Raw genomic sequence first — 115343 nt, forward strand, 5'->3', positions numbered from 1 at the left:
GGGTCAGCGGTTCTCGGGCAGTCGGAGGAACGGCGCCGCGTCGGGGCGCTTCGCCGCCACATGGTCACCGGAGGACTGGTGCCGCAGACGGCGCAGCACCCACGGGACGAGGTGCTCGCGGGCCCACCCGAGGTCCTCGGCGCGCGCCTCGCGCCAGGTGCGGACCGGCAGGGGTTCCGGCTGCATCGACTCGAGGTCGTTGGGCACGTTGAGGGCGCGCAGCACCATGCGCGCGACCTCGTGGTGGCCGAGGGCGTTGTAGTGCAGACGGTCGTCGTCGAAGAACCGCATGTCCTGCACGACCTTCAGCGCCCACTGATCCGCGACGATGCAGTCGTGGCGATCGGCGATCGCCCGCACGTTCTCGTTGTAGATCGCGACCTTCCCTCGGAAGGGACGGAACACCGGCGTGAAGCCCGTGTCGATGCCGGTGAACAGCAGCACCGCCGCGCCGGTCGACGCGAGGCGGGCGACGGCGTCCTCCAACTGCGCGGCGATCGCGTCGGGATCGGTCCCGGGACGGATCACGTCGTTGCCGCCCGCGCAGATCGAGACGAGGTCGGGGCGCAGCTCGACGGCCGGTTCGATCTGGTCCTCCACGATCTGCGCGATGAGCTTGCCGCGCACGGCGAGGTTCGCATAGGCGAAGTCGTCGACATCCTGCGCCAGCACTTCGGCCACGCGGTCCGCCCAGCCGCGGTGTCCACCGGGTACGGCGGGGTCGGGGTCGCCGATGCCCTCGGTGAACGAGTCGCCCACGGCCACGAAACGGCGCCACGGGTGGGGCGTGTCGTTGGCCACGTACGGGGTCCGAGTCGAATCCTGGTCGGTCATCCAGCTCTCCTTCGCGAACGTGCGCCGCGCATCGATGGCGGCGGCGCAGTGACCGAGCCTACTCCGCCGGTCGGCATCCGCGCCGGTGCGATCCGGTGTCCGCGGCAGCGATTATCGTTGTCTCGATGCTTTCTCCGTCCTTTCCCCAGCGTGCCCCGTGGGGAACCGCCAACAAGCTGCGCGCCTGGCAGCAGGAGGCTCTCGAGCAGTACTTCGAGGCGGATCAGCGCGACTTCCTCGTCGCCGCGACACCCGGGGCAGGCAAGACCACCTTCGCCCTCACCCTCGCCGTCGAGCTCATGCGCAGCGGCGAGGTGAACCGGATCATCGTCGTCGCTCCGACCGAGCATCTGAAGACCCAGTGGGCAGATGCCGCGGCTCGTGTGCACATCCGGCTCGACCCCCAGTTCAAGAACAGTCACTGGGCGCCGGCGCGCCACTATCACGGCGCTGTCGTGACCTACGCACAGGTGGCCGCGAAGTCGTCGGTGCACCGACACCTCACCGAAGACGCGAACACCCTCGTGGTCCTCGACGAGGTGCACCACGGCGGCGACGCGCTGAGCTGGGGCGACGCGATCCGCGACGCCTACGGTCCGGCCAAGAGGCGCCTGCTCCTCTCGGGGACGCCGTTCCGCAGCGACACGGCGCCCATCCCGTTCGTCGAGTACCACCCCGACGAGTCCGGTGCGCGGATCTCGCGGACCGACTACAACTACGGCTACGGCCGAGCCCTCGCCGACGGCGTCGTGCGGCCGGTGCTCTTCCACATGTACGCGGGCAAGATGCGGTGGCGCACGAGCTCGGGCGACGAGCTCGAGACGCACCTCGGGCAGGACAACACGAAGGACGTCACGTCGCAGGCCTGGCGTACCGCTCTCGATCCGGAGGGCGAGTGGATGCCGGCGGTGCTCTCCGCTGCTGACCGTCGCCTCACCGAGATCCGCCACCACATCCCCGACGCCGGCGGACTCGTGCTGGCGACCGACCAGACCGTGGCGCGGGCCTACGCCAAGATCCTCCACAGCATCACGCGCCAGCAGCCGACGATCGTGCTCTCCGACGATGCGACGGCCTCCGAGCGGATCGAGAAGTTCAGCGCGAGCGACGATCGCTGGATGGTCGCGGTGCGCATGGTGTCGGAGGGTGTCGACGTGCCGCGCCTCGCGGTCGGGGTGTACGCGACGTCGTCGTCGACGCCGCTGTTCTTCGCGCAGGCGATCGGACGCTTCGTGCGCGCCCGCCGACGGGGCGAGGCGGCGAGCGTCTTCCTTCCGCAGGTTCCCGTCCTCATGGGGCTGGCGAACGAGATGGACAAGCAGCGCGACCACGCGCTCGACCGACAGTCGAAAGACGACGACGGGCTCGAGGACTCGCTGCTCGACAACGCGAACCGGGAGGACGACGCATCGGACGCGCTGACCCAGGAGTTCAGCTATCAGGCGCTGTCGTCGATCGCGCACTTCGATCGGCTCGTGTTCGAGGGCCAGGAGTTCGGTCAGCTGGCCGAACCGGGCACCCCGGAGGAGGAGGAGTTCATCGGGTTCCCCGGGCTCCTCGAGCCCGAGCACGTGCATGAGCTCCTGATGCAGCGTCAGGCGCGGCAGTCCCGGCTCCGTGAAGCGCGCGAGGCGGCGGCCGGGCCCACCGAGACGACCACGCTGCCCGCACCCCTCCATCGCACGCTCAAGGAGCAGCGGCAGCTGCTGAACAGCCTCGTCGGGCTCTACGCGCGGCAGAAGGGCGAGCCGCACGGAGCAGTGCACGCCGAGCTGCGTCGCATCTGCGGCGGTCCGGCTGTCGCGCAGGCGACGGTCACCCAGCTGCAGGCCCGGATCGACGTGCTGCGCAAGCGCGTCCGCTCCTGACCGACGCCTCGCGCGTCCCTCCTTCGCCGCCCCGAAAAGCTGGCAATCGCGGGTTTTCGGCGTGCACGCGGTGCCCCGCCGATTAGCGTGGAATCGCCCCCGCAGCAGTACCGAGGAGACTTCATGACCGCACCTGCGCCCGCCCCCGCGACCGACGCCGATCGACGTCGGTGGGCCCGCTACCTCGTCGAGGAGCGGGCCGAGGGCCTCGTCTACCAGCGACTCGCTCACCGTCGTTCAGGGGAGGAGCGCGAGATCCTCCTCGGACTCGCCGACGCCGAGCGACGACACGAGCAGCACTGGCTCGATCTGCTCGGCGGCGAGCCGGCACGTCTGCCCAGGGCGGGTGTCCGCTCGCGTCTGCTCGGGCGGATGGCCGGACGTTTCGGCTCGATCTTCGTGCTCGCCCTCGCGCAGAGCGCCGAGGCGCGGTCGCCGTACGACGAGGAGCAGTACGCCACCCCCGCGATGCGGGCCGACGAGAAGGTGCACTACGAGGTCGTCCGCGGACTCGCCGCGCGGGGGAGACGCCGCCTGTCCGGCTCCTTCCGAGCCGCGGTGTTCGGCGCGAACGACGGTCTCGTCAGCAACCTCGCGCTCGTGCTCGGCATCGGGGCGACCGGTGTCAGCTCGGGCTTCGTGCTCTTCAGCGGCATCGCCGGGCTGCTGGCCGGTGCGCTGTCGATGGGCGCGGGGGAGTTCGTCTCGGTGAGGTCGCAGCGCGAGCTGCTCGCGGCGACGGAGGCGAACGAGGACGCAGCGGCCACCGCCGCCGACCTCGACATCGACGAGAACGAGTTGGCTCTCGTCTACCGCGCGCGGGGAGTCGGTCCGGAGGAGGCGCTCGAACGCGCCAGTCGCATCGTCGCCGCGGCCCGCGCAGGCGTCGAGCGCACCGCGACCACCGGTCCGGTGCACGTGCACGGCGGTGACGACCACGACATCGTCGGCAGCGACTGGACTGCCGCCCTCTCGTCGTTCCTGCTGTTCTCCTCCGGCGCCATCATCCCTGTGCTCCCGTGGATCTTCGGACTGCAGGGCACCACGGCCGTCGTCGTGGCCCTCGTGCTGGTGGGCGTCGCGCTCCTGTCGACGGGGGCGATGGTCGGCATCCTGTCCGGCGGTCCGCCGCTGCGCCGCGCGCTGCGTCAGCTGGCGATCGGCTTCGGAGCCGCTGCCGTCACCTACGTGCTCGGACTGGTGTTCGGCGTCGGGGCGGTGTGACGTCGGCGTCCGGTCGGCGCCTCGCGCCGGCCGGACGGCCGGGTACGAAGAAGGCCCCGGATGATCCTGGATCTTCCGGGGCCTGTCTGTGCGCGGAGGGGGACTTGAACCCCCACGCCCTTACGGGCACTACGACCTCAACGTAGCGCGTCTACCATTCCGCCACCCGCGCGGGTGTTGGATGTTCGTTGCCGAACGAAGATTTACATTAGCACGCGGTTCGACGCACTCAGAAACCGAGGCGGTCGCCCGGGCGCGCCTCGCGGCTTCGATAGCCTGGAGCCATGACCGAGCAGTCCCTTCCCGAAGTCGCGCGCGTGGCCCGAGACCTGATCCGCTTCGACACGTCGAACTTCGGCGGAGGAGACGCCAAGGGCGAGCGTGAGGCGGCGGAGTACGTCGGCGCGTACCTCACGGAGCTCGGACTCGAGGTCGAATACTACGAACCGATCCCGCGGCGTACCAACGTGATGGCCAGGGTGCCGGGGCGCGACCGCAGCAAGCCCGCCCTCGTGGTGCACGGCCATCTCGATGTCGTCCCAGCGATGCCGGAGGACTGGACGGTCGACCCCTTCGCGGGTGTCGTCCAGGACGGGATGCTCTGGGGCCGAGGCGCCGTCGACATGAAGAACATGGATGCGATGATCCTCACCGCGGTCGCGGACATCCTGCGCGCCGGCGAGAAGCCCGAGCGTGACCTCGTGCTGGCGTTCTTCGCCGACGAGGAGAACGGCGGCGTGGAGGGCTCCGCGCTCGTCGTGCGCGACCGGCCGGGGTGGTTCGCGGGGGCGACGGAGGCGATCAGCGAGGTCGGCGGGTACTCGATCTCCGTCGACGACCGTCGCGCGTACCTGCTGCAGGTGGGGGAGAAGGCGCTGATCTGGATCCGTCTCGTCGCAAAGGGGCGGGCCGGGCACGGCAGCCGCCTGCACGACGACAACGCGGTCACGAAACTGGCGGAGGCCGTCGCGGCGATCGGCCGCACACGCTGGCCCGTCCGACTCACGCCGACGACCGAGGCGCTGCTGCAGGGACTGAGCGACCTCACCGGGCGTCCGGGCGACGACCCCGACGCGCTGGCCGCTGCAGCGGGTCCCGCCGAGGCATTCCTGCGCTCGACCTTCCGCACGACGACGAACCCGACCGTGCTGAGTGCCGGGTACAAGCACAACGTCATCCCGGAGCGGGCCGAGGCTCTCATCGACGTCCGCGTGATCCCCGGCACCGAAGACGACGTGCTGCGCGAGCTGCAGCAGATCGTGGGAGACGAGATCGAGATCCAGACCGTCGTGCGCGACATCGGCATGGAAACGCCGTTCGAGGGCGACCTGGTCGATGCGATGGTGGCGAGCCTGGGCCGTCATGACCCCGGCGTGCCCGTCATCCCGTATCTCCTCGGGGCGGGGACGGACAACAAGGCGCTCGCGTATCTGGGCATCACCGGGTACGGCTTCGCGCCGCTGCGGCTGCCGGCCGACCTGGACTTCACGGGCATGTTCCACGGAGTCGACGAGCGCGTGCCCGTAGAATCGCTTGTCTTCGGTCAGCAGGTGCTGGCCGATCTGCTGCGCACGTACTGAGCGCTCCCTCCGCGCGACCGCGCCGCTCCCGAACATCCCGAAGGCTCCTCCATGCACCTGCTCGAAGCGCTCATCCTCGGCCTCGTGCAGGGACTCACCGAGTTCCTGCCCATCTCCTCGAGTGCGCACCTGCGCATCCTCGGCACGTTCCTGCCGTCCGGTGAGGACCCGGGCGCCGCGTTCACCGCCATCACGCAGATCGGCACAGAGGCCGCGGTGGTGGTGTTCTTCTGGCGCGACATCGTGCGCATCATCCGCCAGTGGTTCCGATCTCTCATCGGCAAGGCCCCGAAGAGCGACCCCGATGCGCGCATGGGCTGGATGATCATCATCGGCAGCATCCCGATCGTCGTCCTCGGGCTGCTGTTCCAGGATCAGATCGAGACCGTCTTCCGGTCGATGTGGATCGTCGCGGTCATGCTGATCGTGTTCGGCATCCTGCTCGGAGTGGCCGACTACGTCGGCTCGAAGCGTCGCACGCTGAACGACCTGACCTACCCGCACGGCGTCGCGTACGGCGTCGCTCAGGCGCTCGCGCTGATCCCGGGGGTCTCGCGCTCCGGCGGCACGATCACGATGGGGCTGTTCCTCGGGTACGAGCGCGCTGCGGCTGCCCGCTACGCGTTCCTGCTCGCCATCCCGGCGGTCTTCGGAAGCGGCTTCTACCAGGTGTTCAAGAGCTGGGACCAGCCCTCGTTCTTCTCGTTCGGCGACACGCTCGCGGCGACCGGCGTCGCGTTCGTCGTGGCCCTCGCGGTCATCGCGTTCTTCATGAACTACATCTCGAAGCGCAGCTTCCTGCCCTTCGTGATCTACCGCATCCTGCTCGGATCGGTGCTCCTGGTGCTGCTCGGCCTGGGCGTCATCCCGGCCTGAGCGACGGGGCGACTCAGCCCTTGCGGTCAGCCGGCCCGTCGCCCCTGCGCTTGAGATAGCGTTCGAACGCCTGGGCGATCGCGTCGCCCGACGCATCCGGCGAGTCCCATGTGTCTCGTGTGCGCTCGAGCTGCCTGATGTACTCGGTCATGTCCTCGTCGTCGGCCGCGGCGGCGTCGATCGACGCCTCCCATGCGGCGGCCTCGGTGCGCAGGTGGTCCCGGGGGACGTCCACGCCGGTCAGCTCCTCCAGGCGGTCGAGCAGCGCCAGCGTGACCTTCGGCGAGGGGGTCGCCGACGCCACGTAGTGCGGGACGCTCGCCCACAGGCTCGCGGTGGGGATGCCGGACGTCTCGGCGAAGTGCTCGAAGACGCTGAGGATGCCGACAGGCCCCTCGTACAGGGACCGCTCGAGGCCGTGCGCCTCGCGCACCTGCTCGTTCTGGCTGGACGCGAAGATCGAGATCGGGCGGGTATGCGGCACGTCGGAGAGCATCGCCCCGAGGGTGACGAGTCCGGTGATGTCGTCGCGGAGTGCGACGTCCATGAACTCCGAGGCGAACGCCTGCCAGGTGCGGGCGGGCTCGACGCCGGTGAGGATCCACAGCTCGGGGCCGGGACCCCGATCGCGCGGACGCCACAGCCCGGCCTCCGGCCAGGTCAGCTGGCGGCGCCCCTCGGCATCCGTCTTCGTGGCCGGTCGCGTGTACTGGTAGTCGAAGTACAGCTCGGGGTCGATCGAGTGCACGAGGTCGTACTCGTTCTCCGCGCGCAGTGCGGCGATCGCGCCGCTCGCCGCTTCGCCCGCGTCGTTCCAGCCATCGAAGGCGGCGATGATGATGCGAGAACCCAGAACATCCATCGTGATCTCCCCTCGTGGTTCCGGATCGATGTCTACCCAGGCTAGTCCGACCCGGCAGGGCGAGGGCGGCGCCACGGCTAACATGGACCGGTGAGCAGACAGCCCCGCGCGATCCTCTGGGACATGGACGGAACCCTCGTCGACACCGAGCCGTACTGGATGGCGGCGGAGACGGCGCTCGTCGAATCCTTCGGCGGGAGCTGGAGCCACGAGCAGGCTCTGCAGCTCGTCGGCAACGGTCTGGTCGACAGTGCCGTGATCCTGCAGAACGCGGGTGTCGACATGGAGGCCGACGCGATCATCTCCCTCCTCACCGACGGGGTGCAGGAGGCGCTGCGGGTGCAGGGCGTGCCGTTCCGACCGGGTGCCCGCGAGCTGCTCCTCGACCTGAAATCCGCCGGTATCACGACCGGTCTCGTGACGATGTCCCTGCGCCGTATGGCGCTCAGCGTGGTCGACCTCATCGAGTTCGACGCCTTCGACATCGTGGTCGCCGGCGATGACGTCTCGAACCCCAAGCCGCACCCGGAGCCCTACCTGCACGCCGCGTCGCTCCTCGAGGTCGACATCGCCGACACGCTCGTGATCGAGGACTCGCCGACGGGACTCCGCGCGGGCCTCGCCGCGGGCGCCGTGGCTCTGGGCGTGCCGCACATCGTTCCTCTCGACCACGTCGGCGCGCACGAGCTGTGGCCGACGCTGCGGGATCGCACCGCCGCGGATCTCGTCGACCTCTTCGACCGCAAGGCCATGACAGGAGCCATCCGATGAGCCAGCCCCCCGCCCACCGCCCCAGCGGACCGTTCCGCGAGGGCGACCGGGTTCAGCTCACCGGTCCGAAGGGCCGTCTGCACACGGTCACGCTCCGGGAGGACGGCGAGCTGCACACGCACCACGGCGTGCTGCGCCACCGCGACCTCATCGGTCTGCCCGACGGCTCGGTCGTTTCGAACAGCTCCGGTCACGAGTACCTCGCCCTGCGCCCGCTGCTCCGCGACTTCGCGATGTCGATGCCCCGCGGTGCGGCGATCGTGTACCCGAAGGATGCCGCGCAGATCGTCATGCAGGCCGATGTGTTCCCCGGAGCCGTGGTGGTCGAGGCCGGCGTCGGCTCCGGCGCCCTCTCGCTCTCGCTGCTGCGGGCGATCGGTCCGGCGGGCCGCCTCGTGTCGTTCGAACGCCGCCACGACTTCGCCGAGGTCGCGCGGGGCAATGTGGAGACCTTCTTCGGCGAGACCCCGTCGACGTGGAGCGTGGTCGTCGGCGACCTCGCCGAGGCCCTGCCCGCGGAGTTCGAGCCGGGAACCGTCGATCGCGTGGTGCTTGACATGCTCGCGCCGTGGGAGTGCATGGACGTCGTCGCCGACGCCTTGACTCCCGGAGGCGTGGTGCTCTGCTATGTCGCCACGGCCACACAGCTCTCCCGCGTCGCCGAGTACATCCGCGGCACCGGTCTGTTCACCGACCCCGACGCCTCGGAGACGATGGTCCGCGGCTGGCACGTCGAGGGCCTCGCCGTGCGCCCGGACCACCGCATGGTGGCGCACACCGGTTTCCTTCTCACCGCTCGCCGGCTCGCTCCCGGAGCGGTCGCCCCGTCGGTGAAGCGCCGCGCTTCGAAGAGCAGCTACGGCGACGACGACGTCGAGCTCTGGACTCCCGGGGCCGTGGGCGACCGCGAGATCAACGACAAGAATCTGCGCAAGCGCGCGAGGGAGGCGGCCAAGGCCGCGGAGGGCGCGCGTCTCGCCGCTGCATCGCGCGAATCGGAGCCCCCGACGGAATAGACTGGAGCGCGTGCGTAAAACGTCCGCCGTTCTGGCCACCCTCAGCCTCGCCGCCCTCGCTCTGACCGGGTGCGCGTCCGCCCCGTCGTTCGCGGGGGAGACCTGCGATCGTGCAGCGGACTCCAGTGCGATCCTCGACTCCGTCACCGTCGACGGTGAGCTCGGCGCGAAGCCCGACGTCGAGGTGTTCGGTCCGGTGAAGGCCTCCACGACGTCCTACGCCGATGCCGTCGTGGGAGACGGACGCACACTGACGTCGACGTCGCAGCCGTTCGTGCTCGACCTGACGTTCTTCGCCGGGAACAGCGGCAAGCCTCTCTACGAGACCGAGTACAACGACGACCTGAGCCGCGTGCACAGCATCGCGTACTGGTCGCAGAAGTCCGCCGGTCTCGAGAAGGCGCTCGAGTGCGCCACCGGCGGAAGCCGGGTCGTGGCCGTCCTGACGCCCGATGACTTCGGCGAGGCGAACGTCGAGGCCTTCGGGCTCGACGACGACGAGAACGTGGTCGCCGTGATCGACGTGCTCGACGTGTCGCTCGCACGCGCCGAGGGCGCTCCCCAGTTCAACGACGCGCAGGGCATGCCCACCGTCGTCCGGGCACCGGACGGCACGCCCGGCGTGATCGTGCCCGACAGCCCGGCCCCGAAGAAGTCGGTCACGCAGACCCTCATCAAGGGTGACGGCGCGGTCGTGGAGAAGGGGCAGACGATCATCACGAACCTCACCGCGGTCGGCTGGGACGACAAGAAGGTCGCGACCAGCACGTGGGGTTCCGAGCCGAACATCGGCCCGGCGGCCAACGAGCTCGTCGGGGCCACGGTCGGCTCCCAGCTGCTGGTCGTCGTTCCGGAGGCCGACGGCAACAAGGCGACGGCGATCGTCGTCGACATCCTGGGGATCGTCCCGACCCCGGAGCAGTGATGGCGGCCCGTATTCCCGCGGAGGAGCGCCTGACGAACCTCGTCGTGGCGCTCATGGCCACGGAGATCGGGCTCACCAAGCAGCAGATCCTCGACAACGTGTCCGGATACCGCCAGCGTGCGGATGCCGGTGCGCGTTCGGACGCTCTCGAGAAGATGTTCGAGCGCGATAAGGACGAGCTCCGCACTCTCGGCGTGCCCGTCGAGACGCTGGGAGACCAGTCCGACCCGAACGACCTCCGCGAGGCCCGCTACCGGATCCCGCAGGCCGAGTACGACCTGCCGGGCGACATCGAGTTCACCCCGGCCGAGCTGGCCGTGCTGCGACTGGCGGGCAGCGTCTGGAGCGCGGAATCGGCATCCGGCGACGCGCAGGCCGGTGTGCGCAAGATCCGCGCACTGGGGATCGACGGCGACGAGCCGATCATCGGCTTCGCACCGCGCATCACCGCCCGCGACGAGGCGTTCCCCGTGCTCCAGGAGGCGATCGAGAAGAGCCGGGTCGTCCTGTTCGAGTATCTGAAGCCGGGAGAGGACGCACCCCGGCGACGCAGCATCCGTCCGCTCGCTCTGGTCGACTACGAGGCGCGCTGGCACGTCTTCGGGATCGACGTCGCGATCGAGGAGGATCGGATGTTCCTGCTCAGTCGGATCGTCGGCAACGTGAAGATGACGGCGACGTCGTTCGACCCGTCGCTCCGTGACGGCGCGGGGGAGCGGGCCCTCAGCGGTCTCGAGGCCGTCGCCGCCCAGAACTCCGCGCTGCTCGAGGTGACGCCGGGGACGGAGGCGTCCCTGCGGCTCGGACGCCGGGCCACACCGGCCACCCAGGGGATCCGGGTGCCGTTCGTCGACGTGCACATCCTCGCCGATGAGCTCGCCTCGTACGGACCCGAGGTCCGCGTGGTCGAACCGGCACCCCTGCGCGACGCCGTGATCTCGCGGCTGTCCGCAGTGGTCGAGGCCAACGCCGATGCGGAGGGGGGCCGATGAGCGCGCAGGCGAAGCCGCTGCTCGCCGCCGACCGCGTGCGGGTGTATCTGACCCTCGTCCCGTATCTGCTCGAGCACGGTCAGGTCTCGCTGCGGGAGGCGGCGGCGGAGTTCGGCGTCACTCCGAACGAGATGCGCCAGATGGTCGAGAAGCTCACGGTCATCGGCCTTCCGGGCGACTCGGGCTACTGGCAGCAGCCGCAGGAGATGTTCGACATCAACTGGGACCTCCTCGACGAGGAGGACGTCATCGAGATCACGAACGACGTCGCGCTGCGCCGCGTGCCCCGGTTCACGGCGCGCGAGGCCGCGGCCCTGCTCGCCGGTCTGCAGATGGTCGCCGCCGTTCCGGCCGTGTCGGACTCCGGTCTCGTGAGCGGCCTGATCTCGAAGCTCTCGCGCGGTGCCGCGGATGCCCCCGCAGAGGTCGTCGTCGCCCCCAGCGCCGTCGACGAGGTCCGCCGCGTCGTCTCCCAGGGCGTCCGCGACGGCGTCGCCGTCTCGTTCACCTATCAGGCGCCCGATGCCGCCCCGACGACGCGCACCGTGGATCCCGTGCAGGTGCTGATCACCAACGCCCAGTGGTACCTGCAGGGCTGGTGCCACATGCGCAAGGCGATGCGGACGTTCCACCTCGACCGCGTCAGTGACGCACGCCTCACCGACATCCCGATCACACATGCCGGCGATCACGTCCCCGAGGCGTTCGCAGCAGCCGAGGACGAGGGCGAGGTGCGGGTGCGCGTTCCCGAGAGGATCGCCCCGCTGCTGCGCGGGTTCCTCACCGGAGACGAGGTCGAAGCGAAGGACGGCGTGGTCACGGCCCGGCTGCATCTCGCCGACCCACGCGGTGTCAAACGCCTCGCCGCCCGATTCGGCGGGGTGATGGAGGTCATGGAACCCGGCATCGCCCGCGCTGCCGCCCGGGAATGGGCTGCGGCCGGACTCGCGCTGTATGGCCACCCGGATCGCCCTGACGCCGGTTAGACTGGTCGGGATCCCCGATGTGAGGAGTATCCCATGGCTGGATTGACCGGCTGGCACCTGCTGGCCCTCGTGGTCATCGTTCTGCTGCTGTTCGGTGCAGCGAAGCTTCCCGCTCTCGCGAAGAGCATGGGCCAGTCAGCCCGTGTCTTCAAGGGCGAGATGAAGGCGATGCGAGAAGAGGACACCGTCGCCGAGCAGGCTGAGGCTCCCCAGGCGAAGGGCTCCACGGCTCCGGACAACGGCACCGCGACCGGGCCTGAACGCCCTAGCTGATCTCCGTGGCCGCCATCGATTCAGCAGCGATGGCTGCGAGCGATGGACGCCGTGACCGGCGGATGTCTCTGGGAGCCCATCTCGTCGAGCTGCGCAAGCGACTCATCATCGCTGCCATCGCGCTCGTGGTCGGTATGGTCGTCGCGTTCCTGGTGACGGACCCGATCATCCACTTCATCACCGAGCCGATTCGTCATGTCGCCGACGAGCGCGGGGAGAGCATCGTCGCCCTCACCTTCTCGTCGGTCACCGCTCCGTTCGATCTGCGCATGCGGATCGCGTTCTCGATCGGACTCTTCCTGTCCGCGCCGGTATGGCTGTGGCAGATCTGGGCGTTCATCATGCCGGGTCTGACGAGGAAGGAGACGCTCTACACGATCAGTTTCGTCGGCGCAGCGATCCCTCTCTTCTTCGCCGGGTGCTACGTCGGCACTCTCGTGGTTCCGCACGTCATCGAGCTCATGGCGGGATTCACTCCGGAAGGCGGCAACAACCTCTACGAAGCATCCGCTTTCTACGATTTCGTGTTCAAGCTGATGATCGTCGTCGGCGTCTCCTTCGTGCTTCCGGTGTTCCTCGTCGCCCTGAACGTCGCGGGAGTCATGACGGGGCGCGACATCCTGAAAGGCTGGCGGGTCGCAATCCTCATCTCCTGTGTCTTCGGAGCTCTCGCCACCCCGGCTGCCGACCTCGTGAGCATGTTCATGCTCGCCGGCATCCTGGTGCTTCTCTACTTCGCGGCCGCGCTCGTGTCGATGCTCTTCGATCGGCGCAAGCGCAAGCGCGACGAGGCCGCCGGTCTCGGATCCGCGATCGCATGAGCTCGCCTTCCGAGCGCTTCGCCGCCGCGCGCGAGGCTGCCGGCCATCCGCAGACGGCGGCGTTCGCCGCCCGTCAGCGCTTCGATCTCGACCCCTTCCAGATCGAGGGCTGCCATGCGCTGGAGCGCGGCCACAGCGTGCTGGTCGCCGCTCCGACGGGGGCGGGCAAGACGATCGTCGGCGAGTTCGCGATCCACCTGGCCATGCAGACCACGCGCGACAAGGCGTTCTACACGACGCCGATGAAGGCGCTGTCGAACCAGAAGTTCCGGGAGCTCGTCGAGGTCTACGGCCCCGATGAGGTGGGTCTGCTGACGGGCGACACGAACATCAACGGCAATGCCCGGATCGTCGTTATGACGACCGAGGTGCTGCGCAACATGATCTACGCGGATTCCGCGGCTCTGCGCGATCTCCGCTACGTCGTCATGGACGAGGTGCACTATCTTGCCGACCGCTTCCGCGGCGCTGTCTGGGAAGAGGTCATCATCCACCTGCCGTCGCAGGTGCGGCTCGTGTCGCTCAGCGCGACCGTGTCGAACGCAGAGGAGTTCGGCGACTGGCTCGACACCGTACGCGGCGACACCGAGGTGATCGTCTCGGAGATCCGACCCGTCCCGCTCGAGCAGCACGTGCTCGTCCGTGACGACCTGCTCCCGCTCTTCGACGATCGAGCCGGGCTCGCGACAGCGCAGGTGAACCAGGAACTGATGCGCATCCGCTCCTTCACCGGATCGCATTACGAGCAGAATCGCGAAGCGCAGACCTATCGGAGCAACCGACACGCCGGCAGGCAGGCCCAGCGCCCACCGCGCGGCGGGCGGCGTCCGGTGCGCTCGGCGAACGTCCGTCGCATCGAGCGGATGGATCGTCCGGACGTCGTGCGACTGCTCGAACGGTCGAACCTCCTTCCGGCGATCTTCTTCATCTTCAGCCGGGTCGGATGCGACGCGGCCGTCCAGCAGGTGCGCCGGTCAGGACTCCGACTGACCTCCACCGAGGAGCGCGCGGAGATCCGCTCGATCGTCGAGGAGCGCACCCGCACGCTGCAGGAGGAGGACCTCGGCGTCCTCGGGTACTGGGAGTGGCTCGACAACCTGGAGCGGGGAGTGGCAGCCCACCATGCGGGTCTGCTGCCCGCCTTCAAAGAGGTCGTCGAGGAGCTCTTCCAGCGGAAGCTGGTGAAGGCCGTCTTCGCGACCGAGACGCTTGCGCTCGGCATCAACATGCCTGCGCGCACCGTCGTCCTCGAGAAGATGGAGAAGTTCAACGGCGAGGCGCGGGTCGCGATCACGTCGGGGGAGTACACCCAGCTCACGGGCCGGGCGGGTCGTCGCGGCATCGACGTCGAGGGCCATGCGGTGGTCCAGTGGACCGAGGGGATGGACCCGCAGGCGGTCGCGGCGCTCGCGTCTCGACGGACCTACCCGCTGAACTCGAGCTTCCGTCCGACGTACAACATGGCCGTGAACCTGATCGATCTCTTCGGCCGCGACCGTGCGCGCGAGGTCCTCGAGTCCTCGTTCGCCCAGTTCCAGGCGGATCGGGCCGTGGTGGGTCTCGCGCGAAAGGTCCGCGAGGCGGAGGAATCGCTCGAGGGGTACCGCTCGGCGATGGTCTGCGAGCACGGCGACTTCATGGAGTATGCCGCGATGCGCCGGGAGCTGAGCGACCTCGAGAAGAAGAACCGGCAGGACTCCAACTCACCGCGAATAGCACGCGAGAAGCGGATGAAACAGATCCAGTCTCTGCGCACGCGGATGCAACGGCACGGATGCCACCGGTGCCCCGACCGCGAGAAGCACGCGAGGTGGGCCGAGCGCTACTGGAAGCTCAAGCGCGAGACCGACCGCACGCGACGACAGATCGAGAATCGGACGGGCACGGTGGCGCGCGTCTTCGACAGGGTCAGCGAGGTCCTCGAGACGCTCGACTACCTCCGTCGTGAAGACGGAGAGACTCGACTGACGGATGCCGGACGCACCATGCGGCGCATCTACGGAGAGCGCGATCTGCTCATCGCCGAATCCCTCCGCCAGGGCCTGTGGACGGGGCTCGACGCTCCGTCTCTCGCGGCGATGGCCTGCTGTCTCGTGTACGAACCGCGCCGCGATGAGGCGAACTCGGGGGAGCGCGGGCTCCCGCGCGGAGCCTTCCGCTCCGCGTACGACCGCACGACGACGCTGTGGGCCGAGCTGGACGACCTCGAGAAGGACCACCACCTGCCCGGGACCGAGCCGCTCGCCGCGGGTCTCGCCGGCGCCATGCACACCTGGGCGCGCGGAGGCAGCCTCGATCGGGTCCTGATCGACGCCGACATGGCCGCCGGCGACTTCGTCCGCTGGGCGAAGCAGACGATCGATCTGCTCGACCAGCTGTCGATCGTCGCCGAAGACGGGACTCTCGCACGGAACGCGCGAGCCGCGCTCGACGGGGTACGCCGGGGCATCGTGGCGTACTCGTCGATGTGAGAAGGGGATCGATGTCGGACTCCCCGGCGGCACCCGCCGCACCGCGCCCGCTCCTTCCTCTCTGGGCTGCCGTCCTCGGCGCGATCACGGCCGCCATCCTCATGGATCTGTCGTACCCCGAGGCTGCCGTCTGGGTCCTTGCGTTTCCCGCTGTCGCCCTGCTGCTGCTCGCTCTGGTCGGGCGCCGAGTCGGCGGGGCCCTTCTCGTCGGCGCCGTCTACGGGGTGGTCTTCTTCGCACTGCTCGTGTCGTGGACGTCGCGTTATCTCGGACCCGTGCCGTGGGCGGCGCTCAGCGTCGTCGAAGGCGGCCTGACAGCGCTCGCACTTGTCCCGATCGCCCTGGCCTACCGGTGGCTCCCTCGTGCCTTCCCGCGGCCTGCTGCGCGCCTGCTGCTGCTCCCGGCGGTCGTCGCCGCCCTCTGGGTGGGTCGAGAGCTCTTCGTCGGCTCCTGGCCGTATGGAGGGTTCCCGTGGGCGCGCCTGGGGATGACGCAGGCGCAGAGTCCGCTCGCTCCGGTGACGTCGTGGCTCGGGGTGAGCGGTCTGAGCTTCGTCATGGTGTTCCTCGTGGCCGTGCTCATCGAGATGGTCCGGGCTCGCCGTGCGGTGAGCCGCCCGCTGCTGGTCGTGCCGACGGCTCTCGTCGTCGTCCTCGCCTTCACGCCGCTGTTCCCGACGACGGGCACCGGATCGATGCGCATCGCCGCGGTGCAGGGCAACGGCCCGAGCGGCTACTTCGATGAGCGAGAACCGTACTCGCTCGTCGACGCGCAGGCGACGGCGACCGCACCGCTGTTCGGTGAGGACGTCGACCTCCTCGTCTGGCCGGAGGGGTCGCTGGACTACGACCCCTTCCAGACCGATGCCCTCGCCCGGCGGATGAGCTTCGTGAGTTCACGCATCGGGGCACCGCTCCTGGCGAATGCCGCGACAGAGCGCGACGGCCGCTACTACAACACCTCGATGCTGTGGACCGAGGACGGAGCGGCGGAGGAGACGCACGACAAGCGGCATCCGGTGCCCTTCGGCGAGTACGTCCCCGATCGCGCGTTCTTCAACGCCCTCGCGCCCGACCTCATCGGTCTGATCCAGCGGGAGTACACGCCAGGGACGAACAGCTCCGTGATCGACGTCGACGGGGTGCAGGTCGGGCTCGCCATCTGCTTCGACGTCATCTACGACGACGTCGTCGATCAGGGGGTGCGCGACGGCGCAGAGGTTCTCGTCTTCCAGACGAACAACGCCGACTTCCGGGGGACGGACGAGAACCTGCAGCAGCTGGCCTTCGCGCGCATGCGCGCTATCGAGACCGGCCGCAGCGTGGTGAACATCTCCACGGTCGGCACGAGTCAGATCATCCGTGCCGACGGCAGCACCGTCTCGAGTCTGGACGCAGATGAGGCCGGAGCGATGCTCGAGAACGTCGAGCTCCGATCCGGCCTCACGGCGGGTGTCGTCCTGGGCCCGTGGATCCAGCAGCTTCTGCTGTGGGGCGGGCTGGGCGCGCTGATCGTCGGGTGGTGGCGCGCCCGGAGGCGCTAGGCGCCGATCTTCTCGCGGGTGGGGTCTTCGCCGGCTCCACGACGCGCGCGGATGAATGCGAGGCGCTCCTCGAGCAGCTCCTCGAGCTCGGCGCGCGTGCGGCGCTCCATCAGCATGTCCCAGTGGGTGCGGGCGGCCTTCTCGTCGGCCGCGTCCAGCGTGACGGCCTGGCCGTCGACGTTCAGACGTGCCTCGGCGCCGCAGGCACGGCACTCCCAGGTCTGCGGCGCCTCTGCATCGGCCGCGAACATGAGCGTCGTGACATGGCCGCACGTGTCACAGGTGTAGGTGGTCTCTCGGCGCTCCATGAAGACGACACCCTCTTCGCTCTGTAGGCTCTGGGCGCCGAGTCGGATGCCGCGTAGGCTGCGATCTGCCATTGTGTGGTCCTCTCGTCTCTGCCAGGTATAACGTTCCGACCTGTGCGCTTCATCCACGCGAACGCTTTCCCTGAACGATTCACAGCGGAATCCCAGCGCGCTCGAGAGGCGGGGAAAGGGCGCTCAGCGACGCAGCGCAGCCAGGGCGAGATCGGCCCGATCGGAGACCACGCCGTCGACGCCCAGACCGGTGAGCCGGACCATGTCCGCGGGCTCGTTCACGGTCCAGACGTGCACTTCGACTCCGTGCCGATGGGCGGCTGTGAGCACAGCGGGCGTGAGTACCCGGACGGCGCCGTGGTGCTCCGGGATCTGCAGAGCATCGATGTCGCGGAGCACCCGCCCGGTGGGGAGTCGAAGCGCCGAGAGCGCACGGAGTGCGGCGATGGTGCGGCTGCCACCCGAGGTCGCGGGGCGGAGTCCGGCACCTGCCCGGAGCACCGACGCGATGGCAGCTCGACGCCTGCGGTCGTCGAAGCTCGTGACCAGCACGCGGTGCGTGTCCTCGCTGAGGATTCCGCCAAGCGGCCCGACGGCTTCGGCGGTCTTCACGTCGATGTTGAAGCGGGTCGAGGGAAAGGTCGCAAGCGCCTCGGCCACGGTGAGCAGGCCGCCGTGATCGGCGAACATGCTCGCGAGATCCCTCGTGCGCACCTCGCGCACGAGGCGGGTGTCTCCGGTGAGCCGCTTCAGGGACGAGTCGTGGAAGAGCACGACGTCGCCGTCGGCGGTCACCTGGCAGTCTGTCTCGATGTACTCGGCGCCGGCGGCATGAGCGGCGGCGAAGGCGGCAGCCGAGTTCTCCCACACACCCGAGTCCTCGCCCTCCGCGGTGATGAGGCCACGGTGGGCGAGGACTCGCGGGTGTGCGGTCTTCTCGAAGTACGGGTGCGTCACGCGCCGGGCGTGCCGACGGGCGGTTGACCGGGCTTGGGCGTGAACGCGCTGCCGATGCTCTTCAGCGCCTCCGTGAGCTCGCTCGGGATGATCCACAGCTTGCTCGACTCGCTCTCGCTGATCTTCGGCAGCATCTGCAGGTACTGGTAGGCGAGGAGCTTGTCGTCTGGCTGCCCCTGGTGGATCGCGCTGAAGACGTTCTGGATGGCTTCTGCCTCACCCTGTGCACGCAGCACCGCAGCCTGCTTGTCGCCCTCTGCGCGGAGGATCTCCGCCTGTCGACGGCCTTCCGCCTCGAGGATCTGCGACTGCTTGGAACCCTCGGCGGTGAGGATCGCTGCGCGGCGGTCACGCTCGGCGCGCATCTGCTTCTCCATGGAGTCCTGGATGGAGACGGGCGGGTCGATCGCCTTGAGCTCGACGCGTCCGACGCGGATGCCCCACTTGCCGGTCGCCTCGTCGAGCACGACGCGGAGCTGGCCGTTGATGTTGTCGCGGCTGGTCAGTGCCTCTTCGAGGTTGAGACCACCGACGACGTTTCGCAGGGTCGTCGTGGTCAGCTGTTCGACGGCGCCCAGGTAGTTGGCGATCTCGTAGGTCGCGGCACGAGCGTCCGTGACCTGGAAGTAGACCACCGTGTCGATGGAGACGACCAGGTTGTCCTCGGTGATGACCGGCTGCGGCGGGAACGAGACGACCTGCTCCCGCATGTCGATCAGCGGGCGCAGACGGTCGATGAACGGAACCAGGATGTTGAGGCCGGGCGTGAGGGTCTTGTGATACCGCCCGAGTCGTTCGACGACGCCGGCGGTCGCCTGGGGGATGATGCGGATGGATCGGGCCAGCGTGACCACCACGAAGATGATGATCGCGATGACGAGGATCCAGCCGATGGCGGCCGGGATGAACGAGCTGTCGTTCACGGGGTGCTCCTAGTCGTTGACGGGTCGGACGGTCGCGGTGGCGCCGTTGATGGCGGTGACGGCGATCGGCGATCCCTGGGGGATCGGCATCGAGGTCGCCGTGCGTGCGGTCCAGGTGTCGCCGTTGCTGAGCTTGACCTGTCCCGAGATCTGGGTGACGTCCTGCAACGCCGTGCCGCGGAGGTCGACGAGGGCCTCGACGTTGGATTTGGTCGGGTCCTCGCCCCGGTGGAGTCGCCGGATCAACGGTGGGCGCAGGAACAGGATGAAGAGCGCGGCTGCACCTGCGGCCACGAGCACCTGCACCCACACCGGCACGCCGAGGAAGTCGGTCACGAGCCCGATCGCACTGCCGAAGCTCAGCATCAGGAAGGTGAAGTCGAGGGTCAGCATCTCGATCACGAGGAAGAGGGCGATGAGGACCAGCCACCCCACCCATGCCCACTGATCGACGAACTGGACGAATGTTGCGAAGTTGTCCATGAGGCCTCCCTGTTGCGGTCAACCTATCACGCGGGGTGTTCGCCGCAGGGGTGTCGGACGCCTCCTTGCTAGTCTGAGGGGGCCGTGCGATCACGGCGATCCACGCACTTGAGGAGTCACCGTGACCGACGTTCTTCCCGCAGGTTCTCTCGACGGCAAGGTCGCCCTTGTCACCGGTTCTTCGCGAGGCATCGGGGCCGACACGGTGCGGTACCTCGCCGAAGCGGGCGCCGACGTCGTCATCAATTTCCGCAACAAGGCTCCGCGAGCCGAGAAGCTCGCCGCGCAGCTGCGCGAGCTCGGTCGTCGCGTGCTGACCGTAGGGGCCGACCTGACCGACCCCGCCTCGGTCGGGGAGATGTTCGACGCCGTCAAGGCGGAGTTCGGGCGCCTCGACGTACTCGTGCTGAACGCGTCGGGCGGCATGGAGTCGGGCATGGCCGAGGACTACGCGCTCACCCTCAACCGCGACGCGCAGCTCAACGTCCTCGACGCCGCGACGCCGCTGCTCGACGACGGCGCCCGCGTCGTCTTCGTCACGAGCCACCAGGCGCACTTCATCCGGACGACGCCCACGATGCCGGAGTACGAGCCGGTCGCGCTGTCGAAGCGCGCGGGCGAGGATGCTCTGCGCGAGCGCATCCCGGAACTCACCGAGAAGGGCATCGGCTTCACTGTGGTGTCCGGCGACATGATCGAGGGCACCATCACCGCCACGCTCCTGGAGCGCGCGAACCCGGGTGCGATCGCCGAGCGGCGCGAGTCGGCCGGCAAGCTCTACAACGTCTCGGAGTTCGCCGCGGAGGTCGCACGCGCCGCCGTCGACCCGGTGCCCGCCGACAACACCCGTCTGGTGGGCGATGTCAGCGGCTTCACCGCCGAGTGACTCCCTGGACATGAGAGAGGGCCCCGTCCGTTCGGACGGGGCCCTCTCTGCTCGTGCGGATGTCAGTTCACGGTGTCGGCGCGCACAGCATCCGCTGCATCCTTCGCGTCCTTGCCGATCGTGATCGCGCGGACGATCTGCACGATGCCCAGGGCGACGAGCGAGATGCCGAAGACCAGCCAGAGCACGGCAGCGGCGAACAGCGGCGAGAACAGGACGACGATTCCCGCGATGATGCTCAGCAGGGCGTAGAGGAGCGTCCAGACCCTCGAGCCGTCCTGTCCGAGCAGCGACAGCGAGACCACCCCGTCGACGATCCAGCTGATCCCGATGAAGATCACGACGACGAGAGCCAGGGTCGCCGCGGCGGCGCCGAGATTGGCGAAGGCGATGACGCCGGCGGCGATGTAGAGCAGTCCGAGGACGATGTGGCCGACTCGCGCCCACCCGCCCTTGCGGTGCGAGAAGATGCCGAGGCCGATGTAGACGAGCCCGGCGACGATCAGGTACGAGGCGAAGATGCCCGTGACGATCACTGCCGACTTCACCGGCCACACGAGCAGGACGATGCCGGCGATGAGTGCGAGCGCACCCGATACGGCGAGGGTGATGCGGATGGACCTGAACAGTGATTTCGCTTCGTTCGCGAGTGATTCAGACATGGTTGGGGACCCTTTCTGAGAAAACCCTGTGAGGGGTGGTCACAGAATATCGCTGTGGCGCCCGGAATGGGGGAGGAGTGCTCGCGGGCGACGCGGGAGTTCACGCGAGGCCACGAAGCGCCATGGCACTATCGAGTGGTGACTTTCGACGAGGATGCCCGGCTCCGCGAGCTCGTCGTCATGCGCAGGGTTCGCGACCGCATCGACAGGGAGTATGCGAAGCCGCTCGACGTGGAGGCGCTCGCGCGCGGTGTGCACATGTCGGCCGGTCACCTCAGCCGCCGATTCCGTGACGCCTACGGCGAGTCCCCGTACTCGTACCTCATGACGCGGCGCATCGAACGCGCCATGGCGCTCCTGCGGCGCGGCGACCTCACCGTGACCGAGGTGTGCTTCGAGGTCGGATGCTCGTCGCTCGGCACCTTCAGCACCCGCTTCACCGAGCTGGTGGGTGTCTCACCCCGGGTGTACCGTGAACGCGCCGCCAACGTCGACGGCATCCCGACCTTCCAGGTCAAGCAGGTCATCCGACCGATCAGGAATCAAGAAGCACCCCGCACCGACGCGAACCTAACCTGAACCCATGAACATCAGCATCCACTACGCCTTCCTCCCGCACACGGATGCCGAGGCGGCCCTCGGCTTCTACCGCGACGCCCTCGGATTCGAGGTGCGCAACGACGTCGGCTATGACGGGCTCCGCTGGCTCACCGTCGGACCCGAAGGCCAGCCGGGGACGTCGATCGTGCTGCACCCGCCTGCTACGGACCCCGGTCTCACCGACGCCGAGCGACGCACCATCGTGGAGCTGATCGCGAAGGGGAGCTACGGCGCGCTCACGCTCGCGAGCGACGACCTCGACGGTCTGTTCGAGCGACTCGTCGAGAAGGGCGCCGATGTCGTCCAGGAGCCGATGGATCAGCCGTACGGCGTCCGCGACTGCGCCTTCCGCGATCCAGCAGGCAACCTGCTCCGTATCAACCAGGCCGGCTGAGCCCGCCCGACCGTTCGAGGAACCCATGACCCACGCCGCCGACGCCCACGACCTCATCCGCGTGCAGGGCGCACGCGAGAACAACCTGAAGGAGGTCAGCGTCGACATCCCGAAACGACGCCTGACCGTGTTCACCGGCGTCTCCGGTTCGGGGAAGAGCTCGCTGGTCTTCGACACCATCGCCGCCGAGTCGCGGCGCATGATCGATGAGACGTACAGCGCCTTCGTGCAGGGGTTCATGCCCTCCGTGCCCCGGCCCGACGTCGACGTGCTCGAGGGGCTGACCACGGCGATCATCGTCGACCAGGAGCGACTGGGGGCGAATCCGCGCTCCACGGTCGGCACGGTGACGGATGCCAACGCGATGCTGCGCATCCTCTTCAGCAAGCTGGGGCAACCGTACATCGGCGGACCCACCGCCTTCTCGTTCAACATCCCGACGCAGAGGGCGAGCGGGGTGATGACGGGACCGGGCGGTGAGAAGAAGATCGTCAAGGATGCGATCTATCTCGGCGGCATGTGTCCGCGATGCGAGGGCAGGGGAGCGGTCTCCGACCTCGACCTCTCGCAGATCGTGGACGAGTCGAAGTCGCTCGACGAGGGGGCCATCATGGTTCCCGGGTACACCGCCGACGGATGGATGGTGAAGGGGTTCTCCCAGTCGGGTTTCTACCCGGGCGACAAGCCGATCGCGGAGTTCACGGAGAAGCAGCGGCACCTGTTCCTCTACGGAGAGGTGACGAAGGTCAAGATCTCCGGAATCAACATGACCTACGAGGGCCTGATCCCGAAGATCACGAAGTCGATGCTGTCGAAGGATCTCGAGGCTCTGCAGCCGCACGTCCGCGCCTTCGTCGAGCGGGTCGCGACGTTCGCGACCTGCCCGGAGTGCGACGGCACCCGTCTCACCGAGGGAGCCCGGTCGTCGAAGATCGACGGCATCAGCATCGCCGATGCCTGCCGCATGCAGGTGACCGATCTGGCGGAGTGGGTACGGGGGCTCGACCTGCCCGGTGCCGGCCCGCTGCTCGACGCACTGCGCGCGAATCTCGACGCATTCGTCACGCTCGGGCTGGGCTACCTGAGCCTGGAGCGCCCCTCCGGCACCCTCTCGGGCGGAGAGGCGCAGCGCATCAAGATGCTGCGGCATCTCGGCTCATCGCTCACCGACGTCACCTATGTCTTCGACGAGCCGACGATCGGCCTGCACCCGCACGACATCCAGCGGATGAACAGCCTGCTGCTGCGGTTGCGAGACAAGGGCAACACCGTCCTCGTCGTGGAGCACAAGCCCGAGACCATCGCGATCGGCGATCACGTCGTCGACCTCGGACCCGGCGCCGGGAGCGCCGGAGGGGACATCTGCTTCGAGGGCACCGTCGAGGGGCTGAGGTCCAGCGGAACGCGCACCGGATCGCACCTCGACGATCGCGCGCAGGTGAAGGAGACCGTGCGCGAGAGGTCGGGGGTCATCGAGATCCGCGGTGCGAAGGAGAACAACCTGCAGGATGTCGACGTCGACATCCCGACGGGAGTCCTCACCGTCGTCACCGGAGTCGCCGGGTCGGGCAAGAGCTCGCTCATCCACGGCTCGGTGTCGAAGCGCGATGGCGTCGTCTCGATCGACCAGTCGGCGATCAAGGGCTCTCGGCGCAGCAACCCCGCCACCTACACCGGGCTGCTGGAGCCGATCCGCAAGGCCTTCGCCAAGGCGAACGGCGTCAAGCCGGCGCTCTTCAGTGCGAACTCCGAAGGGGCGTGCCCGACCTGCAAGGGGGCAGGCGTGATCATCACCGAGCTCGGGTTCATGGACACCATCGAGACCCCGTGCGAGGACTGCGGCGGCAAGCGCTTCCAGGCCGCTGTGCTGGAGTACAAGCTGGGGGGCAAGGACATCACCGAGGTACTCGACCTCCCGGTGTCCGAGGCCAGGGAGTTCTTCTCCGACGGCGAGGCCAAGCTCCCGGCAGCGGCGGCGATCCTGGGACGCCTGGCAGACGTGGGGCTCGGCTACCTCGCCCTCGGCCAGCCCCTGTCGACCCTGTCGGGTGGCGAGCGTCAGCGCATCAAGCTGGCCATCCAGATGGGGGAGAAGGGCGACGTCTACGTGCTCGACGAGCCGACCACGGGCCTGCACCTCGCAGACGTCCGGAACATCCTCGGACTGCTCGACCGTCTCGTCGAATCGGGCAAGAGCGTCATCGTCATCGAGCATCATCAGGCCGTCATGGCTCACGCGGACTGGATCATCGATATCGGTCCCGGCGCGGGGCACGACGGCGGTCGCGTCGTGTTCGAGGGAACCCCCGCCGAGCTGGTCGCCGCGCGGTCGACCCTCACGGGCGAACACCTGGCCGCCTACGTCGGGGCCTGACACGGACGTCGCGCCCTGAGCCCGAACAAGGAGAAGACATGTCCCTGGTGCGCGTGCACAACTTCACGATCTCGCTCGACGGTTACGGAGCAGGGGAGGGGCAGACACTCGAGGCGCCCTTCGGTCACGCGGGCTCGCGACTGATGCAGTGGGCGTTCGGGACGCGCACGTTCCGCCGTATGGGGCTTCCGGGTGACGGACCGGGATCCGAGGGAGTCGACGACTCGTTCGCGCGGCGATGGAAGGAGGGCATCGGCGCCGAGATCATGGGGCGCAACAAGTTCGGCCCTCAGCGAGGACCCTGGACCGACGAGGAGTGGCGAGGCTGGTGGGGCGAGGAGCCGCCGTTCCACACGCCGGTGGTCGTCCTCACGCGCCACCCGCGGGACCCGATCGTCATGGGAGGCGGCACGACCTTCCACTTTCTGGATGCCGAGCCGGCCGAGGCGCTGCGCCGAGCCCGGGAGCTCGCGGGAGACGCAGACGTGAGGATCGGCGGAGGCGTCACGACCGTGCGCCAGTTCCTCGCGGCCGATCTCGTCGACCGCATGCATCTGGTCGTCGCGCCGATCGTCCTCGGACGAGGTGAGCGTCTGTGGGACGGACTGGAGGGACTCGAGGAGCGCTTCGAGATCGAGGCCACGCCGTCACCGCTCGGTGTCGTGCACCTCAACCTCACCCGGCGCGAGCGCTGAGAGGCGTCCTCAGGCGCGATCTTTACGAGCGACGATCGTGTACGTGGTCGGCACCAGCTCGCGTTCTGCTTCGGGCCAGGCGTAGCCGCCGGGAACCTCCACCATGCGCGTGCTGAACCGCCAGGGGAGTGTGCGGCCCTCGTCGAAGTGCACGAGGCGGAGTCCCGAGCGGAGCAGCGCGCCGATGATCTCGGAGAGCGGATGCGGCCACTCGTAGGTGCGGCTGTGGGCCACGGTGCCCTCACCGGCGTAGGTCGACTCGTCATCCCACTGCTGAGCACGACCGCTGCCGAAGTACGGATACCGGATCGCAAGTCCCGGCGCGTTCTCGTCGAGCGCGTAGAGAGCCGGGTGTGCGTCGCGGATGAAGAATGTGCCACCGTCGCGAAGCAACCCGAAGACCTGTTCGGCCCAACGGTCCAGATCGTGCAGCCAGCAGATCGTGCCGATGCTGGTATAGACCACGTCGAAGTCGCCGCTCACAGCGGTCCGGGCGTCCAGGACGTCTGTCTGCACCCAGGTGGCCGTGACGCCCGTGCGTCGAGCGAGGTCTGCGGCGGCCGCCAGAGCGGGTTCCGAGAAGTCCACGCCGGTGACCCGAGCGCCGGCGCGTGCCAGAGAGATCGTGTCGGTGCCGATGTGGCATTGCAGGTGGCAGAGATCGAGGCCGGACAGCGAGCCGTTCGCGAGGAATCGTTCCAGCACAGGGACGTCAGCGCGGACGACATCGCTGAGATGCGACGGCTCGTCGAATGCCTCGAGGCCGTAGGCGACCTGATGGAGAGGAACCCGATCGTCCCAGTTCTGCTGGTTCACCTCGCGCGCGTCGGCCCACGCCACGTCCACTGATTCACCGTCCACGGAGCGAGCCTACCGACCGCCCGCGGAGAATGGAGAAGAACCGATAATGCACATTATGTCAGTTCAGGTAAATCCCGACGCTGGCTAGGCTCGGTTCATGCTCCGCCCCCGCTCCCTCGAACTCCACGTCGACCGCGACAGCGTCGCGATGGGAGACGATGCGGTCTCGCACGCCGGTGTGCTCACCGTCCGGCGCGGCACTCCGCTCAGCGCGGCCATCGAACAGAGTGCACCCGAGATCAGGTCACCGGGATGGTCCTGGGTCGCCGTCGTGGACGGCGAGACCGCCGCGGTCTGGTCGGTCGACCACGGAGTGCAGTTGCTCGTCGCTGATCGCCGGCTCAGGCGCGGACCGGTCGATGTCTTCTTCCGCTACTTCGTCCAGATCGACCCGGCCTGGCTGTTCGATCGACTCGCTCGCGGAGAGAGACCCGACCGGCGGGCGCTCGAGGAGCAGTACGCGCCGATCGCGCGCGAGAGGTACCGAGCGGAGCTGCGTCGCCGGGAACGCGAGCTCGACGGACGCCTACTGAGCACCGCCTGCGTCGAAGCCCTTCGTCGGTTCGGGGCCGACATCACCCTGCACGCGGATGTCGCCTGCGAGTTCGCCCACGGCGACGACGACTGGGTCGTGCGTCGCGCAGACACCATGTTCCAGGTCTTCCGAGGACGCGGTGGGCCGATCGCTTCGCTCCGACCCCACGCCTTCGGCGAGGCGTGGCTCATCGGGATGCTGGGTGCGGCCGTGCGCGTCGCGGAAGGGCGGGAAGCGCTCCCGGACGCCGCGGTCTCCCCCGACCTCGAACTCACTCGGTCCGGTGGCCGGTGGATGTCACGTGGACCGACGGTCGTTCAGGTGCATTCCGAGCTCGCGGCTCGTGTCGCACAGCTCGCTCACGGACGCTCCGTCTCTCAGATGGTCGAGGTGCTTGACGCCTGACGCGGCGACCGGAGCCGCCCCCGACCAGGAGTAGCGTGGAAGGGTGACGTCCGCTGCCCACTCCCCTGTGTTGAACCCGGGATGGAAGGCCTGGCTGATCTGGTCGGTCGGCGTCGCCGCCTACGTGCTCGCGATCACGAATCGCACCTCGCTCGGGGCTGTGGGCGTCGATGCAGCCGATCGGTTCATGGCCGACGCCTCGACGCTCGCGCTCTTCGCCGTCGTCCAGCTCGCGGTGTACGGCGGTATGCAGATCCCCATCGGCATCCTGCTGGATCGCTACGGCTCCCGTCCGATCATGACCGTCGGGATGCTGCTGATGGCTGTCGGGCAACTGACCATGGCCTTCTCCCCCAGCATCGGCATCGCGATCGTCGCCCGCATCCTGCTCGGCGCGGGTGACGCCGCCGTCTTCCCCGCGGTGCTGCGCCTGGTGGCCACCTGGTTCCCCGCCCAGCGAGGCCCCGTGATGGTGCAGTTCACCGGAATCATCGGGCAGGCCGGGCAACTCGTCGCACTCGTGCCGCTGGCCGCCCTGCTGCATGCGACGTCTTGGACCATCACGTTCGGCAGCATCGCCGGGCTCGGCGTCCTCTTCACGGTCCTCGTCGCCGTCGTCATCCGCAACCGGCCGCCCGAGCGCACGGTCGACGTCTCGGTGAACACCGACACCGGCGTCGTGCGCGTCGTGACATCGGCGATAGACACCGGCGTCGGCATCCGCGCGGCGTGGGCGCACCCCGGCACGCGTCTCGCTTTCTGGTCGCACTTCACGACACCGTTCGCGGGCACCGCTTTCATCCTTCTGTGGGGGATGCCGTTCCTCACCGCGGCGCAGGGACTCGACACGGCCCATGCCGCCGGCATCATCTCCGTGTACGTCGTCGCGGGAATGGCACTGGGGCCCGTGATCGGAGAGCTGTCGCGGCGCTGGCCGAACCGACGGTCCTTCGCTCTCGTCCTCCCCGCCGTGGTCGTGCAGCTGGTTGCGTGGACGACCGTCATCGCCCTTCCGGGTCCCTCCCCGGTCTGGCTGCTCTACGTGTTGGCCGTTGCGCTGGCGACGGGAGGCCCCGCGAGCATGATCGCCTTCGACCACGCCCGCACGCACAACCCGTCGCACCGTCTCAGCACCGCCACCGGCGTGACGAATGCCGGCGGCTTCATCGCGGCTCTCATCGCCATCTTCCTCATCGGCCTCGTGCTGGATCTGCAGGGCGCGGGAACGCCGGAGACCTATTCGCTGGAGGCGTTCCGCATCGCGTTCCTCATGCCGATCCCGCTCTGGCTCCTCGGGATGACGTTCATCCTGATCGAGCGCAAGCGCACCCGCATCCGCGTCGGTCTGGACCCGGAGCGCCGTCGCTGACGCGGAGGCGCGCCGGATGGAGTGCCCTCAGCGCAGCAGCTGCTGGAACGTCTCGATGATGAGTTCGAGGCTGACCCGCTCCGGAACCTCGGCGTCGCCGGCTTCGAACTCCGCGAGCTCGACGCCCTTCACGGCCTCGACGGGAAGGGCTGCGAAGATCGCGGCGATCTGGTGCGGCAGGAGGCCGTCGCCGACTCGATAGGCGGCGGGTATGTAGCCGGGTTCGAGCACGTCCCAGTCGACGTGGATCCACACCGGACGCCCGTCGACGAGCTCGAGCACCCGCTCCGGCGTGCTCTCCGCAGGAGCGAGAACGGTCGCCCCGGCATCCGCGAGGAGATCGGCCTCGGCGGGATCGATGTCGCGGCCGCCGACGATCACGACGCGCGAAGGATCGACTCCTGCGCCGTGCCCGCTGTCCCACAGGCCGCTCGCGGCGGCGAGCACCATGCCCCCGAGGTATCCGGACTCCGTGGTGCCGGGAGTGTGGAAGTCGCCGTGCGCGTCGAACCACAGCACGATGGCGTCGGGGTACCGCTCGGCGGCGGCAGGCAGGGAGCCGAGGCTCGCCGCGCACGTGTTCGTCGCGAGCAGGGGCACCTGTCGCGCGTCGATCGCCGCACGCACGGCATCCCGGAGCCCGTGCAGCGTCTCTTCGGCCTCGGGCAGCGCGGTCGTCCAGTCGTCCGTCCTCGCCGCGCTGGGAACGCCGACCGTGTGCGGTGTCGTGCCGAGGAGTGCGGCAAACCGCTCCCCCACGAGCCGGGCGCCCACGAGGGCGCCGTCGGTGCGATCGGCGACGCGTCCCTGGGACACGATGAGGGAGAAGCGGGAGGTCATCCCCTCAGCTTCGCACCTCTCCGGTATACCGGGCAAAACGGCGCATCCACGGCTCCCGCGGGCTTCGCTCAATCCCGGGGGTGGCGCAGGGGCGTCCACCCGAAGGGGATCCGGCCGTCCGAGAACGACCGCTCTCGGTCGTCCTGCTCCGACCACCCCTGGGCCGCCTGGGGATCGTCGAAACCGCCTCGTGCCACGCGGAATCCGACATCGTCCTGCGCGGTGCGCGGAGAACCGCCGCGCCGGACGGAGGCTCGGACGCTCCACGCCTCGTCGGCGAATCCGCCGCCCCGGAAGACCCGGTACTCGCCGTAGCGCTCGGGGTCGAGCAGATCCCAGCACCACTCCCACGTGTTGCCCAGCGTGTCGAACAGCCCGAAGAGGTTCGGGAGCTTGCCGCCCACCTCCTGCGGGGCACGGACACCGTCGGCGCTCGTCCAGGCGGCGTCCGACAGCGGAGCGTAATGCGGTCCGATCGAACCGGCGCGGCAGGCGTACTCCCACTCCGCCTCGGTGGGCAGACGGTAGCCGTCCCCCGTCGCGTCCCACACGACGTCCTCGCCGTCGAAACGGTAGACGGGGTCGAGACCCTCCCACTCGGACGCCGCGTTGCAGAAGTGCACGGCCCGCAGCCAACTGATGTCGACGGCGGGACGACGCGGATGCCGCGAGGGCACCGGAAGGATCTCGGCCAGCTGCTCCTCCGTCACGGCGAAGACGCCGATCTCGAAGCTCTCAAGCTCGACGGTGCGCTCGGCCCTGCGTCGCGCGTCGTGCAACGTCACCTGCCCGCCGGGGAGGCGCTGCAGCTCGAGATCCGTCACGCCTGAGGCATCCGTTCCACCCAGTCGGGGTACTTGGCAGCGCGCCCGTCTCCCGACGAGGTGCGCGTCAGCCGACGACGCACCCACGGCCCGACGAACTCGCGGTAGTAGGCCAGTCCCGACGGTCCGGCCATCGCCGCCGCGGTCGGAGACCACCAGGCTGCCGGCGGCTCGAACCCCAGTGCGTGGAGCACACGGGCCGCGACGCGGTGGTGACCGGCGGCATTCATGTGCAGACGGTCTTCCGACCAGTACGGCGCTCTCGCGAGCTCTCGATCGGGCCAATTGAGCGCGCGGACGACGTCGGGACGATCTTCCACCCGACGCAGCACCGCCTCGGAGAGCAGATCCCCACGGCGCTGCACGACGGTGCCCATCGGGAGCTGACCGCTGGGGTTGGCTCCCGACAGCAGGATGAGTGTGACGCCCTCTTCGTCGCAGCGGCGCAGAACGCGGCTGAACGCATCGGCGATGTGTTCGAGGTCGGATCGCGGACGAAGCATGTCGTTGCCTCCGCCGTTGAACGAGAGGTGCGTCGGACGCAGGGCCAGCGCCGGTTCGAGCTGCTGCTCGACGATCGGCCAGGCGAGCTTGCCCCGGATCGCGAGGTTCGCGTACTGGACCGGGTGCCCCGCGGCATCCGCCCATCCCTGGGCCACGAGATCAGCCCAGCCGCGTTCTCGACCGTCGGGAAGGACATCGCCGACGCCCTCCGTGAAGGAGTCCCCGATCGCCACGTAGCGCACATCTGTCACCTCGCCAGCATATTGGCGTATCGGTGGTGCGGCTCACCGATCGTCGAGCGCGACTCCCCCGCGATCGGCCAGGCCCCAGGCCGCCGCCGCCGCGACGACGAAGCAGGCCCCGAACACGACGAACAGCGTCGCCACTCCCCCGGCGACGAGGAGGACGGGAACGGCCAGTGGCGCGGCGATCGACGCCAGACGGCCGATGCCTGCCGCCCAGCCCGCGCCGGTACCCCGAAGAGACGTGGGGTAGATCTCGGGCGTGACGGCGTACAGCGCACCCCACGCGCCCAGATTGAAGAACGACAGCGCCATCCCCGAGGCGACGATCGCGACCTCCGTGGTCGACGTGCCGAAGAAGACGGCGGAGACCGCGGAGCCCACCAGGAACACCGACAGCGTGACGCGGCGTCCCCAGACCTCGATCAGCCACGCTGCGACCGCGTAGCCCGGAAGCTGCGCGAGAGTGATGATGAGCGTGAACCCGAACGAGCGCACGAGGTCGAAGCCGGCGTCGACGAGGATGCTGGGGATCCAGATGAAGGCGCCGTAGTACGCGAAGTTGACGCACAACCAGACCACCCAGAGACACAGCGTGCGCACCCGGAACTCCGGGCTCCACAGAGCGGACAGCCGGGCCCGCACGGTCACCGCGATCGGCTGCGTCGCCGGTTCCCTGCGGATGGCCGGGGTCCGCTCGATCTCCGCGTCGACCTCGAACGCCGAGACGATGCGGTCGGCCTCTGCTATCCGGCCCTTCGAGGCGAGCCACCGGGGAGACTCCGGCAGTCCCCAGCGCACGATCAGCGCATACACCGCGGGGATCGCGCCGAGTGCGAACGCCCACCGCCAGCCGTTCTCGGATGCCGGGATCACGAAGTATCCGATGACCGCCGCTGCCGTCCATCCCAGCGCCCAGAAGGCCTCGAGGAAGACGATGAGGCGCCCGCGGATGCGGGCCGGCGCGAACTCGCTCACGTACGTCGACGCGACCGGCAGCTCCGCCCCGAGACCCAGGCCGACGAGGAACCGCAGCACGAGGAGCGCTGCCAGACCGCCCACCAGAGCACTCGCGCCCGTTGCGACGCCGTAGACGAGCAAGGTCAAGGCGAAGACCTGACGCCGCCCGAGACGATCAGCGAGCAGGCCGCCCAGGGTGGCCCCGAGTGCCATGCCGATGAACCCGACCGAGGCCACCCACCCGGCATCCGTCTTCGTCAGACCCCATTGCTGGGTGAGGGCAGCGAGGATGAACGAGATCAGCCCTACATCCATCGCGTCGAGCGCCCAGCCGACCCCCGAGCCCGTCAGCAGGCGCAGGTGCCGACGCGTGAACGGGAGATCATCGAGACGGCCGGCGAGCGACTCACGGCTCGGCAGGACGGGTTGTGCCATGCCCCCATCGTAGGGGCGTCCGGGCGTCGGATCGCCTCCTCGCGGCCCGCCTCAGTCGTTCGCGGCGAGGAGCCGTCGTACGCGCGGGATCACCTCGGTACCGTACAGCTCGACGCTCCGCATCAGCGCCTCGTGCGAGATGGTGCCCGTGGAGTACTTCAGGTCGAAGCGCCCCAGGCCGAGGGTGGTCACCGTGTCAGCGATCTTGGCCGCGACGCGGTCCGGAGAGCCTGCGTAGATGGCGCCGGCCGGGCCCACGTCGTTCTGGAAGCGCGCACGGCTGTAGGGCGGCCAACCGCGCTCGGCGCCGATCGTGTTGTTCATGGCCTCGAACCCGGAGTACGCGGCCTCCCACGCTTCCTCGTCGGTCTCGGCGATGTGCCCGGGGGAATGCACGGAGATCGGCTGCGCGGTCGTGCCGAACGACGCGACCGACCGGTGGTACAGGTCGACGAAGGGTGCGAATCGCCCGGCGGGACCGCCGATGATCGCGAGCATCAGACCGAGACCGTGCCGCGCGACTCGCACGACGGATTCGGGACTGCCACCGACACCGACCCACGTGCGGAGACCCTTCTCGGTCTTCGGGAAGACGTCGGCGTTCTCGAGAGAGGCCCTCATGCTGCCGGACCAGGTGACCGGCTCCTCTTTGAGGAGTTCGACGAACAGCTCGAGCTTCTGCTCGAAGAGGGCGTCGTAGTCGCGGAGGTCGTATCCGAACAGCGGGAACGACTCGATGAACGATCCCCGGCCGAGAACGACCTCCGCCCGCCCGTCGGACAGGGCGTCGAGCGTAGAGAAACGCTCGAACACGCGCACCGGATCGTCGGACGAGAGAACGGTGACCGCGGTTCCGAGCCGCATCCGCTCGGTGCGCCCGGCGATCGTCGCGAGCACCATCTCCGGCGACGAGATCGCGAACTCCCGCCGGTGGTGCTCCCCCACACCGAAGTAGTCCACCCCGACCGCGTCGGCGAGCACCGCCTGGTCCACGACGTTGCGGATCGTCTGAGCGCCCGAGAGCAGCTCGCCGTCCCCGTCGCGGGTGATGTCTCCGAACGTGTCCAGCCCGAACTCGATGTCCATGTCAGCTCCTTCTATTCAGTTGAATGAACATCGGTCCGGGCGCGGACATTCCCGTCACCGCTCGAGCAGTGCCCTACGGAGAGTGTCGAGGCCGACGCCACCCATGTCGAGGGCGCGCTTGTGGAACTCCTTGATGTCGAAGCCCGCGCCCTTCTCCGCCTGATACGCGTCGCGGACCTGCTCCCAGATGCGCTGACCGACCTTGTACGACGGGGCCTGTCCGGGCCAGCCGAGGTAGCGATTCACCTCGAACTGCACGAACTGGTCGGACATGTTCACGTTCTTGCGCATGAAGTGGAGCGCGTAGTCGGCGTCCCACACTCCCTCGCCGTCGAGACGGGGCTTGCCGAGGTGCACGCCGATGTCGAGCACGACACGGGCTGCTCGCATGCGCTGACCGTCGAGCATCCCGAGGCGGTCAGCCGGATCGTCGAGGTAGCCGAGCTGCTGCATGAGTCGCTCGGCGTAGAGCGCCCAGCCCTCGGCGTGGCCCGAGGTGCCGGCGAGCAGGCGGCGCCACGAGTTCAGCTCCGCACGGTTGTACACGGCCTGCGCGATCTGCAGGTGGTGCCCGGGAACGCCCTCGTGATACACGGTGGTGAGCTCACGCCACGTGTCGAACTCCGTGACGCCCTCGGGGACGGACCACCACATGCGGCCGGGGCGGGAGAAGTCGTCGGTCGGGCCGGTGTAGTAGATGCCGCCCTCCTGCGTGGGGGCGATCATGCACTCGAGGGTGCGGATCACCTCGGGGATGTCGAAGTGCGTGGCGCCGAGTTCGGCGACGGCGCGGTCGCTCGTCTCCTGCATCCACCGCTGCAGAGCCTCCGTGCCGACCAGCTTGCGAGCAGGATCCGCTTCGAGATGCGCGACGGCCTCCTCGACAGACGCCCCGGGAAGGATCTCGTTCGCGATCGCGGTCTGCTCGGCGACCATGCGCTCGAGCTCCTCGCGGCCCCACTCGTAGGTCTCGTCGAGGTCGATCGTGGCGCCGAGGAAGCGGCGCGAGTTCAGGGCGTAGAGCTCGCGCCCCACGGCATCCTCCTCGCCGGCCGCGGGAGCGAGCTCTTCCGCGAGGAAGCGGCGCAGCGCTCCATAGGCGACGCGCGCCGATGCCGAGTTGTCGGCGAGGGTGCGGGCGAGGGATGCCGGCAGGTTGCCGTCCTCCGGCGAGGCGTGAGCGACGAACGCCGCGAAGAAGCCGTCGTCGGCGATGTAGCGGTCGATCTGCGTGGCGACCTCGACCACCTGGCGACGCGCAGGGGTGACCCCGGCGGCGATCCCGGCGCGGAGCGTCTCCGTGTAGCCGCGCAGCGCATCGGGCACCGCGGCGAGACGGGTGGCGATCACCGACCAATCGTCCGCAGTGGCCGTGGGCATGAGGTCGAATGCGGACCGCACGTCCTGAGCGGCAGACGCGATCACATTCAGATCCCGGAGGTGCCAGTTCGCCTCGTGCAGCTCGAGATCGAGCGTGAGCTCGGCCGTGAGGTCCGCCTTCGTGACCTCGTCGACGGCGTCGATCGGTTCGAGAGCCGAGAGCTCGGCGAGCGTCGCACGGGTCGCCGTGGCGATGCTCTCATGCCCTTCGGGACTCAGGTCGCCGAAGCGATCGTTGACCTCGTCGCGGCCGATGTACGTGCCGAGCGTCGGCGCCAACTGCACCAGCGTGTCGACCCATCCATCGGCGACCTTGTCGATAGCAGAGGGAGTGCGGGGCTGAGAAGTCATCCCTTCAGCGTAGCCGGACGCCGCCCGCACCACCCACCCGTCAGGCGCTCGCGCGTCAGCGCGCTCGCTCGTCCGTGCGCAGCCTCGTCAGTGCGCAGCCTCGTCAGTGCGCAGCCTCATTCCAGTCCTGGCCGCGACCGACCTGTACGTCGAGCGGGACCGTCAGGTCTGCGGCGTCGCCCATGCGCTGTCGGACGATGCGCTCCGCAGCATCCCACTCACCCGGCGCGACCTCCACGACGAGTTCGTCGTGGATCTGGAGCAGCACGCGGGATGTGAGCCCTTCGGCGCGCAGATCGTCGTGGATGTGGAAGAGCGCGATCTTCATGATGTCGGCCGCGCTCCCCTGGATCGGCGCGTTGAGCGCCGCACGCTCTGCGTTCTCGCGCAGCACCCGGTTGGGTGAGGCCAGGTCCGGGAACGGGCGTCGCCTGCCGAAGATCGTCTCGGTGTACCCGACCTCGCGCGCGGCCAGAACCGACGCCCTGAGGTAATCGCGCACCGCGCCGAACCGGGCGAAGTATTCGACCATCAGCTGCTTGGCCTCGGACTGCTCGATGCGCAGCTGCTTCGACAGACCGAACGCCGAGAGACCGTAGACGAGTCCGTAGGACATGGCCTTGACCTTCGTGCGCATGGCAGCCGTGACGTCGGCGGGATCGACACCGAACACGCGCGCGCCGACGAATCGATGCAGGTCCTCTCCGCTGTTGAACGCCTCGATGAGCCCTTCGTCACCGGACAGGTGCGCCATGATGCGCATCTCGATCTGCGAGTAGTCAGCGGTGAGAAGTGCCTCGTAGCCCTCGCCGACCTGGAAGGCGCTGCGGATGCGGCGCGACTCCTCCGTACGGACGGGGATGTTCTGGAGATTCGGATCGGTGCTCGACAGACGGCCGGTCTGGCTGCCCGTCTGTACGTAGGTCGTGCGCACCCGCTGGTCTGACCCGATCGCCACGTCGAGCGATTCGATGATCTGACGGAGCTTGGTCGCCTCGCGGTGCTGCAGCAGCAGACCGAGGAAGGGGTGCGGATGGGATTCCTGCAGGTCGGCGAGGACCGCGGCATCCGTCGAATACCCGGTCTTCGTCTTGCGAGTCTTCGGAAGCTGCAGGTCGTCGAAGAGCACCTCCTGGAGCTGCTTCGGAGAGCCGAGATTGAACTCGCGCCCGACGATCCCGAATGCCTCCTGCGCGATACCGTCTGCGCGGGTGGCGAGCTCGGAGGAGAAGGTCGACAGCACCTCGTGCGAGACCGCGACACCTGCGACCTCCATGTCGGCGAGCGTCAGCAGTGTCGGGAGCTCGATGTCGGTGAGCACGGTCGCGACCGATTCCGGGATGTCGTCGCGCAGGGCAGCTGCGACACGCAGTGCGAACCATGCCTCCTGCGACGGTGTCGCGCCCTCGGTCTCCGGGACGAGCTGCGTGGGGTCCGCTTCCGGCAACTTCTCCCCCAGGTACCGCTCGACGAGGTCGCCGAGGGTCTTGTCGGGGAAGCTCGGACGCAGCAGCCATCCGGCGAGGCTCGTGTCGTAGGCGAGACCGGAGAGGCGGATGCCGAGGCGCAGGAGGGCCTTCACCTGCGGCTTGGCGTCGTGCAGGATCTTCGGGCGGCCGGACTCGAGCCAGTCGCGCAGCGCTGCTGCCGCATCGTCGGTCCAGTCCAGTTCGCGCAGCTCGGACTCGGTCGCCGCGCCGATGCGCGTCGGGGTCCCGTTCTGGATCACGAGGCGCAGCGCCACTTCGTCCGGGGACTCGACCCACGACAGGAACTCCGCAGGAGTCGCCTCGACGGGAGTGGGCAGCTCGACGACGGTCGCGGGGTCGTCGGCGACCTCGCCCGCGCCGACGGCCTCGAACACCCGCGGCAGCAGGGTACGGAACTCGAGGCGGGCGAAGATGTCGCGCACGGCCTGAGCATCGATCGGTGCCACAGCGAGGTCGGCAGGGGCGACCGGGAGCTCCACATCACGGAGCAGTCGATTCAGCTTGCGGTTTCGACGGACGTCCTCGATGTGCTCGCGCAGGTTTCCGCCGACGACGCCCTTGATCTCGTCCGCTCGGTCGAGCAGCTCGTCGAGCGATCCGAACTGCGTGAGCCACTTGACCGCCGTCTTCTCGCCCACCTTCGGAACACCGGGGAGGTTGTCGCTCGTCTCGCCGACGAGCGCGGCGATGTCGGGATACTGCTCCGGGCGCACGCCGTAGCGCTCCTGGACGGTGGTCGGGTCGTACCGCTTGAGCTGCGAGACACCCTGCACGTTCGGGTAGAGCAATGTGATCTCGTCGTTGACGAGCTGGATGGTGTCGCGGTCGCCGGACACGACCAGCACCTCGTACCCCTGCTCCGCTCCCTGCGTGGACAGCGTCGCGAGGATGTCGTCGGCCTCGATCCCCTCTTTCGTGAGCACGGGGATCGACATCGCGGCGAGGCAGTCCTGCAGCAGCGGGATCTGCCCGCGGAACTCCTGCGGCGTCTCGGAACGGGTCGCCTTGTACTCCGGATACTCGTCGGTGCGGAAGGAGTGGCGCGAGGTGTCGAAGGCGATGGCCAGATGCGTGGGCTGCTCGGCCTTGATGAGGTTCACCAGCATCGAGAGGAAGCCGTAGATGGCGTTCGTGTGCTGGTTGTCCTTGGTGGTGAAGTTGTCGACCGGGAGGGCGAAGAAGGCGCGATAGGCGAGCGAGTGGCCGTCAACGACCATGAGGGTAGGCTTTGCGGAGTCCGTCACCCTGTCAGCCTAACGAGGACGACAGACACCCGCTGAGGAGGATCCATGAGCGAGAGCACCGCGACCAGTCAGGGACTCGACTGGGCGTCCGCTCGGGGCATGGGGGCCCTCGCCGAGAAGATGGGGATGGAGTTCCTCGAGTTCAGCACGCAGCGCTGCGTCGCGACGATGCCGGTCGAGGGCAACACCCAGCCCGTCGGCCTGATGCACGGCGGCGCCTACGTGGTGCTCGGGGAGTCGCTGGGGTCGATGGCCGCGAATCTGCATGCGGGTCCCGGCCGCCTCGCAGTCGGAGTCGACATCAATGCCACCCACACGCGATCGGCGACGTCCGGTGTGGTCACCGGGGTCTGCACTCCGGTGCACCTCGGGCGCAGCATCACGGTGCACGAGATCGTCGTCACCGATGATCAAGGACGTCGGTGCTCCACCATCCGGATCACCAATATGATCAAGGACGCGCCGGCCTGACACCGGCGCACTCCGGCCGCTCCGCGACCTCGAACGAGGCGCGGGGTCCCGCGATGACGGTCTGTGGAGAAAGGGTCTTCAGGCAAGGATCCGCTGGAAGAGACGGTGATCTCTCCACTCCCCCGCGATGTGCAGGTACTGCGGTGCCATCCCGATCACCGTGAACCCCGCCCGGGTGAGCACGCGCTGAGACGCCGTGTTGTCGAGCAGGGTGGCCGCCTGCAGCCGATGCAGCGACAGATCCCGCTCAGCGAACCGGACGAGTGCGGAGACGCCGTGACCGCCGAGGCCGCGCCGCAGCCGAGAGGCATCGACCCAATAGCCGACGTCGGCGCTGCGGAAAGCACCTCGTACGACGTTGTTGAGGTTCATCCGTCCGCGGATCTCGCCGTCGTCGGAGAGGATCACGAAACGGTAGCCGCGCCCGGAGTCGGCATCGGCGACGCACTGGTCGACCTGCTGTTCCTGCCACGCCGCTGTGTAGAACTCATCGCTGCGCACCGGCTCCCAGGCTGCGAGATGGTCTCGATTCGCCGTGTACGCGCGCGCGAGAGCCGCACCGTCCCCCGGCTGGACGAGACGCAGGACGTGGTCCGCGTCGAGCCGGAGCACCGTCTACTTCTTCGGAGCGAGCTGCTCGATGATCGCCTTCGCGACATCCTGCATCGTGAGGCGACGATCCATCGAGGCCTTCTGGATCCACCGGAAGGCCTCGGGCTCGGAGAGACCCATCTTCTCGTTCAGGAGACCCTTCGCCCGATCGACGAGCTTGCGCGTCTCGAAGCGCTCGACCATGTCGGCGACCTCGGCCTCGAGCGTGATGATCTGCTCGTGACGAGCGAGAGCGATCTCGATGGCGGGAAGCAGGTCGTTCGGGGTGAACGGCTTCACGACGTACGCGAGAGCGCCGGCCTCGCTCGCGCGCTCCACGAGTTCCTTCTGGCTGAAGGCGGTGAGCAGGACCACTGGGGCGATGTTGCCCTTGTGCAGCTTCTCGGCAGCGCTGATGCCGTCGAGCTGGGGCATCTTCACGTCCATGATGACGAGGTCGGGGCGCAGCTCGGTGGCGAGAGCCACGGCCGTCTCACCGTCTCCGGCCTCGCCGACGACATCGAAGCCGTTGTCGCGGAGGATCTCGACGATGTCGAGACGGATCAGCGACTCGTCCTCGGCGACGACGACGCGTCGGGGGGCGGATGCCGTGGGCTGCTCAGGCTGTTCTTGCTCTGTCACGCCCTCCATCCTAGTGGAGAGTCACCCGAGCGACCCCGAAGGTCGCACGTCTGTGCAGGCGGGCTGCGATACAGTCGTAGACGCGACACACGAGCCGGCGTGGCGGAATGGCAGACGCGGAGCACTCAAAATGCTTTGTCCGAGAGGGCGTGTGGGTTCGAGTCCCACCGCCGGCACCACATGTCGCTCACACCCGGTGCGGGGTCGCCCGACGTGACGTCATGCGCTCGACCCCTCTCCCTCGTCGCGAGGGCCGCTCGGCTGTCGAGGCGCGGTCAGTGCAGGGAATCCGCCGACCTCGACCTGCCGGTGACCGACGCCTATCAGCGTTCAGCCATGGCAGCGATCTCCGCGATCACGCGCGGATCCGCCAGCACCCGGAAGTGCCCACCGGTGTCGAGCCGCACGTTCCGGAGCGCGCCGACGAGCTCGCTCCCCTCGGGGATGTGCGGGTCGAACCGGGGATAGACCGAGACGATCCGCGAGTCCACGTCGAGATGACGTGCGAGCGCGAGGATCGACGGGTGAGTGGGCGCGAGCGCGCGGAGGCCGCGCACCGGCATCCACCGCGCGTAGCGGGAACCGCGGAAGGGCGTCGAGACGGCGACCATCCCGCGGATCCGCGAACCCGCACGACCGGTCATCGCCGTCTTCCCCGCCAGTCCCCCCTTGCTGTGCGCGACCAGGACGACGTCGGTCATCGCGTTGTCCTCCAGGAATCGGGTCAGGATCTCGGCGGCGTCGGCCACGGGTCGCCTGTTGTGCCTCCACGCGTCGAGCACGTGGACGGGGTGTCCTCTCCCGTGCAGGGCGGCGATCATCGGCTGCATGAAGCGCCACGTCTCGTAGACGCCGGGCAGGATCACGATCGGCACCCCTGAGCCGTCGGTGAAACCGCGCGGATCGGTGCGGTCGAGGGCGGCGCGCACCTGCCAGACCACCGCGTACGCGTAGTCGGCGATCCACCATGCCAGCCGCTTCAGCGCGTCGATGTCGACCTCCGCTCGACGGGCCTCTCGGGCGCGACGAGCCCGCCCAGGGGCCCAGCGAAGCGCTCGATGGCGTCCGCGACCTCCCGCGCAGCGGTGTACTGCACGTTGTGCGGCTGGTCGGCGATCTCGACGAGCTCGGCCTCACCCGCGGCGGCGCGCAATCGCCGCACCCACTGCTCTCCCGCGACGGGGTCCCGGTCTCCGCGTACCAGCAGCGTCGGCTGCGTCGCTCGGGCGATCGCCGCCTCTGTGTCGTACGACGTCATGTGGCGGGCCTGCGTGAGGTACCAGCGGGGTCCGCAGCGCAGATAGTCGGAGAAGACGAGGGCGTTGGGGGCCGGGGCCTCTCGAACGGTGTCGACGGCCAGGGCGACGGCTTGCGCGAGGAGCGTGCGGTGCGCCGCGTCGACCACCGGGCCGATCAGGACGAGGCTCTCCACGCGCGTAGGATCTGCCCGTGCTGCCTCCAGCGCCCACTGCACGCCCATCGAATGCCCGACGAGCACGACCCGGCGCAGGTCGAGAGCACGGAGCGCGCCGGCGAGGATCCGCCCCACCGCCGGCACGTCGAGGTCGTCGTGCGGCATCGGAAGGCCACCGAAACCGGGGAGGTCCACCGTGACCACACGTCCGCTGCGACGGAGCGCGTCGCGCAAGGGCGCGAAGTACCGATGCGACATGCCGATGCCGTGGACGAGGACGTACGTCCGCTCGGACGCGGGGCCGCACGCCTCCCAGCGGAGCGCCTGGCCGCCGATGACGATCCGTTGGCGGGCTGTGCTCATACCCTTCACGCTAGCCATGCCCGCCTCGGGCTGCGAAGCCTTGACAACGGACCTCTGCGTGCAGGGACGACGGAGGGGCGGGGCCGAAGTCCCGCCCCTCCTCGACCGATCGATGCGGTCAGACCGTGGCTTCCTTGTAGATCGGAGCGGCGCCGTTGACGGCGTCTCCGACCTTGTGCACGCGGATGTCGTTGGTCGACCCGACGATCCCGGGAGGGGATCCGGAGATCACGACGACCTTGTCGCCCTCTTCGGCGAGGCCGTGCGAGAGGAGGTAGTCGTCGACCTGCAGGTACATGAGGTCGGTGTGCTGCACCATGTCGACGAGCGTCGACTGGATGCCCCAGGTGAGCGCCATGCGGCGGCGGATGTCGGGTTCGGGCGTGAAGGCGAGCATCGGGATGCGCGAGCGCAGCCGCGACAGGCGACGAGCCGAGTCACCCGACTGCGTGAAGACGCACAGGAACTTGGCGTCGACGAACTCCGCGACCTCGAGGGCCGCGAGCGTGATCGCACCACCCTGCGTGCGGGGCTTGGCCGTGAGCGGAGCGATGCGCTCGAGACCGTGCTCCTCGGTGGACTCGATGATGCGAGCCATGGTCTCGACGACGACGACAGGGTAGTCGCCGACACTGGTCTCGCCCGAGAGCATCACGGCATCCGCGCCGTCGAGCACGGCGTTCGCGACGTCGGAGGTCTCGGCACGCGTGGGCACGGGGCTGTTGATCATCGACTCGAGCATCTGCGTCGCGACGATGACCGGCTTGGCCATGCGGCGGGCGAGCTCGACGGCGCGCTTCTGCACGATCGGCACCGCCTCGAGGGGAAGCTCGACGCCCAGGTCGCCACGGGCGACCATGATGGCGTCGAACGCGTCCACGATCTCCTCGAGCGCGTCGACCGCCTGCGGCTTCTCGACCTTGGCGATGACGGGGACGCGGACGCCCTCCTCCGCCATGATCTCGTGCACTCGCGTGACATCGGCGGCGTTGCGCACGAACGACAGGGCGATGAGGTCGGCGCCGGTGCGCAGGCCCCAACGAAGGTCGTCCTCGTCCTTCTCGCTGAGCGCGGGGACGTTGACCGCGACGCCGGGCAGGTTGATGCCCTTGTTGTTCGAGACCGCTCCGGCGACCACGACACGGGTCGTGACGGTGACACCGTCGGTGTCGACGACCTCGACCCGGACCTTGCCGTCGTCGATGAGCAGGAAGTCTCCGGGCTTCACGTCCTGCGGCAGACCCTTGAAGGTCGTGCCGCAGATCTCGCGGTTCCCGATGATGTCCTCGGTGGTGATCTTGAACGTGTCGCCCACCGCGAGCTCGTAGGGGCCGTCCTCGAAGCGGCCGAGACGGATCTTCGGACCCTGCAGGTCGACGAGGATCGCGACGGCACGACCGGCGTCCTCCGCGGCACGACGCACGTTGGCGTAGTTGTTCTCGTGCACGGAGTAGTCGCCGTGGCTGAGGTTCAGGCGGGCGACGTCCACGCCGGCGTCGATGAGTGCACGCACGGTCTCATAGGTGGAAGTTGCGGGGCCCAGGGTGGCGACGATTTTCGCGCGTCTCAACAGATTCTCCAGGGGGAAGGGGGATAAAAATCGGGCGACGGTGCCTGGCTCAGCCTACGCGTGAGCGAGACCGATCGCGACCTGATGCGGGCCCACCGGCTCCGGCAGCACGGTCTCGCCCATCAGGAAGCGGTCGACGTTCGCCGCGGCCGCACGGCCCTCGGCGATCGCCCACACGATGAGCGACTGGCCACGACCCGCATCGCCGGCGACGAACACGCCGGGGATGCTGGACTCGTAGCCCTCGTCGCGCTGGAACGCTCCCCGGTCGGTCAGCTGCGGGCGGGTGTCGTCGGTGTAGCCGTCCTGCTCGGGCCCGGTGAAGCCCATGGCGATGAGCACCAGGTCCGCGGGGATCTCGCGCTCGGTGCCGCTCTTGGGTACGCGACGACCGTCGACGTACTCCGTCTCGGCCACTCGCAGCGCGCGGACCTCGCCGACCTCGTTCGCGAGGAACTCGACGGTCGACGCGAGGAACACGCGCTCACCGCCCTCCTCGTGCGCGGACGACACCTCGAAGATCGTCGGCATCATGGGCCACGGCTGGTGCGCGGGGCGCTCCGTGCCCGGCTGCACGCCGATCGCGAGGTTCGTCACGCTGAGGGCGCCCTGCCGGTGCGCGGTGCCGATGCAGTCCGCACCGGTGTCACCGCCGCCGATGACGATGACGTGCTTGCCCTCGGCCGTGATCTGTTCGGGGACCTTGTCGCCGGCGACCGCGTGATTGGACTCGACGAGGTACTCCATGGCGAAGTGCACGCCGTCGAGGTCGCGTCCGGGGATCGCCAGGTCGCGGGGAACCGTCGCGCCGGTGGCGATCACGACCGCGTCGTAGCGCGCCCGCAGGTCGGCCCACGAGATGTCCTTGCCGATCTCGACGCCGGCGCGGAAGCGGGTGCCCTCCTCCTGCATCTGACGCAGACGGGCCTCCAGCTGTCCCTTCTCCATCTTGAAGTCGGGGATGCCGTAGCGGAGCAGTCCGCCGATGCGGTCGTCGCGCTCGAAGACCGCGACCGTGTGTCCGGCGCGGGTGAGCTGCTGCGCAGCGGCGAGCCCCGCGGGGCCCGATCCGACGACGGCGACCGTCTTGCCGGTGAGGCGCGCGGGCGGCTGCGGCTCGACCCAGCCCTTGGCGAAGGCCTCGTCGATGATCGAGACCTCGATCTGCTTGATCGTCACCGCGGGCTGGTTGATCCCCAGCACGCAGGAGCTCTCGCAGGGCGCAGGGCAGAGACGGCCCGTGAACTCCGGGAAGTTGTTCGTCGCGTGCAGGCGATCGATGGCCGCGCGACCCTCGCCGCGCCACGTGAGGTCGTTCCACTCCGGGATCAGGTTGCCGAGCGGGCAGCCCTGATGGCAGAACGGCACGCCGCAGTCCATGCAGCGGCCGGCCTGGCGCTTGAGCACCGCCTGATCGCCCGCCTCATAGACCTCTTTCCAGTCCATGATGCGCACGGGGACGGGGCGCCGCGCGGGCACCTCGCGCTCCGTGACCTTCAGAAAACCCTTGGGATCAGCCACCGGTCACCTCCAGGATCCGGTTCCAGACGACGTCGCCGTCAGGGTCGATGCCCTCGGCGACTGCTTCCTCGCGCATGCTCCGCACCGCGGCGTAGTCGCGCGGGAGCACCTTCGTGAACTGGCCGGCGATCTCCTCGAACCGCGCCAGGATGTCGGAGCCGAGGGGCGATGCCGTGCGCTCCACGTGCTCGGCGATCAGGCTGCGCAGCACCTCGAGATCGGCCCGGTCGAGGGGCTCGAGCAACAGCTCGCCGCTGCCGAGGGACTGCGCGTTGATCTTGCCGGTGTCGAGCGATCGGACGTACGCCACTCCCCCGGACATGCCGGCACCGAGGTTCCGACCCGTCGTGCCGAGGATCACCGCGACGCCGCCCGTCATGTACTCGAGGGCGTGGTCTCCCACGCCCTCGACGACGGCCGTCGCACCGGAGTTGCGCACCAGGAACCGCTCGCCGACGACACCGGACAGGAACATGGTCCCTGCGGTGGCGCCGTAGCCGATGACGTTGCCCGCGATCACGTTCTCGTGCGGTGCGATCCTCGACCCGCGAGGCGGGCGGATCGTGATGTCGCCGCCGGAGAGGCCCTTGCCGACATAGTCGTTCGCGTCTCCCTCGAGACGGAGCACGATACCCGACGGCAGGAATGCTCCGAGGGACTGACCGGCCGTGCCGTGCAGCGTGACGTCGATCGTTCCGCGCGGCAGTCCGTCGGCGCCGTGGCGGGACGTGACCTGGTGGCCGAGCATCGTGCCGACCGCGCGCTCGGTGTTCGCGATAGGCAGTTCGGCCACCACGGGCTCGCCGTTCAGTAGGGCGGGTCCCGCGATATCGATCAGCTGTACGTCGAAGTGCTTGTCGAGCTCGTGATCCTGCGTGCGGCGGCTGCGGCGGGGCTCGCTCGCAGGGAACGCCGGGCCCTCGAGCACCGGGCTCAGGTCGAGGCCCTCCGCCTTCCAGTGCTCGACGGCCGCGTCGACCTCGAGCAGTTCGGCGCGTCCGATGATCTCGTCGAGCGAGCGGAAGCCGAGCTCGGCGAGGATCTCGCGCACCTCTTCGGCGATGAACTCCATGAAGTTCACGACGAACTCGGGCTTGCCGGTGAACCGCTCGCGCAGCACGGGGTTCTGCGTCGCGACGCCCACGGGGCAGGTGTCGAGGTGGCACACGCGCATCATGATGCAGCCGCTCACGACGAGCGGGGCCGTCGCGAAACCGAACTCCTCGGCGCCCAGTAGAGCGCCGATGACGACGTCGCGACCGGTCTTCAGCTGCCCGTCGACCTGCACGACCACGCGGTCGCGCATGCCGTTCAGCATGAGCGTCTGCTGCGTCTCCGCCAGGCCGAGCTCCCAGGGGGTTCCCGCGTGCTTGAGCGAGTTCATCGGGCTCGCGCCCGTCCCTCCGTCGTGCCCCGAGACGAGGATGACGTCGCTGAGCGCCTTCGCCACGCCCGCCGACACCGCGCCGATGCCGGACTGGCTCACGAGCTTGGTGTGGATGCGCGCCTCGGGGTTGGCCCGCTTCAGGTCGAAGATCAGCTGCTTGAGGTCTTCGATCGAGTAGATGTCATGGTGAGGGGGCGGGGAGATGAGCCCGACGCCCGGCGTCCCGCCGCGGGTGCGAGCCACCCACGGATACACCTTCTGCGGCGGCAGCTGTCCGCCTTCACCGGGCTTGGCGCCCTGTGCGAGCTTGATCTGGATGTCGTCGGCCTCGGTGAGGTAGAGGCTCGTGACGCCGAAGCGTCCGGAGGCGACCTGCTTGATCGCGCTGCGGCGCTCGGGATCCATGAGCCGGTCGACGTCTTCGCCGCCCTCACCCGTGTTCGACTTGCCGCCGAGGCGGTTCATCGCGATCGCGAGGGTCTCGTGGGCTTCCTTGGAGATCGAGCCGTAGCTCATCGCTCCGGTCGAGAAGCGCTTGACGATCGCCGAGACGGGCTCGACCTCGTCGATCGGCACCGGCTTGCGTGTGCCGGTGCGCAGGGCGAACAGACCGCGCAACGTCTTCAGCTCGGCGGCCTGATCGTCGACGAGCTTGGTGTACTGACGGAAGATGTCGTACCGACGCTCACGCGTGGAGTGCTGCAGCTTGAACACCGTCTCCGGGTTGAAGAGGTGCGGCGAGCCGTCGCGACGCCACTGGTACTCGCCGCCGCTCCAGAGCCGCTCGTGGGCGCGAGCCGCGGCATCCTCGGGATAGGCGTAATCGTGACGGGCCTGGTTCTCGGCGAAGATCTCCTCGATGCCGATTCCGCCGAGCTTCGACTCCGTGCGCGTGAAGTACTTGTCGATGAACTCCTCGCTCAGCCCGACCGCCTCGAAGACCTGCGCGCCGGCGTACGACGACACGGTCGAGATGCCCATCTTCGACATGATCTTCAGCACGCCCTTGCCGAGCGCGTAGATGAGGTTCTTGACGGCCTTCTCGGGGCTGATGCCGGTGATGTATCCGGTGCGGACGAGGTGCTCGACCGTCTCCATCGCGAGATAGGGGTTGATGGCCGAGGCGCCATAGCCGATGAGGGTGGCCACGTGGTGGACCTCGCGCACGTCACCGGCTTCGACGATCAGACCGACCTTCATGCGGTTCTCGCGGCGGATCAGGTGGTGGTGCACCGCCGAGACCATGAGGAGCGACGGGATCGGCGTGAGATCCTTGTTCGAATCGCGGTCGGACAGGATGATGAACTCCGCGCCGCTCGCGATCGCCTCGTCGACCTCGTCGCACATCTCGGTGAGACGCTTCTCGAGCGTGTTGGAACCGACGTCGAAGTGGTACAGGCCCTTGATCGTCACGCTCGAGCGGTCGGGCAGCGCCTTGTCGATGTGGCGGATCTTCGCGAGCTCGTCGTTGTCGATGACCGGGAAGTCGAGCGACACCGTACGCGTGTGGTCGGGACCCCAGCTGAGCAGGTTGCTCTCGGGGCCGAGACCGAGCTTGAGGCTCGTGACGACCTCTTCGCGGATCGAGTCGAGCGGCGGGTTGGTCACCTGCGCGAACTGCTGCGTGAAGTAGTCGAAGAGCAGACGCGGACGCTTGCTCAGCACCGCGATCGGCGTGTCGGATCCCATCGCGCCCAGCGGCTCGACGCCGTGCTGACCCATCGGGGTGAGGAGGATGCGGACCTCTTCCTCCGTGTAGCCGAAGGTGCGCTGGCGACGGGTGATCGATGCCGGCGGATGCACGATGTGCTCCCGCTCCGGAAGGTCGGCGAGGCGGACGGCTCCGGCATCCAGCCATTCCTGCCACGGGTGCATCGTGGCGAGGTCATGCTTGATCTCCTCGTCCTCGATGATGCGCTGCTGCGCGGTGTCGACGAGGAACATCTTGCCGGGCTGCAGGCGTCCGCGGCGCTTGATGCGCTCGGGCTCGAAGGTGAGCACTCCGGTCTCGGAGCCGATGACGATCAGACCGTCGGTCGTCTCGGTCCAGCGCCCAGGGCGCAGTCCGTTGCGGTCGAGGGTCGCTCCGATGAGCGTGCCGTCGGTGAAGATGAGGGCGGCGGGGCCGTCCCAGGGCTCCATCTGGTTGGAGTGGTACTCGTAGAAGGCACGCAGCTCGGGCGAGATGTCCGACTGCTTCTCGTAGGCCTCCGGCACCATCATCATGATCGCGTGGGGCAGGCTCCGACCGGTGAGGGTCAGGAGCTCGAGCACCTCGTCGAAGGACGCGGAGTCGCTCGCGCCGTCGGTGCAGATGGGCAGCAGGGGCGAGACATCGCCGAGCAGCTCGGACTCCAGCTGCGACTGACGAGCGCGCATCCAGTTGCGGTTGCCGCCGACGGTGTTGATCTCGCCGTTGTGCGCGAGCATGCGCAGCGGCTGCGCGAGCGGCCACGACGGGAACGTGTTCGTCGAGTAGCGCGAGTGCACGACGGCGAGCTCCGACATGAACCGCTCGTCCTGCAGGTCGGGGTAGAACGGCTCCAGCTGCAGCGTCGTGACCATGCCCTTGTACCCGAGCGTGCGGGCCGAGAGCGTGACGAAGTAGGCGCCGAGCTCGTGACCCGCGCGCTTGCGCAGACGGTAGGCGACCCGGTCGAGAGCGATGCCCGTGAGCGGCGCGTCGGAGTGCGATGCGCCGCCGGCGCTGACGAACAGCTGCTCGAACGCCGGGCGGGCCTCATCGGCGAGCTTGCCGAGGTGCTCGTTGGCGGTGGGGACCTCGCGCCAGCCGAGCACGCGGAGCCCCTCGGACCTGGCGATCTTCTCGATGCCCGCCTTCTGCTCGCGGCGGACGCTCGAGTCGCGCGGCAGGAAGGCCAGACCGGCGGCGTACTCTCCCACCGGCGGCAGCTCGAAGTCGGTCACGGCACGCAGGAACGCGTCGGGCATCTGGGTCAGGATGCCGGCGCCGTCGCCGGTCCCGGCGTCGGAGCCGATGGCTCCGCGGTGCTCGAGGTTGCGCAGCGCCTCCAGGGCGAGCGCGATGATGTCGTGGCCCGCCTCACCGCGCAGGGTCGCGACCATGGCGAGGCCGCACGCGTCCTTCTCGAACGCCGGGTTGTACATGCCCTGCTTCGGGGGGTAGGCGCCGGAGGCGCCATGGGGAGGCTGAAAATACACCTGAACCGTCCTCAGATCTACGGATGACCCGGGGACGTCATTGGCCGGGCTGATGCGATGGGGTCCGCACGGACCGGTCGGCTATCGGGCGCCTTCCGTGTCCGTGGGAGCGGTGCTTGTGGCGCTGGCTCCTGCGGCGACTTCTTCGGACGGAGGCTCACTCAGGTCCACGAAGTCGGAGGGATTGTCCTGCGAGTCTACATCAGCGTCCAGATCCTTCCGCCCGCGGCCCGGCTGGTACGGAGAGGGCTCCAGGCCGAGGTGACGCCGCGACTGGACGCCGAGGATCGCGAGACCGACGACGATGCCGATGATCGCGGCCCAGACGTTGCTGCGCAGCCCGAGGATGATCTCGCTCGGGTCGATGCGGATCGACTCCCACACGACGCGGCCGGCGCTGTACCAGATGAGGTAGATCGCGAACAGGCGGCCCCACTGGAGGCTGGTGGCCTTGCGGCTCAGCCACAGCAGGACGACGACGCCGAGGAGGTTCCAGATGACCTCGTACAGGAACGTCGGGTGGAAGAGCGTTCCCTCCGGGAGGCCAGGGGGGAAGGCGGAGTTGTCCGACTCGATCTCGAGACCCCACGGGAGATCTGTCGGGAGACCGAACAGCTCGTGGTTGAACCAGTTGCCGAAGCGTCCCATGGCCTGGGCGAGCAGCAGTCCGGGTGCGAGGGCGTCGGCGAAGGTCCAGAAGCGGATGCCGGTCCACCGGCATCCGAGGTACGCGCCGATCGCGCCGCCGATGAGGGCGCCGAAGATCGCGATGCCGCCCTCCCAGATCGCCCACACGGAGCCCGGCTCGAAGGGGTTCCAGGTGTTCTTGCCCTCGCCGAAGTAGAAGCCGGGGTGGGTGAGCACGTGGAAGATGCGCGCGCCGACGATGGCGAGCGGCACGGCGAGGATGGAGATGTCGATGACGACCCACGGCTCCGCACCGCGACGCGTGAGACGGCGGTTCGTGAGGAACACGGCGGCGATGATGCCGGCGATGATGCACAGCGCATAGAAGTGGATGCGCAGTGGTCCCACGTCGAAGTACGAGACGGGCGGACTGGGGATGCTGGCGAGCACGCCGCTGAAGGTGCTGTGAAGCGCGTGGGACATGAGTGCGATTCTAGTTCTCGTGTACGGGGCGTGCCGAGACGGTCCCGGCGGCCAGGGTGCGGGTGACCTCGGCGAGAGCGGGGACGCCCCCGTCGCGGAGGGCGCGGACGAGTGCCGTGCCGACGATGGCGCCGTCGGCGTACTCGGAGACGCCGGCGATCTGCTCGGCGGTGGAGATGCCGATGCCGACGCACGCCCGGCTGGCTCCGGCCGCGCGCAGACGGTCGACGAGCGTGCGTGCTGCCCGGTCGAGCTCCGCCCGTTCGCCGGTGATGCCCATGGTCGACACGGTGTAGACGAACCCGGTCGAGGACGCGACGACGAGCGAGAGGCGCTCGTCGGACGAGGTCGGGGCGGCGAGGAACACGCGGTCGAGGCCGGTGCGGTCGCTCGCCGCGATCCACTCCCCTGCGACGTCGGGCGTGATGTCGGGCGTGATGAGCCCCGCGCCGCCGGCCGCGAGCAGGTCGTCGGCGTAACGGTCCACTCCGTACTGGAATACGGGGTTCCAATACGTCATCACGAGCACGGGGACGTCGGTCGCCTCGGTGATCGCTCGCACAGCGGTGAACAGGTCTTTCATCTTGAAGCCGTTCGCGAGCGCCGCGGTGGTGGCTTCCTGGATGATGGCGCCGTCCATGACCGGATCGCTGTAGGGCGGGCCGAGCTCGATGATGTCGACGCCGTTCTCGGCGAGGGCGATGGCCGCTCGGATGCTCGTGTCGAGATCCGGGAAGCCGACGGGGAGGTAGCCGACGAACGCGCTGCGGCCCGCCGCGTGCGCAGCCTCGATGGCCTGTTCGACGCGACTCATAGCTCGGGCTCCCCCTTGGACGCTGCGGCCTCCGCCGCGCTCTCCTGCTCGACGTCGTGCTCGAGGGCCGCTCGGTCGTAGAGGTCGAAGTAGCGTGCGGCCGTGTCCATGTCCTTGTCCCCCCGGCCGGACAGGCAGATGGCCAGCACGGCATCCGGGCCCATCTCCCGCCCGAGGCGGAGCGCACCCGCGAGGGCGTGCGCGGACTCGACCGCGGGGATGATCCCCTCTGTGCGGCTGAGCAGGCGCAGCGCCTGCATCGCCTCGTCGTCGGTCGCCGGGATGTACTCGGCGCGACCGAGGTCGGCCAGCCAGGCGTGCTCCGGGCCGACGCCCGGATAGTCGAGGCCTGCGGAGATCGAGTGGGACTCGACCGTCTGCCCGTCTTCGTCCTGCAGGACGTAGGTCTTGGCGCCGTGCAGGATGCCGGGGCGCCCCCGCTCGATCGATGCGGCGTGCTTGGGCGTGTCGACCCCGTCGCCTGCGGCCTCCACGCCGTAGAGCCTCACCTCGGGGTCGTCGAGGAAGGCGTCGAACATGCCGATCGCGTTGGATCCGCCGCCGACGCAGGCGATCACGGCGTCGGGGAGACGGCCGGTGACGTCGAGGAGCTGCTGCCTCGCCTCTTCGCCGATGATCTTCTGGAAGTCGCGCACCATCGCGGGGAACGGGTGCGGGCCCGCTGCCGTGCCGAAGATGTAGTTGGTCGTCTCGACGGACGCCACCCAGTCGCGGTACGCGTCGTTGATCGCGTCCTTGAGCGTGCGCGATCCGGACCGCACGGGCACGACCTCCGCGCCGAGCAGGCGCATGCGGGCGACGTTGAGCGCCTGGCGCTCGGTGTCGACCTCGCCCATGTAGATCGTGCAGTCGAGGCCGAACAGGGCGGCGGCGGTCGCGGTGGCGACGCCGTGCTGACCGGCACCGGTCTCGGCGATCACGCGGGTCTTGCCGAGGCGCTTCGTGAGCAGGGCCTGACCGAGCACGTTGTTGATCTTGTGGGAACCGGTGTGGTTGAGGTCCTCGCGCTTGAGGAAGACCCGCGCACCGCCGGCGTGCTCGGCGAAGCGGGCCACCTCGGTGAGAGGCGACGGACGACCCGCGTACGAGCTCAGCAGAGAGGCCAGCTCCGACCGGAACTGCGGATCTGCGATCGCCTCGCCGTAGGCGACGGTCAATTCGTCGATGGCCGCGATCAGCGACTCGGGCATGTAGCGCCCGCCGTAGTCGCCGAACAGCGGGCCGTGCTGGTCACGCAGGCTCATCACGCCTCCAGGAAGCTCTTGAGAGTGGCGATCGGGTCGCCCGTCACGAGGGCCTCACCGATCAGGACGACGTCGGCACCCGCGGAACGGTAATGCGTGACGTCAGCGGGTGTCAGCACCGCCGACTCGGCGATCTTCACCGCGGAGTCGGGGATGCGCTCGACCAGGCGACCGAAGAGATCCCTGTCGAGCTCGAGGGTCGTCAGGTCCCGGGCGTTGACACCGATGAGGCGCGCTCCGAGATCGATCGCGACGTCGAGTTCATCGGCCGAGTGCGTCTCGACCAGCGGCGTCATCCCGAGCTCGAGCACGAAGTCGTAGAGCTCGCGCAGCACGGCGGGCTCGAGGCCGGCCACGATGAGCAGGACGAGGTCGGCGCCCGCAGCCCGGGCCTCGAGCACCTGGTAGCGGGTCGCGATGAAATCCTTGCGCAGCACCGGCAGGGCGACGCGGGCGGTCACGGCCTCCAGATCGGCGAGACTCCCGCCGAAGCGCCTCTCCTCGGTGAGCACGCTGATCGCGGATGCTCCCCCGAGCTCGTACAGCGAGGCCTGCAGCGCCGGGTCGGGGATCTCGGCGAGGGCGCCGCGAGACGGACTCGCGCGCTTGACCTCGGCGATGATCTTCACCCGCTCCGCCGGAGCGAGGAACGACAGCGCATCCTTCGCCGCAGGGCGCGCGAGGGCGACGCGCTCGACATCGGCCAGCGGCCGGGTGAGTGCGCGACGCTCGGCGTCTGCGACAGCGCCGGCCGTGAGGTCGGCGAGGACCACTAGTGGCCCTTCGGGGAGTACTTGGGACCCTTCACGCCGTAGCCGGCCCGGGCGAGCAGCCAGCCGACCAGCGCGCCGACCGGGATGATGACGGCACCGACGTAGATCAGCGGCACCCAGAACCCGGCGAACTCGGCGAGGCAGAACGCCACCGTCGCGAGCGTGAACCCGAAGAGCATGATGATCACGGCCGTCCAGGCGGCAGGCGAGTGTCCGTGGCCGGGATCGGCGATCGGGTTGGTCATGTTCTCCTCCGGGGACGGCGTGCGGGATCGGGTCAAGTCTATCGGGGTCAGCGCGTGGGATCGGTTCCGCGCGACAGGTCGTCCCAGGAATCGATCGCGTCGACGGGACCCGCCGTCTCGGCTGCGTGCGGCGCATCGGTGCGGAATCGGCGGCCGCCGGTCTTCCAGCGACGCCACGTGACGAGCACCACCAGGGATGCGGCGAGCAGCACGACCCACCCGATGAGAGCGATGGGTGGCCATGCGGACCGTTCGATCCCGACGACGACATCGGCGATCGCCGCGCTGCCTGCGAGACCGGTCGTCTCCGTCACCGTCGGCCCCACGGCCGCGAGCGGATCGGAGAGGAACAACTGCAGTGTGGTCCAGCCGAGGAAGACGGCGGAGGCCGCGCCCAGCACTCCGAACACGAGGCGGAGTACCGGGCCGACGATCGACATCGCGAGCCCGAGCGCCAGCACGGCGAGGCTCAGCGGCGCGAGCAGCGGCAGCGCGGACGCGCCGGGAACGAGGATCGCCTCCCCGGCATCCGCCCGTTCCACCGTCAGCCAGGTCTGTGTCGACGAGATGATGCCGACGGCCCCCGCGAGGAGGAAGCCGAGCACTGCGATCGAGCGGCCGCGACGAGCCAGGCTCATGCGCTCGCGCCCCCGTCGACCGCTTCGAGGTCGGTCGTGTCGAAGCAGGTGCGCGTGCCGGTATGGCACGCGGGCCCCGTCTGGTCGACACGCAGGAGGATGGCGTCTCCGTCGCAGTCCAGTCGCGCCTCGCGCACGACCTGAGTATTGCCGGAGGTGTCGCCCTTGCGCCAGTACTCACGGCGCGAGCGCGACCAGTACACGGCGCGCCCGGTGGTGAGCGTGCGGCGCAGCGCCTCGGCATCCATCCACGCGAGCATGAGCACCTCGCCGGTGTCCCACTGCTGGACGATCGCCGGCGTGAGCCCGTCGTCATTGAAGACGACCTGGGATATCCGCTCCTCGACCGAGCTCATCGGACCACCACTCCCTCCGCGCGCAGCGCGTCCTTCACCTCTCCGACCGTCAGGGCGCCGGTGTGGAACACGCTGGCGGCGAGCACGGCATCCGCGCCGGCCTTGATGGCGGGTGGGAAGTGCTCGACCGCACCGGCGCCGCCCGAAGCGATCACGGGGACCGCAGCCACCTCGCGCATCAGGCCGACGAGTTCCAGGTCGAACCCGTCGCGGGTGCCGTCGGCGTCGATGGAGTTCACAAGCAGTTCGCCGGCACCGCGCTCAGCCGCCTCGCGTGCCCACTCCAGAGCGTCGAGGGTCGTCTGCGTCCGTCCGCCGTGCGTGGTCACCACGAATCCCGACGGGGTGGAGCCACCGCGTTTGACGTCGAGAGACAGCACGAGCACCTGCGCGCCGAACCGATCCGCGATCTCACCCACGAGGTCGGGTCGGGCGATCGCGGCCGAGTTCACGCCGATCTTGTCGGCACCGACCGCGAGCAGACGCGCCACGTCGTCGACCGAGCGCACCCCCCCGCCGACCGTCAGCGGCACGAACACCTGCTCGGCGGTCCGCTGCACCACGTCGTACGTCGTCGCGCGGGCGTCGACCGTGGCGGTCACGTCGAGGAAGGTGATCTCGTCCGCGCCCTGGGCCGCATAGTGCCTGGCGAGCTCGACGGGGTCGCCCATGTCTCGGAGGTTCTCGAAGTTCACGCCCTTCACCACACGGCCGGCCGCGACGTCGAGGCACGGGATGACCCGGCTCGCGAGTGTCATCAGAGCCTCGCGTTGTGGATCGCGGTCACGAGGATCGCTCGTGCGCCGAGGGCGTACAGCTCGTCCATGACCGGGTTGACCCTCCAACGCGCGACCATGACGCGCACCGCGACCCACTCCGGATCGCGCAGCGGAGACACGGTCGGCGACTCGATGCCGCCGGCGACCTTCACGGCGTCGTCGAGCAGCGCGACGGGCAGGTCGTAGTCGATCATGACGAAGCGGCGTGCGACCATGACGCCGCGCAGTCGGCGCAGCAGAGTCTCGGACCCCTCGGCATCGTGGGGGCCTGCGATCAACACGGCCTCGGATTCGAGGATCACCGGGCCGAAGACGTCGAGGCCCGCCTGGCGGAGCGTCGTGCCCGTCTCCACCACGTCGGCGACGGCGTCGGCCACCCCGAGCTGCACGGCGGACTCCACTGCGCCGTCGAGCGGAACGAGATCGACCGCGATGCCCCGCTCGTCGAGGAACGAGTCCACGAGACCCGGGTACGACGTCGCGATGCGCAGACCGTCGAGCTGCGCCACGTCGGTGTACCGGCCGGCCGGCGCCGCGAAGCGGAAGGTCGACCCCGCGAAGCCGAGGGCCTCGATCTCACGAGCGCCGGGCATGCGGGCGTCGAGGAGCAGATCGCGCCCCGTGATGCCCACGTCGATGGCACCGGATCCGACGTACGTCGCGATGTCCTTGGGGCGGAGGAAGAAGAACTCGACGTCGTTGTCGGCGTCGATCACGTGCAGGGTCTTGGTGTCGCGGCGACCGGCGTACCCGGCCTCCGCGAGCATCTCGGCGGCGGTCTCGGACAGAGACCCCTTGTTGGGAACGGCGATGCGCAGCATGAACGGCTTTCAGTTCGGAGTGGAGGGGTCGGGGCGCATCACAGATGTCGGTAGACGTCCTGCAGGCTCAGGCCCTTCGCGATCATCATCACCTGCACGTGGTACAGCAGCTGCGAGATCTCCTCGGCCGCGGCCTCGTCGGACTCGTACTCCGACGCCATCCAGACCTCGGCGGCCTCTTCGACGATCTTCTTGCCGATCGTGTGCACGCCGCCGTCGAGCTCCGCGACGGTGCCCGATCCCTCGGGACGGGTCTCCGCCTTGTGGCTGAGCTCATCGAACAGCTCGTCGAAAGTCTTCACGATTCCAGGCTAGCGGCTCGCGCGCGGTCCCTGAGCCGGGTGACGGCGGCCTCCACGTCATCCGCGCCGTAGACCGCCGATCCGGCGACGAACGTGTCGGCGCCGGCCGCAGCGGCCTGCTCGATCGTGGAATCGGAGATGCCGCCGTCGACCTGCAGCCATACGGACGATCCCCGTCGCTTCGCCTCGTCGGCCAGCGCCCGGAGCTTCGGCATCGTCTCGGCCATGAATCCCTGCCCGCCGAACCCCGGTTCGACCGTCATGACGAGGATCTGGTCGAACTCGTCGAGCACGGGGTACAGGCCGTCGGCAGGGGTGTCCGGCTTGATCGCCACACCCGCTCGCGCACCGATGCTCCGCAGGTGGCGGGCGAGGGAGATCGGATCCGCTGCGGCCTCGAGGTGGAACGTCACGCTCGCGGCGCCCAGCTCGGCGTACCCGGGCGCCCACCGATCCGGATCGGTGATCATGAGATGCACGTCGAGCGGGATCGGACTCGTCGCCTGAATGCGCTCCACCATCTGCGGACCGAAGGTCAGATTCGGCACGAAGTGGTTGTCCATCACGTCGACATGGGCGAAGTCCGCCGACGCGATCTCCGCGAGGTCGCGCTGCATGTTCACGAAGTCCGCGGCGAGGATGCTGGGATTGATGCGCGGGGCGTCAGGCAGTTCCACGGGTGTCGTCTCCTTCTGCGGCCGAGGCGCCGCCTGTCTGCTGATCGGTGCGCTGCAGGAGCGCGAGGAACATGGCGTCCGTGCCGTGGCGATGCGGCCACAGCTGTACCCGGCCCGTGCCGTCCGAGGCCAGGTCGATCGGAGACCGGGCGACGCGCGCGAGCACCGCGCCGGCGTCGAGTTCGGCGACGTCGGCGCGTCCGCGCAGGACCTCCTGCACCACGCCCGTGGTCTCGGCGAGGTGGGGCGAGCACGTGACGTACGCGACGATCCCACCGGGGGCGAGCGCGTCGAGCGCGGCGGTGAGCAGCTCGACCTGGAGCGGCACGAGGTCCGCGACATCGGCCGGTGTCTTCCGCCAGCGGGCTTCCGGGCGCCGACGGAGGGCGCCGAGGCCCGTGCACGGCGCGTCGACGAGGATGCGGTCGAACGACGCGGGATGCTCCGCGGCGAACACGCGTCCGTCCTCCTCGTGCACGACGACGTCGCCGGGGACGGACTGCAGGGCCTTGCGGACGAGACCCGCGCGAGCCGGCACCACCTCGTTGGCCTCCAGAGCGACGCCGTGCTCGCGCGCCACCGCCGCGAGGAGCGCCGTCTTCCCGCCCGGACCGGCGCAGAGGTCGAGCCACCGCTCCTCGGGACGGATGGGAGCAGCCTCGGCCAGCGCGAGAGCGACGAGCTGCGACCCCTCGTCCTGCACGCGCACGGTGCCGCGGGACTCGGTGAGCACCCGGTACGGGTCTCCTCCGGGCGAACCATAGGCCGTGGGTGCGTACGGCCGTCGTGGCTCGCCGGGCTCCGCGAGACCGGGCAGCGCGACGAGGGTCACCTCCGGGGAGACGTTGTCGGCGTCGAGCAGTGCGTCGAGCTCATCGGCCCGTCCCTCGGCGGCGAGAGCACGTCGCAGCGCGCGGATGACCCAGACCGGATGCGCCGTGCGCAGCGCGAGCCGTTCGTCGTCCGATCGAGCGGCGTCCTCGATGCGCGTCTGCCACTCCCCCGGCGTCTCGCGGGCGATCCGGCGCAGCACCGCGTTGGCGAAGCCCGCGGGGCCGCGACCCTGGCCGGCGGCGATCAGGTTCACCGACTCGTTCACCGCCGCGTGCGAGGCCACCCGCGTCGCGAGCAGCTGGTGCGCCGCGAGGCGCAGCGCGTCGAGCACGGGCGGGTCGATGTCGGCGGACGGCCTGTCGGCGGCCGCGCTGATGATCGCGTCGTACGTCCCCCGACGGCGCAGGGTGCCGTAGGCGAGCTCGGTGGCCAGAGCGGCGTCCTGCGGCGTCAGACCGGCCTCCGCGATCGCGGACGGGAGCATGAGGTTCGCATACGCGTCGGACTCGGAGACCGCCCTGAGCACCTCGTAGGCCACACGACGGGCTGGCTGCACCGTGCGCTGGGGCCTTCGAACGTCGCCCCGCCGCTCGGAGGGGCGCTGCCGGGCGCCGCGCGAACCCGTCGCGTTACCGCCGCTCGGTCCCTTCCGCGGACTGCGCGGGCGACCAGCTCCGCCCAGCTCACTCATGCGCCTGCTCGCAATCCGTCGGTGTCGCGCAGTCCGCGCCACCAGTCCGTGGCGTTCATGGCCCCCTTGCCTGCGGGTTGCAGACGCGTCACGGCCAGCGGCGCATCGGCGGTGCCGATGAGCAACGCCGCCTTCGTCGCGACGATCTCCCCCGGCGCAAGCCCACCTGGGGCGAGATCACCCGACGCGGTGTCGCCGTCGGCCGCGATCGTCGCGGCGAGAATCTTCACCCGCTGACCGCCCACGATCGTGTGCGCGCCCGGTTCCGGGGTCACGCCTCGGTACCGCGCGAAGACCTGCGACGCCGGCTGCGACCAGTCCAGGGCGCCGTCGTCGAGTGTGAGCTTCGGAGCCAGGGTGGCCTCGCCGGTCTGCGGCTCCGCGTGGAGGGTTCCCGCGTCGATGCCCTCGACCACGTCGGACGTGAGGTCGGCGCCGAACGTCGCGAGCGCCTCGAGCGCGGCATCCGCCGTCGCGTCGCGCGGGATGTCCGCCTCGCGCATGGCGAAGACGTCGCCGGCGTCGAGCTCAGGGACGAGCTGGAAGACGCTGGCGCCCAGTCTGTCGTCGCCGGCGATGAGCGCGCGCTGCACCGGAGCCGCGCCCCGCCAACGCGGCAGCAGCGAGAAGTGGAGGTTGATCCATCCGCGATCGGGTGTCGACAGCAGCGGCTCGCGCACGAGTCCTCCGTAGGCGACGATGACTCCGAGCTCGGGCTCCAGCGCCGAGATGCGTGCGGTGACCTCGTCGTCGAGTCGCGCTGCCTTGATCACGGGCAGGCCGAGCTCGACGGCGGCCGCCGCGACAGCAGAAGGCGTCAGGACGCGCTTACGGCCCAGAGGCGCGTCGGGACGCGTGACGACCGCGAAGATCTCGTGCTCGGCGGCCAGGCGCCGGAGGGTGGGTACGGCGGCCGACGGTGTGCCGGCGAAGACGAGTCGCATGAAGGTGCTCCGGAGGGAAGGCGGGCGGAACGGGGCGGAACCGGGGTCGGGACGATCGGAACCGATCAGAGCTCCGGATCGAGGATATCGAGGCGGACCGTGAGTGTGGCCCGAGAAGAGCGCCCCTTGCCGCGCCGCGCGGCGACCGCCTCGGCGACGACCGCCGCGCGCAGCGTCGTCGCCACTCTCGTGCCGGCTCCGTAGTCGAAGCGCACGAGGGCGCGCACGCGGGGCGGCACGTCGTCCGACTCCACCGGCACGGGACCGAGCACGGCGTCCGGGGGCAGGGAGAGCTCACGGAGACTGCTCAGCGCCCGTCCGACCGCCGCAGACGAACCCTCGACGAGCGCGACGCGCGCTGCAGGGGGCATGTGCAGCGGCGCCCGCTCGGCGAGCTCCGCGCGGGCGTAGGCCGCCTGGTTCCACGTCGCGAGGGCGCGAGCGACGGACCCGTCGACCCCCACGAGGTGCACGGGCGCGCCGGGCGCGGCGAGAGCGGCGGCGTTCGACCACCAGCGCAGGCAGGCCTCACCGATCCGGAGATCCGGAGCCTGCAGCATCCGCGGACCGTCGAGAAGCACCACCGCCCGGTATCCGCCCTCGGCGATCGGCTCGGCCCCGCGCGTGGCCACGACCAGCGCGGGCTTGTCGGCCACGCGCTCGACGGGATGCGCACTGTCGGCGACGATCACCCGGATGCCGGGGAACGCACGACCGAGTTCGTCCGCGGTGCGCTCGCTCCCCGACGACGCGAGCCGCAGCGTCGTCGACGAGCACACCGGGCAGGTCCAGGCTCGCGCGCCGCGACCGCACCAGCCGCAGACCGGCACAGCGCCGCGGTGCTTCGCGCCGAGCGGTCCACCGCAGTGGGCGCACCGAGCAGGGGCACGGCACTCGGCGCACACGAGGGAGGGGGCGAAGCCCGGTCGCGACACCTGCACGAGCACCGGTCCCTCGGCGGCCGCGTTGCGCGCCGAGAGGAACGCCGACGAGGGCATGCGCTGGGCTGTCGGCTGCTCCATCTCCTGCGGGGTGCTGAGGATGACCCTCGGCAGCACTCGCCTGCCTGCCCGCACGTCCCGCAGCCACCCCCGCGCCACGAGCCGCTCGACATCGGTCGTGCGGGTGTGGCCCACGAACAGCAGCGCGGAGCCCTCCTGCTCCTGTCGGAGCAGCGCCGCGTCTCGCGCGTTCACGTACGGTGCGAGCGGTTCGCCGAGAAGAGGGTCGCCGTCGTCCCAGACCGCCACCAGGCCGGCCTGCACCGGGGCGTAGACGGCAGAGCGGTTGCCGACGACGATGCACGGCGCGTCTTCGAGCGAGCGGAGGAACGCCCGGTACCGGTCGGGATTCGTCTGCCGGGAGTCGTAGCGGACGACGGACCCCTCCGGCGCCACAATCTCCAGGGCTGAGAGCAGGCGATCCAGATCGCGGTGGTCCGGCACGATCAGGATGCTGGACGCACCCCCGTCGAGCACGGTCGTCGCCGCCGCCGCGAGCAGCGATGCCCACCCCTGCTCTTCCTCGCGCTGCTGCGGGATCGCCTCGACGGCAGCTCGACCGCGCTGCTCGAGCACGGCACCCAGGCCGTCATAGGCGTCGATGACACCGCGTGCCGCGTCGCGCGCGGTATCCGATGGCCGCATCGGCGGCGCGTCGTTCGTCCAGGCCTTCTCGACCCGCACCTGCCGTTTGGGGATGACGAGGCGGAGGATGTCGGATGCCGATCCCGCAGCGCGGTCGGCCGTGCGTCGAGCCAGCCGGTAGAGCCGATCGGGCAGCACCGCCACCGGGGAGACGATGCTCTCGATCTCCGACAGCGGCCTATCGGCGTCGTTCTCGATGTCGAGCTCGACGACGTAGGCGTCGACCACTCGCCCCGCCGTGCGCAGGGGCACGCGCACGCGTACGCCCGTGCCGACCTCGCCGAGTTCGTCGGGGATCGCGTAGTCGAACAGTCGGTCGAGCTGCGGCAGCGGCGATTCGAGGAGCACGCGCGCGATACGCCGGCTCTGCGTCACCATCGCGCGCTCAGAGGCCGGCTGCCCGCCGGAGCTCCTCGGCGCGATCCGTGCGCTCCCAGGTGAAGTCGGGGAGCTCGCGGCCGAAGTGCCCGTAGGCGGCGGTCTGCGCGTAGATCGGCCGCAACAGGTCGAGCTGCTCGATGATCGCCTGCGGGCGCAGGTCGAAGACGTCGAGGATCGCCCGGGTGATCGCCTCGTCGGAGACCGTGCCCGTGCCGAACGTCTCGACGTAGAGTCCGACGGGCCGCGCGACGCCGATCGCGTAGGCGACCTGCACCTCCAGACGCTCGGCGAGACCGGCGGCGACGGCGTTCTTGGCCACCCAGCGCGTGGCGTAGGCGCCCGAACGATCGACCTTCGACGGGTCCTTGCCGCTGAACGCTCCGCCGCCGTGACGTGCGGCACCGCCGTAGGTGTCGATGATGATCTTGCGGCCGGTGAGCCCGGCATCCCCCTTGGGGCCGCCCGTCACGAACGGGCCCGCCGGGTTGATGTAGTAGGTGACGTCGTCGAGGTCGAGACCCGTGGTCGCGAGAACCGGATCGATGACGTGCTCGCGCACCTGCGCCTGCAGCTCCTCCTGGGAGATGTCGGGGTTGTGCTGCGTGGACAGGACGACGGCGTCGACGGTCCGCGGGGTGAAGCCGTCGTAGCCGAGGGTGACCTGCGTCTTGCCGTCCGGGCGGAGGAACGGCAGCACGCCCGACCGACGGACCTCGGTGAGGCGCTCGGCGATGCGATGCGCCGTCCACGCGGCCATCGGCATCAGCTGCGGCGTCTCGTTCGTCGCGAAGCCGAACATGATGCCCTGGTCGCCGGCTCCGAGCCCGTCGAGCGGATCGATCGAGGAGCCGTCGCGATGCTCCTGCGCGTTGTCGACGCCGTGGGCGATGTCGGAGGACTGCTCGCCCACCGACACGCTGACACCGCACGAGTCGCCGTCGAAACCGGTGTCGCTCGAGGTGTAGCCGATGCCGTTCACGACCTGACGCACGATCGTCGGGATGTCGACGTAGGCGTCGGTGCGGATCTCACCGGCGACGTGCACGAGCCCGGTGGTCACGAGGGTCTCGACCGCGACGCGGGAGCCCGGGTCCTTGGCGAGGAGCCCGTCGAGGATGCTGTCCGAGATCTGGTCGCAGATCTTGTCCGGGTGCCCTTCGGTGACGGACTCGGACGTGAACAGACGCAGGGCGCTCATCGGTGCTCCAGAACGGGATCGATCGGTGTGCAGGGGATGGTCCCCATTGTGAACCGCGCCGCCGACATCAGCGGGCGGCGCGGTCACAGGAGGTCACTCTGCGTGACGCAGGCGGAGCTTGTCCTCGTTGATCTCGTGCAGAGCGATGGTCAGCGGCTTGTCCTCGACGGAGGAGTCGACGAGCGGGCCGACGTTGTCGAAGAGGTTGCCCTCGTGCAGGTCCGAGTAGTAGTCGTTGATCTGGCGCGCGCGCTTCGCCGCGTAGATGACGAGCTCGTACTTGGAGTCCACTCGGTCGAGAAGGTTGTCGATGGGGGGATCGATGATGCCCTTGTTGTGGTGTCCGGCCATGGTGACCTCCTGATCAGGCGACGGGTTCGTCGCGGCGAAGACGGCGCAATGGGCGCGCGAGAAGACTCAGCGCGCAGAGCTTGAAGACAATTCTACGACCTCGGCGGCCGCAGCGGCGACGTCCTCGTTCACGACGAGGTGATCGAACTCGTTCTGGGCGGCCAGCTCGACCTTCGCCGTGCGCAGACGACGGGCACGCTCCTCCGGCCCCTCCGTCCCGCGTCCGACGAGTCGCTGCACCAGTTCGTCCCAGGTGGGCGGCAGCAGGAAGATCAGCGTCGCGCTCGGCTCCGCCTTGCGCACCTGGCGCGCGCCCTGCAGGTCGATCTCCAGCAGCACGGTCTTCCCGGCGGCCAGAGCGGCGTCGATCGGCGCACGAGGGGTCCCGTACCGGGAGCGGTTGTGCACCACGGCGTACTCGAGCAGTTCGCCGGCCTCGATGAGCCGATCGAACTCCGCATCGTCGACGAAGAAGTAGTGCACGCCGTCGATCTCTCCGGGGCGCGGCGCACGCGTCGTCGCCGACACCGACAGGTGGATCTCGGGATTGTGCTCGCGGATGTACGCAGCCACGGTCCCCTTGCCGACCGCCGTCGGACCCGCGAGGACGAGAAGGCGGCTACGACCGCCGCGCGGCTCGATCACCGGGAAGCGCTCGTCGAGCCAGCGCGACAACGCCGCACGCTGACGAACGCCGAGGCCGCCGAGTCGCTTGACCGGCGAGATGCCCAGGTCGTCGAGGATGCGGTCGCGCTTGCCCGCCCCGATCGCCGGGAGAGCGAGCAGGAAGTCGGTGATGCGCATCGACCCCTCGACCGAGTCGGGGTCGGCGGTCGCGCGAGCGAGTACGCTCTGCGGCGTCGTCACGCGCATCGTGAGATCGCGCTTCAGCGCAGCACGCGCGCGTCGGCGCTCCACGGCCTTGCGGGCGGCGGCGGCGCGGTCGACTTCGGGAACGGGACGAGCCTCAGCCACGGCTGACCTCTCTGTACTCGGCGACGCGGGCGTCGATGGCGGCAGCGAGATCATGCGGACCCGCCTTCAGGATGCTGCGGCTCTCGCTCGCGATGACAGCGGCGCTCATCGAGCCGAAGCGACGGTGCACATCGACGGGCGAGGCGCCCTGTGCCCCGAAGCCCGGAGCGAGGATCGGGGCAACCGGGGTGTACGCGGCGAGTCCGGCATCCGTCCAGTCGACGGTCGCGCCGATGACGAAGCCGATGCTCCCCCACTCCCCCGTACGGCCTTGCTCGGCGTTGCGCGCGGACACCACGGAGACGATGTCCGCCGACACCGAGCGGCCCGTCGCGGACTGCGAGCGCTGCAGCGATTCCGCCTCGGGGTTGCTGGTCGCCGCGAGCACGAACACGCCCTTGCCGTGCGCGTGCGCGAGGTCGAACGTGCCGTCGAGCGCGCCGACCCCGAGGAACGGATTGACGGTCAGCGCGTCGGCCTCGAGCGACGAACCCGGTGTGAGCCAGGCCGCGGCGTACGCGTCCATCGTGGTGCCGATGTCGCCGCGCTTGGCGTCGGCGATCACGATCAGCCCTGCTGCCCGTGCCGCTGACAGGACGTCCTCCAGAGCGGCGAATCCGGCGGAGCCGAAGCGCTCGAAGAACGACACCTGCGGCTTCACGATGCCCGCCCGCCCGGCGGCCGCCTCGACCGTGCGCAGACCGAAGTCGCGCACACCCGACGCGTCCTGCCCGAGCCCCCAGTCGTCGAGCAGCCCGGGGTGCGGATCGATGCCGACGCAGAGCGGGCCGCGCTCGTCGACGACGGCGCGGACCCGCTCACCGAAGGGAGTGGTCACACCGCGACCTTCCGGTCGAGTGCGTACTCCTGGAGGCTCTTCACCTGGAACCCCTCATGCGCCGCATCCATGCCGCTCACGGCCGCACCGAGCACAGCCATCGTGGTGAACAGCGCCTTGTCGGCGGCGACCGCTGCGGCGCGGATCTCATAGCCGTCGGCACGTGCCGCACCGCCCGACGGCGTGTTCACGACGATGTCGATCTCGCCGTCGTTGATGAGGTCGACGATGTTGCGGGCGCCCGACTCCTGCGTGTCGCTGTACTTCTCGACCACGGTCACGGCGATGCCGTTGCGCGAGAGGATCTCGGCCGTGCCCTCGGTCGCGACGATCGTGAAGCCCAGCTGCTGCAGGCGGTGAGCCGGCAGGATGACGGCGCGCTTGTCGGAGTCGGCGACCGAGATGAACACGGTGCCCGAGGTCGGCATCCCCCCGTACGCCGCGGCCTGGCTCTTCGCGAACGCCGTGGGGAAGTCGCGGTCGATGCCCATGACCTCGCCCGTGGAGCGCATCTCCGGCCCGAGGACCGAGTCGACGGTCTTGCCGTCGGCGGTGCGGAACCGCTTGAACGGCAGCACGGCCTCCTTGACCGACACCGGGGCGTCGAGGGGCACGCGCGATCCGTCCTGCTCTGGCAGCATGCCCTCGGCGCGGAGCTCGGCGACGGTCGCACCGGCCATGATGCGACTCGCGGCCTTCGCCATGGGGATCCCCAGGGCCTTCGACACGAACGGCACGGTGCGGCTCGCGCGCGGGTTCGCCTCGATGACGTAGAGCACGCCGGCGCTGATCGCGAACTGCACGTTGAGCAGGCCGCGCACGCCCACGCCCTTCGCGATGGCCAGGGTGGCCTCGCGGACGCGGTCGACGTCGCTGCGACCGAGCGACACGGGAGGCAGGGTGCAGCTCGAGTCGCCGGAGTGGATGCCGGCTTCCTCCAGGTGCTCCATCACGCCGCCGATGAACAGGTCGGTGCCGTCGTACAGCGCGTCGACGTCGAGCTCGATCGCGTCGTCGAGGAAGCGGTCGACGAGCAGGGGCTTGCCCTCCTCGATCACGACCTCGTCGGCGGTGCGCACGAAGTAGTCGCGCAGCGACTCGGTGGAGTAGACGATCTCCATGCCGCGTCCGCCGAGCACGAAGCTCGGACGCACCAGCACCGGGTAGCCGATCTCCTCGGCCACGGCCACGGCGCCCTCCACGTCGATCGCCGTGCCGTGGCGCGGCGCGAGCAGGCCGGCGGAGTCGAGCAGCTGCGAGAAGAGCTCGCGCTCCTCCGCGATGTCGATCGCCTCGGGGCTGGTGCCCAGCACGGTGTATCCGGCCGCCTCGATGCCCTTCGCCAGCCCGAGCGGCGTCTGACCGCCCAGCTGGCAGACCACGCCGAGGATCGTGCCGCTCGCCGCTTCGGCGTCGAGTACCTCGAGCACGTCCTCGAGCGTCAGCGGTTCGAAGTACAGACGGTCGGAGGTGTCGTAGTCGGTCGACACGGTCTCCGGGTTGCAGTTGACCATGACGGTCTCGAAGCCCGCGTCCGCGAGAGCGAACGACGCGTGCACGCAGGAGTAGTCGAACTCGACACCCTGACCGATGCGGTTGGGACCGGACCCGATGATCACGACCTTCGTGCGCTCGGAGGGCTGCACCTCGGTCTCGAAGTCGTAGCTCGAGTAGTGGTACGGCGTGAGGGCGGGGAACTCGCCGGCGCACGTGTCGACCGTCTTGTACACCGGGCGGATGCCGAGGCCGTGCCTGACCCCGCGGATCTCCGCCTCCGTCTCGCCGCGCAGCTGCGCGAGCTGTGCGTCGGAGAAGCCGTGCTCCTTGGCGTACCGCAGGGTCGCCGCGTCGAGCTCTGGCGCCGTGCGCACGAGCTCGGCGACCTCGTTGATGAGCACGATCTGGTCGAGGAACCACGGGTCCATCGCCGTCGACTCGAAGGCCTGCTCGACGGTCGCGCCCTTGCGCAGCGCCTGCTGCAGCGTGACGATGCGTCCGTCCGTCGGGGTCTTCGCGATCTCCAGGAGCTCCTCGACCGACCGGTCCTCCGCGCCCCAGTGGAAGCTGGAGCCGCGCTTCTCGAGCGAGCGGAGCGCCTTCTGCAGTGCGGTCGCGTAGTTGCGGCCGATGGCCATGGCCTCGCCGACCGACTTCATGGTCGTGGTGAGCGTGGCGTCGGCGGCCGGGAACTTCTCGAACGCGAAGCGCGGGACCTTCACGACCACGTAGTCGAGCGTCGGCTCGAAGCTCGCGGGCGTCACGCCGGTGATGTCGTTCGGGATCTCGTCGAGCCGGTATCCGAGGGCGAGCTTCGCGGCGAGCTTCGCGATCGGGAACCCGGTCGCCTTGGAGGCGAGCGCACTCGAGCGGGAGACACGCGGGTTCATCTCGATGACGATGATGCGCCCGTTCGTCGGATCGACCGCGAACTGGATGTTGCAGCCTCCGGTGTCGACGCCGACCGCGCGGATGATGTCGATGCCGATGTCGCGCATCTTCTGGTACTCGCGGTCGGTGAGCGTGAGCGCGGGGGCGACCGTGATCGAGTCGCCCGTGTGCACGCCGACGGGGTCGACGTTCTCGATCGAGCACACGACCACCGTGTTGTCGGCGGTGTCGCGCATGAGCTCGAGCTCGTACTCCTTCCATCCGAGGATCGACTCCTCGAGGAGCACCTCCGTCGTCGGGGAGTCGCGCAGTCCGGCCCCGCCGATGCGGCGGAGGTCCTCCTCGTCGTAGGCGAAGCCCGAGCCGAGGCCGCCCATCGTGAACGAGGGGCGCACCACGAGCGGGTAGCCGAGCTTCTCGGCCCCCGCGAGCAGGTCGTCCATGGTGTGCGCGATGACGCTCTTGGCGACGTCCGCGCCCGCTTCGAGCACGAGCTCCTTGAAGACCTGGCGGTCCTCGCCCTTCTTGATCGCGTCGACCTTGGCGCCGATGAGCTCCACCCCGTACTTGGCGAGGATGCCTCGCTCATCGAGAGCCATCGCCGCGTTCAGAGCGGTCTGGCCGCCGAGGGTCGGCAGGATGGCGTCCGGCTTCTCCTTGGCGATGATCGTCTCGATGACCTCGGGGGTGATCGGCTCGATGTACGTCGCGTCGGCGAAGTCGGGGTCGGTCATGATCGTGGCGGGGTTCGAGTTCACGAGGATGACGCGGACGCCCTCCTCGCGCAGCACCCGGCAGGCCTGAGTGCCCGAGTAGTCGAACTCGCAGGCCTGACCGATGACGATCGGGCCGGATCCGATGACGAGAACGGAGTTGATGTCGTCGCGCTTGGGCATTACTGAGCGTCTTTCTTGTTCGCGATGACCATCTCGCGGAAGCGGTCGAAGAGGTAGTTGGCGTCGTGCGGACCGGCCGCGGCCTCCGGGTGGTACTGCACCGAGAAGGCGGGGATGTCGAGGGCGCGGAGACCTTCAACGACGTTGTCGTTGAGGCCGACGTGGCTCACCTCGACCTTGCCGTAGCCGTGCGGGCTGTCGAAGGAGCCGTCGAGCGGGGCGTCGACCGCGAACCCGTGGTTGTGGGCGGTGATCTCGACGCGACCGGTCTGCTTGTCGAGGACCGGCTGGTTGATGCCGCGGTGGCCGAACGGCAGCTTGTAGGTGCCGAGACCGAGCGCGCGTCCGAGCAGCTGGTTGCCGAAGCAGATGCCGAAGAACGGCAGCCCGTCATCGAGGACGGAGCGCAGGAGCTCGACGTGATCGCCGGACGCGGCCGGGTCGCCAGGGCCGTTCGAGTAGAACACCGCGACGGGGTCGATCGCCCGGACCTCGTCGATGGTGACGTCCTGCGGCAGCACGTGCACCTCGAAGCCGCGCGCGGCGAGGTTGTCGATCGTCGCCTGCTTGACGCCGAGGTCGAGGACGGCGAGGTTGCCGACCTTCTCACCCACGGCATCCGTCACCGTGGCGACCTCGACCGACACCTGAGCCGAGAGGTTCTGGCCGGCCATCTGCGGGGCCTCGCGCACGATGCGCAGCTGCTCGTCGGCGTCGAGGCGCGCGGCCTCGCCCGAGAAGATGCCGCCGCGCATCGAGCCGGCCGAGCGGATGTGACGCGTGATCGAGCGGGTGTCGATGCCGCTGATGCCGACGATGCCGTCCTGCACGAGGATCTCGTCGAGGGAGGCGTTCGCGCGCCAGTTCGACACGACCCGCGAGGGGTCGCGCACGATGTAGCCGGCGACCCAGATGCGACGCGACTCGGGGTCCTCGTCGTTCATGCCGGTGTTGCCGATGTGCGGGGCCGTCTGCAGGACGATCTGTCCGGCGTACGACGGGTCGGTGAGCGTCTCCTGGTAGCCGGACATGCCGGTCGCGAAGACGACCTCGCCGAGCGTGGTGCCCAGGGCGCCGTATGCGCGGCCGCTGTGGCGGGTGCCGTCCTCGAGGACCAGGACGGCGGGTTCGGGGAGGGAGGTCATGGCTGTTCTCCTGTGTCGGTCGTGGCGATGTCATCACCGGCGCCGGAGGCGGGGACGAGTCGCTGCAGTTCTGAGATGAAGTTCTTCGGGTCGCCGTCGGTGAGGCGCAGGTAGGAGTCGACGACCGTGTCGTCGGCGGCGTTCCAGGCCACCCTGACGAGGCCGCCCGGCTCGACCACGCGGTCGATCGTGACCGTTGCCCGATCCACACCGGCGAGTCGCTCCTTGGCGAGGAACACGGTGGGCGCGCCGTCGAGGCAGAGGGCGAGACCGCGATCCGTGACCGCGACCTCTCCCCGTGCCCGGTAGGCGAGCGGAGACATGGCGAGGCGCTCGAGCGGCTGATCGTGCTTCGTCGTGGACACGTACAGCACCTCATGCCGATCGAGGACCTCGGCGTGCTCGGGGACGCCGAGCGGGGCCGCGAGCCCCGCGTCGCGTCGGAGTCGGCGCCGCCAGGCGACGAGCATGGCGAGGAGCGCGAGCGCGGCCAGCGCGATCATCACGGCGATCGCGACGTCCCTGGGGATCATGCGTGCAGCTCCTCGACCACCGAGCCCGCCTCCACGGTCACCGTGCCACCGTGGATCGTGTACTCGACGCGTCCGGGCAGATCGCGGCCCAGGTACGGCGAGTTCGCGCTGCGGCCGTGCAGGTCCGCTTCCGTGAACACGCCGGCGACCGATGCGTCGTACAGCGTGATCTGCGCGGGGGCTCCCACCTCGAGCGCGGTGCCGTGACCCGCGAGGCGACCGATCCGGGCGGGAGCGGCGCTCATGACGCGGGCGACGTCGCTCCATCCGATCAGTCCGGTCTGCACCATCGACTGGTGCACGACGCGCAGTGCGCTCTCGAGTCCGACCATGCCGTTCGCGGCGGCCTGCCATTCGCACGCCTTGTGCTCGCTCGGGTGCGGGGCGTGGTCGGTCGCCACGATGTCGATCGTGCCGTCGGCGAGGCCCTCGCGCACGGCGAGCACGTCCTCCTCGCGCCGGAGCGGCGGGTTGACCTTGTACCGGGCGTCGTAACCGCGGACGAGCTCGTCGGTGAGCAGCAGGTGGTGGGGTGTCACCTCGGCGGTCACCGCGATCCCCCGTTTCTTCGCCCAGCGGATGATGTCGACCGAGCCTGCCGTCGAGAGGTGGCAGACGTGCAGGCGCGAGCCGACGTGCTCGGCCAGGAGCACGTCGCGCGCGATGATCGACTCCTCGGCGACCGCCGGCCATCCGGCGAGCCCGAGCTCCGCGGAGACGACGCCCTCGTTCATCTGGGCGCCCTCGGTGAGACGGGGGTCCTGAGCATGCTGAGCGATGACGCCGTCGAACGACTTCACGTACTCCAGGGCGCGCCGCATGATCAGCGGGTCGAACACGCAGAAGCCGTCGTCGCTGAACACCCGCACCTGAGCGCGCGACGAGGCCATCGCACCGAGCTCGGCCAGCCGCTCGCCCTTCTGCCCCACGGTGACGGCGCCGATCGGCTGCACGGTGGCGTACCCGGCGGCCTCCCCGAGCGCGAGCTCCTGCTCGACGACCCCGGCGGTGTCGGCGACCGGCGAGGTGTTCGGCATCGCGAAGACGGCGGTGAAGCCGCCGGCCGCCGCGGCGCGCGTTCCCGTGAGGATGGTCTCCGACGCCTCGTAGCCCGGCTCCCGGAGGTGCGTGTGCAGGTCGACCAGGCCGGGCAGGGCGACCAGGCCGGAGGCGTCGATGACGCGGGCGCCCGCCCGCTGGAGTCCTGAGCCGATCTCGGCGATCCGCCCGTCCTCCACAATGATGTCGGCGCTCTCAGCGCCGAGAAGCTGTGCGCCGGTGATGACGAGGGTCTCGCTCACAGGTCTCCCCCTCGTTCGTCGTCTCGTTCGCCCGCAAGGAGCAGGTACAGCACTGCCATCCGGATGGACACCCCGTTGGTGACCTGCTCCAGCACGGTGGAGCGCGGCGAATCGGCGGCTTCGGAGGAGATCTCCAACCCGCGGTTCATGGGTCCGGGATGCATGACAATGCTATCGTCCGGCAGAGCGGCCACGCGCCGTGCGTCGAGTCCCCACCGACGGGAATACTCCCGCTCAGTCGGGAAATACGCGGCGTTCATCCGCTCCAGCTGGATTCGCAGCATCATGACGGCATCCGGCTCGTCGGCGAGTGCTTGGTCGAGGTCGTACACCACGCGCACCGGCCAGAGCGACACGTTCTGCGGGACCAGCGTCGGCGGCGAGACGAGAGTCACCTCAGCACCCAACGTGGTGAGCAGCCAGACGTTGGATCGGGCCACCCGCGAGTGCAGGACGTCGCCGACGATCACCACCCGGATGCCGGAGAGATCGCGCTCGCGGCTCTCCGAGCCGAACCGGCGCTTGCGGATGGTGAAGGCGTCGAGCAGCGCCTGGGTGGGGTGCTCGTGCGTGCCGTCTCCGGCGTTCACCACGCCCGCCGAGATCCATCCGCTCGTCGCGAGGGTCTGCGGGGCGCCCGAGGCGTGGTGGCGGATGACGACGGCATCCGCGCCCATGGCCTGCAGGGTCTGGGCCGTGTCCTTCAGGCTCTCGCCCTTGGAGACGCTCGACCCCTTCGCGGCGAAGTTGATCACATCGGCCGAGAGGCGCTTGGCGGCGGCCTCGAAGGAGATGCGGGTGCGGGTGGAGTCCTCGAAGAAGAGGTTCACGACGGTCTTGCCGCGCAGGGTCGGGAGCTTCTTGATCTCGCGCGACTGCGTGTCGGACATGTCCTCGGCGACGTCGAGGATGCGAAGGGCGGTCGCGCGATCGAGAGTGCGGGTGTCGAGGAGATGCCTCATGCCTCGATCGTCACCTCCTCGGCGCCGTCGTACTCGCGCAGGCGCACGTTGACTCGTTCCTGCCGCGAGGACGGGATGTTCTTGCCGACGAAGTCGGGACGGATCGGCAGCTCGCGGTGGCCGCGGTCGACCAGGATCGCGAGGCGCACGACCGCGGGACGCCCGATCGACTGCAGAGCATCGAGGGCGGCCCTGATGCTGCGGCCGGAGAACAGCACGTCGTCGACGAGCACGACGGTGCGTCCGTCAATGCCGCCGGCAGGGATGTCGGTCGGATGCGGCGACCTGGTCGGATGCTTCGCGAGATCGTCGCGAAAGAGAGTGACGTCGAGTGCCCCGACGGGGACGGACGTCTGCGCGATCTCGCCGATCAGACGGGCGAGGCGCTGGGCGAGAGCCACTCCGCGGGTCGGAATGCCCAGCAGGACGAGGTTCTCAGATCCACGATTCGACTCGAGGATCTCATGCGCGATGCGGGTCAGTGCCCGCGTGATATCGGCGTCGTGCAGCACGGTTCGTGCGCCCATCAGCCGCTCCCTTCTCCGCCTCACGGGACGGTGTTAAAGGTTGCTTGCCTCTCCACTCTATCGGACGCGCAGGACGCGTCTCTCAGCTGGCTTCGCGGAGCACGGCGTCGGTGACCTCGTCGATCTTCTTCGAGCGGATCGGGTGACCCGTGGTCGAGAGGCATCGACCGGTCTTGAGGTCCCACTTCCAGTCGTGCATGCTGCACGTCAGGATGCCGTCGTCGTCGACCTTCCCCGTCTTGGTGAGGTCGGCGCGAAGGTGCGGGCATCGCCGCTGCACGACCCAGTCGCCGATCTCGGCATCCTCGGTCTGGTCGGTCTGCTCCTGGTACCAGTTCTCGACGTACTCGATGCGGTCGACCGAGAGGCACTTGAGGAACGTGGTGAGGAACTCGTTGAACTTGCCGCTGCGACCGACCTGGAACTGCATCGACAGGAAGATCGAGTTCGACCAGTCGATCTCGTGGTCGCGGATGTTGGTGGAGACGAGGTCGGCGGGGATCGTGTACCAGTAGATGCAGTCCTCGCCCGCGTACTCGCGCACCTTCGCGCGCGGGAAGTCCACGACCATGTCGAGTTCGCCGATCTTGAAGCGCACGTTGCCGCCCACACCGAGGCGGATGGTGCGGGACTTCTTCAGCAGCGGCTCCCACCAGGCCTTGAGCTCCTCCAGCATCTCCTGGGCGGGCAGCACCTCGGCACGCGAGGCCACTTCGTCACGGATCTCCTGCTGGCGGCTGGCGCGCTGCTCCTCGAGGTAGTCCCACTTCTCGTCGAAGATGTGCGCGAGCTCGGCGTCCGAGTAGAGCGTCTGCTCGGTCGTGACCTCGCCGTCGTCGACGGTGACGACTGTGCCGGGGACGAACAGCTGGCCGTCGTACTGGGGCGCGAGCTCGCGCATGTGCGCGAGGAACTGCTTCTGGTCCGTGAAGATCGACTCCCCGTTGCGCCCGATCCCGTTGAAGTCGAACAGGTCGTCGCGCAGGAACATGGGCGGCCCCGCCATGGGGAACACGTGGGGCGCATCGACCTTCTCGATGTAGTACATCGCGCGCTTGTTCTGCGCCTCGCGCTTGAGCTTCGCGAAGTTCTGCTTCGCGTCCAGCGGCAGGTCGTAGACCATGGGCCACCAGATCGCGCCGGAGACCTGCGTGAAATACGCATCCGGCTTGCCGAAGTGCAGCAGGCTCTCGAGGTCGAGCGGGTGCGAGTCGTTCTGGTTGAGCACCGAGCCCGTGCCGTCGTCGACGCTCAGCGAGGAGTCGCCGATCGGCCCGTCGCTGGGCGCGCGGAGAGGCGTGATCATGATCTTCAGGTCGCCCCGCTCGATGATCTCGCCCGCCGGCGCGTACCTGATGTTCGTGTACCCGAGCGCACGGATGTCCTGCTCGAGGTCGTCGATCGGGTACTCCGGGAGAAGCACCTCGATGTCCTTGCGGATGTAGCGCTCCAGCAGCTTCGGATCGAAGTGGTCGCGGTGCCGGTGCGAGATGTAGAGGAAGTCGGCCTCGCGTCCGAAGCGCTCCCAGTCGAGACCGCGGTTGTCGGGGAACGGGAACCACGAGCCGAAGAAAGAGGGCCCGAGGACGGGGTCGCAGATGATGTTCCCGCCGACCGTCTCGATGAACATCCCGGCGTGGCCGAGTCCCGTGATCCGCATGCATTCCTCCTGAGGTGAACCGTTCGATTCTACCGGCGCGCTCCTGGACGACCGCGGTGACCGGCCGGGAGAAATCACCCGGCGTCGAAGAGACCGCGGATGTCGTCGGCCGTGAGTGTCTGCGCGAACAGCTCGTCGTCGTCGAGGACCGCCGTGAAGAGGCGCGCCTTGCGCCGCTGCAGGTCGAGCACCTTCTCCTCGATCGTGCCCGCCGCGATCATCCGGTAGACCATCACCTGCTCGGTCTGTCCGATGCGGTGGGTGCGGTCTATCGCCTGCTCCTCGGCCGCCGGGTTCCACCACGGGTCGAGCAGGAAGACGTAGTCGGCCTGCGTGAGGGTGATCCCGAATCCTCCGGCCTTGAGACTGATGAGGAACACGGGCTGCTCCCCCGCGGCGAAACCGTCGACGACCTCCTGCCGTCTCCTGGTCGACCCGTCGAGCCGGGCGAACGGCACGGACTCCTTCTCCAGTCGTTCCGCGGCCATGTCGAGGAAGGACGTGAACTGGCTGAACACCAGCGCGCGGTGCCCTTCGGCCTGCAGCTCGGCGACGCGTTCGAGGAGCACGTCGAGCTTGCGCGAGCCGACACCCGCGTCGCTCGCGTCGATCAATCCGGGGGCGAGGCTCAGCATGCGCAGGAGGGTGAGCGAACGAAAGACGATGAAGCGGTTCCGATCGAGATCCTGCAGCAGACCGAGAACCTTCTGCCGCTCGCGCTGAAGCACGACGTCGTAGACCGCCCGGTGCGCAGGGCTCAGCTCGATCTCGAGCACCTGCTCCTGCTTCGGTGGCAGCTCGGGGGCGACGGACTCCTTGGTGCGACGCAGCACGAGCGGGCGGATCCGACGCCGCAGCTGTTCCAGTCGACGACGCCGGTACTGACCTCCCTCGGCGTTCTCCGGCACCTTCCCCTGCTCGATCGGCTGGATGTACCGCTCGCGGAACGCCCTGGCCGACGCGAACAGTCCAGGAGCCGTCAGCGCGAGCAGCGCCCAGAGATCCGACAGGCTGTTCTCCAGAGGAGTCCCCGTGACGGCGTACGTCACGTCGGCGGGGAATCCGGCGACGGCGCGGTGCAGTCTCGTGGCCGGATTCTTCACGAACTGGGCCTCGTCGAGCACCAGGGCGGCCCACTCGACGGCGCTGAAATCCCGCTCGTCGAGCCGGGCCACCGCGTACGACGTCACGACGAGATCCGCCGTCGACGCGATCTCGTCGAGTCGCATGCCACCGCGCGTTGCCGTCGTCGCCTCGACCACGGCGACCCGAAGTCCCGGGGCGAAGCGCCTCGCCTCGGAGCGCCAGGCCCCGACCACCGAGGTCGGCGCGATCACGAGGAACGGGCGCACCTCCCCGGCATCCCGCGCGTGCTGCGCGAGCGCGAGCATCTGCAGAGTCTTGCCGAGGCCCATGTCATCCGCGAGGATCCCGCCGAGGCGATGCGCCCACAGGAATGCGAGCCACTCGAAGCCCTGCTGCTGATACGGGCGGAGCCCGACGGTCAGCGACGCGGGAGCCGGCACGTGCGGCACGCCCTCCGCGCCGCGGAGAGCGTCGGCGGTCGCCCGCCATGTGACCGCGGGGATCGCCTCATCGGCGAGATCCTCGAAGTCCTCCCAGAGGGCGAGCTGGTGCCGGTTGATCCGCGGACCCGTCTCCCACTCGTCCAGCTCGCCCGCCTCGTCGATGAGATCGCGCAGGCGACCGAGCGCAGGATGCGCGAGCGAGAAATAGCTGCCGTCGACGAGCAGCAGCTTCTTCCGCCCCGTGCTCAGCGCGGAGAACAGCGGTTCGAACGGGATGCTGCGCCCGTCGATGCGCACGATCACGCCGAGGTCGAACCAGTCCGCATCCGTCGACTCGACCGTGGTGACGGTGATCTCCGGCTCTCCGCTCAATTCGTTGTAGGTCTTGCGGCGCCCCGTGGACTCCGTGCGCACGCCGATCGCCTCCAGCGCGGGAACGACATGGGTCGCGAACTCCGCCGCGTCAACGTCGTGCAGCGTGCCGCCTCCGTCGAACGGGATCCCGGAGGCCGTCGGCCACGCCGCCTCGATCGCCGAGAGGAGCGCGCGCTCGGCCACGGCGTCCCGCACCACGTCGGCGGAGCTCGAGAGCGGAAAGCGACCGAACCCGGGGTATTCCCAGCCGAGGGAGAAGCGGATGCTGTCGCCCCGGAGGTGGTCGACCGAGAGCACGGCGACCGGAGCGGGCAGCGGGGGCGGCGTGAAGCCGCCCTCCCCGCGGAGGGCCACGCTGCGGGCGAGAAGGGGGTAGGCGTCGCGGAGGAAGGCGCTCTCCTCCCCCTCCGGCACGACAACGGCCCCGGCCACTCCGAGCAGCGGCAGCACCGAGGGCGCGAGCGCCACGCCGCCCAGGCGCAGTCTCATCCTGCTCCCCTCGACGGATGCCGCGTACACGCCGGTGCGCCCGATCGCCCTCGTGTCGGCGGCCGGGACGGCGACGTCGTCGAAAGAGACCTGCGCTCGCAGGTGGAGGGCGCCGTCGTCGCCGCGACGCAGACCGCCGGTCACGACCGCGCGCTCGGCGAGCTCGACTGTGACGTCCTTCCGCGTCGAGACGAGCGCCACGCCGTGCTCGTCCGCCGCTCGCAGATGGGGCCAGAGGAGCGGCGACTCGACATGATCGAGGATGAGCCACTCCCCCGACGCCCCGGAGAGCAGGGAGTCGCGGGAGATGTTCAGCAGATCCGCGAACCAGCGTGAGGCGATGGCCGGGAACTGCGAGCCGGGGCGTCGGACGGCATCCCACGACGCCTGTCCCTGGATCCACGCCCCCGTGGCCTCGCTGCGTACGAGCGGGCGCACGCCGAGCAGGATCTCCCCCTCGCGCTTGGCGACGTCGCGCGGGCTCGCCGCTCGCTGCGGACGTGCCGACCACGAACCGCGCGCGTCGCGCAGACGCAGCTCGACACCGAGCGCGAGCGGGGTGTCGCCGTCACGGACCCTCGCCGGGAGCAGAGACCGCCAGTCGTTCATCTGGTCATCGTCTCCCGGACCACCGACAGCGACGCCGCGGTGCCGCAACGGCAGCTCAGGCCGCTCGGGCCACCCGCGCGAGCACGCCGTGCACGAACGCGCCCGAATCGTCGGTCGAGAACTCCTTGGCGAGCTCGACCGCCTCGTCGATCGCGACGGCCGTCGGCACCTCGTCGTTGAAGAGGATCTCCCAGACGCCGATCCGCAGCAGGGCCCGGTCGACCGCGGGCATCCGCTCCAGCTTCCAGTCGCGGCTGTGGGTGGTGATGTGCTCGTCGATCTCGTCGCGGTGGTCGATGATGCCGTCGACCACCTCGCGGGCGTACAGCCAGGAGGCCTCGCGAGCGGGCTCACTGGCAGCGCGCGACGCCTCGGCGGCGAGGGTGACCGCCAGGTCGTCGCCGCGGACGTCGGACGAGAACAGGATGTCGAGTGCGCGCTTGCGCGCCTTCGTGCGGGCGCTCACGCCTTACTTCTCGCGGCCGAGGTAGTCGCCCGTGCGGGTGTCGACCTTGACCTTCGTGCCCGCCTCGACGAACAGCGGGACCTGGATCTCGTAGCCGGTCTCGAGCGTCGCGGGCTTCGTGCCGGCCGACGAGCGGTCGCCCTGCAGACCGGGCTCGGTGTAGGTGATCTCGAGGATGACCGACGCGGGGAGGTCGATGTACAGCGGGTTGCCGTTGTTGAGCGCGATCGTCACCTGCTGGTTCTCGAGCAGGAAGTTCTTCGCGTCGCCGACCGTCGGAGCGCCGACCGTGATCTGGTCGAAGTCGGTCTGGTCCATGAAGACGTAGCCGTCGCCGTCGGTGTACAGGTAGGTGAAGTCGCGGCGGTCGACGTTCTCGATCTCGATCTTCGCGCCGGCGTTGTAGGTGCGGTCGACGACCTTGCCGGAGACGACGTTCTTCAGCTTGGTGCGCACGAACGCACCGCCCTTGCCGGGCTTCACGTGCTGGAACTCGATGACGCTCCAGAGCTGTCCATCGATGCTGAGGACGACGCCGTTCTTGATGTCTGCGGTAGATGCCATGCGCGGAAGTTCCGTTTCGTGAGTCCGTGGGGCCGCTCTCATCCGGGTGGAGACCGGGGCGGCCGACAGTCGATTCTACGGGATGAGTGCGGCGAGCTGTCGCACGGCGGCCTCGTAGCCCGAGACGCCCTCCCCGATCACGCGCACGGCCGCCACGTCATCGAGGTAGGAGTGGTGGCGGAACTCCTCGCGGGCGTAGACGTCCGAGATGTGCACCTCGGCGAACGGGAGAGCCACCCCCGTGAGGGCGTCCCGCAGCGACACCGAGGTGTGCGTGAGGCCACCGGGGTTGATGACGATCGCCGCGCAGTCCTCCCGCGCGGCGTGGATCGCGTCGATCAGGACGCCCTCGTGATTGCTCTGGATCGCGCGGAGCTCGAACCCGAGCGAGGCCGCGGCGTCGGTCGTGAGGGCGACGACGTCGGCGAGCGTCGCGGTGCCGTAGAGCTCCGGTTCCCTGGTTCCGAGCAGATTGAGGTTCGGACCGTTGACGAGGAGGATCCGCCGCGTCACGCCCCCACCTCCTGGTACGCCGCGAACAGCAGCGACTCGTCGGGTGCCTGGAGCACGGTGGGCTTCGCGATGTCGTCGAGCAGGATGAAGCGCAGCATGCCGCCCCGGCTCTTCTTGTCGCGCTGCATCGTCGCGAGCAGCTGCGGCCACGCGCCGGCGCGGTACGAGGTGGGCAGACCGAGGGACTCGAGGACCGACCGGTGGCGCTCTGCCGCGGCGTCGGGGAGGCGCCCCGCGAGGCGGGAGAGCTCGGCGGCGTACAGCATCCCGACCGAGATGGCGGCGCCGTGCCGCCAGCGGTAGCGCTCCGCGTGTTCGATCGCGTGACCGAGCGTGTGACCGTAGTTCAGGATCTCCCTCTGACCGGCCTCGCGGAAGTCGTCGGAGACGACCTCCGCCTTCATGCCGATGGCCAGCTCGACCGCGCGGCGGAACTCGTCCGTCGTGGTGTCGACGGCGCGCTGCGGGTCGGCCTCGATGATGTCGAGGATCTCCGGCGCCCAGATGAACCCCGCCTTCACGACCTCCGCGTAGCCCGCGGTCGCCTCGTTCGGGCTCAGGCTGCCGAGTTCGTCGAGGTCTCCGATCACCGCACGCGGTGCCCAGAACGCGCCGACGAGGTTCTTGCCCTCGGCGGTGTTGATCCCGGTCTTGCCGCCCACGGCGGCATCGACCAGACCGAGCACCGTCGTCGGGACCTGCACGACCTGCACGCCGCGCAGCCATGTCGCGGCGACGAAGCCGGCGAGGTCGGTCACGGCGCCGCCGCCGTACCCGATCACGGCATCCGTCCGTGTGAAGTCGGCCTGCCCCATCACCTGCCAGCAGAACGCCGCGACCTCGATACGCTTGCCCTGCTCCGCGTCCGGCACCTCGGCGAGGAGCACTTCGCGCTGGCCGTTCGCCGTGTCGGCGAGCAATCGGTCGCGCAGCTCGGCGGCGCGGGCGGCCAGCGTCGGCGGATGCACGACGAGCACCTTGCGCACTCCGGGATCCAGCGCCCACGACACCCGGTCGAGGATGCCGCGGCCGATCGCGATGTCGTACGGTGTCTCCCCCATCACGCTGATGGTCGTGGTGCTCATTCCAGTCCTCTCCTCCACGCGGCGATCTCCTCCGCGATCCGCTGCATCGGTCGACGCGACGTGTCGACCGTGACCGATGCCACTTCTTCGTACCAGCCCCGGCGCTCCTCGAAGATGCGAGTCCACGCGGTCACGGGGTCGTCTCCCGCGAGAAGCGGTCGCCCTCCCCCGCCGATCCGATGCACGACCGCCTCGGGTGCGACGGTCAGGAACACGACGGGGTGCTCGGCGAGCAGGGCCCGTGTGTCCGCGTCCGTGACAGCTCCTCCGCCCAGGGAGATCACGCCGCCCTCGGCCAGCGCCGCGGCGACCGCCTCCCGCTCGAGCTCGCGGAACCGCGACTCCCCGAACTCGGCGAAGATCTGCGGGATCGGACCGTGCGCGCTGACGACCCGCTTGTCGGTGTCGACGAAGGGGACACCGAGTCGGCGTGCCACCCGACGACCCACACTGGTCTTGCCGGCGGCCATCGGGCCGACCAGCACCAGCGTCAGCGGGTCAGCCTCGCTCGTCATGCGCGATGAGCGCCGCCTCGGAGGCCGGAGCCGTGCGCAGCTCGGCCGGGATGGCGTCGAGGTACGACTCGAGGTTGCGGCGGGTCTCGCCGACGCTGTCGCCGCCGAACTTCTCGAGCACGGCGCGGGCGAGTTCGATCGCGACCATGGCCTCCGCGACCACGCCTGCTGCGGGGACCGCGCACACGTCGGAGCGCTGGTGGTGCGCCGTGGCGTCCTCACCGGTCGCGACGTCGATCGTGCGCAGCGCGTGCGGGACGGTGGCGATCGGCTTCATCCCGGCGCGGACGCGCAGGACGGTACCCGTCGACATCCCTCCCTCGGTGCCGCCTGCGCGGTCGGAACCGCGGGTGATGCCGTCGCCCGTCGCGAACAGCTCGTCATGGGCGGCCGAGCCGCGGCGGCGGGTCGTCTCGAAGCCGTCGCCGACCTCGACCCCCTTGATCGCCTGGATGCTCATGAGCGCCTGCGCCAGACGGGCGTCGAGGCGGCGGTCCCAGTGCACGTGCGATCCGAGCCCCGGCGGCAGGCCGTACGCGAGCACCTCGACGATGCCGCCCAGCGTGTCGCCGTCCTTCTTCGCGTCGTCGACCTCGGCGACCATACGTGCGGAGGTCTCGGCGTCGAAGCAGCGCAGCGGATCGGCGTCCAGAGCCTCGACGTCGTCTGGCGTGGGCAGCTCGGCGTCCTCCGGCACCCGCACGGGGCCGATCGACAGGGTGTGACTGACGAGACGGATGCCGAGCTCGCCGAGGAACGACCGCGCGACCGCTCCGAGCGCCACGCGGGCTGCCGTCTCCCGGGCGCTGGCACGCTCCAGGATCGGTCGGGCCTCGTCGAAGTCGTACTTCTGCATGCCGACCAGGTCGGCGTGACCCGGCCGCGGACGGGTGAGCGGGGCGCTCCGTCCCCGCGACCGGTCGGTGAGCTCGATGGGCTCGGGGTTCATGACCTCGATCCACTTCGGCCACTCGGTGTTGCCGATGCGCAGGGCGATCGGGCTGCCGAGCGTCTTGCCGTGCCGCACGCCGCCCGAGATGGAGAGCTCGTCCTGCTCGAACTTCATGCGCGATCCCCGGCCATAGCCGAGCTTCCGTCGCGCCAGGTCGGCCTGGATGGCCTCGGACGACACCGGAACACCCGAGGGCAGGCCCTCCATGACGGCAATGAGTTCTGGGCCGTGCGATTCGCCGGCCGTGAGCACGCGGAGCATTGCTCTAGTCTCCCATGAGCCGCGACCCCGCTCGTGCCCCGTGTCGTCCTACGACCGCAGAACCCCGCGCATCGCCTCGACCATGCTCTCTTCGTCGGGCAGGGCGCGGTCCTGATCGCCGTGGTGGAAGATGCGGATCTGACGCACGGCCTGGTGCAACAGCATCCCGAGACCCGAGATCGATCGGCCGGGCCACCGCGCGGCGAGGGTGGACGGCCACGGCGCGTAGGCGACGTCGAACAGCACGCCGCCGTTCTCGCCGAGCCGTGCGACCACGCGCTCGTCGAGCGACGTCCCTGTGGGCAGCGTGGCGATCGTCACGGCCACAGGCTCGGCCGAGGCGTCGAAGGTCTGCACGGAACCGGTGAGCCCCAGACGCACGGCGAGACCGAGCAGCCCCTCGGCGCGGCGCGGGCGACGTGCGCGCACGTCGACCCGTCGCGCGCCCATCTCGGCGACGGCCACGAGAGCGGATGCCGCCGTGGCGCCGGCCCCGAGGATCCGAACCGAGTCGACGTCCGCGATGCCGTCCTCACCCAGTGCGTCGATGATCCCGCCCACATCGGTGTTGAAGCCCTGCGGCCCGTCGGCGAGGAGCAGGGTGTTCACGGCGCCCGTGAGGTCGGCGTGCCGGTCGCGGATCACCGCCGCCCGGTGCGCCTGCTCCTTCAAGGGCATCGTGAGCGAGAGGCCCCGCCAGGAGTCGTCGAGAGACGCCAGCGCATCGCCGAACGCGACCTCGTCGACCCGGCGCCTGGTGTACTCCCAGTCCAGGCCGAGTGCGCGGTAGGCCGCGCTGTGCAGCTGCGGGGAGCGGGAGTGCGCGATCGGGTCGCCCCAGACAGCGAGGTTCGACCGGGTCATCCCGCCGAGCATCCTCCGTCGGGGTTCTCCTGGCACCACTTCTCCCACTTCTCCACGCCCTGGAGGTGCTCCTCGTAGGTTTCCGAGAACTGCGTCTCACCGGTCGCGAGGTTGATGGTGACGAAGTAGAGCCATGGCCCCTCGGCCGGACTCATCGCCGCCTTGATGGCCGCGTCGCTCGGGCTCGCGATCGGTGTCACGGGAAGCCCGACGTTGACGTAGGTGTTCCACGGGTTCGGATCAGCGAGCGCCTCGGCGGAGCTCGACACGACGCCCTCATGCAGCGAGCCGTAGCCGTACTGCGCCGTCGAGTCCATCTGCAGCTTCATGTCGATGTCGAGACGGTTCTGGATCACGCGAGACACCTTCGCGAAGTCCGCCGTGGCTCCCTCGCGCTGGATGATCGAGGCGATCGTGAGGATGCGCTGGGCATCCTCCGCCGGCACGCCCGCCGCGTTCAGCGACTCCCACGTACGGTCCACCATGCGCTGGATGACCTGCTGGGCCGTGACGCCGGGGTCGAACGTGTAGACGGCGGGGAACAACCAGCCCTCGAGGCTCTGCGCGTCGACGCCGTAGGCGGCCGGCCCGAGGTCGATGGCCGCCTGGAAGTCCTCCACCGGCATCCCCAGCGACTCCGCGATCGTCGGGAGCGACGACTCGATGGTCGCCCCCTCGGACACGCTCGCTGAGTTCTCCCTCTTGTTCTCCGGGTTCTGGAGGGCCTCGAGCGCCGCTTCCGCCGTCATCTTCTCCTGCAGGCTGTAGATGCCCGGGTAGAACGTGACTGCGATGTTCTCGTCGACGAGGTAGTTGTAGAAGACGTCCTCGGTTCGGGTGACGCCCGCGTCGAACAGCGACTTGGAGACCGGCCCTCCCGTGTCGCCCTCCTTGATGGTGACGAGCACCTCGCCGGTGGCCTGACCGGGCTCCCAGTCGTCGGGCTCGCCCCACCCCATCGCGTCGCTGATCTTGTCGCCGTAGGTGTTCCACGCCCACACGCCGCCGGCGACGATGCCGCCGATCACCGCGAGCACGATGATGAGCGCCACGAGACACCCGGTGCGGCGCTTCTTCTTCGGAGCGGCGGGCTTGTCTTGGTCGCGGGAGTCATCGTGGAAGAGATCGTCGAGGCTGCCGCTGCGAGCCGGCGTTTCCGTCGCGAGGTCGTCGGACCGCGGAGATCCTGTGGCGTGCGCCGGCTCCGCCGATCGTGCGGGCCCGGCAGCCCGGGCACTGCTCGACGTCGCGTCCGGCTCCCCCGATGCGGCGGGCGTGGCTGGCGTGGTCGACGCCGTTACCGGGACGGCGCGTGTCGGTGTGCCGGCCTCCTCATGACCGACGGGAGACGCGTGCGCCCCGTCGTCGGCGGGGCCGGCGGATGGCTCGTCGAGCCTGGCGCCCGAACGCGTCGCGGCCTCGCGCGCCGCACGACGCGACCCCGGGGCCGGCGGGGTGTTGTCCACCGTCGGGCTCTGCTGCGTGGGGTCGGGGAGGTTCTCGAACAGGTCACCCAGGCGGGCGTCCGGATCGTGCTGAGGGGAGGCACTCTCACGTTCGGGCATTGTCAGGGGGACTCCTCGTCGAGCGGAATCGTGGCTCCGGGCGGGTTTCCGGTGCTCTTCTCCGTGTCTATCGCCTGCTGCAGCAGCACCACGGCGGCGACCTGATCCACAATGCTACGAGAATTCTTCTGGGTTCTGCCCGAAGATCTCAGGGCGGCGTGTGCCGTCACCGTGCTCAGTCTCTCGTCGACCAGGCGGATCGGCAGGCCGAGACGGTCCGCCAGGGCCGCCGCGAAGTCGCGCGCGTCCGTGGTGGAAGCGGTGTCGGCGCCCTGCAGGTTCACCGGCAGACCCACGACCACTTCGAGGGGTTCGTGCTCCGCGACGATCTCCGAGATCCGAGCGATCGACGCGTCGTCCCGCGTGACCGTCTCGACGGGCACAGCGAGCATGCCGTCGGGGTCGCACCTCGCGACGCCGATCCGTGCGCGACCGACGTCGATCCCGATCCGCACACCGCGCCGGAAGCCGGTCACGCTGCCTGCAGCTCCTGCGAGACGGCCTCGAGCGCCGCACCGAGCGCTGCGGCGTCGGTGCCTCCGCCCTGCGCGACGTCGTCGCGTCCGCCTCCGCCACCGCCGAGCACCGATGCGGCGCGCTTCGCCAGCGCACCCGCCTTGGCACCGGCGGAGCGGGCGGCGTCGTTCGTGGCGACCACGACGACCGGCCGGCCGTTCACCACTCCGCCGAGCGCGACGACCGCGGCATCGGAGCCGAGTCGGTCGCGCACACCGAGGACGATGTCGCGCAGGTCGTCCGCCGAGGCGAGCTCGCCGAGCGACTGCGCAGCGATGCGGAAGGATCCGACGCGCGTCGCGGCCTCGGCGATCGCGGGCACCTGACCGGCGCGCTCCTTCGCCTCGAACTGGGCGATGCGCTTCTCGGCGGCCTTCAGGCTCGACGACAGGTCGGCGACGCGCTCGACGAGCTGGTCGCGCGGTGCCTTCAACGACGCGGTGAGCTGCGACACGAGAGCACGCTCGGCGGCGAGCTCGCGGAACGCGTCCTGTCCGACGAGTGCCTCGATGCGGCGATTGGAGGCGCCGACCGACGACTCCCCCACCAGGCTCACGAGACCGATCTCGGAGCTGCTCGCGACATGCGTGCCCGCGCAGAGCTCACGCGACCAGGGACCGCCGATGTCGACCATCCGCACGACGTCGCCGTACTTCTCGCCGAACAGCGCCATGGCGCCGGCTTCCTTCGCCTCGTCCAGCGTGACGATGCGCGTGGTGACCTCGAGCGCGTCGTGGACGGCGCGGTTCGTGATCTCCTCGATCTCGGTCTTGGTGTCGGCGGACAGCGCCTGCGACCAGGAGAAGTCGAAGCGCATGTACCCGGCTCGGTTCAGGGAGCCGGCCTGAGTGGCCGTCGGGCCCAGGGTGTCGCGCAGCGCGGCGTGCACCAGGTGCGTCGCCGAGTGCGCCTGCCTGGCCGCGCGTCGGTTCGCCGCGTCCACGATCGTCGTCGCGGTGTCGTCGACCGACACGGATCCGCGGGTCACCTCGACCGTATGGCTGATCAGACCCGGTACGGGCTTCTGCACGTCGAGGACCTCGAGCTCGTAGCCGGGGCCGACGATCACGCCCTTGTCGGCCACCTGACCGCCCGACTCCGCGTACAGCGTCGTCTCGGCGAGCACGACTTCGGCGATCTGGCCCTCGGAGGCGCTGCGGACGACCTGGCCGTCGACGAGGATGCCCAGCACGCGCGAGTCGACCTCGAGCTCGGAGTAGCCGTCGAAGCCGGTCTCGCCCAGCGCCCGGAGGTCGCGGTAGACCGAGACGTCGGCGAGCTGACGCTTGCGGTTGCGGGCGTCGGCCTTGGCGCGGTCGCGCTGCTCCTTCATGAGCGAGTCGAAAGCCGCACGGTCGACCTCGAGCCCTGCTTCCTCGGCGACCTCGAGCGTCAGGTCGATCGGGAAACCGTACGTGTCGTGCAGCAGGAACGCCTCGCGACCGCTGAGCGCGCTGCCGCCGCCCTTCTTCGTCTCGTCGAGCGCGAGATCGAGGATGGTCGATCCCTGCGCGAGGGTGCGCCGGAAGGTCTCCTCCTCGGCGAATGCCGCGGCGGAGAGCGTCGACCAGTCGGACTCGAGCACCGGGTACGCCGTCTTCATAGCGTCGCGCGACGCGGCGAACAGCTCGGGGAACGACGGAGCGTCGACGCCCAGCAGCCGCATCGCGCGGACCGTGCGGCGCATCAGGCGGCGCAGGATATAGCCGCGCCCCTCGTTCGAGGGACGGACACCGTCGGACAGCAGCATGAGCGACGAACGCACGTGATCGGCGACCACACGGAACCGCACATCGTCCTCGTGCGCCGCCCCATAGCGTCGACCGGACAGCTCGACCGCGCGGTCGAGCACCGGACGCACCTGGTCGGTCTCGTACATGTTCTCGACGCCCTGCTTGAGGAAGGCGACGCGCTCGAGGCCCATGCCGGTGTCGATGTTCTTCATCGGCAGCTCGCCGACGATGTCGAACTCCGTCTTGCCGCGGATGTTCTCGATGAAGTCCTGCATGAACACGAGGTTCCAGATCTCCAGGAACCGGGTGTCGTCGGCGGCCGGACCGCCGTCCTTGCCGTATGAGGGTCCGCGGTCGAAGAAGATCTCGGAGTCGGGGCCACCCGGACCCGGCTGACCCGTGTTCCAGTAGTTGTCGGCGCGCCCCAGGCGCTGGATGCGCTCGGGCTTCAGACCGATGATGTCGCGCCAGATGAACTCCGCCTCGTCGTCGGTCTCGTAGACGGTGACCCAGAGGTCCTTCTCGTCGAAGCCCAGACCGCCGTCGGACTCGGAGCTGGTGAGCAGCTCCCAGGCGTAGCGGATCGCCCCCTCCTTGAAGTAGTCGCCGAACGACCAGTTGCCGAGCATCTGGAAGAACGTGCCGTGCCGGGCCGTGCGACCGACCTCTTCGATGTCGTTCGTGCGGATGCACTTCTGCAGGTCGGCGATGCGCGGGTGCGGCGCGGGGACGACGCCCGTGAGATACGGGATCATCGGCACCATGCCGGCGACGGTGAACAGCAGCGACGGGTCGTCGCTGACGAGCGACGAGGACGGGACGATGAGGTGGTCGTTCTTCTCGAAGTAGTCGAGGTAGCGCTGCGCGATCTCCGCAGTGTTCATGGGTGTGCCGGGTGTCCTTGCGTACGGGATGGGGGATGCGGGCAGGCGGATGGCGCGTCGAGGCGCCGCCCGCTCAGTCGTCTGCGGGGTCGGTGAGTCGCGCCTGCTGCTCGCGGTAGGCGTCGCCGATGATCGTCGTGAACTCGTTGATCCGGGCGTCGACCTCGGCGAGGATGTCGTGCCCGCGCGGGTCCTTGTTCATGAAATGCGCCGCGACGAAGCCGCCGATCACGCCGATCAGGAACCACAGCACGTTCTTCATGTCGTCATCCTCGTGTCAGACCCGCGGAGGCGCGGTCTCTCCATCGTATGCGGAAACGGCAGAAGGCGCCGGGTGACCCCGACGCCTTCTGCTGTGTTGCGGATCCTGTGTGGGGATCAGCGAGCTGCGTAGTACTCGACGACGAGCTGCACTTCACAGGTCACGGGGACCTCGGCGCGCTTCGGGCGACGGACCAGGCGAGCCTGGAGCTTGTCGAGCTCGACCTCGAGGTAGCCCGGAACGGGAGGCAGGACCTCGGCGTGACCGCCGGCGGCTGCGACCTGGAAGGGCTCGGTGCCCTCGCTCTTGGCCTTGACGTGGATGAGCTGACCCGGCTTCACACGGAACGACGGGCGGTCGACGAGCTGACCGTCGACGAGGATGTGACGGTGCACGACGAGCTGGCGAGCCTGCGCGGTGGTGCGGGCGAATCCCGAACGCAGCACGAGGGCGTCGAGACGCATCTCGAGGAGCTCGACGAGGTTCTCACCGGTCAGGCCGTCCTGACGACGCGCCTCGTTGAAGGTGTTGCGCATCTGCTTCTCGCGGATGCCGTACTGCTCGCGAAGACGCTGCTTCTCGCGCAGCCGGACGGCGTAGTCGCTGTCTGCCTTGCGCTTGGTGCGGCCGTGCTCGCCGGGAGCGTAGGGACGCTTCTCGAGGTAGCGGGCGGCCTTCGGGGTGAGGGCCACGCCGAGGGCGCGGCTGAGACGGACCTTGCGGCGGTCCTGGGACTTCGTGGTCACGAAGCTGTCCTTCCGATGACGCGGTCGCGGCTTTCGCGACTCGCGGACGTATCGCCGCGTTCTGCCTCGGAGCGCACGCCGGGGCGCTGTCGAGGTGTGGTGTGAACGAGGAGATGCCCGAAAACTCGGTTTCGAGCCGCTCGATCTTATCAGATCCGACTCAACGCCCGTCGAGGATGCGCCGGATCCGCTCCAGTCGCGCGGAGATGTCGCGCTCGGCGCCGAGGTTCTTCGGCTCGTAGTAACGACGACCGCGCAGCTCGTCGGGGAGGTACTGCTGCGGGAGGATGCCGAACTCGCTGTCGTGCGGATAGACGTAGCCGCGTCCGTGACCCAGGCGCTTCGCACCCGGGTAGTGCGCGTCGCGGAGGTGCAGCGGCACCCGCCCGAAGCCTCCGGCGCGGATATCGGCGATCGCGGCGTCGATGCCCGAGTAGGCGGCGTTCGACTTCGCGGTCGTCGCGAGATAGACGGTGGCCTCCGCCAGCGGGATCCGCCCCTCCGGCATCCCGATGAACGCCACGGCATCCGCCGCCGCGACGGCGATCGAGAGCGCCTGCGGATCGGCGAGACCGACGTCTTCCGACGCGGAGATCACGAGCCTCCTGGCGATGAAACGCGGATCCTCCCCGGCCTCGATCATCCGGGCGAGGTAGTGGAGGGCGGCGTCGGGGTCGGAGCCGCGGATCGACTTGATGAAGGCGCTGATGACGTCGTAGTGCTCATCGCCCTGACGGTCGTAGCGGAGCAGGGCCTTGTCGACGGCCTGCGCGACGTCGTCGGCGGTGACCGCCGGGGCAGCCGTATCGTCGACCCCGGTGTCGGAGTCGTCCCCGGCGTCGGAGTCGTCCTCGGTGCGGGGCGACCCGCTCGCAGGCGACAGCGCGACCGCCGCTGCGGCCTCCAGACCCGTCAGCGCACGACGGGCGTCGCCGGAGGCGAGACGGATGAGGGCCGACCGCGCGTCGTCGGCGAGCGTCACGGTGCCGTTGAGACCTCGCGCGTCACCCACCGCCCGATCGACGAGCACGCCGATGTCGTCGTCCGTGAGCGGCTGCAGCGTGAGCAGCAGCGAGCGGGACAGCAGCGGGGAGATGACCGAGAACGACGGGTTCTCGGTGGTCGCGGCGATGAGGATGACCCAGCCGTTCTCGACGCCGGGCAGGAGTGCGTCCTGCTGCGCCTTCGTGAACCGGTGGATCTCGTCGAGGAAGAGGATCGTGGTCTGGCCGTACAGGTCGCGCTGGGTGATCGCCTCCTGCATCACCTCGCGCACGTCCTTCACGCCGGCCGTGATCGCCGAGAGCTCGACGAAACGGCGCCCCGACGAGCGGGCGATGGCCTGCGCGAGGGTTGTCTTCCCTGTGCCGGGTGGTCCCCACAGGATGATCGACACGGCCCCGGGCGACGACGCGGCCGGGTCCGCCAACGCCACGATCGGCGACCCGGCGCGGAGAAGATGCTTCTGACCGGCGACCTCGTCGAGCGACACCGGGCGCATGCGCACGGCGAGGGGCGTCTGCCCGGAGAGCAGAGCGGCGGCGGAGGTCATCGTCCCAGGCTAACGCGGCCCGCCGACACAGTGACCGGCTCGAACGGACCGCGCGGCGACGATAGGCTCTCAGGCGACGCGCCGTCGCGCGTCGGAGAGGGAGTGGGGCATGGCCGCACGCGGGTCCAGGAACGCACAGCGTGCACGCACCGAAGCGGAGCGCGCACGCCTTCACAACGCCCGACGCGACTGGCACGACCGTCAGATCGCTCGGCGGACGCGCGACAACGTGATCGCCGTCGTCGTGGGTGTCGTCATCGTGGCTGGTGCGATCGTGAGCCAGGTCGTGCACGCGCAGGTGACCGCTCCCGAGCCGACCCCTACCCCCAGCCCCGGCGTCGAGCAGACCGAGGACCCCGGCGAGCAGATCCTGCCGAGCGAGACCCCGGTACCCGAGCCGATCCCCACGGAGACTCCGGCCGAGTGAGTCCGGTCGGCCACACGCGCGGACGCCGCGCGTACTAGGCTGAGGCTCGTCCTTTCCGCCTCCCGCGGTACGACCGCGCAAGGAGAATCACGTGTCTGCCAACGAGCCCGCGAAGCCGACTCCCCCCGTTCCCGCTCCCCCGGCGAAGCCCATGCCGCGGAAGCTGCCGACCCCGGCCGCTGCCGCTCCGGTCGCCGCCGCGATCCCGACGCCGTCGACAGACGCCGCCGAGTGGGGGCGGGTCTCCGAAGACGGAACCGTGGAGGTCCGCGAGGGCGACACGTGGCGCGTCGTCGGACAGTACCCCGACGGCACGCCTGACGAGGCGCTGGCCTACTTCGTGCGCAAGTACGACGACATCGCGTTCAAGGTGGTCGCGCTCGAGCAGCGCCACCAGGCCGGCGGCGCCTCGGCAGCCGACCTCGTAAAGCAGTCGAACCACCTGATCGAGGAGGCGACGGATGCCGCCGCGGTCGGCGACCTCGCGGGTCTCCGCGATCGCCTCACCGCACTGACGTCCTCGCTGTCGGAGGCCACCGCGCAGGAGGCCCAGCAGGCGAAGGAGCTCGTCGAGCAGGCCATCGCCGAGCGCACCGCCCTCGTCGAGCGCGCCGAGGCGATCGCGGCCCGCGACCTCTCCAAGGTGCAGTGGAAGCAGGTCACCGCGGAGCTCACCGAGCTCTTCGAGACGTGGCAGGCACAGCAGCAGTCGGGACCCCGCCTGTCCAAGGGCATCTCCCAGCAGCTCTGGAAGCGATTCCGCGACGCCCGGTCGACCGTCGACAAGGCGCGCCGCGCGTTCTACTCGGAACTCGACGATGCGCACAAGACCGCCCGCGATGCGAAGACCCGCCTCGTCGAGCGTGCCGAAGCCCTCGCGCCGCGCGGCGTCGACGGCATCCCCTCGTACCGCTCCCTGCTCGACGAGTGGAAGAACGCGGGACGCGCCGGCCGCAAGGCCGACGACGCACTGTGGGCGCGCTTCAAGGCCGCCGGCGACGCGCTCTACGCCGCACGAGCCGAACAGGCTGCGGCCGAGGAGGCCGACTCCGCCCCGAAGATCGAGGCCCGCCAGGCGCTCCTCGAAGAGGCCAAGGCCGTCGCCGACGAGCGCGACATCAAGCGCGCCCGCGCACTGCTCACCCGCATCCAGCGTCAGTGGGACGAGGTCGGCCGCATCTTCCCGCGCGACAAGGAACGCGCGCTCGACGACCGCCTGCGCGTGATCGAGCAGGCGCTCAAGGCCCGCGAGGACGTGGACTGGAAGAAGAACAACCCCGAGACCAAGGCCCGCGCCAACGACATGAGCTCGCAGCTGCTCGAGGCGATCGAGAAGCTCGAGTCCGAGCTCGCCGCCGCCGAGAAGTCCGGCGACAAGAGGGCCGTCAAGGCGGCATCCGAGGCCCTCGAGGCACGTCGCACGTGGCTCAGCGCCCTGGGCGGCTGATCTCTCCACAGATCCCACCGCACCGACAGAAGAGCGGGATGCACTGCGCCACACTGGCGTGATGCACCCCGCTCTCCTGTATCTGCCCGGCGGACGGCTCACTCTCCCCGAGCTGTCGGCCGCCCGACTCGACGGCCATCTCGTGGAGCTCGGCGAGGGGTACGTCCCGGCGGACCTCGTCGATTCTCCTCATGCCCGGGCCGCGTCGATCGCCGCGGTCGTGCCCCGGAACACCGCCGCCTGCGGCCCGTCCGCCGCCTGGGTGCATGGAGCGGGTGACCGCCCGCCGGCCCGTCACCACGTGCGACGCGCCGTGCCGCACCGCCTGCGGCTGGATCTGCCGCCGCGCGTCGTGCTGCACGACACCGCACTCCCGCAGGGAGATGTCGTGCAGCTCGGCGGCATCCTCGTCATGAGTCCGGTTCGCACGATGGTCGATCTGGCGCTGGGTCTGCACAGGGACCCGACCCGACGTCAGTGGATCGACCTCCTCGCCGACACGGACCCCGGGCTGCTCGACCGCGCTGCGACGGCGATAGATGCGATGCAGCGCATGCCCGGGGCGAGAGTCGCCACGGCCGCGCTGCAGCGTGCGGTCGTCAGGACGAGGTGACGCGGTACACGTCGTACACCGCGTCGATGCGGCGGACCGCGTTGAGGACCCGGTCGAGGTGCACGGCGTCGCCCATCTCGAAGACGAAGCGACTGAGAGCGAGACGCTCGTCGGTCGTGCTGACCGTCGCCGAGAGGATGTTGACGTGGTGCTCGCTGAGGACGCGGGTGACGTCGGAGAGCAGACCGGAGCGGTCGAGCGCCTCGACCTGGATCTGCACACGGAAAACGCTCTTGGTCGTGGGAGCCCAGGAGACGTCGACGAAGCGGTCCTCCTCACTCGACAGCGCCTTGACGTTCACGCAGTCGGCGCGGTGAACGGAGACGCCGCTGCCGCGCGTGACGAAACCGACGATGTCGTCGCCGGGCACCGGGGTGCAGCACTTGGCGAGCTTCACGAGGATGTCGGCGGCGCCGCGCACGAGCACGCCGGAGTCTCCGCTGCGCGGCTCACGCGACGGCATCGCGCCGGGAAGGTCGATCGGCCCCGTGGCCGGATCGTCTGTGGCGACGAGTGCGGTGACCTTCTCGAGCACCGACTGCGTGGACACGTGTCCCTCACCGACGGCGGCGTAGAGCCCCGAGACGTCCTCGTAGTGCAGCTGGTGCGCGACCTCGGCGAACGAGTCCTGATTCATGAGGCGCTGCAGCGGCAGGTTCTGTCGGCGCATCGCGCGGGCGATGGCCTCCTTGCCCTGCTCGATGGCCTCTTCGCGACGCTCCTTCGTGAACCAGCCGCGGATCTTGTTCCGGGCTCGCGTGCTCTTGACGAAGCCGAGCCAGTCCTGGCTCGGGCCCGCGTCGGGGTTCTTGGAGGTGAACACCTCGACCACGTCGCCGCTCTTGAGCTCCGATTCGAGCGGCACCAGGCGCCCGTTCACCTTCGACCCCATCGTGCGGTGGCCGATCTCGGTGTGGACGGCGTAGGCGAAGTCGACGGGGGTCGCACCCGCCGGCAGCCCGATGACGCGGCCCTTCGGGGTGAAGACGTAGACCTCTTTCGCGCCGATCTCGAAGCGCAACGAGTCGAGGAACTCCCCCGGATCGGCCGTCTCTGCCTGCCAGTCGGAGATGTGGGCGAGCCACGCCATGTCGCGGTCGGCCGCGCGGACCTCGGCCTTGCCGCCGTTCATCCGCTCCTTGTACATCCAGTGCGCGGCGACGCCGTACTCCGCCTGCTGGTGCATCTCGTGCGTACGGATCTGGATCTCGACCGTGCGACCGGAGGGGCCGATCACCGTCGTGTGCAGCGACTGGTACAGGTTGAACTTCGGGGTCGCGATGTAGTCCTTGAAACGACCGGGCAGCGGCGTCCACCGCGCATGGATGGCGCCGAGGACCGCATAGCAGTCGCGGACCGAGGACACGAGCACACGGATGCCGATGAGGTCGTAGATGTCGTCGAACTCGCGACCGCGCACGACCATCTTCTGGTACACGGAGTAAAGCTGCTTGGGGCGTCCGACCACCTTGCCGCGGATGCGCAGATCGCGCAGGTCCTCGTCGATCTCCTCGACGACCTGGCCGAGATACTTCTCGCGCTGCGGCGTGCGCTGAGCGATGAGGTTGTGGATCTCGTTGTAGATCTTCGGGTGCAGTACCGCGAACGACAGGTCCTCGAGTTCGGACTTGATCGCCTGGATGCCGAGCCGGTTCGCCAGCGGCGCGTAGATCTCGAGAGTCTCCTTGGCCTTCTTCGCCGCCTTCTCCGGCGGCACGAAGCCCCAGGTGCGCGCGTTGTGCAGCCGGTCGGCGAGCTTGATGAGCAGGACGCGGATGTCCTTCGACATCGCGACGATCATCTTGCGGACCGTCTCGGCCTGGGCGCTCTCGCCGTACTTGACCTTGTCGAGCTTGGTGACGCCGTCGACGAGCATCGCCACCTCATCGCCGAACTCGGCGGTGAGGTCGGTCAGGGCATACCCGGTGTCCTCGACCGTGTCGTGCAGCAGCGCGGCAGCGATCGCGCGGGGCCCGAGACCCATCTCGCCGAGGATCTGAGCGACGGCGAGAGGGTGGGTGATGTACGGCTCGCCGCTCTGCCGCTTCTGGCCCTCGTGCTTCTCCTTGGCGACTGCGTAGGCCCGCTCGATCACGGCCAGGTCGCCCTTGGGGTGATTCGTGCGAACGGTGCGGATCAGGTTGTCCAGGTCGTTGACCCGGGGCGCACGGGAGAAGATGCGGGGAACCAGTCGCCTCAGGCTCGATCCCTGCGACGTCGTCTGCGGTTCCGCCATCCGCTCACCTCCCCAATCAGAACAGCTTACGCGTGCTCAGCGGGGTGCGGCCCCGCTGAGCGGGACGATCAGACCTCGACGGCCGCGCGCTCGCGCGTCTCGCGCACACGCGCGTCGCGAGCCTTGATCTGCGGCTCGTTCTCGCGGAACAGCGAGTAGAGCGGAGCGGCGACGAAGAGCGTCGAATAGGTCGCGACCAGGATACCGACGAAGATCGACAGCGAGATGTCGGTCAGCGTCTCGGCACCGAGCCAGAACGAGCCGATGAACAGGATCGCGCCGACGGGCAGCGCAGCCACGACGGAGGTGTTGATCGACCGGACGAGCGTCTGGTTGACGGCGAGGTTGACGGACTCCCCGAACAGGCGCGCCGACTTCTCTCCGTCTTCCGTGGTGTTCTCGCGGATCTTGTCGAACACGACCGTGGTGTCGTACAGCGAGTACGCGAGGATCGTGAGGAACCCGATCACAGCCGCGGGAGAGATCTCGAATCCGGCCAGCGCATACACGCCGACGGTGATCACGAGCACATCCAGCAGACCGAGGATGGCGGCGGCGGACATCTTCCACGTGCGGAAGTAGATCGCGAGAATGAGGAACGTCAGCGCGAGGAAGATCGCGAGGCCCCACAGTGACTGCTTCGTGACGTTCTCGCCCCACGCCGGGCCGATGAACGACGAGGTGACGGCATCCCCGTCGACCTTGTAGGCGTCGGCGAGAGCCGCGGAGACCTGCTGGGTCTCGGCCGCGCTCATCTGGTCGGTCTGGACGCGGATGTCGGAGCCGTTGACGACGACCACCTTGGTGGCGGCCTCGGGGACGACGGACTGCACGGCATCCGTCGCCGTCTGCTGGTCGGTCGTGTCGGGAGCCTGCACCGTGAACTGGGACCCGCCCGTGAACTCGATCGAGAACTGGATGGGACGGATCAGCGGCACGAGGGCCGAGCCCACGACGAGGGCGATCGCGATGATGAACCACAGGCGGCGCTTGCCGACGAACGGGAAGGACGTCTTTCCCGTGTAGAGGTTGTTTCCGAACTCGTTCATGGAAGCCATCACGCGTCCCCCTCACTTCCGGTGCTGGTGCGTTTCTCACCGGCGAGTGCCTCGGCGCGCTTGCGCTCCGCGATGGTCTGACGACGATCGGCTTCCCCGCGCGAACGGGCGTTCTTCGCGTTGCGCCCCGTCGAGGTCGTCGCGACCTCGCGGAACTGCGAACGGCTGCGGTACACGGCGCCCAGGGACTCCGGGTCGAGCCCGGAGAGCTTGTGGCCGCCGCCGAAGAAGCGCGTGCGTGCGAGGATCTGCATCACCGGGTGCGTGAAGATCACGAAGATGAGCACGTCGATGACGGTGGTGAGGCCGAGCGTGAACGCGAAGCCCTTCACGGTCGCATCCGCGAGGATGTACAGCACGACGGCCGCGAGCACGTTGATCGACTTCGAGATGTAGATCGTGCGCTTGGCTCGACCCCATCCGTCCTCGACCGCCGCCGTGATCGACTTGCCGTCTCGCAGCTCGTCTCGGATGCGTTCGAAGTAGACGATGAACGAGTCGGCGGTGAATCCGATCGACACGATGAGACCCGCGACGCCGGCCAGCGAGAGGCGGAAGCCGAGACGCCACGCGAGGATGCAGATGACGATGTACGTGAGAACCGCCATCACCGCGATCGACGCGATGATCACCGTACCGAGCGCGCGGTAGGAGAAGAGCGAGTACACCGCGACGAGCGCGAGGCCGATGAGGCCGGCGATGAGGCCGATCTGCAGCTGCTGCGTGCCGAGCGTCGCCGACACCGTGTCGGAGCTCTGCACCTCGAAGCTGAGCGGCAGCGCACCGAACTTCAGCTGGTCGGCGAGTGTGGTCGCGGTCTCCTGCGTGAAGCTGCCCGAGATGCTGGGGCGTCCGTCGAGGATCTGCCCGTTCATGACCGGCGCGCTGATCACGGAGCCGTCGAGCACGAACGCGAACTGGTCGCGCGGCGAGAGGTTGGCGATACGGTTCTGGTTGAGACGCGTGCTGACCTTGCCGAACGCGTCGGTGCCGTCGGCGTTCATCGTCAGCTGCACGATCCACGCACCGGAGCGCGGGTCGCGGCCGGCCTGTGCGTCGGTGATGGCCTGGCCGGTGAGCTCGGTCGGGCCGAGGATGTACTTCGCCTGACCGGTCGGGTCGCACGCGATGAGCGGCTGGTCGGCCGGCTCCCGGGACGGGTCGTTCTCCGGGTTCGCGCAGTCGTACGCCTGGAACTCCGCGGCCAGCTTCTCGCTCACCCAGGACAGGTCGCTCGGGTCGGTCGGCTCCGCCGTCGGGGTGTCGCTGAGCGAGTCGTCGGGCGTCGGGTACGGCGTCTCGTTTCCGTCCTCGCCGATGAACGTGTTCGTCCCCGCGGTGGTCGCGAGCACGGGCCGGAACTGGAGCTGCGCGCTCGACTGGATGCGCTCGCGCGTCTGGTCGTCGGCCGCACCGGGGATCTGCACCACGATGTTGCGGCCGCCCTCGGTGGTGATGTCGGCCTCGGCGACACCGGACGCGTCCACGCGCTGACGGATGATGGCCGCGGCCTGGTCGAGCTGCTCGGACGACGGCGCAGCGCCGTCCTCGGTCTCGGCACTGAGGATGATCTGCGTTCCGCCCTGGAGATCGAGCGCGAGCTCAGGAGCCCAGGAGCTCTTCTGGAAGCCGTAGACGCCGATCGCGTTGATGCCGAACAGGACGCCCGTCACCAGGAGGAGTCCGAGGAGGACCCGCCAGGCGTGACGGACCGGGGAGGAAGTGGCCACGTGTGATCAGCTTTCTGAGATGCCGGAGTGCCGAGTGCTGCGGAGAGCGGTCTTACTTGTCGTCGGCGTCCCGCTCGAGACGGCGACGCGTCTCCTCGGGGGTCTCGACGGCGGGAGCGTCGTCGACGACGGGGGTCTCTTCCACGACGACGGGCGTCTCGTCGCCCACGACGTCGACGCCGTCGGTGAGGTCCTTGGGCTCGACGATGCGGAGGATGGCCTGGCTGTGCACCTCGATGACCGTGCCGGGGGCGATCTCGACGAGCGCGGGCGAGTCGAGGTCGTCGTGGTCGTAGGCGACGATGGTGCCGTAGATGCCGCCCTGCAGGAGCACCTTCACTCCGGGCACCGTCTTGGTCGCCTTCTCCTCCTGCTCCGCCTTCATCTGCTTCTGGCGACGACGGCCGTTCACGAACATGAAGACGACGAGGACGGCGAGGAGGCCGAAGAGGAGGATTTCCATGGGCATGAGGGCAAGCGCCTTTCTCAGGTGCACGCACCAGCCATGGGCGCACAGTTCTATCGGGGGAAGTCTTCAGCGATTATAGGTCATCGAGGCGAAGCGCCCCGTCCGGGTGCGCGACGCCGAGATGGGTGTACGCCTCCGGCATCGCGACGCGTCCGCGCGGGGTACGTCCGAGGAAGCCGATCCGCACCAGATAGGGCTCGACCACGCTCTCGACGGTCTCGGCCTCTTCGCCGACCGCGACGGCGAGCGTGCTGAGCCCGACCGGACCTCCGCGGAAGCGCCGCACGAGGGCTTCGAGCACGGCACGGTCGAGGCGGTCCAGCCCGATCGGGTCGACGTCGTAGAGCTCCAGCGCCGCGCGCACGTCGGCGAGCGAGGCGGCGCCTCCGCCGTGCACGAGAGCGTAATCCCGCACCCGGCGCAGCAGCCGGTTCGCGATGCGGGGCGTGCCGCGCGAGCGACGGGCGATCTCCGCGAGCGAGTCGCCGGGGAGGTCGACCCCGAGCACCAACGCCGACCGCGCGATCACCTGCTCCAGCTCGGTCTCGTCGTAGAACTCCAGGTGCCCCGTGAACCCGAAGCGGTCGCGCAGCGGATTCGGCAGGAGTCCCGACCGCGTCGTCGCTCCCACGAGAGTGAACGGCGCGAGGTCGAGCGGGATGCTCGTGGCCCCGGCACCCTTGCCGACCATGATGTCGATCCGGAAGTCCTCCATCGCGAGATACAGCATCTCCTCGGCGGAGCGCGCCATGCGGTGGATCTCGTCGATGAAGAGGACCTCGCCCGGAACCAGGCTCGACAGGAGCGCTGCGAGATCGCCGGCGTGCTGGATCGCCGGGCCGCTGGAGAGGCGCAGCGGCCTCTCGCTCTCGTGCGCCACGATCATCGCGAGCGTCGTCTTGCCGAGGCCCGGTGGGCCGGCGAGGAGGATGTGGTCCGGCGGGCGACTCTGGATGCGGGCGGCGTCGAGCAGGAGCTGCAGCTGTCCTCTGACCTTCTGCTGTCCGACGAAGTCGCCGAGGCTGGTGGGCCGGAGCGCTCCCTCGATCGCGAGCTCGGTCTCGTCGACCGGCTCCGTCGCATCCCTGGCGTCAGACACGCGCCGGCCCCAACAGCGCGAGCGTGCGCCGCAGCAGCGGGGCGACCGCGGCGCGTTCCGCCTCAGACGCCTCCTCGGCCGTCTGGGCCGCAGCCTCGGCCGCCACCTTCTCGGACCAGCCGAGCCCGACGAGCGCGGCGGTGACCTGCGAGACGACATCCGAGCCCGCTCCGGCCGCCGGCTTCGACGCAGGGCCGCTCGGGTGCACCTTGCCCGCGAGCTGCACGACGATGAGCTTGGCGGTCTTCGGGCCGATGCCGGAGACGCGCCGGAACGGTGCGTCGTCCTCCGCCGTCACCGCCTCGGCGATCTGATCGACCGTCAGGTGCGACAGCACGCCCAGCGCGGATTTCGGCCCCACCCCGGTGACGCTGATGAGCAGACCGAAGATCTCCAGCTCGTCACGCTCAGCGAACCCGTACAGCGAGAGCGCATCCTCGCGGACGATCAGACTCGTGTGCAGCTGGAGCCGCTCCCCCACGGTCGCGGTGTGTGCGACATCGGCGGGCACCGCCACCGAGAAGCCGACGCCCCCGACGTCGACGACGACGTGATCGGACGACGAGTGCAGCACGGTTCCGTGCAGGGAGGAGATCATCCTCCCAGCCTAGACGCGCGATCGTACGTATGTTCGAGCGACACGCTCGGCATCCGCCCACGCCCGCTGAGCGGGGGTGAGCGCGTCGGCGCCGGGCGCGGATGCCGCGCCGCGCCGCCAGGCGTGACACAGTGCGATGGCCAATGCGTCGGCCGCATCCGCCGGCTGCGGAGGCTCGTCGAGGCGCAGGATACGGGCGATCATGGCTTGGACCTGCTTCTTGTCGGCGGAGCCGTAGCCGGTCACCGCCGCCTTCACCTCGCTCGGCGTGTGGGTCGCAGCCGGGAGGCCTGCTTCGGCGGCGAGGAGCAGCGCGACACCGCTCGCCTGCGCCGTTCCCATGACGGTATGGGTGTTCTGGTGCGCGAAGACGCGCTCGACGGCCACCGCGTCCGGTCGATGCGCCGCGAGAACCTCGCGGATGCCGGCGGCGACGGCAGCCAGACGCTCGCCGATCGGCGCATCGGGGGACGAGCGGATCACACCGACGTGCACGAGCGTCCCGCGGCGGGCGCGGTCGACATCGACGACGCCGATGCCGCAGCGGGTCAGGCCGGGATCGATGCCGAGCACGCGCAGCGAGGAGGTCACTCCCCCAGGGTAAGCCGCTCGGCGTCCGACCCGGATCCGGCGCGCCTAGTCCTCGTCGTTCTCGAGTTCGGCCTGCACCTCGGGGGTGAGGTCGAAGTTCGTGAAGACGTTCTGCACGTCCTCGCTGTCCTCGAGGGCGTCGATGAGACGGAACACCTTGCGTGCGGTGTCGGCGTCGATCTCGACCTTGAGGTTGGGAACGAACTCCACGTCTGCCGACTCGTAGTCGATGCCGGCGTCCTGCAGAGCCGACCGCACGGTGACGAGGTCCGTGGCCTCGGTGACGATCTCGAAGCCCTCGGCGTGGGGCTCGATCTCCTCGGCGCCTGCCTCCAGGGCCGCCATCATGACGTCATCCTCGGTGGTGCCCTCGGAGTTCACGACGATGACGCCCTTGCGGCTGAAGTTGTAGGCGACGCTGCCCGGATCGGCCAGCGTGCCGCCGTTGCGGCTGAGCGCCGTGCGGACCTCGGCGGCCGCGCGGTTCTTGTTGTCGGTCAGACACTCGATCATGAGCGCCACTCCGTTGGGTCCGTACCCTTCGTACATGATCGAGGTGTATTCGACGGCCTCGCCGCCGATGCCCGCGCCGCGCTTGACCGCGCGGTCGATGTTGTCCTTCGGGACAGACGTCTTCTTGGCCTTCTGCACGGCGTCGAACAGCGTCGGGTTGCCGGCGAGGTCGGGACCGCCGAGCTTGGCGGCGACCTCGATGTTCTTGATGAGCTTCGCCCACGACTTGGCACGGCGCGCGTCGATGACGGCCTTCTTGTGCTTGGTCGTGGCCCACTTGGAATGCCCGGACATAACTCTCCGCTCGTCGTATCCGCCCGGGGACTCGCCCAGGGCGTCGACCAGTCTATCGAACGGCGCCGCGGCCCGTTCCGCGCCTTGTCAGCGCGCGAGCGTCAATCGCGCGGATCACGTCCCGCGAGCATCACCGGGATCGCTCCGACCTGCAGCATCACACGGGGGCGGTCCCCCAGCGCGACGCGCACATGCTCCGCGATGAAGCCCCGCTCCTGCTCTCCCGGTTCGCCCTGCGCGCTCACGCCGACCGCGGCGTTCGCCTGCTGGACGAGCGTCATCATCATCGGAGCGTACTGGCGCAGCCGATCGGCCTCGCTCTCGTCCCCGACCGCTTCGGCCGTCTGCCGCTCGCCCTTCGTCTGCGCATCGGCAGCATAGACGTGGGCCGCGCCGAACGCGGCCTGATCACGGGGCGACGCCGCAGGATCGTGGACGTCGTAGTAGCGCCCCACTTCGTCGGAGAGCCACGGCACGAGGGGAAGGAGGGCCTCCTGCTCATCCTCGTCGAGCTCCCGGCCGTCCAGCGCAGCGCCGAAGGCCCGACCGACGGCATCCATCCATCCCTCCAACGCCGCGATGCGCGCCCCGTCGGGAGCCTGACCGGTGATCATCGCCCTCGATCGGTCGAACACGTAGAGCCGCTGCAGGTTCATGTGCATGGTGTTGAGTGCGATCATCTGCCATTCGCGCGCCGAGGACGTCATCCGACGAGCCTAACGACCCGTGGACGCCGGCCTCAGCGCGTGCGGACGGTGTCGAGGAAGCGCTCGTGGAACCGCGTCTCGCCCGTGATCTCCGGGTGGAAGCTGAGACCGAGCAGCGCGCCCTGTTCGACGGCGACGACGCGGCCGTCGTCGAGAGCCGCGAGCACGGATGCCGCAGGGCCGACGCTCTCCACCACGGGGCCGCGGATGAACGCTGCCCGCACCGGGTCGCCCCCGAGCGCCGCCACCGTGAGCCGCGCCTCGAAGGACTCGACCTGGCGTCCGAACGCGTTGCGGCGCACCGTCACGTCGAGGCCGCCGAAGGACTCCTGGCCCTCGATCGCGTCCACGAGCCGGTCCGCGAGCAGGATGAGCCCGGCGCACGTGCCCAGGACCGGCATGCCGTCGCGGATCGCGTCGCGGATCGGCGCCTGCATCCCGAAGAGGCGCGACAGTTTGTCGATCACGGTGGACTCGCCACCAGGGATCACCAGGCCGTCGACCTGCGCCAACTCGCCGGGGCGGCGCACGAGCGTGACCTCGGCGCCGAGCCCCGCGAGCAGGGCGGCGTGCTCGCGCACGTCGCCCTGCAGGGCCAGGACCCCGACCCGCGGGTTACCAGCCACGCTCGGCGAGACGGTGCGGCGCGGGGAGGTCCGAGACGTTGATGCCGACCATGGCCTCCCCCAGACCGCGCGACACCTCGGCGATGACCTTCGCGTCGTCGTAGAAGGTGGTCGCCTTGACGATGGCCTTGGCGCGCTCGGCGGGGTTGCCCGACTTGAAGATGCCCGAACCCACGAACACGCCGTCGGCGCCGAGCTGCATCATCATGGCTGCATCAGCGGGCGTCGCGACGCCACCGGCGACGAACAGGACGACGGGGAGCGTGCCGGTCTCGGCGATCTCGGCCACGAGCTCGTAGGGCGCCTGGAGCTCCTTCGCGGCGACGAAGAGCTCGTCCTTCGGCAGCGCCGTCAGCGCCGCGATCTCTCCGCGGATCCTCCGGATGTGCTTCATCGCCTCGGAGACGTCGCCGGTGCCGGCTTCGCCCTTCGAGCGGATCATCGCCGCGCCCTCGTTGATGCGGCGCAGAGCCTCGCCCAGGTTGGTGGCACCGCACACGAACGGCACCGTGAACCCGTACTTGTCGATGTGGTTCACGTAGTCGGCCGGCGAGAGCACCTCGGACTCGTCGATGTAGTCGACACCGAGCTCCTGCAGCACCTGCGCCTCGACGAAGTGGCCGATGCGCGCCTTCGCCATCACCGGGATCGAGACGGCGTCGATGATGCTGTCGATCATGTCGGGGTCGCTCATGCGCGAGACGCCGCCCTGGGCGCGGATGTCGGCGGGCACGCGCTCGAGCGCCATGACGGCGACGGCTCCGGCATCCTCTGCGATCTTCGCCTGCTCGGCGGTGACGACGTCCATGATGACGCCGCCCTTGAGCATCTCGGCGAGTCCGCGCTTGACGCGCGAGGATCCGGTGGTGGTCTGTTCGGCCATGACTGACTCCTGTCGATGTTTGATCTAGGCCAAACGATAGCACTGTCCCGGACGACCTAGAATCGACCTGAGGACACATGAGCGACCAGATCATCGGAGCGACGGCGGCCGACATCGCCGACAGCGTGCGCGACCTGCGCGACCGCGGCGTGCTCGGTGCGGGCAGCCCTCTCCCCCCGGTGCGCGAACTCGCCGCCATGCTCGGAGTGAACCGCAACACCGCCGTCGCCGCCTATCGTCAGCTCGCCCAGGCGGGCCTCGTGGTCTCGCGCGGACGCGCCGGCACCGTGATCGCCGGTCACGAGTCCGTCGCCCAAGAGGGCTTCGCCGCCGACACCGTGCTGCGCGACGTCGGCACCGGGAACCCCGATCCGCGCCTCATCCCCGACCCGTCGGCGGCGCTCGCGACCGTCGCCGGTCGCCCCGTCCTCTACGGCGAGCCCGTGATCGACCGCGGCCTGGAGTCCTGGGCGCGGGAGTGGATCGCAGGAGACCTCGGCGACACCGGATTCCGCATCACCGTCACGAGCGGAGCGGTCGACGCCGTGGAGAGGCTCCTGGCGCAGGCGCTCATGCGCGACGACGCGGTGGCCCTGGAGGACCCGTGCTTCCTCGCCAGCATCCACACCGTCCGCCTCGGCGGCTACCGCGCCGTCCCCGTCCCCGTCGACGACGAGGGCATGACGGTCGCGGGCCTCCGCGCCGCGCTCGACGCCGGAGTACGTGCCGTCATCTGCACCCCGCGGGCGCAGAACCCGACGGGCACGAGCCTCACCGCTCGACGCGCCGCCGACCTGCGCGCCGTGCTCGCCGACCACCCCTACGTGCTCCTCATCGAGGACGATCACTTCTCGATGCTGTCGCAACGGGAGTACGAGACCCTGATCGGGCCGGAGCATCGGCGCTTCGCGCTCGTGCGGTCGGTGTCGAAGTTCCTCGGCCCCGACATGTGCCTGGCCATCGCCGCGACCGATCCGACCACCGCCGAGCGCCTCGCCATGCGGCTCAGCCCCGGCACGACCTGGGTCAGCCACCTGCTGCAGCGGCTCACGCTGGCGCAGCTGACCAACCCCGATGCCGTCGCCCGCATCACCACGGCTCGGGAGCACTACGCCGCCCGCAACGAGGCGTTCGCCGCCCGCCTCCGCGACGCGGGACTCGACTCCCCGTCGACGGACGGCCTGAGCCTCTGGGTGCGGCTCCCGAAACCCGCCCGCGCGGTCGCCGAGCGTCTGATGCGCCGCGGCTGGCTCGCCCGAACGGGCGACGAGTTCGCGCTCGACGACCGCGCCGAGCCCTCGCAGCATCTGCGACTCACCGTGCACGACCTGTCCGACGAGGACGCAGAGACGCTCATCGCCGATCTCGTCGCGGCGACCCGATGACCGACCCCCGCGGGAACCGACCCGCCCCTCACGAAAGGATCGAGGAATGAAGGTCCTCTCCATCCAGTCCGCCGTCGCCTACGGACACGTCGGCAACTCCGCGGCCGTGTTCCCCCTGCAGCGCATCGGCGTCGAGGTGCTGCCCGTCTACACCGTGAACTTCTCCAACCACACCGGGTACGGTGCCTGGCGCGGCCCGCTCATCTCCCCCGACGACGTGCGCGAGGTCGTCACCGGCATCGAGGAGCGCGGCGTGTTCGGCGAGATCGACGCCGTGCTCAGCGGGTATCAGGGCGGTGAGGGCATCGGCGACGTGATCATCGACGCCGTCTCGCGCGTGAAGGCCGCCAATCCGGCTGCCGTCTACGCCTGCGACCCCGTGATGGGCAACGCCAAGTCCGGATGCTTCGTCGCCCCGGCGATCCCCGTCCTGCTGCGGGAGAAGGTCGTGCCCGTCGCCGACATCATCACGCCCAACCAGTTCGAACTGGGATTCCTCACCGAGACAGAGCCCGACACCCTGGAGTCCACGCTCGCCTCCGTCGACGTCGCGATGGCGATGGGGCCGAGCACGGTTCTCGTGACGAGCGTCGAGCGTCCCGACCGCGAGGAGGGCACCATCGAGATGCTCGTGGCCGACGCGCAGGGCGCGTGGCTCGTGCAGACACCTCGACTGCCGATGAAGGCCAACGGCTCCGGAGACGTGACAGCTGCCCTGTTCACCGCGCACTACGTCGAGACCGGCGACGCGAAGCTCGCGCTCGAGCGCACAGCGTCGAGCGTGTTCGATCTGCTGAGCCTCACCCTCGAGTCCGGCGAGCGGGAGCTGCAGCTGATCGAGGCGCAGGAGTTCTACGCGAACCCGCGCATGCAGTTCACCGCACGACAGGCGCGCTGAGGCGCAGCGCGCGTTTCGTCTCGCTTCGCTCGCTCGACGACCGATCAGGCGGTGGGCCAGGCGGCGGAGACCGCCTCGCGCACTTCGCCGAGCAGCTGCGGCAGTGCCTTCGTCTTCGCGATGATCGGGAAGAAGTTCGCATCGGAGGTCCACCGCGGCACCACGTGCTGGTGGAGGTGCGCGTCGACCCCTGCTCCGGCGACGGCGCCCTGGTTCATCCCGAGGTTGAACCCGTCGCACCGCGACACCTCGCGCAGGACGCGCATGGCGATCTGGGTCAGCTCGCCGATCTCCGCGACCTCCTCGGGGGTGGCCTGATCGTACGTCGCGATGTGACGGTACGGGCAGACCAGCAGGTGCCCCGAGTTGTACGGGAAGAGGTTCAGCAGCACGTAGGCGGTCTCGCCGCGCGCGACGATCAGTCGCTCGGCATCCGGATACTTCGGCGCCTCGCAGAACGGGCACTCCTCGCGCAGGGGCTCGGGACCCGCCTGGATGTACGCCATCCGGTGCGGGGTCCACAGCCGCTGGAACTCGTCGGGGACGCCGGCCAGCAGACCGGCGTCCTCGACGGAGGAGCGCTCGTCGGTCACGCCAGGTCTCCGGCCTTCAGCACGAGGGCGTGGGTCTCGATCGCGGAGCGGATGCGGCGGACGGCGTCCGCCACGGGCACGCCGTTCTCCTGGGTGCCGTCGCGGAAGCGGAACGACACAGTGCCGGCGGCGCGGTCCTGCTCGCCGACGATCAGGATGACCGGCACCTTGGCTGTGGTGTGGTTGCGGATCTTCTTCTGCATGCGGTCGTCGGAGTGGTCGACGTCCGCGCGCACGCCGGCCGCGCGGAGCTGCCCGATCACGTCGTCGAGGTACTCGCCGTACTGCTCCGCGACCGGGACGCCGACCACCTGGCTCGGCGCCAGCCACAGCGGGAAGTCGCCCGCGTAGTGCTCGAGGAGGATCGCGAAGAAGCGCTCGACCGAACCGAGCAGCGCGCGGTGGATCATCACCGGACGGTGCTTCTGCCCATCGGATCCGGTGTACTCGAGCTCGAAGCGGTCCGGCTGGTTGAAGTCGAGCTGGATCGTGGACATCTGCCAGGTGCGGCCGATGGCGTCGCGGGCCTGCACCGAGATCTTCGGGCCGTAGAACGCCGCTCCACCGGGGTCGGCGACGAGCTCGAGCCCGGACTCGATGGCGACCTCGCGCAGCGTGTCGATAGCCGTCGACCACTGCTCCGGCTCACCGAGGAACTTCGGGTTGCCCTCCTCGTTGGTCGAGAGCTCGAGGTAGAAGTCGTTGAGCCCGTAGTCGCGCAGCAGATCCAGCACGAGGTTCAGGTTGGTGGTGAGCTCTTCCTTGACCTGATCCTGGGCGACGTAGATGTGTGCGTCGTCCTGCGTCAGACCGCGGACCCGGGTGAGGCCCGAGAGCGTGCCGCTCTTCTCGTAGCGGTAGACGGTGCCGAACTCGGCGAGCCTCAGCGGCAGCTCGCGATAGGAGCGCCCGCGCGAACGGAAGATCAGGTTGTGGAACGGGCAGTTCATGGGCTTCAGGTAGTAGTCCTGGCCCTGGCGGGTGACGTTGCCCTCGTCGTCGACGGCCTCGTCGAGGTGCATCGGCGGGAACATGCCGTCGGCATAGGTCTGCAGGTGACCCGACGTCATGAAGAGGTCCTTCTTCGTGATGTGCGGGCTGTTCACGAGGTCGTAGCCGTTGCGCAGCAGGTGCTTGCGCAGGTTCTCCTCGATCTCGTAACGGATAATGCCGCCCTTGGGGTGGAAGACCGCGAGCCCCGAGCCGATCTCGTCGGGGAACGAGAACAGATCCATCTCACTGCCGAGCTTGCGGTGATCACGACGCTCCGCCTCGGCGAGGCGTTCCTTGTAGGCACGCAGCTCGTCCTTCGACGGCCAGGCCGTGCCGTAGATGCGCTGCAGCTGCGGGTTCGTCTCGCTGCCTCGCCAGTACGCCGCGGCGATGCGCGTCAGATCCCACCCGTTGCCGATCATGCGCGTGTTGGGCAGGTGGGGTCCGCGGCAGAGGTCCTTCCAGACCACCTCCCCATCGCGAGTGGTGTTGTCGTAGATGGTGAGCTCGCCCTCGCCGACCTCGACGGAGGCGCCCTCGGCAGCCTCCTTGCCGCCCTTGAGTCCGATGAGCTCGAGCTTGAACGGCTCGTCGGCGAGCTCGGCGTGCGCCTCCTCGTCGGTGACGACGCGGCGCACGAAGCGCTGGCCCTCCCGGACGATGCGCTGCATCTCCTTCGTGATGGCCTTCAGGTCGTCGGGTGTGAAGGGCTCGTCCACGCCGAAGTCGTAGTAGAAGCCGTCGGTGACGGGAGGACCGATGCCCAGGTTCGCCTGGGGGTTGATGCGCTGCACGGCCTGCGCGAGGACGTGCGCGGTGGAGTGGCGCAGGATGTCGAGCCCCTCGGGGCTGTCGATCGTGACCGGCTCGACCTCGTCGGCGTCGGTCACGGTGGCGGCGAGGTCCTTGAGCACCCCGCCGACGCGCATGGCGACGACGGAACGGTCGGAGAACAGGGCGAAGCCGTCTTTCGGCTGGGCATCTTCAGGCACGGAACACTCCATCTGGGTCTCGATCTAGGCTACTCGCATGCCCGGTGCCCGCCGACCGCTACAGCGCCCCCTGCGCGTCGGCCGAGGAGGTGGCCGGGGCGAGGATGATGATCGCGGCGCCGACGAGGGCGACCGCTGATCCGATCCAGTCCCACAGGGTCGGCGTGAAGCCGTCGACGATGATCCCCCACGCCAGGGAGCCGGCGATGAACACGCCGCCGTACGTCGCCAGGACGCGTCCGAAGTTCGCATCGGGCTGCAGGGCGGCGAGGAAGCCGTACGCCCCGAGCGCCATGACGCCGAGCACGGCGAACATCCACCCGCGGTCCTCTTTGACCGACTGCCAGATGAGCCATGCGCCGCCGATCTCCGCGGCGGCGGCGAGCACGAAGAGGATGCTGATGCGGAGCACGGTCATACCGCCACGGTAGCGTGGGCGCATGCTCAAAGACGTCGCACGCTGGTCGCTCGCCCTCCTGCTCGCGGCGGCCGGGGTGATGCACTTCGTCAGCACCCGCGGGTTCCGGATCGTCGTGCCGGACTGGGCGACGCGGCTCACGCGACTCGACAAGGACACGATCGTCGTGGCGTCCGGCGCGGTCGAGGTCGGCCTCGGCGCGGCGCTCGTCGCGTTGCCTCACGAGCGCCGCCGCGTCGGTGTGGCGGCCGCCGCCTTCTTCGTCGCCGTCTTCCCCGGCAACGTGCATCAGTGGCGGACGGGCCGTTCGGCTCCCGGTCTCGACACCGACCGTCGTCGTCTCGGTCGCCTCTTCCTGCAGCCGGTCCTCGTGGCGTGGGCGCTGTGGTCGACGAGTGAGCCGAAGCATACAGCGCGCACAGGGCGGCGTCGAGGTCAGGGCCGACACCGCTCATCCGTGCGTGGACGGTAAGACAATAGGGCCATGTCCTCCCCCTCGCTCGTCTGGCTCCGCGACGATCTGCGCGTCGCCGACAACCCGGCATTGCGTGCTGCGATCGATCGAGACGAGCCACTCGTCGTCCTGTATGTGCTCGACGAGGAGTCCGACGGCATCCGCCCCCTGGGCGGGGCGGCACGCTGGTGGCTGCATCACTCGCTGGCCTCTCTCCGCGACCACATCGCCGACCTCGGCGCACAGCTGATCCTCCGCCGCGGGCCAGCGCGCGACGTGGTCCGCGGAGTCGTCGACGACATCGGGGCCTCCGCGGTCTTCTGGAACCGCCGGTACGGCGGCCCCGAACGGAAGATCGACGCCGACCTGAAGTCGTCGCTGCGGGAGGACGGCATCGAGGTCGCGTCCTTCGCCGGCTCCCTGCTCCATGAGCCGTGGACCGTCAAGACCGGCAGCGGGACCCACTTCTCGGTCTTCACGCCGTTCTGGCGGGCGGCGCGCGCGCTCCCCGCGCCGCGGGCTCCGCTTCCCGCTCCCCGGACTCTCGACGGGGTCGGTCGACCACCGGCATCCGACGACCTGGACGACTGGCAGCTGCTGCCGACGAGTCCCGATTGGGCGGGGGGTCTCCGCGACACCTGGGAGCCGGGCGAGCAGGCCGCTCGTGCTCGGCTGCGCACCTTCCTCCGCGAGGACCTGGGCTCCTACGACCGCGCCCGTGACGAGCCGTCCGCCGGCGCGACCTCTCAGCTCTCGCCCCGGCTGCGGTGGGGCGAGCTGAGTCCCTTCACGGTGTGGCACGAGGCGGTCGAGACCGAGGGCGCCGCGGGTTTCCTCTCCGAGCTCGGCTGGCGCGAGTTCGCCTGGCACACCCTGTTCCACTTCCCCGACCTCGCGACGAAGAACCTCCGCAGCGAGTTCGACGCCTTCCCCTGGCCCCGCCTGCGGCCATCGCACCTGCGGGCGTGGGAGCGGGGCGAGACCGGCATCCCGCTCGTGGACGCCGGGATGCGCGAGCTGTGGCACACCGGCTACATGCACAACCGCGTGCGCATGGTGACGGCATCCTTCCTCATCAAGAACCTCATGATCGACTGGCGCAGAGGCGAGGAGTGGTTCTGGGACACGCTCGTCGACGCCGACGGCGCGAACAACCCGTTCAACTGGCAGTGGGTCGCGGGATCCGGCGCGGACGCCGCCCCGTATTTCCGGATCTTCAACCCGGAGCTGCAGGCGAAGAAGTTCGACCAGCAGGGCCTGTACGTCTCCGAGTGGGCCTCCGATGCACCGAGCGATCCGATCGTCGACCTCGGCGAGACGCGGAAGGCGGCACTCGCCGCCTACGACGAGCTGAGGCGCTCGTCGCGCTCCTCGTGACGAGCGCGACGAGCGTGACGGGTCAGGACGCGTAGCGCTCGACGCGCAGGACGCAGTCGAGCGTCTCGTCCTGCACGGCGACCGTCGTCTCCCAGTCCGCGCTCGCGCCGGCATCGATGGGCTCGACGTCGACCTGCGTGAGCGAGCGCGTGTCGCCGCCCTCGGTGAGGAGCGAGACGTAGATCCGGTACGACGCCGCCGCTGCGCTGGAGTTCGTCACGGTGCCCGCGACCTCCCAGTGGTCTCCGGCGAGCTCGCAGGTCTTGACCTCCGCATCCGCGAGGGCCCCTTCAAGCCCTTCACCGGAGCCCGGGGTGTCGACGATGTCGGTGACTCCGGCCTGCGCCTCCTCCGATGCCGTCGGCGTGGGAGTGGGCTCCGGGGCGGTGTCCGTGCACCCGGCGAGCACGAGACCGAGTGTCAGGGCGATCCCCGCTGCGAGCACCCCCGTGGCTGCCGTGCGACGGCCCGTGGTGATCTGCGGAGAGGTGCGGTGGTTCTGCATCGTGTCGCCTTTCAGTGCGGTGTCGCTAGGAGGAGAGGTTCTGGGTCCGGGAGTCGCGCCGCCGGCGACCGATGAGGAGCAGCACGAGGCCGCCCAGGAGGATCATGGCGGCCCCGCCCACCAGCGGCGCCGGGTCACCGCCGCCGGTGAAGGGCAGCAGACCGATCGGCGACGGCTCGGGGAGCCGCACGGAGTCGGCGGCGACATCGGTCACCGGCACCCCGGAATCCGCCTCCACACTCGACACCACGGCTCGCGACGTTACCACGGTGCCCTCCATGGCCGGGGTGATCACGACCGTCGCGACGGCGGTGACGCTCTGCCCCGGCAGCAGCACACCGGGCTCGCCCGGCCACGAGTACGTCAGGGCCGAGAGTCCCGGATAGGGATCGCGGATGGTGACGCCCGTGAGGATCGTCGTCCCGGTGTTGGTCGCGGTGTAGCGGAAGACGAGCGTGTCGCCCGCGAAGCCTTGCTGACCGTCCTGCACCGAGATGCTCATGCCGAGGGTGATGCGCGGCTCGTTCGGCACATCGACCCGCACACTGTCGGTCGCGTCGACCTGCCCGCCGCCGGGGGGCGTCCCGACGACGGATGCCGTGTTGTCGATGTGACCGCGGGTCACGTCGGCGAGGGTGATGACGTAGTCGGCCGAGAACGTCGCGGATTCCCCGGACCCGAGCACGCCGGGCACGCCGGGCCACGTGACCGTGGGGGCGCCGAGGCCGGCGAGGTCGTCGGTGACCGTGATGTCGCCGAGCGAGACGTTCCCCGTGTTCGTGACGGTGACGAGGTAGCGCACGGTCCCGCCCTGCTGGGCGGCGCCGAGGAGCTCGGCCGTCTTCTCGAGCGAGAGCGCCGGAGCTGCCGCGATCACGTTCTCGCCGGCGTCGTCGTCGCCGACGATCGTCCCGGCGCCGTCGCCTGTCGCGGTCGCCGTGGAGCCGATGCGCCCGGCATCGACGTCCGCCTGAGTGAGGACGTACGTCGCGCTGGCGGTCGCGGTCGCTCCGGGGGCCAGCACGCCGTCGGCTCCCGGCCACGTGATCCGGAGTCCGGTGAGTCCTGCCTGCCCGTCGGCGAGCGTGATCCCGCGCAGGGTCACGTTCCCGGTGTTCACGATCGTGAACGAGTAGTCGACCCTGTCTCCCGGACGACCGGTCGCTCCGGCAGCGAGCAGCTGCGTCTTCTCGAGGTCGATCGACGGGGCGGCACCGACCGTCGGCACCACGGATTCGGGCGACTCGGCGGTGACGGCGTCGCCGCCCGGCGTGAGCGCAGTGCCCGTCGCGGTGTTCCGCACGGAGCCGGCATCGATGTCCCTCTGCTGCACCGTGTAGGTCGCGGTGGCCGTCACCGACTGACCGGGGCCGAGGCGCCCCTCGGCCGACGGCCAGGTGCCGTAGACGATGTCGGACAGCCCCTCGAGCGGGTCGCTCAGCGCCACGGACGAGAGCGTGAGCGTTCCGGTGTTGCGGATCACGAAGTCGTACCTGACCTCGGACCCGAGAGCGCCGTCACCCAGGCGCGTGCCCGCCTTCTCGACCTCGAGCGCGCCCGTGCCGCCCGCGAGCGGGATGATCGTCACCGGTGAGCGGTGCGTCACCGTGTCGCCGGCCGGAGTCGTACCGGTGCCTGTCGCGACGTTGCGCACGGTTCCGGTATCCACGTCGGGCTGAGTGACGAGGTGCGCTGCCGTGATCGTGACGATCTGCCCCGGCAGCAGTCGACCGGGGTTCGCCGCCGACGGCCACGTGTAGGTGAGTCCGGTGAGAGCGTCGACCGTGTTGCTGAGCGTCACACCGGTGAGAGTCGTGTTGCCGGTGTTCTCGATCGTGAAGGTGTATTCGATCGTGTCGCCACGCACCCCGGTGTCGCCCGCCGCGAGCTGAGCGGTCTGCGTCGTGCGGATCGCCTGCTCGGGAGCTGTCGGATCGTCCGTGCGGATGGTGAAGGGCTCCGAGCTGTCGGAGACGACGACTCCGCGGGGCGACGTGCCGAAGGAGGTCGCCACGTTGCTGATCGACCCGGCGTCGACGTCGGCCTGCGTCACGGTGTACCGCGCGATGCCGTTCGCCGTGCCGCCGGGCGGCAGGATGCCGGTGGCCGACGGGAACTCGATCTGCGGCGTGCTGAGGCCCTGCAGATCGTCCTGCAGACGGATGAGTCGGAGCGTGACGTTGCCCGTGTTGGTGATGTCGAACGTGTACTCGATGACGCTTCCGACGCCGCCGGAGCCCGTCACATAAGCGCCGCCCTTCACCGTGCGGATGGACGGCGCCTGCGCGGCGGTCGGCAGCGGTTCGGTCGTCGAGCGCGCGGTCAGCACCGCGCCGGCCGGGGTCGTCGCGCGGACGGATGCGGTGTTCTGCACCGTGCCCCGGTCGACATCCTCCTGCGTGATCGCGTACGGCGCGGTGCCTGTCGCGACCTGTCCGGGGGCGAGCACGCCCGCGGTGCCCGGCCAGTCGACTGTGACGGCTCCCACACCCGCGAGCTCATCCGTGATCGCGATGCCGGAGAGCGTCACCGTGCCGGTGTTCTCGATGCGGAAGGCAAAGGTGATGCCGTCCCCGGCTCCGTTGGCGCCGGGTGCCGCGAGAGCGGCGGTCTTCGTGAAGACGAGTCCGGGCGCAGGGGCGAGCGACACGGTCGCGGGCGCCGTGGCCGTCGCGGGAGCTCCGCCGTTGGGAGGCGTGCCGGTTCCCGTCACGATGCTCGACACGCTGCCCGCGTCCACATCCGCCTGCGTCAGCGTATAGGTCGCCGTGGCCCTGACCGACTGCCCGGGCACCAGGACACCCTCGATGCCCTGCCAGACGTAGGCGGGTGCCCCGGCGCCGGCGAGGGCGTCGGCGAGGGCGACGTCGCTGAGCGTGACGTTGCCGTCGTTGGTCAGCACATACGTCCACGTGACCACGTCACCCGCACGGCCCGTCGCACCAGGAGCCAGAGCACCCGAGTTCTGCACGGACACGGCCGGTGCGGTGGTCTGGGTGGGGACGATGCTCTCCGGCGAGGACACCGTGATCGGCTCACTGCGCGCAGGCGTACCCGACGCGGTCGCCGTGTTCACCACACGCCCCGCATCCACATCCGCCTGCGTGATCACATACGACCCCACAGCCGTCGCCGTCTCCCCCGGAGCGATCACACCAGGAGCACCCGCCACCGGCCACACCACATCCGACAACACCACCCCCGGCACCGCATCCGACAACACCACACCCGACACCGTCACATTGCCCGAGTTCGTCACCCCGAACTCATACGACACCACATCACCCACCGCGCCCGACCCCGACGCCACACCCGACTTCGACACCACCAACCCCGGAGCCGGAAGAACCGTATTCACCCGCACCGTATTCGTATCCGCCGCCACACGACCCCCACCAGGAGTCCGCGCCGCCACCGACGCCGTGTTCTCCACGAACCCACGATCCACATCCGCCTGCGTCAAGTCATACTTCCCCCGACCCGTCGCCTGCTCCCCCACACCCACACGACCAGGCCGCGACGCATCCGGCCACACGATCGACACGTCATACAGACCCACCATCGGATCCACCAACACACCATCCGTGACCGTCACATTCCCCGTATTCGTCACCACCACCTCGTACTCCACCGTGTCACCCACCACACCGATACCACCCACACCCAACACACCCGACTTCACCGCAGACAACGCGGGAGTGCGCGGGATGACGACGGTCACGCCGTCGAGGGCGTCGACCGTGGTGCCGTCCGGTGCGGTGGCGGAGGCGTCGACCGCGTTCGACACCGCTCCGGCGTCGATGTCGGTCTGCGTGAGCACGTAGGTGGCCGTGCCCCGTGCCTCGGTCCCGACGGGCAGCACGCCTTCGGCACCCGGCGCGTCGCTCGGCCAGGTGATCTCGATCGCACTCATCCCGGGGAGGGCGTCGGACAGCGCGACGTCGCGGAGCGTCTGATTCCCGGTGTTGACGATGCGGAAACCGAACTGCACCAGTTCGCCGACCTGACCGGTCGATCCCGCGGTGAGCGCGCCGGTCTTCTCCACGGCGATCGCGGGGGCACGATCGACGGTGGGCGTGCGGACGGCGTCCGACGGGTCGACGACCGCCGCTCCGGCGGGTGACGTTCCGGCGGCGGTCGCCTGGTTGACGACCTCGCCCGCATCGACGTCGGCCTGCACGATGGCGTAGCTGGCGGTCGCCGTCGCGACCTCGCCCGGGGCGAGGACTCCCGGGGCGTCGGGCCAGCGCAGCGTCGGGACGGAGAGGCCGGGCAGCGGGTCGCTGAGCGTGATGCCCGAGACGGTGACGTTGCCGGTGTTCTCGATCGTGAAGGCGTAGTCGACGATGTCCCCGACGGATCCGTCGCCGCGCAGCGCGGCCGTCTTGCCCGTGAGCAGGGCCGGGGCAGCGCTCGCGACGGTGGTCTCCGTCGCCGGCGTGCTCGCCGTGATGGTGTCGCCGACCGGAGGCTTGCCGCTGGCCGTGGCGATGTTCGTGACCGACCCTCGGTCCACGTCGGCCTGGGTGATCGTGTAATCGGCTGTCGCGTCGACGGTCTCGCCGGGCAGCAGCACGCCCGGCTCCCCCGGCCAGTCGAAGGTCGGAGAGCTGACGCCCGCGAGTGCGTCGACGAGGTCGACGAGCGTGAGCGTGACGTTTCCAGTGTTGGTGATGCCGAACGAGTAGTCGATCCGGTCGCCGACCCCGCCCGCACCGTCGACCGTTCCGGCCTTCGTCGCGGCCAGACCGGGGCGGGCGGCGATCTCGACGGATGCCGTGGCGGAGCCCGCGACATCGGCACCGCGAGGAGGGCGACCCGTGCCGTCGACCGCGCTCGCCACCGTTCCCCGGTCGACGTCGGCCTGAGTCAGCTCGTATGTCGAGGTGGCCGCGACCGTCT

The 115343-nt window shown here is 69.4% G+C and carries 105 protein-coding genes and 2 tRNA genes (1 of these 107 running past the window's edge); 29 read left to right on the forward strand and 78 right to left on the reverse strand.

Annotated elements, in window-relative coordinates; genetic code table 11:
• Positions 1–3 precede the first annotated feature (3 nt).
• The gene (locus tag RAC69_RS01395; RefSeq protein ID WP_375084619.1) at positions 4–834 is read right to left on the reverse strand and encodes an SGNH/GDSL hydrolase family protein; all 831 of its coding nucleotides are present in this window, start codon (positions 832–834) and stop codon (positions 4–6) included.
• Between the two features lie 125 nt (positions 835–959).
• Here RAC69_RS01395 and RAC69_RS01400 point away from each other — a divergent pair, with 125 nt between their 5' ends.
• Together RAC69_RS01400 and RAC69_RS01405 are read left to right on the forward strand one after the other, a co-directional pair.
• Positions 960–2702, forward strand: coding sequence for a DEAD/DEAH box helicase (locus tag RAC69_RS01400; RefSeq protein ID WP_375084620.1), 1743 nt, complete (start codon positions 960–962; stop codon positions 2700–2702).
• 123 nt (positions 2703–2825) lie between these two features.
• Entirely contained in the window at positions 2826–3926 is a 1101-nt protein-coding gene (locus RAC69_RS01405) for a VIT1/CCC1 family protein (RefSeq protein WP_341934515.1), read from the forward strand.
• An 89-nt stretch (positions 3927–4015) separates the two neighbouring features.
• Here the strand turns inward: RAC69_RS01405 and RAC69_RS01410 are convergent.
• Positions 4016–4098: transfer RNA gene (locus tag RAC69_RS01410), tRNA-Leu, on the reverse strand.
• A gap of 112 nt (positions 4099–4210) precedes the next feature.
• Here RAC69_RS01410 and RAC69_RS01415 point away from each other — a divergent pair.
• The gene (locus tag RAC69_RS01415; protein ID WP_375084622.1) at positions 4211–5506 is read left to right on the forward strand and encodes a M20/M25/M40 family metallo-hydrolase; all 1296 of its coding nucleotides are present in this window, start codon (positions 4211–4213) and stop codon (positions 5504–5506) included.
• Between the two features lie 51 nt (positions 5507–5557).
• Positions 5558–6382: an undecaprenyl-diphosphate phosphatase gene (locus tag RAC69_RS01420; RefSeq protein WP_375084624.1), complete on the forward strand. Its 825-nt coding sequence runs from the start codon at positions 5558–5560 to the stop codon at positions 6380–6382.
• A gap of 13 nt (positions 6383–6395) precedes the next feature.
• Here RAC69_RS01420 and RAC69_RS01425 read toward each other — a convergent pair whose 3' ends face one another.
• Positions 6396–7244, reverse strand: a complete 849-nt coding sequence (locus RAC69_RS01425; protein WP_375084625.1) for a PAC2 family protein — start codon at positions 7242–7244, stop codon at positions 6396–6398.
• 90 nt (positions 7245–7334) lie between these two features.
• Between RAC69_RS01425 and RAC69_RS01430 the strand changes: the two genes are divergently transcribed.
• The 9 genes from RAC69_RS01430 to lnt all read left to right on the forward strand — a co-directional run bounded on the left by RAC69_RS01430 (position 7335) and on the right by lnt (position 17043).
• Positions 7335–8015, forward strand: a complete 681-nt coding sequence (locus RAC69_RS01430; RefSeq protein WP_375084626.1) for an HAD family hydrolase — start codon at positions 7335–7337, stop codon at positions 8013–8015.
• The gene (locus RAC69_RS01435; RefSeq protein ID WP_375084628.1) at positions 8012–9031 is read left to right on the forward strand and encodes a tRNA (adenine-N1)-methyltransferase; all 1020 of its coding nucleotides are present in this window, start codon (positions 8012–8014) and stop codon (positions 9029–9031) included. Before RAC69_RS01430 ends, RAC69_RS01435 begins: the two co-directional genes overlap by 4 nt.
• Before the next feature lie 10 nt (positions 9032–9041).
• Positions 9042–9956 carry a hypothetical protein gene (locus tag RAC69_RS01440; RefSeq protein ID WP_375084630.1) on the forward strand — a complete coding sequence of 305 codons (915 nt, stop codon included), beginning with the start codon at positions 9042–9044 and terminating at the stop codon, positions 9954–9956.
• A complete protein-coding gene (locus tag RAC69_RS01445; protein WP_375084632.1) occupies positions 9956–10948 on the forward strand; it encodes a helix-turn-helix transcriptional regulator in 993 nt (330 codons plus the stop codon). Before RAC69_RS01440 ends, RAC69_RS01445 begins: the two co-directional genes overlap by 1 nt.
• Positions 10945–11934, forward strand: coding sequence for a helix-turn-helix transcriptional regulator (locus tag RAC69_RS01450; protein ID WP_375084635.1), 990 nt, complete (start codon positions 10945–10947; stop codon positions 11932–11934). Before RAC69_RS01445 ends, RAC69_RS01450 begins: the two co-directional genes overlap by 4 nt.
• Positions 11935–11967: 33 nt before the next feature.
• A complete protein-coding gene (locus tag RAC69_RS01455) occupies positions 11968–12207 on the forward strand; it encodes a twin-arginine translocase TatA/TatE family subunit (protein WP_375084637.1) in 240 nt (79 codons plus the stop codon).
• A gap of 62 nt (positions 12208–12269) precedes the next feature.
• The gene (tatC, locus tag RAC69_RS01460; protein ID WP_375085290.1) at positions 12270–13028 is read left to right on the forward strand and encodes a twin-arginine translocase subunit TatC; all 759 of its coding nucleotides are present in this window, start codon (positions 12270–12272) and stop codon (positions 13026–13028) included.
• The gene (locus tag RAC69_RS01465; RefSeq protein ID WP_375084638.1) at positions 13025–15499 is read left to right on the forward strand and encodes a DEAD/DEAH box helicase; all 2475 of its coding nucleotides are present in this window, start codon (positions 13025–13027) and stop codon (positions 15497–15499) included. The genes tatC and RAC69_RS01465 overlap by 4 nt, the downstream gene beginning before the upstream one ends.
• An 11-nt stretch (positions 15500–15510) precedes the next feature.
• Positions 15511–17043: an apolipoprotein N-acyltransferase gene (lnt, locus tag RAC69_RS01470; RefSeq protein WP_375084639.1), complete on the forward strand. Its 1533-nt coding sequence runs from the start codon at positions 15511–15513 to the stop codon at positions 17041–17043.
• Here the strand turns inward: lnt and RAC69_RS01475 are convergent.
• From RAC69_RS01475 to RAC69_RS01490, 4 genes are all read right to left on the reverse strand, one after another.
• Positions 17040–17423, reverse strand: a complete 384-nt coding sequence (locus RAC69_RS01475) for an RNA polymerase-binding protein RbpA (RefSeq protein ID WP_341934502.1) — start codon at positions 17421–17423, stop codon at positions 17040–17042. The genes lnt and RAC69_RS01475 overlap by 4 nt on opposite strands.
• 123 nt (positions 17424–17546) lie before the next feature.
• Complete coding sequence (locus tag RAC69_RS01480; protein ID WP_375084641.1) at positions 17547–18320, reverse strand: glycerophosphodiester phosphodiesterase family protein; 774 nt, start codon at positions 18318–18320, stop codon at positions 17547–17549.
• Positions 18317–19243 (reverse strand): SPFH domain-containing protein, encoded by a 927-nt coding sequence (locus RAC69_RS01485; protein WP_375084643.1) that lies wholly within the window; start codon positions 19241–19243, stop codon positions 18317–18319. The genes RAC69_RS01480 and RAC69_RS01485 overlap by 4 nt, the downstream gene beginning before the upstream one ends.
• A 9-nt stretch (positions 19244–19252) precedes the next feature.
• A complete protein-coding gene (locus tag RAC69_RS01490; RefSeq protein WP_341934499.1) occupies positions 19253–19726 on the reverse strand; it encodes an NfeD family protein in 474 nt (157 codons plus the stop codon).
• Positions 19727–19847: 121 nt separating this feature from the next.
• Here RAC69_RS01490 and RAC69_RS01495 point away from each other — a divergent pair, with 121 nt between their 5' ends.
• Positions 19848–20612, forward strand: a complete 765-nt coding sequence (locus RAC69_RS01495; RefSeq protein ID WP_375084645.1) for an SDR family oxidoreductase — start codon at positions 19848–19850, stop codon at positions 20610–20612.
• Between the two features lie 62 nt (positions 20613–20674).
• On the opposite strand, the gene RAC69_RS01500 is transcribed toward RAC69_RS01495, so the two are convergent.
• Positions 20675–21274, reverse strand: a complete 600-nt coding sequence (locus RAC69_RS01500) for a DUF308 domain-containing protein (RefSeq protein WP_341934497.1) — start codon at positions 21272–21274, stop codon at positions 20675–20677.
• Between the two features lie 180 nt (positions 21275–21454).
• Between RAC69_RS01500 and RAC69_RS01505 the strand changes: the two genes are divergently transcribed.
• Genes RAC69_RS01505 through RAC69_RS01520 form a run of 4 tightly spaced genes read left to right on the forward strand, consistent with a single transcriptional unit; the run spans position 21455 to position 25337 of the window.
• On the forward strand, positions 21455–21853 hold the full coding sequence (locus RAC69_RS01505; RefSeq protein WP_375085292.1) for a helix-turn-helix transcriptional regulator: 399 nt from the start codon (positions 21455–21457) through the stop codon (positions 21851–21853).
• Between the two features lie 4 nt (positions 21854–21857).
• Positions 21858–22268: a VOC family protein gene (locus RAC69_RS01510; RefSeq protein ID WP_375084648.1), complete on the forward strand. Its 411-nt coding sequence runs from the start codon at positions 21858–21860 to the stop codon at positions 22266–22268.
• A 25-nt stretch (positions 22269–22293) separates the two neighbouring features.
• Entirely contained in the window at positions 22294–24642 is a 2349-nt protein-coding gene (locus tag RAC69_RS01515) for an ATP-binding cassette domain-containing protein (protein WP_375084650.1), read from the forward strand.
• Between the two features lie 38 nt (positions 24643–24680).
• On the forward strand, positions 24681–25337 hold the full coding sequence (locus RAC69_RS01520; RefSeq protein WP_375084651.1) for a dihydrofolate reductase family protein: 657 nt from the start codon (positions 24681–24683) through the stop codon (positions 25335–25337).
• Between the two features lie 9 nt (positions 25338–25346).
• On the opposite strand, the gene RAC69_RS01525 is transcribed toward RAC69_RS01520, so the two are convergent.
• Positions 25347–26198, reverse strand: coding sequence for a class I SAM-dependent methyltransferase (locus RAC69_RS01525; protein WP_375084653.1), 852 nt, complete (start codon positions 26196–26198; stop codon positions 25347–25349).
• Positions 26199–26295: 97 nt separating this feature from the next.
• On the opposite strand from RAC69_RS01525, the gene RAC69_RS01530 reads away from it, so the two are divergent.
• Positions 26296–27138, forward strand: coding sequence for a hypothetical protein (locus RAC69_RS01530; protein WP_375084655.1), 843 nt, complete (start codon positions 26296–26298; stop codon positions 27136–27138).
• A 43-nt stretch (positions 27139–27181) separates the two neighbouring features.
• The gene (locus RAC69_RS01535) at positions 27182–28507 is read left to right on the forward strand and encodes a nitrate/nitrite transporter (protein WP_375084657.1); all 1326 of its coding nucleotides are present in this window, start codon (positions 27182–27184) and stop codon (positions 28505–28507) included.
• Between the two features lie 27 nt (positions 28508–28534).
• Here the strand turns inward: RAC69_RS01535 and RAC69_RS01540 are convergent, their stop codons facing one another.
• The 7 genes from RAC69_RS01540 to polA form a co-directional block, all read right to left on the reverse strand.
• Positions 28535–29347 carry an arginase family protein gene (locus tag RAC69_RS01540; protein WP_375084659.1) on the reverse strand — a complete coding sequence of 271 codons (813 nt, stop codon included), beginning with the start codon at positions 29345–29347 and terminating at the stop codon, positions 28535–28537.
• Positions 29348–29415: 68 nt separating this feature from the next.
• On the reverse strand, positions 29416–30171 hold the full coding sequence (locus RAC69_RS01545; protein WP_375084661.1) for a formylglycine-generating enzyme family protein: 756 nt from the start codon (positions 30169–30171) through the stop codon (positions 29416–29418).
• Positions 30168–30917 (reverse strand): SGNH/GDSL hydrolase family protein, encoded by a 750-nt coding sequence (locus RAC69_RS01550; protein ID WP_375085293.1) that lies wholly within the window; start codon positions 30915–30917, stop codon positions 30168–30170. The genes RAC69_RS01545 and RAC69_RS01550 overlap by 4 nt, the downstream gene beginning before the upstream one ends.
• A 42-nt stretch (positions 30918–30959) precedes the next feature.
• A complete protein-coding gene (locus RAC69_RS01555) occupies positions 30960–32312 on the reverse strand; it encodes an MFS transporter (RefSeq protein WP_341934453.1) in 1353 nt (450 codons plus the stop codon).
• A gap of 51 nt (positions 32313–32363) precedes the next feature.
• Positions 32364–33398, reverse strand: coding sequence for an LLM class flavin-dependent oxidoreductase (locus RAC69_RS01560; RefSeq protein ID WP_375084664.1), 1035 nt, complete (start codon positions 33396–33398; stop codon positions 32364–32366).
• 54 nt (positions 33399–33452) lie between these two features.
• Positions 33453–35129 (reverse strand): DUF885 domain-containing protein, encoded by a 1677-nt coding sequence (locus tag RAC69_RS01565; protein ID WP_375084665.1) that lies wholly within the window; start codon positions 35127–35129, stop codon positions 33453–33455.
• Between the two features lie 103 nt (positions 35130–35232).
• Positions 35233–37863, reverse strand: a complete 2631-nt coding sequence (gene polA / locus RAC69_RS01570; RefSeq protein WP_375084667.1) for a DNA polymerase I — start codon at positions 37861–37863, stop codon at positions 35233–35235.
• Between the two features lie 45 nt (positions 37864–37908).
• Between polA and RAC69_RS01575 the strand changes: the two genes are divergently transcribed.
• A complete protein-coding gene (locus RAC69_RS01575) occupies positions 37909–38334 on the forward strand; it encodes a hotdog fold thioesterase (RefSeq protein ID WP_341934449.1) in 426 nt (141 codons plus the stop codon).
• A 78-nt stretch (positions 38335–38412) separates the two neighbouring features.
• Here the strand turns inward: RAC69_RS01575 and RAC69_RS01580 are convergent, their stop codons facing one another.
• Together RAC69_RS01580 and RAC69_RS01585 are read right to left on the reverse strand one after the other, a co-directional pair.
• Positions 38413–38946, reverse strand: coding sequence for a GNAT family N-acetyltransferase (locus tag RAC69_RS01580; protein ID WP_375084670.1), 534 nt, complete (start codon positions 38944–38946; stop codon positions 38413–38415).
• Between the two features lie 3 nt (positions 38947–38949).
• Positions 38950–39576, reverse strand: coding sequence for a response regulator (locus RAC69_RS01585; RefSeq protein WP_341934446.1), 627 nt, complete (start codon positions 39574–39576; stop codon positions 38950–38952).
• 84 nt (positions 39577–39660) lie between these two features.
• Here RAC69_RS01585 and RAC69_RS01590 point away from each other — a divergent pair.
• Positions 39661–39746: transfer RNA gene (locus RAC69_RS01590), tRNA-Leu, on the forward strand.
• Between the two features lie 144 nt (positions 39747–39890).
• Here the strand turns inward: RAC69_RS01590 and RAC69_RS01595 are convergent.
• The 44 genes from RAC69_RS01595 to RAC69_RS01810 all read right to left on the reverse strand — a co-directional run bounded on the left by RAC69_RS01595 (position 39891) and on the right by RAC69_RS01810 (position 89535).
• The gene (locus RAC69_RS01595) at positions 39891–40508 is read right to left on the reverse strand and encodes a serine aminopeptidase domain-containing protein (RefSeq protein ID WP_341934444.1); all 618 of its coding nucleotides are present in this window, start codon (positions 40506–40508) and stop codon (positions 39891–39893) included.
• Positions 40509–40546: 38 nt separating this feature from the next.
• A complete protein-coding gene (locus tag RAC69_RS01600) occupies positions 40547–41344 on the reverse strand; it encodes an alpha/beta fold hydrolase (protein WP_375084672.1) in 798 nt (265 codons plus the stop codon).
• 118 nt (positions 41345–41462) lie between these two features.
• Complete coding sequence (gene pyk / locus RAC69_RS01605; protein WP_341934442.1) at positions 41463–42914, reverse strand: pyruvate kinase; 1452 nt, start codon at positions 42912–42914, stop codon at positions 41463–41465.
• A 54-nt stretch (positions 42915–42968) separates the two neighbouring features.
• Positions 42969–44435, reverse strand: a complete 1467-nt coding sequence (locus tag RAC69_RS01610) for a glutamate synthase subunit beta (protein WP_341934441.1) — start codon at positions 44433–44435, stop codon at positions 42969–42971.
• A complete protein-coding gene (gltB, locus tag RAC69_RS01615; protein WP_375085294.1) occupies positions 44428–48951 on the reverse strand; it encodes a glutamate synthase large subunit in 4524 nt (1507 codons plus the stop codon). The genes RAC69_RS01610 and gltB overlap by 8 nt, the downstream gene beginning before the upstream one ends.
• 135 nt (positions 48952–49086) lie before the next feature.
• Positions 49087–50115, reverse strand: coding sequence for a prolipoprotein diacylglyceryl transferase (gene lgt, locus RAC69_RS01620; protein ID WP_375084675.1), 1029 nt, complete (start codon positions 50113–50115; stop codon positions 49087–49089).
• Positions 50116–50125: 10 nt separating this feature from the next.
• Positions 50126–50929 (reverse strand): tryptophan synthase subunit alpha, encoded by an 804-nt coding sequence (gene trpA, locus RAC69_RS01625; protein ID WP_375084677.1) that lies wholly within the window; start codon positions 50927–50929, stop codon positions 50126–50128.
• Positions 50926–52194, reverse strand: coding sequence for a tryptophan synthase subunit beta (gene trpB, locus RAC69_RS01630; protein ID WP_375084679.1), 1269 nt, complete (start codon positions 52192–52194; stop codon positions 50926–50928). Before trpB ends, trpA begins: the two co-directional genes overlap by 4 nt.
• Entirely contained in the window at positions 52194–52967 is a 774-nt protein-coding gene (trpC, locus tag RAC69_RS01635; protein ID WP_341934437.1) for an indole-3-glycerol phosphate synthase TrpC, read from the reverse strand. Before trpC ends, trpB begins: the two co-directional genes overlap by 1 nt.
• Positions 52967–53212, reverse strand: coding sequence for an HGxxPAAW family protein (locus RAC69_RS01640; protein ID WP_341934436.1), 246 nt, complete (start codon positions 53210–53212; stop codon positions 52967–52969). The genes trpC and RAC69_RS01640 overlap by 1 nt, the downstream gene beginning before the upstream one ends.
• A gap of 47 nt (positions 53213–53259) precedes the next feature.
• Positions 53260–53850 (reverse strand): Trp biosynthesis-associated membrane protein, encoded by a 591-nt coding sequence (locus RAC69_RS01645; RefSeq protein WP_375084681.1) that lies wholly within the window; start codon positions 53848–53850, stop codon positions 53260–53262.
• Positions 53847–54206, reverse strand: coding sequence for a phosphoribosyl-AMP cyclohydrolase (hisI, locus tag RAC69_RS01650; protein ID WP_375084682.1), 360 nt, complete (start codon positions 54204–54206; stop codon positions 53847–53849). The genes RAC69_RS01645 and hisI overlap by 4 nt, the downstream gene beginning before the upstream one ends.
• Positions 54203–54964, reverse strand: a complete 762-nt coding sequence (gene hisF / locus RAC69_RS01655) for an imidazole glycerol phosphate synthase subunit HisF (protein ID WP_375084684.1) — start codon at positions 54962–54964, stop codon at positions 54203–54205. The genes hisI and hisF overlap by 4 nt, the downstream gene beginning before the upstream one ends.
• Complete coding sequence (hisG, locus tag RAC69_RS01660; RefSeq protein ID WP_375084686.1) at positions 54964–55806, reverse strand: ATP phosphoribosyltransferase; 843 nt, start codon at positions 55804–55806, stop codon at positions 54964–54966. Before hisG ends, hisF begins: the two co-directional genes overlap by 1 nt.
• Positions 55807–55844: 38 nt before the next feature.
• Positions 55845–56108 (reverse strand): phosphoribosyl-ATP diphosphatase, encoded by a 264-nt coding sequence (locus tag RAC69_RS01665; RefSeq protein WP_375084687.1) that lies wholly within the window; start codon positions 56106–56108, stop codon positions 55845–55847.
• Positions 56105–56785: a ribulose-phosphate 3-epimerase gene (gene rpe, locus RAC69_RS01670; RefSeq protein ID WP_375084689.1), complete on the reverse strand. Its 681-nt coding sequence runs from the start codon at positions 56783–56785 to the stop codon at positions 56105–56107. The genes RAC69_RS01665 and rpe overlap by 4 nt, the downstream gene beginning before the upstream one ends.
• A complete protein-coding gene (locus RAC69_RS01675; protein WP_375084690.1) occupies positions 56772–58175 on the reverse strand; it encodes an RsmB/NOP family class I SAM-dependent RNA methyltransferase in 1404 nt (467 codons plus the stop codon). The genes rpe and RAC69_RS01675 overlap by 14 nt, the downstream gene beginning before the upstream one ends.
• Positions 58176–58306: 131 nt before the next feature.
• Entirely contained in the window at positions 58307–59254 is a 948-nt protein-coding gene (gene fmt / locus RAC69_RS01680) for a methionyl-tRNA formyltransferase (RefSeq protein WP_375084691.1), read from the reverse strand.
• Positions 59255–59319: 65 nt separating this feature from the next.
• The gene (locus RAC69_RS01685) at positions 59320–61278 is read right to left on the reverse strand and encodes a primosomal protein N' (RefSeq protein WP_375084692.1); all 1959 of its coding nucleotides are present in this window, start codon (positions 61276–61278) and stop codon (positions 59320–59322) included.
• Positions 61279–61285: 7 nt separating this feature from the next.
• On the reverse strand, positions 61286–62479 hold the full coding sequence (gene metK / locus RAC69_RS01690; protein ID WP_375084693.1) for a methionine adenosyltransferase: 1194 nt from the start codon (positions 62477–62479) through the stop codon (positions 61286–61288).
• 93 nt (positions 62480–62572) lie between these two features.
• Positions 62573–62830 (reverse strand): DNA-directed RNA polymerase subunit omega, encoded by a 258-nt coding sequence (gene rpoZ, locus RAC69_RS01695; RefSeq protein WP_045258544.1) that lies wholly within the window; start codon positions 62828–62830, stop codon positions 62573–62575.
• Positions 62831–62896: 66 nt separating this feature from the next.
• Positions 62897–63859: a guanylate kinase gene (gmk, locus tag RAC69_RS01700; RefSeq protein WP_375084694.1), complete on the reverse strand. Its 963-nt coding sequence runs from the start codon at positions 63857–63859 to the stop codon at positions 62897–62899.
• Entirely contained in the window at positions 63798–64643 is an 846-nt protein-coding gene (pyrF, locus tag RAC69_RS01705; RefSeq protein ID WP_341934425.1) for an orotidine-5'-phosphate decarboxylase, read from the reverse strand. The genes gmk and pyrF overlap by 62 nt, the downstream gene beginning before the upstream one ends.
• On the reverse strand, positions 64640–67927 hold the full coding sequence (gene carB, locus RAC69_RS01710; RefSeq protein WP_375084695.1) for a carbamoyl-phosphate synthase large subunit: 3288 nt from the start codon (positions 67925–67927) through the stop codon (positions 64640–64642). The genes pyrF and carB overlap by 4 nt, the downstream gene beginning before the upstream one ends.
• A complete protein-coding gene (carA, locus tag RAC69_RS01715; RefSeq protein ID WP_341934423.1) occupies positions 67927–69072 on the reverse strand; it encodes a glutamine-hydrolyzing carbamoyl-phosphate synthase small subunit in 1146 nt (381 codons plus the stop codon). Before carA ends, carB begins: the two co-directional genes overlap by 1 nt.
• On the reverse strand, positions 69069–69605 hold the full coding sequence (locus RAC69_RS01720) for a hypothetical protein (RefSeq protein ID WP_375084696.1): 537 nt from the start codon (positions 69603–69605) through the stop codon (positions 69069–69071). The genes carA and RAC69_RS01720 overlap by 4 nt, the downstream gene beginning before the upstream one ends.
• Positions 69602–70906: a dihydroorotase gene (locus RAC69_RS01725; protein WP_375084697.1), complete on the reverse strand. Its 1305-nt coding sequence runs from the start codon at positions 70904–70906 to the stop codon at positions 69602–69604. The genes RAC69_RS01720 and RAC69_RS01725 overlap by 4 nt, the downstream gene beginning before the upstream one ends.
• Positions 70903–71868: an aspartate carbamoyltransferase catalytic subunit gene (locus RAC69_RS01730; RefSeq protein WP_375084700.1), complete on the reverse strand. Its 966-nt coding sequence runs from the start codon at positions 71866–71868 to the stop codon at positions 70903–70905. The genes RAC69_RS01725 and RAC69_RS01730 overlap by 4 nt, the downstream gene beginning before the upstream one ends.
• Positions 71865–72395 (reverse strand): bifunctional pyr operon transcriptional regulator/uracil phosphoribosyltransferase PyrR, encoded by a 531-nt coding sequence (pyrR, locus tag RAC69_RS01735; RefSeq protein WP_375084702.1) that lies wholly within the window; start codon positions 72393–72395, stop codon positions 71865–71867. Before pyrR ends, RAC69_RS01730 begins: the two co-directional genes overlap by 4 nt.
• 82 nt (positions 72396–72477) lie before the next feature.
• The gene (locus tag RAC69_RS01740) at positions 72478–74055 is read right to left on the reverse strand and encodes a Rieske 2Fe-2S domain-containing protein (RefSeq protein WP_375084704.1); all 1578 of its coding nucleotides are present in this window, start codon (positions 74053–74055) and stop codon (positions 72478–72480) included.
• 74 nt (positions 74056–74129) lie between these two features.
• Entirely contained in the window at positions 74130–77057 is a 2928-nt protein-coding gene (locus tag RAC69_RS01745; RefSeq protein WP_375084705.1) for a DEAD/DEAH box helicase, read from the reverse strand.
• Positions 77058–77112: 55 nt separating this feature from the next.
• Positions 77113–77523, reverse strand: a complete 411-nt coding sequence (gene nusB, locus RAC69_RS01750) for a transcription antitermination factor NusB (protein ID WP_096716109.1) — start codon at positions 77521–77523, stop codon at positions 77113–77115.
• A gap of 3 nt (positions 77524–77526) precedes the next feature.
• Positions 77527–78087 carry an elongation factor P gene (gene efp / locus RAC69_RS01755; protein WP_091233358.1) on the reverse strand — a complete coding sequence of 187 codons (561 nt, stop codon included), beginning with the start codon at positions 78085–78087 and terminating at the stop codon, positions 77527–77529.
• Between the two features lie 75 nt (positions 78088–78162).
• Positions 78163–78600 (reverse strand): type II 3-dehydroquinate dehydratase, encoded by a 438-nt coding sequence (gene aroQ, locus RAC69_RS01760; protein WP_375084707.1) that lies wholly within the window; start codon positions 78598–78600, stop codon positions 78163–78165.
• A complete protein-coding gene (gene aroB / locus RAC69_RS01765) occupies positions 78597–79685 on the reverse strand; it encodes a 3-dehydroquinate synthase (RefSeq protein WP_375084708.1) in 1089 nt (362 codons plus the stop codon). Before aroB ends, aroQ begins: the two co-directional genes overlap by 4 nt.
• On the reverse strand, positions 79682–80200 hold the full coding sequence (locus tag RAC69_RS01770) for a shikimate kinase (protein ID WP_375084709.1): 519 nt from the start codon (positions 80198–80200) through the stop codon (positions 79682–79684). Before RAC69_RS01770 ends, aroB begins: the two co-directional genes overlap by 4 nt.
• A complete protein-coding gene (gene aroC / locus RAC69_RS01775) occupies positions 80184–81413 on the reverse strand; it encodes a chorismate synthase (protein ID WP_341934413.1) in 1230 nt (409 codons plus the stop codon). The genes RAC69_RS01770 and aroC overlap by 17 nt, the downstream gene beginning before the upstream one ends.
• A 48-nt stretch (positions 81414–81461) precedes the next feature.
• Positions 81462–82277 carry a shikimate dehydrogenase family protein gene (locus RAC69_RS01780; protein ID WP_375084711.1) on the reverse strand — a complete coding sequence of 272 codons (816 nt, stop codon included), beginning with the start codon at positions 82275–82277 and terminating at the stop codon, positions 81462–81464.
• Entirely contained in the window at positions 82274–83842 is a 1569-nt protein-coding gene (mltG, locus tag RAC69_RS01785) for an endolytic transglycosylase MltG (protein ID WP_375084713.1), read from the reverse strand. The genes RAC69_RS01780 and mltG overlap by 4 nt, the downstream gene beginning before the upstream one ends.
• Before the next feature lie 2 nt (positions 83843–83844).
• Positions 83845–84318, reverse strand: coding sequence for a Holliday junction resolvase RuvX (gene ruvX, locus RAC69_RS01790; RefSeq protein WP_341934410.1), 474 nt, complete (start codon positions 84316–84318; stop codon positions 83845–83847).
• Complete coding sequence (alaS, locus tag RAC69_RS01795) at positions 84315–86975, reverse strand: alanine--tRNA ligase (RefSeq protein ID WP_375084715.1); 2661 nt, start codon at positions 86973–86975, stop codon at positions 84315–84317. Before alaS ends, ruvX begins: the two co-directional genes overlap by 4 nt.
• A 73-nt stretch (positions 86976–87048) precedes the next feature.
• Complete coding sequence (locus RAC69_RS01800; protein WP_096716118.1) at positions 87049–87237, reverse strand: hypothetical protein; 189 nt, start codon at positions 87235–87237, stop codon at positions 87049–87051.
• A 116-nt stretch (positions 87238–87353) separates the two neighbouring features.
• Entirely contained in the window at positions 87354–87983 is a 630-nt protein-coding gene (gene rpsD, locus RAC69_RS01805) for a 30S ribosomal protein S4 (protein ID WP_096716119.1), read from the reverse strand.
• A gap of 160 nt (positions 87984–88143) precedes the next feature.
• A complete protein-coding gene (locus RAC69_RS01810) occupies positions 88144–89535 on the reverse strand; it encodes a replication-associated recombination protein A (protein ID WP_375084716.1) in 1392 nt (463 codons plus the stop codon).
• Positions 89536–89644: 109 nt separating this feature from the next.
• Here RAC69_RS01810 and RAC69_RS01815 point away from each other — a divergent pair, with 109 nt between their 5' ends.
• The 3 genes from RAC69_RS01815 to RAC69_RS01825 all read left to right on the forward strand — a co-directional run bounded on the left by RAC69_RS01815 (position 89645) and on the right by RAC69_RS01825 (position 92022).
• The gene (locus tag RAC69_RS01815; RefSeq protein ID WP_375084718.1) at positions 89645–89962 is read left to right on the forward strand and encodes a hypothetical protein; all 318 of its coding nucleotides are present in this window, start codon (positions 89645–89647) and stop codon (positions 89960–89962) included.
• A 91-nt stretch (positions 89963–90053) separates the two neighbouring features.
• A complete protein-coding gene (locus tag RAC69_RS01820) occupies positions 90054–91409 on the forward strand; it encodes a DUF349 domain-containing protein (RefSeq protein WP_375084719.1) in 1356 nt (451 codons plus the stop codon).
• Between the two features lie 61 nt (positions 91410–91470).
• Positions 91471–92022 carry a hypothetical protein gene (locus RAC69_RS01825; protein ID WP_375084720.1) on the forward strand — a complete coding sequence of 184 codons (552 nt, stop codon included), beginning with the start codon at positions 91471–91473 and terminating at the stop codon, positions 92020–92022.
• Here RAC69_RS01825 and RAC69_RS01830 read toward each other — a convergent pair.
• From RAC69_RS01830 to pdxS, 11 genes are all read right to left on the reverse strand, one after another.
• Positions 92009–94258, reverse strand: a complete 2250-nt coding sequence (locus tag RAC69_RS01830) for a RelA/SpoT family protein (protein WP_375084721.1) — start codon at positions 94256–94258, stop codon at positions 92009–92011. The genes RAC69_RS01825 and RAC69_RS01830 overlap by 14 nt on opposite strands.
• A gap of 68 nt (positions 94259–94326) precedes the next feature.
• Positions 94327–95316: a protein translocase subunit SecF gene (secF, locus tag RAC69_RS01835; protein WP_375084722.1), complete on the reverse strand. Its 990-nt coding sequence runs from the start codon at positions 95314–95316 to the stop codon at positions 94327–94329.
• Positions 95316–97046 carry a protein translocase subunit SecD gene (gene secD / locus RAC69_RS01840; protein WP_375084724.1) on the reverse strand — a complete coding sequence of 577 codons (1731 nt, stop codon included), beginning with the start codon at positions 97044–97046 and terminating at the stop codon, positions 95316–95318. The genes secF and secD overlap by 1 nt, the downstream gene beginning before the upstream one ends.
• Before the next feature lie 52 nt (positions 97047–97098).
• A complete protein-coding gene (yajC, locus tag RAC69_RS01845; protein ID WP_375084725.1) occupies positions 97099–97509 on the reverse strand; it encodes a preprotein translocase subunit YajC in 411 nt (136 codons plus the stop codon).
• A 79-nt stretch (positions 97510–97588) separates the two neighbouring features.
• Positions 97589–98614: a Holliday junction branch migration DNA helicase RuvB gene (gene ruvB / locus RAC69_RS01850; protein WP_375084727.1), complete on the reverse strand. Its 1026-nt coding sequence runs from the start codon at positions 98612–98614 to the stop codon at positions 97589–97591.
• Positions 98607–99212: a Holliday junction branch migration protein RuvA gene (gene ruvA / locus RAC69_RS01855; RefSeq protein ID WP_341934399.1), complete on the reverse strand. Its 606-nt coding sequence runs from the start codon at positions 99210–99212 to the stop codon at positions 98607–98609. The genes ruvB and ruvA overlap by 8 nt, the downstream gene beginning before the upstream one ends.
• 9 nt (positions 99213–99221) lie before the next feature.
• Positions 99222–99803 (reverse strand): crossover junction endodeoxyribonuclease RuvC, encoded by a 582-nt coding sequence (gene ruvC, locus RAC69_RS01860; protein ID WP_375084728.1) that lies wholly within the window; start codon positions 99801–99803, stop codon positions 99222–99224.
• A 45-nt stretch (positions 99804–99848) separates the two neighbouring features.
• A complete protein-coding gene (locus RAC69_RS01865) occupies positions 99849–100610 on the reverse strand; it encodes a YebC/PmpR family DNA-binding transcriptional regulator (RefSeq protein WP_341934397.1) in 762 nt (253 codons plus the stop codon).
• A 101-nt stretch (positions 100611–100711) separates the two neighbouring features.
• Entirely contained in the window at positions 100712–101317 is a 606-nt protein-coding gene (locus RAC69_RS01870; RefSeq protein WP_375084730.1) for a hypothetical protein, read from the reverse strand.
• A 32-nt stretch (positions 101318–101349) separates the two neighbouring features.
• Positions 101350–101943 (reverse strand): pyridoxal 5'-phosphate synthase glutaminase subunit PdxT, encoded by a 594-nt coding sequence (gene pdxT, locus RAC69_RS01875; RefSeq protein ID WP_375084731.1) that lies wholly within the window; start codon positions 101941–101943, stop codon positions 101350–101352.
• Positions 101933–102826: a pyridoxal 5'-phosphate synthase lyase subunit PdxS gene (gene pdxS / locus RAC69_RS01880; RefSeq protein WP_375084733.1), complete on the reverse strand. Its 894-nt coding sequence runs from the start codon at positions 102824–102826 to the stop codon at positions 101933–101935. Before pdxS ends, pdxT begins: the two co-directional genes overlap by 11 nt.
• 77 nt (positions 102827–102903) lie before the next feature.
• Between pdxS and RAC69_RS01885 the strand changes: the two genes are divergently transcribed.
• Positions 102904–104211 carry an aminotransferase class I/II-fold pyridoxal phosphate-dependent enzyme gene (locus RAC69_RS01885; RefSeq protein WP_375084735.1) on the forward strand — a complete coding sequence of 436 codons (1308 nt, stop codon included), beginning with the start codon at positions 102904–102906 and terminating at the stop codon, positions 104209–104211.
• Between the two features lie 46 nt (positions 104212–104257).
• Entirely contained in the window at positions 104258–105109 is an 852-nt protein-coding gene (gene pdxY / locus RAC69_RS01890; RefSeq protein ID WP_375084736.1) for a pyridoxal kinase PdxY, read from the forward strand.
• 44 nt (positions 105110–105153) lie between these two features.
• On the opposite strand, the gene RAC69_RS01895 is transcribed toward pdxY, so the two are convergent.
• The 3 genes from RAC69_RS01895 to RAC69_RS01905 all read right to left on the reverse strand — a co-directional run bounded on the left by RAC69_RS01895 (position 105154) and on the right by RAC69_RS01905 (position 108105).
• Positions 105154–105702: an HIT domain-containing protein gene (locus tag RAC69_RS01895; RefSeq protein ID WP_375084738.1), complete on the reverse strand. Its 549-nt coding sequence runs from the start codon at positions 105700–105702 to the stop codon at positions 105154–105156.
• Entirely contained in the window at positions 105699–107624 is a 1926-nt protein-coding gene (thrS, locus tag RAC69_RS01900) for a threonine--tRNA ligase (protein ID WP_375085296.1), read from the reverse strand. Before thrS ends, RAC69_RS01895 begins: the two co-directional genes overlap by 4 nt.
• Positions 107625–107745: 121 nt before the next feature.
• A complete protein-coding gene (locus tag RAC69_RS01905; RefSeq protein ID WP_375084740.1) occupies positions 107746–108105 on the reverse strand; it encodes a YnfA family protein in 360 nt (119 codons plus the stop codon).
• Between the two features lie 22 nt (positions 108106–108127).
• On the opposite strand from RAC69_RS01905, the gene RAC69_RS01910 reads away from it, so the two are divergent.
• Entirely contained in the window at positions 108128–108577 is a 450-nt protein-coding gene (locus tag RAC69_RS01910) for a hypothetical protein (protein ID WP_375084741.1), read from the forward strand.
• Positions 108578–108589: 12 nt separating this feature from the next.
• The gene (locus RAC69_RS01915; protein WP_375084743.1) at positions 108590–109936 is read left to right on the forward strand and encodes a cryptochrome/photolyase family protein; all 1347 of its coding nucleotides are present in this window, start codon (positions 108590–108592) and stop codon (positions 109934–109936) included.
• A 22-nt stretch (positions 109937–109958) separates the two neighbouring features.
• Here the strand turns inward: RAC69_RS01915 and RAC69_RS01920 are convergent, their stop codons facing one another.
• The gene (locus tag RAC69_RS01920; RefSeq protein WP_341934386.1) at positions 109959–110441 is read right to left on the reverse strand and encodes a hypothetical protein; all 483 of its coding nucleotides are present in this window, start codon (positions 110439–110441) and stop codon (positions 109959–109961) included.
• Positions 110442–110466: 25 nt separating this feature from the next.
• Positions 110467–115343: the final stretch of a beta strand repeat-containing protein gene (locus RAC69_RS01925; RefSeq protein ID WP_375084744.1), read on the reverse strand. It continues 13249 nt past the right edge of the window; 4877 of the gene's 18126 nt are visible here — the last part of the coding sequence; its start codon lies off the right edge, out of view; it ends in the stop codon at positions 110467–110469.

The sequence above is a fragment of the Microbacterium sp. LS_15 genome, from assembly GCF_041954735.1.
Taxonomy (GTDB): Bacteria; Actinomycetota; Actinomycetes; order Actinomycetales; family Microbacteriaceae; genus Microbacterium.

What these genes read in the sequence shown, in the direction of transcription:
- RAC69_RS01870 (WP_375084730.1), bottom strand. Translation starts at nt 101,317, where the DNA reads ATGACGTCCTCGGCGCGCGAATGGCAGATGATCGCACTCAACACCATG.
- RAC69_RS01505 (WP_375085292.1), top strand. Translation starts at nt 21,455, where the DNA reads ATGCGCAGGGTTCGCGACCGCATCGACAGGGAGTATGCGAAGCCGCTC.
- trpA (WP_375084677.1), bottom strand. Translation starts at nt 50,929, where the DNA reads ATGAGTCGCGTCGAACAGGCCATCGAGGCTGCGCACGCGGCGGGCCGC.
- RAC69_RS01800 (WP_096716118.1), bottom strand. Translation starts at nt 87,237, where the DNA reads ATGAAGAACGTGCTGTGGTTCCTGATCGGCGTGATCGGCGGCTTCGTC.
- RAC69_RS01500 (WP_341934497.1), bottom strand. Translation starts at nt 21,274, where the DNA reads ATGTCTGAATCACTCGCGAACGAAGCGAAATCACTGTTCAGGTCCATC.
- gmk (WP_375084694.1), bottom strand. Translation starts at nt 63,859, where the DNA reads ATGATCTCGCTGCCGCCATCGACGCCCGCGTCGCCGAGTACAGAGAGG.
- alaS (WP_375084715.1), bottom strand. Translation starts at nt 86,975, where the DNA reads ATGAACACTGCGGAGATCGCGCAGCGCTACCTCGACTACTTCGAGAAG.
- metK (WP_375084693.1), bottom strand. Translation starts at nt 62,479, where the DNA reads ATGAGCGCCCTGCGTCTGTTCACGTCCGAGTCCGTCACCGAAGGGCAC.
- RAC69_RS01445 (WP_375084632.1), top strand. Translation starts at nt 9,956, where the DNA reads ATGGCGGCCCGTATTCCCGCGGAGGAGCGCCTGACGAACCTCGTCGTG.
- RAC69_RS01560 (WP_375084664.1), bottom strand. Translation starts at nt 33,398, where the DNA reads ATGGACATCGAGTTCGGGCTGGACACGTTCGGAGACATCACCCGCGAC.
- RAC69_RS01565 (WP_375084665.1), bottom strand. Translation starts at nt 35,129, where the DNA reads ATGACTTCTCAGCCCCGCACTCCCTCTGCTATCGACAAGGTCGCCGAT.
- thrS (WP_375085296.1), bottom strand. Translation starts at nt 107,624, where the DNA reads ATGCGCGTCGGCGGGGTGCTCAAGGACCTCGCCGCCACCGTGACCGAC.
- ruvA (WP_341934399.1), bottom strand. Translation starts at nt 99,212, where the DNA reads ATGATCTCCTCCCTGCACGGAACCGTGCTGCACTCGTCGTCCGATCAC.
- RAC69_RS01540 (WP_375084659.1), bottom strand. Translation starts at nt 29,347, where the DNA reads ATGACCTCCCGCTTCTCCCTCATCGTGTCCCAGGGACGCGTCGCCGAT.
- RAC69_RS01435 (WP_375084628.1), top strand. Translation starts at nt 8,012, where the DNA reads ATGAGCCAGCCCCCCGCCCACCGCCCCAGCGGACCGTTCCGCGAGGGC.
- yajC (WP_375084725.1), bottom strand. Translation starts at nt 97,509, where the DNA reads ATGGAAATCCTCCTCTTCGGCCTCCTCGCCGTCCTCGTCGTCTTCATG.
- trpB (WP_375084679.1), bottom strand. Translation starts at nt 52,194, where the DNA reads ATGAGCCTGCGTGACCAGCACGGCCCGCTGTTCGGCGACTACGGCGGG.
- lgt (WP_375084675.1), bottom strand. Translation starts at nt 50,115, where the DNA reads ATGTCCCACGCGCTTCACAGCACCTTCAGCGGCGTGCTCGCCAGCATC.
- RAC69_RS01405 (WP_341934515.1), top strand. Translation starts at nt 2,826, where the DNA reads ATGACCGCACCTGCGCCCGCCCCCGCGACCGACGCCGATCGACGTCGG.
- tatC (WP_375085290.1), top strand. Translation starts at nt 12,270, where the DNA reads ATGTCTCTGGGAGCCCATCTCGTCGAGCTGCGCAAGCGACTCATCATC.
- RAC69_RS01730 (WP_375084700.1), bottom strand. Translation starts at nt 71,868, where the DNA reads ATGAGGCATCTCCTCGACACCCGCACTCTCGATCGCGCGACCGCCCTT.
- RAC69_RS01575 (WP_341934449.1), top strand. Translation starts at nt 37,909, where the DNA reads ATGAGCGAGAGCACCGCGACCAGTCAGGGACTCGACTGGGCGTCCGCT.
- RAC69_RS01720 (WP_375084696.1), bottom strand. Translation starts at nt 69,605, where the DNA reads ATGATCCCCAGGGACGTCGCGATCGCCGTGATGATCGCGCTGGCCGCG.
- RAC69_RS01885 (WP_375084735.1), top strand. Translation starts at nt 102,904, where the DNA reads ATGAGCGACCAGATCATCGGAGCGACGGCGGCCGACATCGCCGACAGC.
- pdxS (WP_375084733.1), bottom strand. Translation starts at nt 102,826, where the DNA reads ATGGCCGAACAGACCACCACCGGATCCTCGCGCGTCAAGCGCGGACTC.
- RAC69_RS01585 (WP_341934446.1), bottom strand. Translation starts at nt 39,576, where the DNA reads ATGGAGGGCGTGACAGAGCAAGAACAGCCTGAGCAGCCCACGGCATCC.
- RAC69_RS01915 (WP_375084743.1), top strand. Translation starts at nt 108,590, where the DNA reads ATGTCCTCCCCCTCGCTCGTCTGGCTCCGCGACGATCTGCGCGTCGCC.
- RAC69_RS01490 (WP_341934499.1), bottom strand. Translation starts at nt 19,726, where the DNA reads ATGGACAACTTCGCAACATTCGTCCAGTTCGTCGATCAGTGGGCATGG.
- carA (WP_341934423.1), bottom strand. Translation starts at nt 69,072, where the DNA reads ATGACCTCCCTCCCCGAACCCGCCGTCCTGGTCCTCGAGGACGGCACC.
- RAC69_RS01745 (WP_375084705.1), bottom strand. Translation starts at nt 77,057, where the DNA reads ATGAACGACTGGCGGTCTCTGCTCCCGGCGAGGGTCCGTGACGGCGAC.
- aroB (WP_375084708.1), bottom strand. Translation starts at nt 79,685, where the DNA reads ATGAGCACCACGACCATCAGCGTGATGGGGGAGACACCGTACGACATC.
- pyrR (WP_375084702.1), bottom strand. Translation starts at nt 72,395, where the DNA reads ATGGGCGCACGAACCGTGCTGCACGACGCCGATATCACGCGGGCACTG.
- aroC (WP_341934413.1), bottom strand. Translation starts at nt 81,413, where the DNA reads ATGCTCCGCGTGCTCACGGCCGGCGAATCGCACGGCCCAGAACTCATT.
- hisF (WP_375084684.1), bottom strand. Translation starts at nt 54,964, where the DNA reads ATGACACTCGCGAGCCGGGTCATCCCGTGCCTCGACGTCGCGGCCGGC.
- pdxY (WP_375084736.1), top strand. Translation starts at nt 104,258, where the DNA reads ATGAAGGTCCTCTCCATCCAGTCCGCCGTCGCCTACGGACACGTCGGC.
- RAC69_RS01600 (WP_375084672.1), bottom strand. Translation starts at nt 41,344, where the DNA reads ATGAGCACAGCCCGCCAACGGATCGTCATCGGCGGCCAGGCGCTCCGC.
- RAC69_RS01825 (WP_375084720.1), top strand. Translation starts at nt 91,471, where the DNA reads ATGCACCCCGCTCTCCTGTATCTGCCCGGCGGACGGCTCACTCTCCCC.
- RAC69_RS01395 (WP_375084619.1), bottom strand. Translation starts at nt 834, where the DNA reads ATGACCGACCAGGATTCGACTCGGACCCCGTACGTGGCCAACGACACG.
- secF (WP_375084722.1), bottom strand. Translation starts at nt 95,316, where the DNA reads ATGGCTTCCATGAACGAGTTCGGAAACAACCTCTACACGGGAAAGACG.
- RAC69_RS01920 (WP_341934386.1), bottom strand. Translation starts at nt 110,441, where the DNA reads ATGCAGAACCACCGCACCTCTCCGCAGATCACCACGGGCCGTCGCACG.
- RAC69_RS01910 (WP_375084741.1), top strand. Translation starts at nt 108,128, where the DNA reads ATGCTCAAAGACGTCGCACGCTGGTCGCTCGCCCTCCTGCTCGCGGCG.
- RAC69_RS01420 (WP_375084624.1), top strand. Translation starts at nt 5,558, where the DNA reads ATGCACCTGCTCGAAGCGCTCATCCTCGGCCTCGTGCAGGGACTCACC.
- RAC69_RS01515 (WP_375084650.1), top strand. Translation starts at nt 22,294, where the DNA reads ATGACCCACGCCGCCGACGCCCACGACCTCATCCGCGTGCAGGGCGCA.
- RAC69_RS01905 (WP_375084740.1), bottom strand. Translation starts at nt 108,105, where the DNA reads ATGACCGTGCTCCGCATCAGCATCCTCTTCGTGCTCGCCGCCGCCGCG.
- RAC69_RS01830 (WP_375084721.1), bottom strand. Translation starts at nt 94,258, where the DNA reads ATGGCGGAACCGCAGACGACGTCGCAGGGATCGAGCCTGAGGCGACTG.
- RAC69_RS01520 (WP_375084651.1), top strand. Translation starts at nt 24,681, where the DNA reads ATGTCCCTGGTGCGCGTGCACAACTTCACGATCTCGCTCGACGGTTAC.
- lnt (WP_375084639.1), top strand. Translation starts at nt 15,511, where the DNA reads ATGTCGGACTCCCCGGCGGCACCCGCCGCACCGCGCCCGCTCCTTCCT.
- rpoZ (WP_045258544.1), bottom strand. Translation starts at nt 62,830, where the DNA reads ATGGCCGGACACCACAACAAGGGCATCATCGATCCCCCCATCGACAAC.
- RAC69_RS01465 (WP_375084638.1), top strand. Translation starts at nt 13,025, where the DNA reads ATGAGCTCGCCTTCCGAGCGCTTCGCCGCCGCGCGCGAGGCTGCCGGC.
- RAC69_RS01510 (WP_375084648.1), top strand. Translation starts at nt 21,858, where the DNA reads ATGAACATCAGCATCCACTACGCCTTCCTCCCGCACACGGATGCCGAG.
- RAC69_RS01425 (WP_375084625.1), bottom strand. Translation starts at nt 7,244, where the DNA reads ATGGATGTTCTGGGTTCTCGCATCATCATCGCCGCCTTCGATGGCTGG.
- RAC69_RS01645 (WP_375084681.1), bottom strand. Translation starts at nt 53,850, where the DNA reads ATGAGCCTGGCTCGTCGCGGCCGCTCGATCGCAGTGCTCGGCTTCCTC.
- carB (WP_375084695.1), bottom strand. Translation starts at nt 67,927, where the DNA reads ATGCCCAAGCGCGACGACATCAACTCCGTTCTCGTCATCGGATCCGGC.
- RAC69_RS01415 (WP_375084622.1), top strand. Translation starts at nt 4,211, where the DNA reads ATGACCGAGCAGTCCCTTCCCGAAGTCGCGCGCGTGGCCCGAGACCTG.
- RAC69_RS01685 (WP_375084692.1), bottom strand. Translation starts at nt 61,278, where the DNA reads ATGGTGACGCAGAGCCGGCGTATCGCGCGCGTGCTCCTCGAATCGCCG.
- hisI (WP_375084682.1), bottom strand. Translation starts at nt 54,206, where the DNA reads ATGAGCTCGGTCGAGGAGCGGATATCCCAGGTCGTCTTCAATGACGAC.
- hisG (WP_375084686.1), bottom strand. Translation starts at nt 55,806, where the DNA reads ATGCTGCGCATCGCCGTTCCCAACAAGGGGTCTCTGTCCGAGACCGCC.
- efp (WP_091233358.1), bottom strand. Translation starts at nt 78,087, where the DNA reads ATGGCATCTACCGCAGACATCAAGAACGGCGTCGTCCTCAGCATCGAT.
- RAC69_RS01865 (WP_341934397.1), bottom strand. Translation starts at nt 100,610, where the DNA reads ATGTCCGGGCATTCCAAGTGGGCCACGACCAAGCACAAGAAGGCCGTC.
- RAC69_RS01810 (WP_375084716.1), bottom strand. Translation starts at nt 89,535, where the DNA reads ATGACCTCCGCCGCCGCTCTGCTCTCCGGGCAGACGCCCCTCGCCGTG.
- RAC69_RS01780 (WP_375084711.1), bottom strand. Translation starts at nt 82,277, where the DNA reads ATGACCCGGTCGAACCTCGCTGTCTGGGGCGACCCGATCGCGCACTCC.
- RAC69_RS01555 (WP_341934453.1), bottom strand. Translation starts at nt 32,312, where the DNA reads ATGGCACAACCCGTCCTGCCGAGCCGTGAGTCGCTCGCCGGCCGTCTC.
- RAC69_RS01400 (WP_375084620.1), top strand. Translation starts at nt 960, where the DNA reads ATGCTTTCTCCGTCCTTTCCCCAGCGTGCCCCGTGGGGAACCGCCAAC.
- RAC69_RS01475 (WP_341934502.1), bottom strand. Translation starts at nt 17,423, where the DNA reads ATGGCAGATCGCAGCCTACGCGGCATCCGACTCGGCGCCCAGAGCCTA.
- RAC69_RS01770 (WP_375084709.1), bottom strand. Translation starts at nt 80,200, where the DNA reads ATGACGAGCGAGGCTGACCCGCTGACGCTGGTGCTGGTCGGCCCGATG.
- RAC69_RS01815 (WP_375084718.1), top strand. Translation starts at nt 89,645, where the DNA reads ATGGCCGCACGCGGGTCCAGGAACGCACAGCGTGCACGCACCGAAGCG.
- mltG (WP_375084713.1), bottom strand. Translation starts at nt 83,842, where the DNA reads ATGCCCGAACGTGAGAGTGCCTCCCCTCAGCACGATCCGGACGCCCGC.
- RAC69_RS01450 (WP_375084635.1), top strand. Translation starts at nt 10,945, where the DNA reads ATGAGCGCGCAGGCGAAGCCGCTGCTCGCCGCCGACCGCGTGCGGGTG.
- RAC69_RS01740 (WP_375084704.1), bottom strand. Translation starts at nt 74,055, where the DNA reads ATGCGGATCACGGGACTCGGCCACGCCGGGATGTTCATCGAGACGGTC.
- fmt (WP_375084691.1), bottom strand. Translation starts at nt 59,254, where the DNA reads ATGCGACTCGTCTTCGCCGGCACACCGTCGGCCGCCGTACCCACCCTC.
- gltB (WP_375085294.1), bottom strand. Translation starts at nt 48,951, where the DNA reads ATGTACAACCCGGCGTTCGAGAAGGACGCGTGCGGCCTCGCCATGGTC.
- RAC69_RS01530 (WP_375084655.1), top strand. Translation starts at nt 26,296, where the DNA reads ATGCTCCGCCCCCGCTCCCTCGAACTCCACGTCGACCGCGACAGCGTC.
- RAC69_RS01640 (WP_341934436.1), bottom strand. Translation starts at nt 53,212, where the DNA reads ATGACCAACCCGATCGCCGATCCCGGCCACGGACACTCGCCTGCCGCC.
- RAC69_RS01455 (WP_375084637.1), top strand. Translation starts at nt 11,968, where the DNA reads ATGGCTGGATTGACCGGCTGGCACCTGCTGGCCCTCGTGGTCATCGTT.